Source organism: Labrys miyagiensis (assembly GCF_030160835.1).
In the GTDB taxonomy this organism is placed as follows: domain Bacteria; phylum Pseudomonadota; class Alphaproteobacteria; order Rhizobiales; family Labraceae; genus Labrys; species Labrys miyagiensis.
On record NZ_BSPC01000066.1, the window covers coordinates 115,344 to 230,686 of the forward strand.

The window sequence follows — 115,343 nt, forward strand, 5'->3', positions numbered from 1 at the left end:
GCCTCGATCCCGATCAGGTCGAGTTCCACTCAGGCATATCGAGCCTGCCCGACGGCGGCATCGCCGGTGGCTCCGGCCATACGGCCAGCGCGGGCCTCGCGCTCAACAACGCAGGCGAGGATGCCATTGCCAGGCTCGCCGAACTCGCGACTTCAGATCCCCGCTCACCGCTGTTCGGCGCCGGCAATATCGGCGTGGTCGCTCGCAATGGTCGACTGCATCGCCGCGACGACGACGGCCAGAGCGAAAGCTACGCCGAAATCCTCAGGCGCGCCGGCCAGGCCGCGGTGGTCGGCACTGCGAGGGCGATGCGCGATCCGGCGGCTGGCGCGGCGCATGCGCTCTTCTCTCACGGAGCCGTCTTCGCCGAGGTGAAGGTCGATCCCGATCTCGGCCAGGTTCGCGCCACCCGCCTGGTCGGCGCCTTCGCGGCCGGCCGCATCATCAATCCCCGCCTGGTGCGCAGCCAGTATTTCGGCGGCATGATCTGGGGCATCTCCTTTGCCCTGCATGAGCATGCGATCACCGATCCCAGGACCGGGCGGATCATGAATGCGGACCTCGCCGAGTACCACGTGCCCGTCAATGCCGACGTACCGTCGCTCGACGCGATCCTGATCCCGGAGGACGATCCCTACATCAATCCGCTGGGCGTGAAGGGCGTCGGCGAGATCGGCATTACGGGGACAGTGGGCGCCATCGCCAACGCGGTCTGGCACGCCACCGGCAAGCGCATCCGGCGGTTCCCGATCAGGATCGAGGATCTGGTCGGCTGATGGTTAGGCGAGAGCCGGCGGCGCCCTCCCGAGACCACAGGCGTCTCGCCCATAGGCGCTAACTTGAGCGCGATCCCTCCCCGGTTTCGGGGAGGGTGGACCGGCGAAGCCGGGACGGGTGGGGTAGGGTGGCGCGACATCTGCTTATTTCTGCTTTGTCGCGCCACTCTCCCCCTTCCGTCGTCACTGCGTGACGCCACCTTCCCCGCAGTCGGGGAAGGATTAGTAGCGCCGTTTCCGGCTAAAGTTGGCGCCTATGGGCGTCTCGCCTGCCTCGTCCTATTCTGCAAGCGTCTCGTTTCCAAGAGCAGGCGGGACGCCTGCGGTCCCAGGAACGTCCGGGCTGTGAACTCGGATTATCGATTTACTACGGCATTGCCGTTGGGGGCGTTTCCCGGGTGCGCGGACGTCTCGTCCGCTCTTGGAAACGTTGCGGCTGCTAGAAGGGGCGGACGAGACGTCTGCGCACCCGGCAAGAGCGCCCGACCGTTCGCGCTTTCCCATCCTCATGTTCATCGCCGCGATCACCGCGCTGCCCCTGAACATGGTCGTGCCCTCGCTTGCGAACATCGCCCGCGACCTCAGCGCGGATTTCGCGCTCGTCAACGTGGCGGTTGCCGGCTATGCGGCGGTCTCCGCTTTGACCTATCTTCTCGCGGGCGCCCTGTCGGACAGATTTGGGCGCAGGCCGGTGATCGTGACGGCGCTCGCCATCCTCACCCTGGCCTCGGCGGCCTGCAGTCTGGTGGACAGCATCGGCATGTTCCTCGCTTGTCCGTTTCGGATGAAGCTCACAACGCGCAGTGACCGCCCGGTTGCAATTACCGTGCATTCGTCGAGTATGACACCTTTGCGTCGTGGGAGCGGTCCATGAGCCTCTACGCCCTCAAGCCGAGATTCCAGGCCCTGCTGCGTCCGCGGGTGACGCGGATGGCGGAGGCCGGCTACACCGCCAACCAGGTCACGCTGGGGGCGGCGGCCGGATCGCTCGTCGTCGGGCTCGGTGTGGCGTTCTTGTCGGACCTGCGCATCCTCTTCCTGCTGCTGCCGGTCTGGCTGTTCATCCGCATGGCGCTCAACGCCATCGACGGCATGCTTGCCCGCGAGTTCGGCCAGAAGAGCCTGCTCGGCGCCTATCTCAACGAGATCGCCGATGTCGTCTCCGATGCAGCCTTGATCCTGCCCTTCGCCACCCTGCCTCTATTCGGTCCGTTCTGGACCGGCGCGGTGATCGTGCTCGCCGTGATCAGCGAGTTCGCCGGCGTGATGGGGCCGATGGTCGGCGCCTCCCGCCGCTATGACGGGCCGCTCGGCAAGAGCGACCGGGCCTTCCTGTTCGGGGCGCTCGGCCTGTGGATCGGCCTCGGCCTGCCGCAGCCGGACTGGCTGTTCTGGCTGATGCCCTTGGCCGTGCTTTTCCTCACACTGACCATCGTCAATCGCGTGCATAAGGGCCTGCGCGAAGCGCGGAGCCACCAAAGCGTTTTGCGATCTGACGGTATCGTCGAGAATCGCAAAGACGCGTCGTAACGCGCTTTGCTCAAGGAGAATTAATGCGTCCTGCTCAGTCAAGTCACTTCCCCACCCATGACGGCGCGTCCTTGTTCTACCGGCATTGGCCCGCAGTAAACGGTCCGGCCAAAGGCGCCATCGTGCTGTTCCATCGTGGCCACGAACATTCCGGGCGCATGGCGCATCTGCCGGACGAGTTCGGCATGCCCGATTACGATCTTTTCGCCTGGGATGCGCGCGGCCACGGCGAATCCCCCGGCGAGCGCGGCGATGCGCCGAGCTTTGCCGCTCTGGTGCGCGATGTGCAGAGCTTCATCGACCATATCGGCGATGCCCATGGCATCCAGCCTGCCGATATCGCCGTGGTGGCGCAGAGCGTCGGGGCGGTCGTCGCTGCCACCTGGGTGCATGACTATGCGCCGAAGATCCGGGCCCTGGTGCTGGCCTCGCCCGCCTTCAAGGTGAAGCTCTACGTGCCCTTCGCCCGGCCCGGCCTGAAGCTCATGCAGAGGGTGCAGGGCAATTTCTTCGTGCAGTCCTATGTCAAGTCGACCTTCCTCACACATGACCAGGCGCGCCAGCAATCCTTCGACGAGGACAGGCTGATCACCCGCGCCATTTCGGTGCGCGTCCTGCTCGGCCTGTATGAGGCGGCCAGGCGCGTGGTGGCGGATGCCCGCGCCATCGTGGTGCCGACCCAGCTCCTGGTCTCCGGCTCGGACTGGGTGGTGCATCACGGGCCGCAGCACCGCTTTTATGAAAATCTCGGCTCGGCCACCAAGGAGCGTCACATCCTGCCAGGCTTCTATCACGACACGCTGGGCGAGAAGGACCGGGCGCTGGCCATCGGCCATATCAGGCGCTTTCTCACCGAACGCTTCGCCGCACCGCTCGAACGCCCGCATCTCCTCGATGCCGACCGCCAGAGCGCCTCGCGCGACGAAGCGGACAGGCTGGCCTCGCCCCTGCCGCTGGCGTCGCCGAAGGGGCTGTACTGGGCCGGCACCAGGCTCGGCCTCAAGGCCACGGGTCTCGTCTCCGACGGCATCAGGCTCGGCCATCGGACGGGTTTCGATTCCGGCTCGACGCTCGATTATGTCTACCGCAACACGCCGTCGGGTCGCTCGGCGCTCGGGCGGATGGCCGATCGGAATTATCTCGACGCCATCGGCTGGCGTGGCATCCGCCAGCGCAAGCTTCACGTCGAGGAGTTGCTGCGCCTGGCCATCGCCCGGCTGAAGGACGAGGGCAAGCCCATCAACATCCTCGACATCGCCGCCGGCCATGGCCGCTATGTGCTGGAAGCGCTGGAAGCGCAGGGTGTGGCACGGCCGGATGCGATCCTCCTGCGCGACTACAGCGACATCAATGTCGAGGCCGGCGGCAGGCTGATCGCCGAGAAGGGGCTCGCCGACATCGCCCGTTTCGTGAAGGGCGATGCCTTCGATGCCGCCAGCCTCGCCGCCATCGAGCCGAAGCCGACCCTCGGCCTCATCTCCGGCCTCTACGAGCTCTTCGCCGACAACAATCTGGTGAAATGGTCGCTGGGCGGCTTGGCCGCGGCGATCCCGCCCGGCGGCTACCTGATCTATACCGGCCAGCCCTGGCATCCCCAGCTCGAATACATCGCCCGCGCCTTGACCAGCCATCGCGAGGGCCAGGCCTGGGTGATGCGCCGGCGGATCCAGGCCGAGATGGATCAACTGATCGAGAATGCCGGCTTCGAGAAGCTGGAGCAGCGCATCGACGAATGGGGCATCTTCACGGTGTCGCTGGCCCGCCGCAGGGCGGTGTCATGAGGATACTGGACCTCGAGTTCTGGGCAACAAAGGCGCAGGCGCCGTCATTCCGGGCGACTGAAAGGAGACCCGGAACCCATGAACACTGTCCTTCGAGGTCTGTGTTCATGGATTCCGGCTCTTCGCTGCGCTACGGCCGGAATGACGAACCGCTCTCGCCTCATCGCCAGCAAACCCCAATTCGGAGTTCGGCATGACCCTGGCCGTTCCGCAGGACCTGCCGTCCCGCCGGCCCTGGCTGCGCGCGTTCCTCTGGATCGCGGGGCTCGGCGTGCTGTTCTATACCAGCTATCCGCTCGCCAATTATCTTGCCGACCAGCGCGCCTTCGTGCCCTCGATCGTGTTCGGCTGGGAGAAGGGCATGCCCTTCCTGCCCTGGACGATCATTCCCTACTGGTCGATCAACCTCTTCTATGCTGCCTCGCTGTTCTTCTGCGCCACGAAGACGGAGGTCGATACGCTCGGCCGGCGCCTGCTGACGGCGCAGCTGATCGCCGTCACCTGTTTCATTCTCTTTCCGCTGCGCTTCAGCTTCGCCAAACCCGAGATCGGCGGCGGCCTGCCGGGCTTCCTGTTCCAGGCGCTGATGAGCTTCGACAAGCCCTACAACCAGGCGCCCTCGCTGCACATCGCCCTGCTGGTCATCCTCTGGGCCCATTATATCAGTTTCATCCCGGCCTGGGTGCGCTGGGCGTGGCATCTGTGGTGCGCGCTGATCGGCGTCTCCGTGCTCACCACCTACCAGCACCATTTCTTCGACATACCGACTGGCGCGCTGCTCGGCCTGTTCTGCCTCTGGCTCTGGCCGGATGCGCCGGACGGCGCCCGGGTGACACCGGTTCAGCGCGCGAAGCGCCTGAAGCTCGCCGGCTTCTACACGCTCGGGGCCGTCCTCCTCGCGATCCTCGGTATCGCCCTCGGCGGTTGGGGCCTGTGGCTGTGCTACCCCGCCGCGTCGCTGACGCTGGTTGCCGCCAACTATCTCTGGCGCGGCGCCGCCGGCTTCCAGAAGCGGCCCGACGGAAGCATGCCGCTCGCCGACCGACTGCTGTTCGCGCCCTATCAGCTCGGCGCCTTCCTCAATTCGCGCTGGTGGACGCGCACGGCGCCGGCGCCGGCCGAAATCCTGCCCGGCCTGTTCCTGGGGCGCATCCCTTCATGGTTCGACCGGCCAGCCGCCTCCTTCGGGACGATCGTCGATCTCTGCGCCGAATTGCCGGCCCGGCGGGGTAGGGGAACCGTTGAAGCCTTTCCGCTGCTCGATCTGGTGGCGCCTGCCCCCGCCATTCTCGCCGAGGCCGCTAAATCGATTGAAGCTGCGCGCGCGAGCGGTACAGTGCTGGCGTGCTGCGCGCTCGGCTATTCGCGCAGCGCGGCCGTCGTCGCAACCTGGCTGCTGCAAAGCGGGCGAGCAGGGACGGTGGAGGAAGCGATTGGAATCATACGCGCTGTCCGGCCCGCCATCGTTCTCGGGCCCGATGCGCGCGCCGCCATCGCGGCGGTAGGGAAGACAGGGAAGGCTGATGGCTGAGGCACAGGAAAATCCGGCAGTCATCGCCGCAATCGCCGCATCCTATCTCAGGCAGGGCCGGCTGCTCGACAAGATCTCGCGCGGGTTGACGCTGATGGGCTCCGCGGCGGTGATCGTGGGCACCTATGCCTCGGCGCCGCTCGCTGTCATTGGTCTTGCGGCGCTCTCGGTGCTGCTCGGCTTGGCCGAAACCTATTTCGCCTTGCGCGCCGGGTTCGATGCCGAGATCTTCAGCCATCTCGCCACCGGCTCTTTCAGCGCCACCACTTTTGACGGCTCGATGAAGCGGCTCAAGCTGATCCAGTCAGACCGCACGCCGCGGCCGATGTCGGACCGGGCCAGGGGCGCCATGGGTCTGGTGCGCTACCAGGCGGTGGCCATCGGCCTGCAGATCGTCAGCATCCTGACGCTGCCGCTGCTCGGCATCCTTCTGTGACCACACACCCGCCCGTCGATATCAGGTCGATTGCGGGGCGGCTCGCAGCTTCCGCCACCATCGGCCTTGCCCGCCTCGTCACGGGCGTGCGCGGCAACTGGCAGGGCTGCCTGCCGGCCAGGGAACCGCGCATCTATTTCGCCAACCACAACAGCCATGGCGACTTCATCCTGGTGTGGACGGTCTTCCCAGCCGTCTTGCGCGCCACGGCCCGCCCCGTCGCCGCGCGCGACTACTGGGAGGCCAGCGGCCCGCGCCGCTTCTTCGCCCGCAGCGTCTTCGACGCCGTGCTGATCGACCGCGAGGCCATCACCCGCAGCGTCGATCCGATCGGCCAGATGAGCGACGCCCTGGACTCGGGCTCCTCCCTCATTCTGTTCCCGGAGGGCACCCGCAACACCACCGACCAGCCGCTGCTGCCCTTCAAATCAGGCCTCTACTGGCTCGCCAGGCGCCAGCCCGGGATCGACCTCGTGCCGGTGTGGATCGAAAATCTCAACCGCGTCATGCCCAAGGGCGAATTCCTGCCGGTGCCCTTCCTGTGCACGGTAACCTTCGGCGCGCCCCTGCGCCTGGCGGCTGGTGAGGAGCGACAGGCCTTTCTCGACCGCAGCCGCGATGCACTGCTGGCGCTCAGGCCGAAGGAAGGCGACGAGGCATGACCGTCGACAGCCACGCCCTCGCGCTCTTCGCCGGCATCCTCGCCTTCCTCTGCATTGCCTCGGCCATCGGCTGGCTGCTCGACCGCCGCGCCGGGCCGCAGGGCAATCCCGGCATCGACAATCTCAACGCCCGCATCCGCGCCTGGTGGGTGATGGTGGCGCTGATGGGCGCGGCCTTCCTGCTCGGCAAGCCCGGCGTGATCCTGCTCTTCGCCTTCGCCTCCTTCGCGGCGCTACGCGAATTCCTGACGCTCACGCCGACGCGCCGGGCCGATCACCGCACCTTGTTCGCCATGTTCTTCGTGGTGCTGCCGATCCAGTATTATCTGATCTGGATCGAGTGGTACGGGCTCTATTCGATCTTCATCCCCGTCTATGTCTTCCTGCTCATGCCGATCCTGATCGCCCTGCGTGGCGACACGGCGAAATTCATGACGCGTGTGGCCGAGATGCAGTGGGGCGTGATGATCGCCATCTTCTGCATCTCCCATGTGCCGGCACTGCTGACGCTGAACATTCCGGGTTTCGAAACCCGCAAGCTGCTGCTGATCGCCTTCCTGGTTATCGTCGTGCAGATGAGCGATGTCCTGCAATATATCTGGGGCAAGCTGTTCGGCCGCCACAAGGTCGCGCCGAAGCTCTCGCCCTCCAAGACCTGGGAGGGGCTGGTCGGCGGCGTCGCCAGCGCCACGCTGCTGGGGGCGTGCCTGTGGTGGATCACGCCCTTCACCTTCCTTGAGGCCGGCCTGGTGGCGCTGGTCCTCACGCTGATGGGCTTCTTCGGCGGACTGGTGATGTCGGCCATCAAGCGCGACCGCGGCGTCAAGGATTGGGGGCGGCTGATCGAAGGGCATGGCGGCATGCTCGACCGGCTCGATTCGGTGGTCTTCGCCGCGCCGATCTTTTTCCATCTTGTCCGCTATTGGTGGACTGTCTAAGTCTACCATCACGCTTCCCACCGGACGTCTCACCCACCACAATCCGAGGAAATCCCATGTCCAATCCCGTTCTGTTCGGCACGTTCAACGGCGCCGATGTGCTCGAGGTAACCCTGCGCTCGGATGCGGGAGCGGAAGCCAGGATCATCTCCTATGGCGGGGTGGTGCGCGATCTCCATGTGCCCTCCAAGGCCGGCCCGCAGCGTGTGGTGCTCGGTTTTGAGAAATTCGAGGACTATCCGGAGCATTCGCCGCATTTCGGCGCCGTTCCCGGCCGTGTCGCCAATCGCATCGGCTTCGGCACGTTCGCGCTGGACGGGCAGACCTATGACCTCTCCAAGAGCCATGGCGGCCCGCACACCCTGCATGGTGGCGCCACCGGCTTCGGCAAGCGCGTCTGGTCGCTGGTGCAGTCGGACGAGCGCTCGGCCACTTTCGTGCTGGTCTCCGAGGACGGTGACATGGGTTTCCCGGGCCGCGTGGTGACCACCTGCACCTACCGCCTCCTGGAGCCGGCGACGCTGCAGGTGATCTTCAACGCCACCACCGACAAGGCGACGCCGGTGAACCTCGCCCAGCATTCCTATTTCAACCTCGACGGCTCGCCCGACGTGCTCGATCACCACATCGAGATCGACGCCGATTTCTATACGCCCACCGATGCTGATCTCATCCCCACCGGCGAGATCCTCTCGGTGACGGGTACGCCCTGGGATTTCCGCCAGGACCGTACCCTGCGCTTCGATACGCCCGACGGCTCCTTCAAATATGACGGCAATCTCGTGCTGCGCTCCTCCGGCGTGCTGGCGCGGGCGGCGCGCGCCTGGTCGCCCAAGAGCGGCGTGAGCCTGGAGACCTGGACGACGCAGCCCGGCGTGCAGCTTTACGATGCCGCCAAGCTGGACATCCCGGTGCCGGGCCTGGGCGGGGCGACATATGGTGCCTATGGCGCCTTCTGCCTGGAGACGCAGAACTTCCCGGATGCCGTCAACAAGGCGCATTTTCCTTCGTCGATCCTGCGGCCGGGGCAGGTGTACCACCACGAGACGCAGTATCGCTTCGGGCAGGTGTAGTTTCCCGGGTGCGCCAGCTTTTTCCCGAGTGCGCAACGCCAAGATGGGTGGATGTGGTGGCTTGGGGAAGGGAAGAGGCGGACGAGGACGTCCGCGGTCCCAGCCACGGCGCCTCCCAGACAAAGGTTGCGGTAAACAGCCACGACGCCCTTCACGGGAAGGGCGCCGTGGCTGGGACCGCGGACGTCCTCGTCCGCCTCTTGGAAACGACAGTGCTTCAAGAAAGACCGGGTGGAATGTCCACCCCGCTCACGCCCTACCCCAGCGGGAACTGATAGCCCGGCGTCGAGCGCGACAGTGCCGCTTCCTCCGCATCCATCTCCGCTTCGATGCCCTCGAACATCGGCGTCGTCATGTAGCGCTCGCCCGTGTCGGGCAGCATGCACAGGATGACCGACCCGGCGGGCGCTTTTTCGGCGATGTCGCGCGCCACGGCGAAGGTGGCGCCGGCGGAAATGCCGACGAAGATGCCTTCCTTCTGGGCGAGGGCCCGCGCCCATTTGACGCCTTCGCTGCCCGGGATGGACACGAGCTCGTCATAGAGCTTGTTGTCGATGGCTTCCTGCAGCACCTTCGGGATGAAATCCGGCGTCCAGCCCTGGATCGGATGGGGCTCGAAGGCGGGATGGCCGACGGCAGGCGAGCCATCCGCCTCGCGCTCCTGGGGCTTGCCGCTGCCGATCAACTGGGCGTTGGCCGGCTCGCACAGCACGATCCGGGTTTCCGGACGCTCGCGCCGGAGCACGCGGCCGACGCCGGTGGCGGTGCCGCCCGTGCCGTAGCCGGTGACGAACCAGTCGAGCCGCTTGCCGGCGAAATCATTGATGATCTCGCGCGCCGTCGTCGTCTCGTGGATGTCGGCATTGGCCTCGGTCTCGAACTGATGGGCCAGGAACCAGCCATTGGCCTCGGCGAGCTCGACGGCCTTGCGGTACATGCCGAAGCCCTTCTGCACGCGCGGCGTCAGCACCACCTTGGCGCCGAGCATGCGCATCAGCTTACGCCGTTCGATCGAGAAACTGTCCGCCATGGTCACGACCAGCGGATAGCCCTTCTGCGCACACACCATGGCAAGCCCGATGCCGGTATTGCCGCTGGTGGCCTCGACGACGGTCATGCCCGGTTTGAGGGCGCCGGTGCGCTCGCCACGCTCGATGATGGCAAGGGCGAGCCTGTCCTTCACCGAGGCGGCGGGATTGAAGAACTCGCCTTTCACATAAATCGTGGCATGGGCGGGTGCGAGATTGTTGACGCGGATAACGGGCGTATCACCCACCGTTTCCAGGATGCTGTCGAAAAGGCGGCCGCGGCCGGATGTCGTCCTGGGTCGGCTTTGCTCGGTCATTTCAACCTTTCCTTGTTCTTTGATTCATCGACACGGGGACGTGGTAACACCTGGCCGTGACTTGAACGTTTTACCAGCCGGTCCGACGAAGAGCAGGCTGACCTAAGCCAACCCTCCCGCCAGCCTCAACCGCCCCACCTCCATCCCGTTCCAATTCCTCTGGACCGGAGCGACGAAGGGCTTGAGCGCCTCAGCCTCATGCTCCGACAATGGCAGCAGTTTGGCGATCACGCCCGCCATCATGAGTTCGGAGGCGCGTGTGCCGCCATCGTCGCATTTGAGGGCGACGCCATAGCCCAGCTCGGGGAAGCTGGCGCAGAACACGCCCTCGGCGCCGGTCTTCACGAAGACGCGCTCGCCGAAGAGCGCCATGATGTCGGTGTCGAAGCGTTTGCTGCCTGCGACCAGGAAAGGATCGGCCGCGGCGGCCTTGCGGATGCGCGCCGCTGCCTTGGCGCGTTCGGGGCCGAGATGAGCGCCAGTGCCGAAACGGGCGAAGCCGCGCGCCACGCCCGCCAACGGCGCGGCCTGCGTCGGGATGGAGCAGCCGTCGATGCCGACGCCATCACCAGAGAGCGTCGCGCCGCTCATCTCGTTCACCGCGCCCATGATCTCGCGCATCACCGGGTGGCTGGCCTGGATGTAGCCCTGCGGGTCGCGCGCCTCCGCGCAGGCGAGGCAGATGAAGCCGGCATGCTTGCCGGAGCAGTTGTTGTGCAACGCCGAGGGCTTCTCACCGGCGCGGACGAGCGCTTCGGCGGCCTTGCGGTAGCTCGGCGGGTGGATGCCGCATTCGAGCGTGCCGACATCGCGCCCGGCCCGGGCGAGCATCGAGGCCGCCGTCTCGACATGCCGGGGCTCGCCGCCATGCGAGGAGACGGCGAGGGCGATCTCGGCATCGGTGAGGCCGAGCTTGTCGGCGGCCCCGGATTCCAGCAGTGGCAGGGCCTGGAAGGCCTTCACGGCCGAGCGCGGATAGACGGGCCGCTCCACATCGCCGAGCGCCAGCACCAGCCGGCCTTCCGGGTCCGACACGGCCACCGCCCCGCTATGCCGGCTTTCGACCAGACCGCCACGCAACAATTCGGCCACAACGGGGTTCGACATCAATACCTCAGTAATTCAACGACCGCGGAGACATTTCGGGGGGCGGATCTTCAGACCCGGCACCTTGATGCCCCACAAAGAAAAGAAAGAGGCCGGGTCTGAAGACCCGCCCCCCGACACGCATTGATCGGCGCCCTCGAAACGCCTATCTAAGCGCCATCACGCTTCGGAGGAAGGCTCATGTTGGACAAGACCGCTCAGAAACTCGAATTCAAACGTGAGGCCGCCTATGTCAACGGGCAATGGATCGCCGCCGACAGCGGCAAGACCCTGCCTGTCCACAATCCGGCCACGGGCGAGCTGATCGGCACGATGCCCGATTGCGGCAAGGCCGAAACCGCCCGCGCCATCGAGGCCGCCAACGCAGCCTTCCCCGCCTGGCGCGCCAAGACGGCCAAGGAGCGCGCCAAGATCCTGCACAAGCTCGCCGACATCGTCGAGGCCAATGCCGATGCGCTCGGCATGCTGCTCACGGTGGAGCAGGGCAAGTCGCTGGCCGAGGCCAAGGGCGAAGTGAACTTCTCGGCCGCCTATGTGCGCTGGTTCGCCGAAGAAGCGCAGCGCGTCTATGGCGATGTCATCCCTTCGCCCTGGCCGGGCCGCCGCATCCTGGTCACCAAGGAGCCGGTGGGCGTCGTCGGCGCCATCACGCCCTGGAATTTCCCGTCCTCGATGATCGCCCGCAAGCTCGGCCCGGCTCTGGCCGCCGGCTGCACCATCGTGATCAAGCCGGCCGCGCAGACGCCCTATTCGGGCCTGGCCTGGGGCGCGCTGGCCGAGATGGCTGGCATTCCCGCCGGTGTCGTCAACGTGCTGACCGGTTCGGCAAGCGCCATCGGCGGCGAGCTCACCTCCAACCCGCTGGTGCGCAAGATCACCTTCACCGGCTCGACGCCGATCGGCAAGCTGCTGGTCGAGCAGTCGGCCAAGACCCTGAAGAAGGTCTCGATGGAACTCGGCGGCAACGCGCCCTTCATCGTGTTCGACGATGCCGATGTCGACCGCGCGATCGAAGGCGCCATGATCGCCAAATACCGCAATTCCGGCCAGACCTGCGTGTGCACCAATCGCTTCCTGGTGCAATCGGGTATCCACGACAAGTTCGTCGAGAAGCTGATCGCGGCTTCCAACGCGCTCAAGGTCGGCAACGGCCTCGAGCCGGGCGTGCAGCAGGGCCCGTTGATCGACGAGAAGGCGGTAACCAAGGTCGAGGAGCACCTCACCGATGCCGTCTCCAAGGGCGCCAAGGTGGTGGCCGGCGGCAAGCGCCATGCGCTCGGCGGCACCTTCTTCGAGCCGACGGTGGTGACCGGCGTCACGCCGCAGATGCTGGTGGCGCGCGACGAGACCTTCGGCCCGCTCGCCCCGGTGTTCAAGTTCGAGACCGAGGAAGAGGCCATCCAGATGGCCAACGACACCGAATTCGGCCTCGCCTCCTATTTCTACACCAAGGACCTCGGCCGCGCCTTCCGCGTCTCCGAAGCGCTGAAATACGGCATGGTCGGCGTCAATGAAGGCCTGATCACCACCGAGGTCGCTCCCTTCGGCGGCGTCAAGGAATCGGGCATGGGCAAGGAAGGCTCGAAATACGGCATCGACGACTATGTCGACGCCAAATATATCTGCCTCGGCGGTCTGGGCTGAGAGGTAGGCGCAAGAATCCGCAGGATTTCAGAGAAAGACTCAGATTTTGTCGTGCCCGGGCCTGTCCCGGGCATGAGGTTGCGAAGCTACAATCAATGATTTGCCGCGATCCAGGCCTTCATAGCGAGGTCAGGCAGGCCTGGAGACGATGTGACAGCCACCCTTTAATCGAAGACGGTGGTCAATTGCGAAATGTCCACACCTTCCTTCGCTGTGCGCAGCAAGAAGTAAGAAGTGGCGACTACAACCGTGACAAAACTGCTGACGAGAATTTGCGCCAACGTAGTGGCCGTGATGAAGGCATAGGATGGAGCCGCATAGCTGGCGACTATCCGGCCGCCGAGAAATAAAAGTGAAATGAGGAATCCGATAAGAGCAGGTATGCCGTAAAGAAGCAACATGAGGGCTAAAATCTTCCAGCGATTGCCCTTAGTAAGTTCTTTACTTCTGCCAAGGCTATCGAATACGCCGCGTTGTTCGGTCACGCACACGGGTGTCGTAATGAATAACATGCAGGCGATGATGATACCGGGAACGAAGAACAGTATAATGCCGATTTCGATCAGCACGCCTGCAATCAGCCATGACCCTAACAAGGCGAGGAGATTGCCGCTGACCGCTCGGAAGGCTGCGCCGATTTCGAATGGCTTATGCACGAGATCTTCGTGCGCGCCATAGGAAACCATTCCTTGGTGAATGGCCGCGATCAGAAGGCCTAGAAGTAAAACCAACCAGCCCTGCGCGGTACGAAAGGTCATCTGCGGCGACAATGGAGACAATACACTGACCAAATAGATCGGAACTTGCGCCGCCACGGCGATGGCGACAAGCTTGAGAAAGTTCCTGGCGTAGACTTCCCAGGCTAAACTCAGGGCGGAGCCAATTCTGAATGAACTGGGGGCTCTGGTGGTAACACTCGCTTCTTGGCTCATTCTTTTCTCTTGTTGTGGGCATTTCGGTAGGCCGGCTGCATTAAGTTGCGGTAATACTCAAGGGCAATCAAGCTCCGAGATCGCCGAGACCAGATTCCTCGTGTGAGACACGCCGTGCGTGGCGATCATGCACCACAAAGAGCGGAAAAGACGGCCACACTACGATTCTTCCGCCATCGCCTCATTTTCGCCCCTTCACCGACTATTCACCGAATGGCTGCATTGAAGGCGGCACAGCACAAGGATTGGGTTCTATGCGGGCGGCCACGCTCTTCGCTTTGATGGTTTCGGCTTTGACCCTGGCGGGCTGCGTCGGGATCGATGACGATTCCGGCGATGCGACCGCCTCCCTCAAGCCGGTTCTCACCACCACCGCCAGCAACGACCAGTCCGCCAACAAGGCGCCGCTCGGCATCTGGCGCGGCGGCATGACCATGCTGGTGATGACCACGCGCAACCGCACCGGCAATGAGGATCCCTGGTTCGGCACCGGCCGCGCCTCCGATCCCACCGCGGCGCGCATGGTGATGTATCCCCCGTCCAAGAGCATGCTGGCCAGCGTCAACCCGATCTCCTCGCCCGGCTGGACCATTGCCGGCGTCAGCCCGCTCTCGGGCGACCAGCCCGCCACGGCGCTGGCCACCCAGGCCGAGGGACGCGACGTGCTGCTCTATGTCCATGGCTATAACGAAACCTTCGACAGCGCGGCGACGAGCTATGCCCAGTTGGTGGCCGGCATCAAGTTCCCCGGCGTGCCGGTGCTGTTCTCCTGGCCTTCCCGCGCCGCCCTGCTCGATTATGTTACCGACAAGGACAGCGCGATGTGGTCGCGCGATGCCCTGGAGGATACGCTCACCGCGCTCGTCAATGATCCGAAGGTCGGCCGCATCAACCTGATCGCCCACTCCATGGGCGGCATGGTGACCATGGAGGCGCTGCGCTCGATGTCCGACCGCATGGGCAACAATATCGGCGATCATTTCGGCGCGATCGTGCTCGCCAATCCCGACGTCGATACCGATCTCTTCAAGCGCCAGATGAAGCGCCTGTCGCCGCTCACCTCGAAGACGACGGTGATCGTCTCTTCCAACGACCGCGCGCTGGAAATCTCCACCAAGCTCGCCGGCGGCATACCCCGCGTCGGCTCGGGCGACAGCGATGCCCTGCGGCAGACCGGCGTGAAGGTGGTGGATGCGTCCGATTTCGGCTCGGGCATCATCAACCACGACATCTTCATGAGCCGCGAGGAAGTGCGCGCCGTGGTCGCCCGCGCGATTGAGAACGCGGACGACAATTGAGGCATTGCTTGGGAGCGCCGGCTTTCCAGCCTGCCCTTTGAAAGCAATGCCTTGATCCTCACCCCCGCTCAGCCTCGCGAAGCGCCTTTGCCATGCGGGTGGAGTCGCCCCAGGTCGAAAGCCAGATCATCAGATCCGTCAGCACGGTGATGATGCCATGAAGGAGCCTTTGAGCCGGGTTCGTGCCACGCAGATGCTGCTCCGCCGTGTACAGATGCGCGACTTCCTCCTCATTGATGTCGAGGATGATGACCTTCACGCCCTCATCTCGTCCGGCCAGGAAGTGCAGCTGATCGCCGAGATGGCGGTGGACTGCGGCTTCCACCGCGGCCGTGCACACCCAGATCGATTGGCGCCCAGCGAGGGCGGTGAGAAAGCCGAGCACGAAACCGCCGAGACTCCAGAACTGCATCACCCGGCAGGGCTGGGATTGGCGGCTCGGCATGGCAGTCCGGAACAGGCGGCAGTGGCGGATTTCATCGCCGAGCATCTCCGTCAGATGGGGTACGACATCCGGCCACAGGCGCTTCGCCACCGCGATCTGGGCGCCATAGATGCGGATGGCGCCATATTCGCCCGCATGATTGACACGCAGGATGCGAGCGATGGTCAGCCGGTCGCGGGCCTCGATATGGGCGGCGGAAGTCTGGATCAGCGCCGCATCGAGATGGGCTTGCGTCATTCCTCTATCTGCCGGTTGTGATGGCGGTGGATCGAATTAAGTGCCCTGTCACCTAAACTCCTTTGTCTCAGCGATGGGGTGCAGTCCAACAGGACAAGCTGGCGAATTGAAAGGCTCTGGCGCCTGCACGTTTGCTAAATCGGACGCAATGGGATCGTAGATGCGACAAGTCGAGGTATTAGCACCTGCTGGCCGATCGCGCGCAGCATCCTTTCGACAGATTTGCCAGCCAGCACAGAGGAAGTGCTGGGACCAAGAATAATATTCGATATGATGTCGTTGAGATTAAACGCAAGGGGAGAGCCCTCCGGTTGGCCAAATCGTAACTTTAGCTTGGGTTCAACACCACGGGGACCATTGAAATAGTGCAACATAGGGGTAAATTTTTTATCAGTATCTCTTTCTGGTACATATGCAACACGCCATTCATTTTCTTCCTTGAATCCATCATGCTTGGTAAAAAGAGCAAATAATTTAATTCTCTCGAAGATGGCATATGCGGCGAGATACAGCTGGTCGTCGGATACGGTTATAGATTTTAAATATGCCGCCGTGCGATTGCAGAGTTGATCAAGCCAATTGAGACGCTCCTGGCGCGAGGCATACTTCACCGGTGCAATAAGTATCGGACTACCATCATCTTTTTGAAGCTTAGAGGTATCAAAGACTATCGCCGCACCATTGCCGTTTGACGCATAAGCCCTCCACATTGACAGCACACCGTCATTATCCCCTTGTTTGTGAAGAGAAAGAGACAGAATATAGGTATCCATAACTCCGTCATCATCGAAAACTTTGTAGTAATGGCTGAAAGCGTGATTAAATATATTCTGTCTTTCTTCTGAAGATAAAGCGTCTTTTAGCGAACTACTTTCAAAAACTGCAGAGAGTCCGTTGTTGATGCCAAATCTTACTTCTTCCAAGTCATTCATAAAAAGAGGATTTGACAACCAAATCTCGTTATTTTTTAATATGTTCTCAAGCGTACTTAAACTTGTGTAGTGTGCCAAAAGAGGCTTCGCATTTGCAAACTCGTCTTCATCCGAAATGTCTGAAAAAAGTTCTTTATATATATTCTCGTAGAGCCCCGGCGTTTCCATAATGTCCTCTCAGCCAAACCTGTCGAAAAAAGAAATACTCTATCTTGCGATTGTATTCTGCGTCTTTTTTTGCTTTTAAACGGGCAGTGCGCGCTGGGCTCTATGACGCGAAGTGAACCGTGTGGGACATAAGTAGTATTGTCGAGCATTGCGGATTCGAGCCGAGCCCCTGGCATTACGGTGACAGTTTACTAAATTTGGAATCTTGCCTGCACGCCGTGATCGAGATGTCGACCTGTCGTGCTCTATCAGGGCTTGGTTCGAGTTAATATGACGGCGCCTTCGGCGAGGGGCGCCCGTTGCCGTCTCATCTTCCGCTATCCGGGAGGTCGTAAGCCGCCGCCCTCCCGAGTCGATCCGCATCCAGGCGTTGGCGCGCCGGACAGGGCGGATTGTCGGCTGTCCGGCTGTCCGCCCGATTTCGGCTTTGGCGCGGCCGCACCCGGCGTGACATTGGAGTGCGTTGGACAAAATGAAAACATGACTTGACACTCCGCTCGTGCTCTGCCCTACTGGTGCCTGGAGCGAAGAGCGGCGGGGCTCGTAAATCCGGATCATGACCGGTGGCCTCGCCCCTTCCACCCACCCCGATGTCATGCGGCCTTGCCAGCCGCTCTGCCTGTGGTCCGGACTGCCTGCGAGAATGGAGCCTCGCGGGATTGGATTGCCTGCGGCGGACATCGTCCGGTGGCTTCGGGCCGGCCTTCAGGCGAAAGCCTGTGGCCATCGCCGAGCCGGATGCGGGGCTTGATGAGAGGCGGATGGACCGCTCACGGCGCAATAGGACATGATCCTTGGGGACATGATCCTGGCGCCGCAGATGCGTCCCCGGGACCAGGAGAGAGGCCGGCCGCTCCGGGCCGGATCACTCGCATTGCCTGCGTCATCTGGCGCAGGTCACCGCGAGCCCTGGTCGCGACGCTTCGTGGGTGAGGCGCAGGATGATCCAGGCCGTTCCCGCGTGGCTGCGGAGGCGACTTGGACCCTGTGCCATCCAGCATGGCCCCGAATGCCAGGAGAGCAACGTGATCTCCAAGGGCGGCAGGGGCGATGCCTTCCCGTTCGGCAAGGGCCGGGCCGGCGAACCGGGGCGTAGGCCTCGGCGAGCCGCCAGCCCTCGCGGGAAGAGGCCGGTCCGGCAAGCGCATTGTTGGCATGCCGGGATCGGTGCGGGGCAACCCGCCGGACTAAGGTGACGGCGGCTTTCCCCAACAAGCCCGCCATGCACCCCATGACCACGACACGGCTTTCCTGCGGAAAGCCGCCGTCACCTTGACTGCGCCTGCTGTCATGACTCAGCCCGAGAGGGCGTGAGAACGCGGTCGCTCGGCTATCTGGCACCCCCTTGTGCCCCTTCGCCGTGATGACTGAGATCAACGGCCCTGACGTTGCGCCGTTGGCAGGTCCCGTCATTCCGGCCGGAGAGCCGGAATCCATGACCACGACGGATGAAGGACAAGCGGCTCGCACTTCGCTTTTATCGACAAGAGTAGCGTTCATGGATTCCGGCGCTGCGGCCGGATTGACGAAACCTCCAACCGTGGAACTTCAAGGCCGTTGGTATGGGTCTTCGTCGCGGAAAGGACCGTCATCCCCGCACCGGTCTGTTGTGGTGGCGGTGACGCAGTTGCTCCAGCAACTCCGCCAGCAGGTTTTCCGCCGCCTCGGCGATCACCGTGCCGGGCGGGAAGATCGCCTGCGCGCCGGCGGCGTAGAGCGCCTCGAAATCCTGCTCCGGCACCACGCCGCCCACCACGATCATGATGTCGGGTCGGCCCTCCGCCACCAGCGCCTGGCGCAGGGCCGGGACCAGCGTGAGATGGCCGGCGGTGAGGGAGGAGATGCCGACGATATGAACGTCGCTGTCGGCAGCCTGCTTCGCCACTTCCTCGGGCGTCGCGAAGAGGGGCCCGATCTCGACCTCGAAGCCGAGATCGCCGAAGGCCGAGGCGATCACCTTCTGGCCGCGGTCGTGCCCGTCCTGCCCCATCTTCGCGACCAGGATCCTGGGCGGGCGGCCTTCCTCCTCGCGAAAAGTCGCCGTCTGGCGCTGCACGCTGGCAAGACGCTCCTCGCCCATGCCGGCCCTGTAGACGCCGGCCATCGAGCGGATTTCGGCCCTGTGGCGGCTGAACACCTTCTCCAGCGCGGCGGAGATCTCCCCAACCGTCGCCTTGGTCCGGGCCGCGTCGACGGCAAGCGCGAGGAGGTTGCCATCAACGGCTGCGCCTTCGCTGAGCGCGTTCAGCGCCTGCGCGAGGGCTTGCGGATCGCGTTCCGCCCGGAGCCGTTCGAGCTTGGCGATCTGGGCTGCGCGCACGGCGGAATTGTCTACCTTGAGCAGCTCGAGCGGCGGCTCGGATCGCGGCTTGTAGAGGTTGACGCCGATCACCGATTGCTCCCCGGAATCGATGCGCGCCTGCGTCCGGCTGGCGGCTTCCTCGATGCGCAGCTTGGGCAGGCCGGCCTCGATGGCTTTCGCCATGCCGCCCATCACCTCGACTTCCTCGATGTGCTTCCAGGCTTTCGCCGCCAGATCTTCCGTCAGGCGCTCGATGGCATGGGAGCCACCCCAGGGATCGATCAGCCGGGTGGTGCCGCTCTCCTGCTGCAGCACGAGCTGGGTGTTGCGGGCGATGCGGGCGGAAAAGTCGGTCGGCAGCGCCAGCGCCTCGTCGAGCGCGTTGGTGTGGAGGGACTGGGTGCCGCCCTGCGTCGCGGCCATCGCCTCGATCATGGTGCGGGTCACGTTGTTGAAGACGTCCTGCGCCGTGAGCGACCAGCCCGAGGTCTGGCAATGCGTGCGCAGGGCCAGGGACTTGGCCGATTTGGGGTGGAACTGCTTGACGAGCCGGGTCCAGAGCAGCCGGGCGGCGCGGAGCTTGGCCACCTCCATGAAGAAGTTCATGCCGATGGCGAAGAAGAAGGAGAGGCGCGGCGCGAAATGGTCGATGTCGAGCCCCGCCTTGAGGCCGGCCCGGATATATTCGACACCATCAGCCAGCGTATAGGCGAGTTCCAGGTCCTGCGTCGCTCCGGCTTCCTGCATGTGATAGCCGGAGATCGAGACGGCGTTGAACTTCGGCATGTTTTTCGCCGTGTAGCTCAGGATGTCGCCGACGATGCGCATCGAGGGGCCGGGCGGGTAGATATAGGTGTTGCGGACCATGAACTCCTTCAGGATGTCGTTCTGAATGGTTCCGGCCAGCTTCTGCGGCGGCACGCCCTGTTCCTCGGCGGCGACGATGTAGAGCGCCAGGATCGGCAGCACGGCGCCGTTCATGGTCATCGAGACCGACATCTCCTCGAGCGGGATGCCCTCGAAGAGCGTGCGCATGTCGATGATGGAATCGATGGCGACACCGGCCATGCCGACATCGCCGGTCACGCGCGGGTGATCGGAGTCATAGCCGCGATGGGTGGCGAGATCGAAGGCGATGGAGAGGCCCTTCTGCCCGGCGGCGAGATTCCGCCGGTAGAAGGCGTTGGAATCCTCGGCCGTGGAGAAGCCGGCATATTGGCGGATGGTCCAGGGTTGCTGGACATACATGGTCGGGTAGGGGCCGCGCAGGAAAGGCGGCTGGCCCGGCCAGCCGTCGAGATCGGCGGAGCCGAGAATGTCGGTCTCGGTGTTGACAGCCTTGACCTCGATGTCCTCGGGCGTGAGCCAGGTCTCGTCCGAGAACAGCGATAGTGCCGCCGGGCGCTGGAAGCCGAGTCGGGAGAAATCAGGGATGCGGCTCATGGCGTGGCCTCGAAGTCGAGCGCATCGCGGCGGCGCGGAAGAGCCGGCGCGGGCAGCTGCGCGGTGCTTTCGACAAGAGGACGCAAGACGGAAACCGCAGGTTCCTCGGCGAGCACATATTTGCTGGCGCCGATGATGGGGTCCGGGGGCACGCGCAGGCGGTCGATCTGCGCCCGCACCCAGCCCGATTGCAGCGCCTTGACGATGCCATGCTCGCGCTCGATGCCCTGGAGAAGCATCCAGGCCGCCTCGCACAGGCTCTCCGTCATCGCCTCCAGCCCGCCAGAGCCGGCGGCGGGATCGGTGATGCGATGAAGATTGGCCTCGCTGAGCAGCACATGCTGGCAGTTGCGCGCGATGCGGCGGGCATGGCCGTCAGGCAGGCCATTGGCGCTGGTATAGGGCAGGGTGGTGATGCTGTCGGCACCGCCGAGGCCCGCCGCCGCGGTGGCGAGGCCACCGCGCAGGATATTGGTGGCGGGATCGCGACGGCTCAGCATGCGCCAGGCCGTCTCGGCATGCAGGTGGATCGGCGCCGGGGCGAGATCGCAGGCTTTTTCGATTTGCTGCCAGGCAAGGCGCAGCGCCCGGAACTTGGCGATGGTGGCGAAGACGTTCTGGTCGGCTGCGAGGGTGAAGCCGATGCAGTGGCGCGCTTCCTCCAGACGTATGCCGGTTGCCTCCAAGATGCGCAGATAGGCGAGGCCGGCCGAAAGCACGCAGGCGAGCTCCAGGCCCGATGTCGCGCCTGCCTCGTGGAAAACACGCCCATCGGCCGTCACCACCGTGCCGTTCTGCCGATGGCTCGCCAGCACCGAGACCGTCGAAGGCCAGGCCGGAGGCAAGGCGCCCGTGGCGGCAAGCAGGCCGACGGGATCATAGCCATAATGGACGGTGCCGCCCGGGATCTCGCCGAGCAGGCGGGCGACGTCCAGCGTATGCGCCCCGGCATCGAGGCGCAGCACGACAGCGTCCCGCTGCACCTTGTCCAGCAGCCGGTCGAGATCGCCGCCGAACGGGATGGCGACGCCGAAGCCGCGCGCGTAGGGGCTATGATTGGTGACCAGAGAGAGGCCACCGGCGCCGCCTTCGAGATCCTCCAGCGCCAGCGCATTGGCCTCGACCGCCTGCGGATGGTCGACGCGCTGGACGATGGTCCAGGGCGTGGCGGGGCGGCGGCCGGGAATCGGGGCGGTGCCGGAACGCCTGGGATAGACGGCTTCGAGGCGAACACCGTCGGGCGTGAGCGTGGTCAGCGTATCCTCGTAGGATGCCCCTTTCAGCACACCCGCGACAGCTTCGCGCCATCGCGCTTCATCCTCTCCCATCCCGCTCATGGCTCAGACGAATTGCCGCAGTTCGGGGATCTCGGCCACGATCTTGCCGACGACCTCCGGTCCTGCCTCCCTCTCGGCGAAAGCGAAGAGCTCCTTGCCGATGGCCTGGATCTGGCTGAGGTCGAGGCCGAGCGCCATCAACTGGCCACCGAGGCCGGCAATGCCGCCGCCGACATGGCCGACCATGCCGGCCAGCATCCCCATGAAGCCGCCGCTCTGGGCGTTCATCGCCTCGTTGGTGACTTCCCGTGCGCCCTTGATGGAGTCGACCAGCTTCGCCACCGCGTCGGCGGGGCCTTCACGTTCGAGGAAGGCGAGCACGGCGCCGATGGCCTGCGTTGCAACATCGGGGCTCACACCAATTTTCGCTGATAATTGGGCGACCAGCTCTTCCATATTCTTTTCTCCCTGACGTTACGCCGATGCTACCAGAGATTCATGGTGCGCATACCGCCTTTCTCTGTTTCGTATTTTAGCATGGAGATCAAGGCCGCGGGCGACCCTCTTGCGGCAGCCAGTTGGGCGTAACCCGGCGCGAGGACGAGGCGACCATGGCGAGAGGCTGCTCGTGCCTATATGGTGCGCCGCCAAACCGACTGGGCTGGGACATACAAGATGATCGATCAGAGCCGGATTTTCGTCGCCAAGGGCAGTGAGCCCGATTATCTCACCATGGCTTTCGGCAACCGCCATGGGCTGATCACCGGGGCGACCGGCACCGGCAAGACGGTGACGCTGCAGGTGCTCGCCGAGGGGTTTTCGGCCCGCGGCGTGCCGGTTTTCGCCGCCGACATCAAGGGCGATCTGTCCGGCGTGTCGCAGCGGGGCGAAGCCAAGGACTTCATCCTCAAGCGAGCTGCCGATGTGGGCATCACCTATGAGCCCGACCAGTTCCCGGTGCAGTTCTGGGACATCTTCGGCGAGCAGGGCATGCCGATCAGAGCCACCATCTCCGACATGGGGCCGTTGCTGCTCGCCCGCATGCTGCAGCTGAACGATGTCCAGGAGGGCGTCCTCAACGTCGCCTTCAAGCTTGCCGACGATCAGGGCCTGCTGCTGCTCGACCTCAAGGACCTGCGCGCTTTGCTCGCCGACATGGCAGAGAACGCGGCCGAGCTGATGAAGACCTACGGCAATGTCTCCAAGAGCAGCGTCGGCGCCATCCAGCGCCAGCTCCTGGTGCTGGAGCAGCAGGGCGGCGACAAGTTCTTCGGCGAGCCGGCCTTGTCGCTCGTCGATATCGGCCTCGTCGACGCAAGGGGGCGCGGCACCATCAATATCCTGGCCGCCGACAAGCTGATGGCGGCGCCGCAACTCTATGCCACCTTCCTGCTCTGGCTGATGTCCGAGCTGTTCGAGCAACTCCCCGAAGTAGGGGACCTCGACAAGCCCAAGCTCGTCTTCTTCTTCGACGAGGCTCATCTTCTCTTTACCGATGCGCCACCTGCTCTCCTCCGGAAGATCGAACAGGTCGTGCGCCTCATCCGCTCCAAGGGCATCGGCATCTATTTCATCACCCAGAATCCGCTCGACGTGCCCGACACGGTGCTTGGGCAGCTCGGCAATCGCGTCCAGCATGCCCTGCGCGCCTTCACCCCGCGCGACCAGAAGGCCGTGAAGGCAGCGGCCGAGACCTTCCGCCCCAATCCGGACATCGATACCGCACGGGTGATTTCGGAACTGGGCAAGGGCGAGGCCCTGGTGTCGTTCCTGGAGGGTAACGGCGTGCCGGCCATGGTGCAGCGCGCGCTCATCCTGCCGCCCGCTGCCCGAGTCGGTGCGATCACGCCGGCTGAACGTCAGACGATCCAGCAGTCCTCGCCCCTTCGCGGCAAGTATGAGACGCCCGTCGATCGCGATTCGGCCTTTGAAATGCTCCAGCGCCGAATTACGCAAGGGGAGGCGGATCCTGAAAACGGCCAGAATGGCGGCGGCTTCCTTGGTGGCGTGCTCGGCAGCGTATTCGCAGGCGCAGGTTCCGGGAAGAGCACATCGGGCCGGATGTCGACCTCGGAGGCCGTCATTCGCTCGGTCACACGTACGATTGCGACCACCGCCGGCCGCGAGATCACCCAGGCGATCCTGCGCGGGGTGCTCGGTGGGCGCTCCCGCAGATAGAGGCCCGAAAAATCGCAGTCACGCACTGATATATCAATATACTTCGGGGGTTGTTACGTAGATATAACGCAACGCAATGTCAAAATTAACGTATTGCATTTGCCCACAGACTGGGGAAGTATTGTTGGTGCATATACGTTTGGGTATCTAGGACGTATGAGCTTTTGCGGCGCGACAGCTAGGAGGCTCGAGGAAGATGGACGGTACGACTATACTGCACGAGCGCGCGAACCGGAAAATTATTCAGTTCGCCGACATATTGCTGGTCAACTCCGACAAGGACGCTGCTGAGTTTTGGCGCGAGAGTTTGCTCGATTTCGGCATGACAAAGGTGAGGATTGCCTCCGGTATTGTGGATGCCCTTGAGGTAGTACGTCAGTCTCCTCCATCGGGCATTGTCGTTGCCTTGCCAATCCTTGCCGACGCTTTCACACTCATGGGCGCCCTGAGCCAGGACGAAACCAGCGATCTGCGCGAAGTTCCGATTCTGCTCGTCGCCAACCAGCCGAGCCGCGCGGCTTTGCTGACGGCGACGCATGCCGGCTTTGATGCTGTGCTGACAGAACCGGTCTCGCCAAGGCAGATCTATCGCCGCGTGGGTTCGATGATTCAGCGGGCAAGGCTATCGGCGCGCATGCGCAGCATGGCGAGCTGAGCACTCCCCGACAAGGCGATACAGGACGCCGGAGATGTCCCGCCCAGATGACGCCGGAGCAAGGTTGGTCGGCGCCCATCTGTGTGGGGCTTCGGCTTTGTGAACAAATCGGCCCTACCAACAAGGACAAATGCGCGATAGCTTGCGCCTCCCTTTATCGCGCAGTTCAGATTCATGTCCCAGATCCTCAAAGCGCTCGATGCCGCCGACCAGGCGCTCGATGCGAGCCTCGACAGGCTGTACGAATTCCTTCGCATCCCCTCCATTTCCGCCGACAGCGCCTATGAAGGCGATTGCCGCAAGGCGGCGGAGTGGGCGGCAGCGACGCTACGCGACATCGGCTTCGATGCCTCTCCGCGCAAGACCATCGGCCATCCCATGGTGGTCGGCCACAAGCGCACCGGCCGTCCAGGCGTGCCGCATGTGTTGTTCTACGGTCATTATGACGTGCAGCCGCCGGATCCGCTGGAACTGTGGAACACCAAGCCCTTCGAGCCGGTGCGGGTGAAGGGCCCCCATGGCGACATGATCGTGGCGCGCGGCGCCTCCGACGACAAGGGCCAGGTGATGACCTTCATCGAGGCTTGCCGCGCCATCCTGAAGACGGAGGGCGAACTGCCCGTCGACGTCACCATCTTCCTCGAAGGCGAGGAGGAATCCTCTTCCCGCAGCCTGGTGCCCTTCCTCCGGGAGAACAAGGACGAGCTGACCGCCGATTTCTGCCTCGTCTGTGATACCGGTCTGTGGGATCGCGATACGCCGGCCATCACCACCATGCTGCGCGGCATTGTCTATGAAGAAGTGATCATCAAGGCCGCCAGCCGCGACCTGCATTCGGGCATGTATGGCGGGGCGGCGCAGAACCCGATTCGGGTGCTCTCCAAGATCCTCGCCGCCTTGCATGACGAGGATGGCCGCGTCACGCTGCCGGGCTTCTATGACGGCGTGAAGGACCTGCCGGCTCAGGTGAAGGCTGAGTGGGAGGCGCTCGGCTTCGATGGCGAGGCATTTCTCGGCGAAGTCGGCCTGAAAGTGCCCGCCGGCGAGACGGGGCGCACGGTGCTCGAACAGATCACGGTGCGGCCGACCTGCGATGTCAACGGCATCACCGGCGGCTACCAGGGCGAGGGCGCCAAGACGGTGATCGCGGCGCAGGCTTCCGCCAAGGTCTCCTTCCGCCTCGTGGCCGGCCAGGAGCCTGCCAAGGTGCAGGCCGCCTTCCGGGACTTCGTCACCAGGAGCCTGCCCGCAGACTGCAAGGCCGAGTTCCTCTCCCATGGCGCCAGCGCCGCCATCGCCGTGCCCACGGACAGCCCGCCGCTCGCCAAGGCCCGCGCAGCGCTGGCCGAGGAGTGGGGCCGCACGGCGCCGGTGATCGGTTCGGGAGGTTCCATCCCGGTGGTCGGCGACATGCAGCGCATCCTCGGCATCGATTCGCTGCTGATCGGCTTCGCGCTGGAGGACGACCAGATCCATTCGCCCAACGAGAAATATGAGCTGCGCAGCTTCCACAAGGGCATCCGCTCCTGGGTGCGCATCCTGCACGCGCTGGCGAAGTAGCACGGTCATCCCGTGCGCGGTGCGGCGCGAAGTGCCGCGCAGCAGACACGGGACCGCGACCCACGGATTCACCTCTTTCTACAAACGGTCCCGGATCTGCGGCGCATCACTTCGTGCTGCACCGCGTCCGGGATGACAGCCATCCGGAGCCGCCATGAAAGCCGTCGTCTTCGAGCAGTTCGGCCAGGCGCCGAAGATCCAGAGCGTGCCCGATCCCACGCCTTCGGAAGAGGGCGTGGTCGTCAAGGTGGAGGCGACCGGCGTCTGCCGCAGTGACTGGCATGGCTGGATGGGGCATGACCGCGACATCGTGCTGCCGCATGTGCCGGGTCACGAACTAGCCGGCACCATCGCCGCCGTCGGGCGGCAGGTAAAGCGCTGGCGCGTCGGCGATCGCGTCACCGTGCCTTTCGTCGCCGGCTGCGGGCATTGCCCGCAATGCAGCTCGGGCAATCACCAGGTCTGCGAGCATCAGTTCCAGCCGGGCTTCACGGCTTGGGGTTCCTTTGCCGAATATGTCGCCCTCGATTTCGCCGACACCAATCTGGTGGAAGTGCCGGAGAGCCTCGATTTCGCCACGGCGGCGAGCCTTGGCTGCCGCTTCGCCACCTCCTTCCGCGCCATCGTCGACCAGGGCCGGGTGCAGGCGGGCGATTGGGTGGCGGTGCATGGCTGCGGGGGCGTCGGCCTTTCGGCCATCATGATCGCCAATGCCATCGGCGCCAATGTGGTGGCCATCGACCTGACCGAGGAGAAGCTCGCCTTCGCCCGCGAATTGGGAGCGGTGGCGACTGTCAACGCCTCCGAGGCCAAGAGCGTGGTGGGCGCGGTGCGCGAGTTGACGGGAGAGGGCGTGCATGTCTCGATCGACGCCCTCGGCCACCCCACGACCAGCGTCAATTCGATCCGCAATCTGCGCCGGCGCGGGCGCCACGTGCAGGTGGGTCTGATGCTGGGCGATCATGCCCGGCCGCCCATTCCGATGGACCGCGTCATCGCCTACGAGCTCGAGATACTCGGCAGCCATGGCATGCAGGCCTATCGCTACAAGGCGATGCTCGACATGATCGAGACGGGCAAGCTCGCCCCCCAGAAGCTGATCGGCAAGCGCATTGGTCTCGATGAGGCGCCGGAGGCCCTGATGCAGATGGACCGCTTCGACGGGGTCGGCATCAGCGTCGTAACGCGCTTTTGAAATTGAGGCCGGCAAAGCGGAAGGCGAGCAGCACGACCACGCCATAGGCAAGAGCGCCGATGGTGCCGGTTACGGCGAGGCGCGCGATCTCCTGGAAGCGCGGCAGCATGGCCGTGTAGGGCTGCAGCTCCTCCGAAACCATGTACATGGCCTCGGCCATGACGATGGTGGCGGCGGCGATGCAGGCGAGCATGCGCCACAGCCGGCCGTCGAGAGCCATGTAGCCGCGCCGGCTGGCCAGCACGATGAGCAGAATCAGGTTGATCCAGGCGCCGATCGAAGTGGCGAGGGCGAGACCCGCCTGCTGCATCGAGCCGGTCAAGGCGATCTTGAGCAGCACATTGATGGTGAGCGCCGTGAGCGAAGCCCAGAGCGGCGTCGCCGTATTGCCGCGCGAATAGAAGCTTGCGGTGGCCGAACGGATCAGCACCACGGCGGGCAGGCCGACACCATAGGCGAGCAGGGCTGCGGCTGAGGCGTTGGCAGCCTCCGCGGTGAAGGCGCCACGCATGAAAAGCGCGCGCATGATGAGATCGGGCACGGCGGCAAAGCCGGCCAGGAAGGGCGCCGCCATCAGCCAGGTCAGGAAGATCGCGCGCCTTTGCGCCGCATGGGCGGCGTCGGGCTTGCCGGCAGCCAGCAGGCGGCTCATCTCCGGCAGGAGCACGGTGCCGGCGGCGATGCCGATGATGCCGAGCGGCAGCTGGTTGATGCGGTCGGCGTAATAGAGGGCGGCTACGGCGCCGGCGAGGAGCTGGGAAGCGATGATCGTGTCGGCGAAGACGGCGATCTGGGTACCCATGGAGCCGATGGTGGCCGGGCCGAGCGCGCGGAAGAAGGCCCTCACCGGCTTGTCGAGGCTGATGGCCTGTGGGCGCGCCAGCACATGGGCGCGCGAGGCCGCCCACAGGATAAACCCGAGCTGCAGGACGCCGGAGATCACGAAGCCCCAGGTCGCCGCATAGGCCGGCGTCGGGAACAGCCGGTAGCAGGCGAGCGCCAGGATCATCGGGATGTTGAGGAGGATTGGCGCTGCCGCTGCGGCGGTGAAGCGCCCGATCGAGTTGAGCACGCCGCTATAGAGCGCCGCGAGCGTGATCAACAGCAAATAGGGGAAGGTGATGCGGGTGAAGACGACAGCGAGATCATAGCGCTCGCCCTCGAAGCCGGGTGCCGTCAGGCCGATGAATTGCGGGGTGAAGAGCAGCACCAGGCCGAGCAGGATCACCTGCGAGATCAGCAACAGGGAAACGATCCGCCCCTGGAAGATCCTCGCCGCTTCGTTGCCTTCCTGCTGATGGACCCGGACATAGGCCGGCACGAAGGCGGTATTGAAGGCGCCCTCGCCGAAAATGGCGCGGAAACTGTTGGGCAGGCGCGAGGCAACGAAAAAGGCTTCGGCGGCCGGGCCGCTGCCCAGGAGGGCGGCCGTCATCGCGTCGCGGGCAAAGCCGGTGATACGCGAGAGAATCGTCCAGGCACCGATGTTCAGGATGTTTTTAAGCAAAGGCGGGCCTACAAGGAAAATGTGCGCCCTGATACGCGGCTTTCACGAGTCTGAACAGAGACAAGCGCGATTCTCGCTCCGGGCGATTGCCCCGTGGTGGAAGGATTGCGCTGGTTTGATGCAGGGCGCTGCCGACAAAAAGCGGGAGCCTTGTCGACTCGAGCGCGTGAAGCCCGGAGTGGCGGTCTCCGACCGCCATCGCCCTTGCCGGTATGCCAGGTGTTTCGAACAGATGGCGGTCGGAGACCGCCACTCCAAAAGAAAGAGGCCGCAGCTTGCGCTGCGGCCCAAGTCTAGGGAGGAAACGCCCAAGGAGGGCTGCCAGACGGGGAACAAATCCGCGCCATCTGACGAGAGTTAGTTTAGTGTGCGGCGCACAATAAACAAATGCTGGTTTTGCATGGCTGTCGAGCAAGCCATGCAAGTGTCGTGCGGGTAACGTGCTACCGGTGCTACGAAACTCAATAGATTTCAAGGGCTTAAAAGGGAAGGCGGAGCACGATGGCTCCGCCTTCCCTTGAACCTCAGACGAAACGAAAAATCCAAAGCGATTTGAACGCGGATTTTGCCAGCGAAATGGAGCTTACTTCACGGCCGCTTCATAGAGTTCGGCGACATAGTCCCAGTTTACCAGGTTGTCGACGAAGGCCTTGAGATAGTCGGGGCGGCGGTTGCGGTAGTCGATGTAATAGGAGTGCTCCCAGACATCGACGCCGAGAATCGGCGTGGCGCCATGCACCAGCGGGCTTTCGCCATTGGCGGTCTTGGCGACGATCACCTTGCCGTCCTTGACCACGAGCCAGGCCCAGCCCGAGCCGAACTGCGTCACGCCAGCCTGGATGAAGTCTTCCTTGGCCTTCTCGACCGAGCCGAGGCCGTCGACGATGGCCTTCTCGAGATTGCCGGGAATGGCGCCGCCGCCATTGGGCTTCAGCCACTTCCAGAAATGCAGATGGTTGTAATGCTGGCCGGCATTGTTGAACAGGCCGGCATTCTTGCCGAAAGAGCCCTTGACGATCTCCTCCAGGCTCTTGCCTTCCCACTCCGTGCCCTTGAGCAGGTTGTTGCCGTTGTTGACATAGGCAAGGTGGTGCTTGTCGTGATGAAACTCCAGCGTTTCACGCGACATATAGGGCGCGAGCGCATCGTAGGAATAGGTCAATTCGGGAAGCGTGAAGGACATGGCGTTCCTCTTCATGTGGCATGTGATCAACGGTGGTGACGGCAAAACGCCGCCTGCCGTTGTGGGTTCCTGGATTTCCGGGCCGAAACCATAGATCTCGCGGAAATCCGGGGCAGAACCGAGCGCCGATGGGGTCGGCAGGCGACCTTAAGCAGGATGGCGGAGGAAGGGAACTGATTTGGTAGAATGACTGGCATGAAATTATGCAGGCCGTGCCACTTTCCAAATCACCCAGCCTTCCGAATCAGGCTGCGTCCATGGCCTTCAGCGCGAAAGCCTGCACCAGCGCCACTTCCTTCAGCCGGTCGAACCGTCCCGAGGCGCCGCCATGGCCTGAATCCATATTGACCCTGAGGATCGCGGGTGTCTCGCCTGTGCTCTTTTCGCGCAGGCGCGCCACCCATTTCGCCGGCTCCCAATAGGTCACGCGCGGGTCCGTGAGACCGGCGAGCGCCAGGATCGGCGGATAGGCCTGGGCGCTGACATTATCGACCGGGCTGTAGGACAGGATCGTATGGAAGGCCTCCTCATCCACGATCGGATTGCCCCATTCGGGCCATTCCGGCGGGGTGAGAGGCAGGGTGTCGTCGAGCATCGTGGTGAGCACGTCCACAAAGGCGACCTCGGCCACGACGGCGCCGAAGAGATCCGGTGCCAGATTGGCGACTGCTCCCATCAGCATGCCGCCGGCTGAGCCGCCATGCGCCACGATCCGTCCCTTGGAGGTGAATTTGTGGCTGGCAAGATAGGCGCCCGCCGCAACGAAATCGTGGAAACTGTTGCTCTTGCGCGCCAGCTTGCCTTCCCGATACCAGCGCCAACCCTTCTCGGAGCCGCCGCGGATATGGGCGATGGCATAGACGAAGCCGCGATCGACCAAGGACAGGATGTTTGTCGAGAACTGCGCCGGCATGGAAATGCCGTACGCACCATAGCCATAGAGCAGGAGCGGGGCCGAGCCGTCGATCGGGGTCGCCTTGCGGTAGAGCAGGCTGACAGGCACGCTTTCGCCATCGGCCGTGGGAGCGAAGACGCGCCGCGTTACATAGAGCGACGGGTCGTGGCCGGAGGGCACCTCCTGGCGCTTGCGCAGTACGCGCTCGCGTGTGCGCATATTGTAGTCGAAGGTCTCGGCCGGCGTGGTCATCGAGGAATAGACGAAGCGAATCACGTCGGTTTCGAACTCTTCCCAGCCCCGCAGATCGAGCGCATAGGCCTCCTCCTCGAAGGCGATGCTGTGCTCTGTACCGCTGGCAAGCTCCCGCACCACGATTCGCGGCAGGCCGTCCTCGCGCTCCAGCCGTACCAGCCATCCCGCCAGCACCACCATGGCGAGGATGTAGCGGCCTGATTTGTGCGGGATGAGATCGCGCCAGGACCGGCGATCGGCCGTGGCGAGCGGCGCGCTCATGATGCGGAAATCCTCGGCGCCGTCGACATTGGTGAGGATCAGCAGCTGATCCCCGCCGTCGGCCATCGGCAGGTGCTCGATCTCGTACTGCATGCCCGCTTCGCGCCCCGCGATCAGATGGACCGTGCCGTCGGGATCGTCGAGATGGATCACCCGGGCTTCCGAGGTCTCGTGATCGTGGATCGAGATCACCGCCATGCGGCGCGACTGGGTCTGGCCGAGGCCGACGAACATGCCGCTGTCCGCTTCCTCATAGACCAGGCGGTCCTCGCCGGCGGGCGTGCCCAGGCGGTGTTCCCACACGCTAGAGGCGCGGTGGTTCTTGTCCACCTTCACATAATAGAAGGCCGAGCCGTCCTGGCGCCAGACCACGCCACCGGCGGTATCAGGTACTTCATCGCCAAGCATTACCCCTTTAGTGGTATCGAGGATATGCGCGACATAGAACTCAGAGCCATTCTCATCGCTGCTCCAGGCGACCAGCCGGTGGTCGGGCGAGGGATCGGAGCCGCCGAACGCGAAGAAGCCCTTGCCTTCGGCGAGGGCATCGCCGTCGAGCAGCACGCTCTCCTCGCCGCCGCCGCGGGGGCGGCGGCAGTAGAGACGGTGCTGCCCCCCTTCGCGGAAGCGGGAGTAATATTCGAAGGGGCCATCGGGCGCCGGCACGGACGAATCATCCGCCTTGATGCGCCCCTTGAGTTCCTCGAACAACGTGGCTCGCAGAGCCTCCCCTTCGGCCAGCCGGGCCTGTGCGTAGCTATTTTCCGCCTCGAGATGGGTCCGGATGTCGGCCGGCAGGGCCGATCCGTCGCGCAGGACCTCCTGCCAGTTGTCGGCGCGCAGCCAGGCATAGTCGTCATGCAAGGTAACGCCATGGACAATACGCTTGCTTGGCCGCTTTTCGGCGACCGGGGGAAGAATCGAGGCTGGCATCGGAGGTTTATTCTTTCGAATCAGGCGTGAAGTTCATCGAGTGACCGTTGATGCAATAACGCAAACCGGTCGGCTTGGGGCCGTCGGGGAAGACGTGTCCCAGATGCGCGTCGCAGGTGGCACAGCGGATTTCGATTCGGCGCATGCCGAAGGAGCGGTCCTCAATTTCGATGACGGCGTCAGGCCGCACGGGTTCGAAATAGCTGGGCCAGCCGCAGCCGGAATCAAACTTGGTGTCGGATCTGAAGAGTTTTTCCTCGCAGCAGACGCAGGAATAGATGCCCTTTGCTTTGGAATTCCAGAACGGCCCGGTAAAAGCACGTTCGGTGCCGTGCTCGCGGGTAATGCGGTACTGTTCTGGAGAGAGAAGCGCCCGCCATTCCGCATCGGTTTTGCTGACTTTCTTGTTTGGCACAATTGTCTCCCAATATTTTGCCGCAAATGGATGCTAAATACGCTGAAGACATACTTTGCGACTGATTCGACGAACTCACTCTTTGGTAGTCCGTCACTCGGCCATAGATAGGAAGGGGGCGGAGCGTTCGCAATTCTTGCGTCGATCACGATGGAGTTAGATTTTGCAATTTTGCAGGGAATGTTTGTGACCGGCGCAGACTGTCGCAGAGGAAATCGGTTCACGACTGGGCCTCTACCATGGATGGTAAGCGGGTACGCAGGGCCTTGAATTTGCATAATACGCTGATTATCCACGGCTTTTTTCAAGAGAGCTTTTCTCTCTGATGGGGGAGGTCGATTTTGTCCACAATGAAGCCCAGATAGTCCAATAGGGCGTTGCAGTAGCCAATTGTGGTAGGTTCCCGGCTTACGTAAGCGGTTGCATGTTTTGGCGGCAGTAAACCGGGCCGCCTCAATACAAATTTCATGCTTGTCTTGCAAAAGAACTTGATTGATAAGATTTGAGAGTTTAAATCAAATTCCAATTCGAAATTCGCGATTCCAATGTTGCGAAGCGAATGTATGGCTGGGTCTGCTGTAATTGAATGGCGCGGCAGCGTAGCCTGTGGTGAACATTTAGTTGAATCAGACCAAAAGAAGAAAGTCGATTTTCCATGAGCGACGGATCACACAACGCCAACTTCATCGAGCTCGCAGCTGACATCGTCTCTGCCTATGTAAGCAACAATTCGGTTGCTGCATCGGATCTGCCAGGCTTGATCAACGAGGTCCATGGTGCTCTTCAGCGTATCACCAGCGGCGTCCAGGAAGTGCCGGCTGAGGCTCCCAAGCCTGCCGTTCCTGTCAAGAAGTCGGTGACGGCTGACTACATCATCTGCCTCGAGGACGGTAAGAAGTTCAAGTCGTTGAAGCGTCACCTGCGCACCCAATACAATATCTCGCCGGAAGAATACCGCGAGAAGTGGGCTCTGCCGGCCGACTATCCGATGGTTGCCCCAAACTATGCGCAGGCTCGTTCCAACCTTGCCAAGCAGATGGGCCTCGGCCAGCAGCGTCGCCGTAAGGGCCGGTAAGCTCCCACCCCGAGACTGTCGGCGCATATCTCGGGAAAGCCGTCAGGCTTTCGGGACGGGCTAGTGTGCCGACCCGGAGTTGAAGCGCGCGTGCTTCAGAAGAAGCGCGACCTGTCGTGAACCTTTAAGCAGTGGGGAAGCCGGGTGCTCTGCGCCCGGCTTTTCTATTCTGCAAGGGGGTGCTGGAAGACCCGGCGATCAGGTGGCCGCGAGGACCTGCCGGGCGTCGTGGCGGATGCGCTCTACGAAGGATTTGAGCCCGTTGGAGCGCTGCGGCGTCAGATGTTCCTGCAACTGCAGGTCGCGGAAGATTTGCAAGGCATCGATCGCCAGGATCTCGGGTGCGGTGTGATTGCTATAGACCGACACCAGAATGGCAAGCAGCCCGCGCACGATGAAGGCGTCGCTATCGCACACGAAAGAGGCGCGCCCGTTCTGCCAATGGGTCACCAGCCAGACCTGGCTGACGCAGCCTTGCACCTTGTTGACCGGGGTGCGGGCTTCTTCAGGCAGCGGTTCGAGCGTCTTGCCCAGTTCGATCAGGTAGCGATAACGGTCTTCCCAATCGTCGAGGAGCTCGAAATTCTCGATGATCTCTGAAATCTGCAGCGTGCTCATATCCACCATATAGGTGAGATAGGGCCAAAGACAAAGCCTTCTCAGGGAATGGCGGGCCGCGGCGGCGGCAAGGCGACCAGATGCTGTGGCGCGGGGGCCTGGGTGGCGGCCGGTCCCGTCCTTCCGCTCAGGAGGTCGCCAAGCCTGCGGGCGCCTTCCAGTCCTGCCGCGCATTTTTCGGGGCTCGTCGCGCAATAGGATACCGCCGCCGACACCGCCTGTTCGGTCAGCGATGTCGTGCTCGTGGAGGCGCTTTGCTGATGCTGGCCGGGTGAGGCGGGCAGGAGCAGTGCGACAACAGCGATCCAGAACACCATGCGGAGAATGAAGAACATTCTCAGGAACTCCCGATGAGAGACCTCCACTTTATCATGAGGTTGCTGGACACTTGCGTGACGTCTCGCACCTGAGGCGCCAAAGTGAAGAAGTGGTTAACCTGTAGACGCCCTGTCTTGATGTCTTGTTCACCATATTTATCAGTTCGGCGCCCAGAAGGGCTTTCCAGACCCCCCGAAGCCCTCGCGGGGCCATTCTTTTAGGGTTCGCTTAAAGGACGCCCTGCCATGGTCTGATGGTCATGGTAGGGAGCGCGGCTGAAAGCCGTGCCTGGGCGTTGCGTCAATTTGATTGGTTCATATCGGCCAAAGCATCCGTGGACCGTCTGGTCCACGGATCGGCCCGTCACGACCCTTTGACATCAGCCCGACATGGCGCGTTCGTCGCCATGCTGCTCGGTACCGCCCTGTTCGGGATGACCCTGGTGCCGCCCATCCTGGCCTTCTCGGGAGGCCCGAGCCTGATCGTAGGCGGCGTCGTGCTGTTGGGCGCTGCCCTGCTTGGCATCGTCTGGCGCCTGTCGATCACCGGCCGGCTCGATATCGCCGCATTGATGACCGTGCTGGTGATCTGCGGCTTTTCCGGCCTGGCCTCCCATTTGAGCGCCGGCCACAGCGCGGCGACGTATGCGCTGCTTGCCATCGCGCCGGCGATCGCCATGCTCACCGGCGCCCGCAACATCGTCATCCGCGCCATGGTCCTGGCCGGCCTGACCGGCATGATCGTCGTCCTTGCCGGTTCCAGTGCTGCCGCGCCTTTGCCGCTCGGCGCCCGTTTTCTCGACGGCCTCGGCGTCGCCTTTGCCGTGGGCGCCGTCAGCGGCATCATGCTGGCGGAATTGCGCTTGCGCCGCTACGACCGCCAGCTCGTGAAATCCGGCGAGGCGCGCTACACGCTGCTGGCCGAGAACATCTCCGACCTCGTGACCCGCCATGGCAAGCGCGGGCAGGTGGTCTATGCCTCGCCCGCTTCGCAGGCCCTGTTCGGCGTCGAACCGTCGGACCTGCTCGGCCAGGGCCTGTTCGACTATGTCCATATCGCCGACCGCCCGGCCTATCTTTCCGCCCTGTCGTCCGCTGAGATGGACGGGCTTGCCTCCACCGTGGAATTCCGCCTGCGCCGCAAGGGCGAGGGCGTGCCGGTCTTCCTGTGGGTGGAGATGCGCTGCCGCCCGCTCGGCGAGGACGAGGATCGCCAGACCGTCGCGGTGATGCAGGACATCACCGATCGCAAGACCTATGAGCACCAGCTTATCGACGCCAAGATCGAGGCCGAGAAGGCCAATGCCGCCAAGAGCCGCTTCCTGGCCACCATGAGCCATGAGCTGCGCACGCCGCTCAACGCCATCATCGGCTTCTCCGAGCTGATGCTGAACGAGGAGATGATGAAGCTCTCGGCTGAGCGCCGCCACGAATATGCCGGGCTGATCCATGACAGCGGCCATCACCTCCTGTCCATGGTCAACGGCATCCTCGACATGTCGAAGATCGAGAGCGGCAGCTTCGAGCTGGTGCCCGAATCCTTCCAGGTGCGCGACCTTGCCGAGAATTGCCGCAACATCCTGCTCTTGAAGGCGCAGGAACTGGGTATCGCCCTGGAGACGGCGATCAGCCCCGACATGCCGCCCATCATCGCCGACAAGCGCGCCTGCCGGCAGATCTACCTGAACCTGATGTCGAATGCCCTGAAGTTCACCAAGCGCGGCGGCCATGTCACCATCGGCGCGCGCCAGGAGAAATATGGCGTTGCCCTGTTCGTGGCCGATGACGGCGTGGGCGTGGCGCGCGAAGACGTGCCGCGGCTGGGCGAGGCCTTCTTCCAGTCCACCGCCGGCAAGCCCTCGAAAGACTATGAGCGCACCTATGAGGGCACCGGTCTCGGCCTGTCCGTGGTGAAGGGCCTGGCCCAGCTCCATGGCGGGCGCATGGAGGTCGACAGCCTCGTTGGCCACGGCACCACCGTGACCGTGCTGCTTCCCAGCGATTGCGAGAACGAAGCCTCGCGCCGCGCCTTTGCGGGCAGCGCGGTGATCGAGACGCTGCCGGTCCGTCCGGCTCAGGCGGTGACAGAGCATTTTATCGACGAAGAATTGGGGAAGAAACGTGCGTGAAGCGTTAGCCCGCTCCGACGGCGATTTCACGCTGTCGGATAAGATGGAAGAGACGCCATCGCGCTATATCGGCGTGATGCGTGTGCTCTTGCAGCGTCCGATGGAGATTGCCGGCATTGCCGTTATGGCGGGACTTGGCATGGTCATTCTCGTCAATGCGCTGGCTCTGCAGACCGGCATGCGTGCCTCTCCCTATATTCGCGCGCAGGAACGGGCGGGCTCCGTCCCCGTGCCGCCGTCAGCTCCCAACGCTGCCGAGCGCGGCTCGGCCGACCAGGCCACGGAAGATGCCGTATCGGTGCTGCGCGACGTCCAGCTCGCTTTGGCCGAGCGCGGCCTCTATGACGGCCTCGCCGATGGCGTGAACGGCCCCAAGACCACTGCCGCGATCCGCTCCTTCCAGCAGCATAACGGCCTTGCGGTCGATGGGCTTTCGAGCTCGGCGCTGCTCGCCAAGATCACGGCGAGTTCCGGCCCGGTGCTGACGCCCGACACCACCGTAGCGGATACGCCGCCGCCCCAGCCCGTTGACCAGATTGCCGCCCTCATCAATGGCAACACGCCGGCGCCGGCTGCCGGCCCGCAGCCGGACAAGCGGCTGCTAAGTGTCGAGAAGGCGCTTGCCAACCAGGGCTACGGGCCCCTCAAGGTCGATGGCTTCATGTCCAAGGAAACGCGCAGCGCCATCGGCCGTTTCGAGAAGGATCACAGCCTGCCTGTCACCGGCCAGGTTTCCGAGCACCTGATCCAGGCTCTGACACGCTCGGGGGCCAAGATCGAGTGACCGGCATCACAGGGGTGGCAGCATGAGCTCGCGGCTCAAGTCCAGCATCTTCGTCGCGGCCTATATCCGCCGGGCCGAGATCGAAGGTGGTTTTGCCGTGCTCAGGCATCGCGGCGCCGAAGAGGCCGGCGCGATCTTCGTGAAGGTCGACAGGCTCGATGGCACCGCGGCGCTCTATGGCCCCGCGCCGCAGTCCCTGATCACCGCGGACGACGGTATCAGGCGCTTCATCCGCCTCACGCCCGAGGGCACCACGCCTCTCGATGCCGAAACCCGTCTGCAGCGCGAATTCCGTTTCGATCCGGACCTGTGGGTCATCGAAGCCGAAGACCGGCAGGGCCGTCATTTCCTGGATCTCGCGGTGGAATAGGGCGGGAGGCGCATCGGTCTGGTGTCAGGAGGCCGGCCGGAGCCCCGAGCGAATCGGTTGGGAGAGTCTCGGAACAAGCTTTGCTCCGTCCCGTTCAAGGCAGGCGACCCATTTCGGAACGTGATTACGTAACGGCATAGTTCGGCTGCATAATGCGGTTGGTGGACCTTGCGCCATCCAGAGCCGGGACATGTACGAAAGGTTTACTTCTTTTTTGTAGGGTCCATTTCGTGCCCAAAAGGGCGATTTGGTCTTGGAATTACGGGCCGATGTGCGAAAACGCACACACGAGTCACGCTCAGACTACGGGTAACGGCGTTAAGTGCGCTCGTACACAAACTGTTAACCTTCCTTACCTGTATATGACCGCAAATCGAAAGCATTCGGAGTTCGACTTTCTGGTGCAATCTGCTGATAGGTCCTGCCATGAGCATAGTGCTGCAATTTCCGAAACACCCCCAACCCCGATCCCCATCGGGTAGCGAAAACCGCGACCGTACCGCGGAGATCCTTTTCTTCACAGGCGTGCGCATCGAACGGCACACCGAGGATGACCACCAGGACAACCGGTCCGAGCGCCGCGGCTCCACTGGTGGCAAGCGCCATCGCAAAGCGTGACGTCTGCCTTCTTCCTGGACCGGGCGCAGGGTGCTCTCCTCGGTCTCGCCATTGGCGATGCACTCGGCACCACACTTGAATTCTCGGCGCGCGACAGCCACTCTCCTGTTACCGATCTCGTCGGTGGTGGCCCCTTCGCCCTGCCGGCCGGCGCCTGGACCGACGATACGTCCATGGCCCTTTGCCTCGCCGAGAGCCTCAATTACCGAAAGCGCTTCGACGCCGTCGACTGCATGAACCGTTTCGTCAATTGGTGGCGTCACGGTTATATGAGCGCGACCGGCGAATGTTTCGACATTGGCGTCACCACCGAAGAGGCGCTCGCCCGCTACGAGCGCAGCGGCGATCCCTATGCCGGCTCGACCGATCCGAAGAGCGCCGGCAATGGCTCGCTCATGCGCCTGGCGCCTGTGGTGATCGCGGCCCGGCAGGATCGGGAGCGAGCCATCCGCGACGCGGGCGAGCAATCCCGCCTGACCCACGGCGCCGTGGAGGCCGTCTCGGCCTGCCGCCATTTCGCTCTCCTGCTGCATGAGGCGATGACGGGTGCGTCGAAGGACGAGGTTCTGGCGCCTCGTACCCTGACCGAAGGGGTGCCGGCGAAGATCCGCCGCCTTGCCGCAACCGACTGGCGGCCGATCGAACGTGCCGCCATCTCCTCGAGCGGCTACGTCGTCGATACGCTCGAGGCGGCTCTGTGGGCCGTGAGCACCACGACGTCCTTTGAGGAGGCGGTTATTCTTGCCGTCAATCTCGGTGGTGATGCCGACACGGTCGGCGCCGTCACCGGCCAGCTTGCCGGCGCGATCCATGGCCGGAGCGCCATACCCCCGGCCTGGCAGGACAAGCTCGTCTGGGGCGACTGGATCGCGGAACTCGCCGGCGAGCTTTGCGCGTCTTGAAGCGATACCCGATCAGAATGGCGTGCATCGTCATTCCCACGACCAAACCAAAGGTTTGGTTGGATGACCGTATCCTCACAAGCAAAGCTTGTGAGGATACGCTACAGCCGGAATGACGTGGCGCCCTATTCTGATCGCATATTGCCTCATGGCTGAGCCGTCCCGCAGCGTGCCGCCGTCAGTGCGCGCTCGGTCTCTGCCTTCTCGCCGGGCTCCGCTATGAGCGCGCGTAGCACCACCAGCCCCCTGTCCTCCGGCGCCTGCAGGCGTGGCGCGCCTGGCTGGTCGGGGCCTTCATTGGCGCGTACCTGCGCGAGCTGTGCAGGCGTGTAGAGGGTGAGATCGATCGCGCCATTGGCGGCCGCCCGGTCGGTGAGGGCGTAAAAATTGAGGCCGGCGGCGGTGTAGAAGGAGATCGACAGGAAGCCTGATGAGACGGGCACATGCAGCCGAGCGGCGCCGCCTGCGAGGTCGTAGCGGCAGAAGGCGGTGATAATGGCCGGATCCGGCATCGGCAGAGGCGTCTTGTCCGCCGGCAGAATGGCAAATCCATCCGCCTTGGTCGTGAGGGCGATGCGCTGAAAGCCGGTCTGGGTGCTGAGGCGCGGCAGGGCGATCATGGAGACGAGATGCGCCAGGATGCCGATCAGCACGCCCACCAGGCTCCACAGGAACCAGCGCATCATGACTGCGATCCGTTCTGGCAGGTGCCGCGCTTGATATCGGGCATATCGATGGCCCGACGGGCGCCCAGCTCGGTCGCAAGGCCGGTGGAGACCGGGCTGTCATAGAGGCGCAGCACCAGCGAGATCGGACCCGCAGCGCTCGGAAGCCAGTTGCCGGGCTGCAGGCCTGGACCGGTCTCGATTGCCGCCGCACCGTTCTCGCCGCGCATCACGGCGGAACTGGCAAAACCGAAGCGCTCGCTTGGATTGACGAAGGGCTTGCCGGCCCTGTCGTAGAGGCTGAGCGTCCACCAGCGAGCAGGCGGCAGGATAGGGCCGATGGTGTAGTGGCAACCGCCGTCAAGGGCCCGGCCCTCGGAGTCCACCCTCGCGGTGAAGGCCAGGCCCTCGCCCGGGCCGAGCGGCAGGTCCCCCGAACGGGCGATACGGGCACGACTGTAGCGGTCGGCATTGAGCGGATCGGTGAGGGGCCAGGCTTGCCACGGACCGATACGCAGCGCCCCTAGCTGGAAGGCATCGCCCGTGGTCCACCAGGTCAGGCCGAGCGCCACCACGGCACCCAGGACCAGGGCATAGGCCAGTCCGATATTCGATGACGGACCCCTCATTCGATGGTCGACCGGCGCGGCAAGGCGGCTGATTTGGCGGGGGCCGGGGGAAGGGCGGCACTGGCGCTGTCGATCATCACGCCAATGTCGTGCAGCACCAGCGTGGCGTTGCGCGCGAGGGCCTGTGGCACCATCGGAGGTGGTGGCGGTGTCCCATCGACGGTCTGTGGCGGTGGCTCGCCCTTTTTCGGCTGTTGCTCGGGCGGGAAGGGGGCCACGCCCGGGATCGGCCGGAGGTCGGCGCCCTGATGCGCCACCGTCATCACCTGCTGCCAGGTCATGGCTGGCAGGGTGCCGCCGGTCATCTTGTTGCTGGGCTGGAAATTGTCGTTGCCGTACCAGACCCCGCCGACGAAATTGCCAGTGAAGCCCATGAACCAGGCGTCTCGATAGGAATTGGTGGTGCCCGTCTTGCCGGCGACCTTGATGCCGGGCAGTTGCGCCTTCTTGCCCGTGCCGTTCTCGACCACGCTGTTCAGCATGCCGTTCATGTCGCTGATGATCTTGGGATCGATGACGATGGGGGTCTCCGTCGTTGCATCGAACCGATAGAGCAGATCGCCCCTGGCGCTGCGGATCTCGGTCGCCGCGTGGGGCGGCGCCTTGTGTCCACCGGAGGCGAAGACGCCATAGGCGCCCGTCATCTCCAGGAGATCGACCGCCTCCACGCCGATCGGCAGGGCCCAGGATTCCTTGAGGTCCGTCTCGATACCCATCGTATGGGCGGTATCGATGATCATGCGCCGGCCATCGACGGCGTTCTTGCTCAGCGCCAGCGAGAGCTTGACCGGGATGACGTTGATCGAGCGGGTAATCGCCTGCAACAGCGTCACCGGCCCGGAGAAGCTGTGGCCGAAATTCTGCGGGCACCAATTCTTGATGCAGACGGGCGAGTCGACCACGATCGATTTCGGTGTGAAGCCGTTCATCAGGGCGGTGGTGTAGACGAAGGGCTTGAAGGAGGAGCCGGGCTGGCGCAGGGCGTCGGTGGCGCGATTGAACTGGCTCTGGCTGTAGTCACGCCCGCCCACCATGGCCCGCACCGCGCCGTCGGTGTCCATGATCACGATGGCGCCCTGATGGGCGTTGTAGTCGCTGCCATATTGGCGCAGCATCGATTCCAGCGCGTTCTCGGCGGCGGACTGGATGGCAGGGTCGAGCGCGGTGCGCACCACGAAGACGGACTCGTCCCCGAGCCCCCCATCATCGGCCATGTCGGCGATCTCGCCATAGGCCCAGTCGAGATAGTAGTCCGGCGCCTTCTCACGGGCCCGGTCGACGGGGGTCGCCGGATTGCGCCGGGCGCCCGAGACCTGGCCTTCCGTCATGAAGCCGGCATCGACGAGATTGCTCAGCACCTGGTTGGCGCGCCCGCGCGCGGCGGCGAGGTTGTTGGTGGGCGCATATTTGGTCGGCGCCTTGAACAGGCCCGCCAGCATGGCGGCCTCCGCCAGCGAGACGTCGCGCACCGACTTGCCGAAATAATATTGCGCCGCCGCTTCGATGCCGAAGGCGCCGCCGCCCATATAGGCGCGGTCGAGATAGAGCTTGAGGATCTCGTCCTTGCTCAGATGTCCTTCGAGCCAGAGCGCCAGATAGGCCTCGCGGATCTTGCGCTCCAGCGTGCGCTGGTTGGAGAGGAAGAGATTCTTGGCTAACTGCTGGGTGATCGAGGAGCCGCCCTGCACCACGCCGCTCGCCTGGCTGTTGACGGTGACGGCGCGGATCGTGCCGATGATATCGATGCCGAAATGATCGTAGAAGCGGCGGTCCTCGGTGGCGAGCACGGCCTTGATGACATAATCGGGCATGTCGGCGAGAGCCACGCTGTCATTGCTGCGGATGCCGCGCTGGCCGACGACATTGCCGTAGCGGTCCTCGAAGGTGACGGCGATATCGGCCCGATGCAGCCAATCGTCACCGATCTGCTTCATGATGGGCTGGGCCAGCATCAGGCCGACGATCAGGCCTGCGGTGCCGAGCGTCAGCGCTTCGCAGCCAATCTCGACCAGCAGGCGGCGCCAGCCCGCGACCTGGAAGCGATGCGAGAAGTCCGAGCCCCATTCGATCGCTGCGCGCAGCTTCTGTCCCGATACATAGACTGCATTGTCGAGCCACGAATCGAGCCGCAGGGCCCGGCGGCTGAAACGCTTGAAAAAGGACGGTTCTGGCTTGCGTTCAGGCACTGTGAGAACCAACCGATGCGCGGTGCGATGGTGCAAAGCGTCATCTTACCTGCGGCGAGAGGTTCCCGGAAGGGGGCGCGAACGTTCGTGGCACCGACGCTTTTAGGGGACACCCTCAACGGTCGGCCGCCTGAAACCCATAGCCATCCATGCGAACAGCAACTTCAGTATGAATTTGACGGAGTAGCCTGGGTAATTGGGAATATCATCCGGCAAAATCACGCCTTTGGGCCGTTTGGCCGTCATTATACGCATTGTCGCCGGCGGCATATCGCTGGGAAGGCGGTCGCGATAGATCGTGAGCCAATGCCCCTTCGTAAAGTCAAGGAACATGGCCGTCTCGCAACAATGAGCGTACATCCGCCTCGTTGGCGAACTTGGTTTCAGCCGTCGCTCCTCGAAAAGCTCATGGCCTTTGACGCAGCGCACGCGATCCTTGCGATATAATACGTAGTCCGTACCGCCGTCTTCGGCCAAGACACAGTCCACGCCATGCCTTGCCTGATCAAGGCGACCAGCCTCTTGGCAACTCGAGCAATAACAAATGCCCCGCAAGATTGGAGTACCGGCAATCTGAAGCTCTATTTCGCCGCAACGGCAGGATGCCAGGATGAGCTTATTCATCATTTTCAATCGTCCACAATCTGGTCTCGACCAGCAGCCCGGCGCGCTCCCGCACCGTCGCACAACTATCCTTTGATACCGATACTTTGCATAACGAATGTGGCTGCGGTGCCAAAAAATCACTCGTCGCTTTTCGACCTGAGCGAGCCCGATGGGCGAGATGTCGTTGTGCAGGTGCTTCTTCCAAATGTCCGCTTTCGGAAAGGCCTGTTGGCGGCTCCAATACCGGCTATGGGTTGAAAGCAATCCTTCACATCAGGCACATCGAGACTGGGCTATCCGAATTTTTCTTGCCTCGACTGTCGGGCGCCCCTCGCATAGATCGTCCTCGGAAAGCAGAGGCTGGCGGTCGCATGGACAAGCCGGTCCCAACAGGTATGAAAAGGGAGTTTCCAAATGCCTCAGCCCATCCCGAACGGCATGAGCACCATCTCGCCCCATTTGGTTTGCGCCGGCGCGGCCGACGCAATCGACTTCTACAAGAAGGCTTTCGGTGCCCAGGAAATGGCGCGCCTCGCCGGGCCGGATGGCAGGCTGATGCATGGCTGCATCAAGATCGAAGGCAGCACGGTCATGTTGGTGGACGAATATAAGGAATGGGGTATGCAATCGCCTCTGACGCTCGGCGGCACGCCGGTGACGGTGCATCTCTACGTACCCGATGTCGATGCCTTTGTCGCCCGCGCGGTCGAGGCCGGTGCCACGGTCACCATGCCGATCCAAGATATGTTCTGGGGTGATCGGTATGGCGTGATGAAGGATCCGTTCGGCCATAGCTGGTCTGCCGCCACCCATCTGCGCGATGTCTCGCCTGATGAAATTCGCGAAGCGATGAAGAAGCCCATGGGCGACAATTGCCAGACACCTTGACCGTCGCGCCGCAAAGGCGTGCTTGGCTCCTGCGGACAATTCCGCTATTCCAGCGGCCATGAGCCAGGCCGCCCAACCTTTCTGGAAGACCAAGACGCTGGAGGAACTCTCTCTCGAGGAGTGGGAGAGCCTGTGCGACGGCTGTGGGCGCTGCTGCCTGGTCAAGCTCGAGGAAGAGGAAACGGCCGATACCTATTTCACCGACGTCGCCTGCTTCATGCTCGAAAGCCATAGCTGCCAATGTTCGGACTATGAGCATCGCAAGAAGCACGTGCCCGATTGCGTGACGCTGACGCCGGAGCTGGTCCGCACCATCGACTGGTTGCCGCCGACCTGCGCCTATCGCCTCGTGGCTGAAGGCGAGGACCTCTATTGGTGGCACCCGCTGGTCTCAGGGGATCCCTCGACCGTGCACAGCGCTGAGGTTTCCGTGCGCGGCAAGGTCAAGGCCGATGACACCCAGATCGCCGATGGCGAGTGGGAAGATCACGTGGTGCGCTGGCCCATGCGCGTACCCAAAAAGGCGCGACGGAAGTAGGGTGCCGAAAGTGCGGCCTTACTGGAATTTCACCGGAGAGCCGGCCGCATCCGCCATGTTCTCGATGAACGTGCGGTAGTCCGAGACGGCCGTTACGGCGGTGATCGCGCCGCAATCCTTGCCCTTGCCGCCCATCACGGCCGAGATCACGCCCACCAGCACATAGCCGTTGGCGGTGCGCTGGAACACCGGCCCGCCGGAATCGCCGCGGCAGATGCCATTGTTGTTGATGGTCCTCCGCGTCGCCTTGTGGTCGATCAGGAAGAGCTGGTGGGACCTGGTATCGATCTGGTCGAGCATGTCGAAATGCCGCTCGCGCAGCTTGCCGGCGCTGCTCAGCACACGGTCGCGGCTCATGCCGAAGCCGGCGACCTGGACGTCGACGAAGCTGCCGTCATCCGCCACGCGGGAGGCGAGGGGCACGGGCACCAGCCAATCCGGAAAGGCTTGCTCGACTCGGATGAGGGCGATGTCGTTGATCGCCGCGGTCGTGCCGAGCGCCTGGACGTCAAACTGGGGATGGATCGCCACCTGGGTTGCCTCGGCAAAACGGAAGCGAAACTGGGCGTCGAGCGCGCGGATGCGGTATTCGCCATGGCCGGACAGGAAGCAATGGGCGGCGGTCAAGACGAGCTTCTTCGAGATCACGGTGCCGCTGCATTTGGTGCCGCCCGGACCAGTGATCTGGACGACATGGCTGCGCACGCCGCCGGGATCGGTTGCATCGCGTCCCCCCTTGATCGCCAAGGCGGGCGAAGACAGGGCAAGGACCAGCAAGACAGCTACGGCAAATCGGATTCTCATCATGGATTAGGTCTAGAGCATTTCCTTCCAAAGCCAAATGACTACGGCAGAGACACGCCCATTTTCGCGGCATTGGCGCGGATCCAGGGCAGGGCCGTGCCCAAAAGCGCCACGCCCGTCATGCCCCCGCATCCCTTGCGGCTGTTCTCGCCGACGGCCGAGGCGAGCACGCCGACCAGAAGACCGTCGCGCAGCACCGGACCGCCCGAATCACCCTGGCAGGCGCCCCCGACGCCGGTCTCTTCGCGCAGGCGCAACTGCACCTTCGAGATAGGCGGGGCGCCTTCGAGCCTCAGCTCTCGCAGGACACCCCCGCTTTTGCCGGCATTCTGCGCGGTGAGGCCGAAGCCGGCGATACGATAGCTTTGCCCGGCGACGCCGGCCTCGGCCGCCAGGGGCAGGGGAGCATAGCCGGAGAGCGGCGTATCGAGCTTCACCAGAGCAAGATCGATGGTGAAATGCCTGGTGTCATAGGCGCCCGCATCGAATTGGGGGTGGATGGCCACCTGGCCGAGCGGCGAGAGCACCGGCTTGCCGCCGGCATAGGTCAGCAGGCGGTAATTGGCGCCCTTGCGCACGCAATGGCCGGCCGTCAGCAGGAGGTCGGGCGCGATCACGCTGGCGGAACAGAAGCTGCCGCGGTCGCTCACGATCATCACCACATGGCTGATCATATCGGTGCCCGCCGGCGAGCCGCCGACGATGGCCTGAGCCGGCCCGGCAACTGGCAGGAGGGTGGCGAGGGCGAACAGGAGGGCGCGCAAACGGGTCATGCTTCGGCTTTGGCGGCTCGGAGCGGCCCTGTCAACCCAAGGGCATGATCCCTGGGAGCGCGGACGTCTCGTCCGCTCTTGAAACGATGCTGGCGCAAGAGAGGGTGGTGGTGGTTTTGGCCTACCTGAATGTCCTGCTTCTCCCACAATCGTATCGTTTCGAGAGCGGATCGTCCGACACTCACTTGAGTGTCGTAGGGACGTCCGCGCTCCCAGCGGTTTCCGGCACTCTTCTGGCGAAGGACGGCATTCCGCATTACGTTCATGCGATGTTCAGTGCTTTTACGGGATGATAGCGGTTCGAATCGGGGGATCGTCGCGAACCGCAGCGGAAGGGCGATGATGGGTTGGAGATCATCCATGGCCGCGGCGCTAATGCTGGGCTTGGCTTCAGGGGCGGCCGTGCGTCCGGCAAACGCGGCGTGCATCAGCCTGAGCGAGGCGCGGCCGCTGGTGCAGGCCGGAACCGTCGTGTCTCTGCTCTCCGTTCTCGGTCCCGTGCGCCGAGCCGTCAAGGGCGAGATGATCGATGGCGATTTGTGTGGAGGCCCGGACAATTACCGCTATGTCGTCACATTTCTGGGGCCGGATGGCAGAGTGATACGGGCGACGATCAACGCCAAGACCGGCGAAGTCGTGGGTGTGAAGTAGGGAACGATTATGCGGCTTCTCGTCGTGGAAGATGACCAGGATCTCAATCGCCAGCTGGTCAAGGCGCTCGAGGAGGCCGGCTATGCCGTCGACCGTGCCTTTGACGGCGAGGAAGGCCACTTTCTTGGCGATACGGAGCCCTATGACGCCGTGATCCTCGATGTCGGCCTGCCCAAGCTCGATGGCATTACCGTCCTCGACCGCTGGCGCCGCGACGGCAAGGTGATGCCGGTGCTCATCCTCACCGCTCGCGACCGCTGGTCCGACAAGGTGACGGGCTTCGATTCCGGGGCGGATGACTATGTCGCCAAGCCTTTCCATATGGAGGAGGTGCTGGCGCGGCTGCGCGCCCTCATCCGCCGGACCACCGGGCATGCCACCAACGAGCTCGTCTGCGGCCCGGTGCGGCTCGATGCCCGCGCCGGGCGCGTGGTGGTGGACGGCAATCCGGTCAAGCTTACCTCGCATGAATACCGGCTGCTCGCCTATCTCATGCATTACACCGGCCGCGTGGTTTCCCGCACCGAGCTGGTCGAGCATCTCTACGACCAGGATTTCGATCGCGATTCCAACACCATCGAGGTCTTTGTCGGGCGTCTGCGCAAGAAGCTCGGCGTTGACGTGATCCAGACGGTGCGCGGCATGGGCTACATCCTCACACCGCCGGACGCCATGCGCGTATGACCACACGGTCCCTGGCATTCCGCCTCTTCGTCTCGGCCGCTGCCTGGATCATGGTGATCTTGCTGATCACCGGCGTCGTGCTGGTCTCCATCTATCGGCAGGCCGCGGAAAAGTCGTTCGACGGCCAGCTGCAGTTCTATCTGCGCACGCTCGTCGCCGATATCGCCGATCTCGATGTCGGGGACCGCACCGCACCCAGCAATTTCAACGATCCACGCTTCGAGCAGCCCCTGTCGGGCTGGTACTGGCAGATCACGCGCACGGACAAGCCGGAATCGAACGGCTCGAAATCCCTGTTCGAAGCGGTGTTGCCCAGCCTGGAGGACCTCAAGGTCCCCGCCCATCCGGAGGGCTTCTACCAGGGATACATGAATGGTCCCGACGACAAGGGCACCGGCACGGGGCAACGCCTGCGCGCCCTGGAGCGCGTGATCTATCTGGGGGACGACGGCACCTACCGCGTGACCGTGGCGGGCCCGGCCGACGAGATCGACAACGATATTGCCTATTTCGAATATGCCCTCTTCCTCACCTTTGTCGCCCTGGCCGTAGGCCTTCTCGCCGCCACCTTCGTCCAGGTGCGCTTCGGCCTGCGGCCCCTCAACCGCATCAGCCGCGTGCTGGCGGAGATGCGCGCCGGCCGCGCCACGAAGCTTCCCCCGAACCTGCCGGACGAGATCGTGCCGCTGGCCCGCGAGATCGATGCGCTCGTCGATGCCAACCGCCAGGTGGTGGAGCGCGCGCGTACCCATGTGGGCAACCTCGCCCATGCCCTGAAGACGCCACTCTCCGTCATCGCCAACGAGGCGGATTCCTCGCCGGACAATCCGCTGGCCGAGCAGGTTGAACGCCAGGTGGTGGTGATGCGAATGCAGATCGACCATCACCTCAAGCGCGCCCGCATTGCCGCCGCGGTGAGCGTGGTGGGCACCGTCACCGAAATCGCACCGGTGGTCGATGGCCTGGTGCGGGCGATGGAGAAGATCTACGCCGTCAAGCGCCTGAAGATCACGACGCAGATCGATCCCTCGCTGCGTTTCCGCGGCGAGAAGCAGGACATCGAGGAAATGACCGGTAACCTCATCGACAATGCCTGCAAATGGGCGATCGCGGAGGTCGCCATCCGCGCCGAGCCGATCCAGATCGACGGCGCTGTGTTCGCCCGCATCACCATCGACGATGACGGCCCCGGCCTTTCGCCCGAAAAGCGCGCTGAGGCGGTCCAGCGCGGCAAGCGCCTCGACGAGACCAAGCCCGGCACCGGCCTCGGCCTTGCCATCGTGGAGGACCTCGTCTCGCTCTATGGCGGCCGGTTTGCGCTGGAGGAGGCCCCGATCGGCGGCCTCAGGGCGGTGCTCGACGTGCCCGCGTTGCAGGGCGTTGGGGCGGGGGTGTCGTAAAAAGCTGTTATGCCTCCCTTTTTATATCCGCGACCGAATGAAGTTAAGCACCTCTTCGAGCTTGGCGCCCTTGATGGATCCCTTAAACTCAGCGAAGCGAGTGTCCAAGGCTGCGAGCTTGGCGGGCCGAACGATCGTCGGGTTGTCGAGGCCAGCGGCTGTGTAAGCCGATAGCTTGACATCTCCCTCGAAGGCTAGCTTGCCGGGCGTGTCCGAGGTCAGCATCACGACCCAGAGGACATCGGCGATTTTATCTCCTGGTGCCGTGATATGGCCTTTGGAAATAACCAGGGCCGGCCGGCCTTTCGTGATGGTCGGATCGTCGGAAAAGGGGAAAGGGATCTTGACGATGTCCCCTTGCTTAAAAGTTCGCGAAAGCTTTTTCGTCGTCTTCTGATGCCCACTCGTGGAAGAAGGCGAAGGGATTTTCTGAGATGTCATGTGTACCCTGAACTTTTTCTAGGATTACGGACGTGTCCGTAATCACATATCGAAGCGTATCTCCCGGATCGAGGTGCAGAGCATTCCGCACGATCTGAGGAATAGTGGTTTGTGCCTTGGTAGTGAGACGCGAAGTCACACTCGCCTTGGTTGCGAGTTTAGCCATATCTATGAGTACCTTTTCGGGGGCTGTTTATTCAGTGCTTCATTCGGTAGCCAGCTGCGGACGTCGTTGGGTCATTAAAGTAAGGAAAAGTAATGCAATCGTCAAGTCGTGCGTCGGCTGGTCACTGCACATAGACGGGCACGACCGCCGAGGCCTCGTCGCGATAGGGCAGGCGGATCTGGAAACGGTGTTCGCCGGGCTCGATGGGCCAGAAGACCGGCTGGTCCGGCGCGGCGACAGCGAAGGGCTGGCCGTCGACATACCAGACGATCTGCGCCACTCGAGGCTCGACCACGGCCTTGAGCGCCAGGCGGTTGAAGGCCGCCGGCTGTTCGGGATTGCGCCAGATCTGGGTGTTGCGGGCCGGCGTCGAGATGCTGAGGCGGATCGGCTGGCCATCGCCGTCGACATCGGGGCGAGGGAGGCTGGCGCTGCCGGTGGCGATGGCCTTGATCGGCGCAGGCACTGCATCGGCGCCGGGACGCAGGCTGGCCGGGACGGCCTTCGGCATCTCGTCAGGCCTGACCCATTCGACCAGGGTCTGGCTGCAGGCTCCGGCGTCGACCTGGCCGCTCGTGAGGCACACCTCCACCGGCTTGCGGCCGGGCGGGGGCGGGAAACGCGCCTCGGCGATGTCCCCGGGCTTGATGCCATGGATTCTCACCAGGATGGCATGCACCAGCCGGGCCGCGCTGCTGGCTCCCGTGAGGCGATTCATGGTGCCGTCGTCGCCGCGACCGATCCAGACGCCGACGATCGCCTTGTCCGAATAGGCCACCGCCCAGGCATCGCGGTAGCCCTGCGAGGTGCCGGTCTTGATGGCGACGGGGAAGGGGTATTCCAGCGTGCCGTAGCGATGGAAGCTCGGCAGCCGCGCCTGGGCGTCGGAGAGGAAGGAAGTGACCAGGCGGGCGCTGTCGATGGAGAGGACGCGCACGGGCGGACGCCGCCTCTGCTCGCGCGCCCAGGCGAGATCCTGCAACTGGCCATCATTGGCGAGAGCGCCATAGGCCCTCACCAGCCAATCCAGACGCGTCGGCAGGGAGCCGATCGCCATCGACAGACCGAAACTGTCGGCGGGTGTCTCCAGGTCGTGCAGGCCGAGGTCGCGCAGGAAATGGAAGGTGGTTTCCAGGCCCACGCTGCGCAGCAGGTTGGTGGCCGGCACGTTGCGGGAATTGGCGAGGGCCTGGCGCGGCAGCATAGGGCCGAGGAATTCGCGGTCGGCATTGCCGATGCCGGAGGCGCCCTCCGGCAGGTCCAGCAGCATGTCGGTGGGTTTCAGGACGTCGCGATCCAGCGCCAGGGCATAGATGAAGGGCTTGAGGGTCGAACCGGGCGAGCGTTGCGTGCGGGTATAATCGAACGCACCGGCATGGCCAGCGTAATAACCGCCCGATCCGACCTGCGCCAGCACCTCGCCGGTCTGGCGGGAGACCACCATGACGGCCACCTGCTGCGCGCCGGCGCCCCGCCAGCCATCCAGATATTGCCGCGCGAGATTCGTGACGTCGGTCTGCAAGGAAAGGTCGATGGTGGTGTGGATCAGCGGTGCGGTCTCGGCTTCAGGCGCGATCGCACCGTCCCGCACGAGATCGCGATAGCGCAGCACCAGCTGCAGGGCATCCGGCCGGCGGGGCAGGCTCGGCATGCGCAGCGTCTTGAGCTGGTTGTGGGCGATTGCCGCCTCGTCGGCGCTGATCACCTTCTGCTCCCTGAGGATATCGAGCACGCGATGGCCGCGCTGGATCGCCCGGCGCAAGCCGTCGGGCCGCAGCGGATTCATGAGCGTCGGCGATTGCGGGATGGCCGACAGCAGGGCGATTTCAGCCCAGGAAAGATCGGCCACCGGCTTGTCGAAATAAAGCCGCGCCGCGTGGGCGATGCCGTGGCTGCCATTGCCATAGGGGGCAAGCCGCAGATATTGCGCGAGCACGGCCTCGTGGCCATAGCGCAGGGTCAGCACCACGCCGGTGCCTGCCTCCAGGAGCTTGTTCGGCCAGGTGCGGGGTTCCGGCCGCTGCATGCGCGCCACCTGCATGGCGATGGTCGAGGCGCCCGAGCGCCGGCGGGCGTTGCCGAAATTCTGCCAGACCGCGCGGGCGATGGCATAGGGATCAACACCAGCGTGATCAAAGAAGCGACGGTCTTCCAAAGCAAGGGTCGCCCTGACGACCCGGTCGGGCAGTTGCTCCAGTGGCCAGTAGCCGTAATCGACACGCCCTCTGCCATCATCGTCATGGCCGACCTGGGTGAGGAAGGCGCCTGAGCGGTCATAGAGGATCGGTGTAGGGGCGGGGGCGATGAGCTGGGCGCGCTGGTTGATGAGATGGGCGTAGAGGAGGACGCAGGCAGCGAAGAGGTGCCAGAAGGCGAGGGTCAGTGTCGCGCGACGGGTCCGGAGCAGGCTCATGGGCGTGCCGAGGCCGGGTACCGTTTGGGCGAGACGAGGCCTTTCCGGACGAAGCGAGCCGCCTGCGCCCCCTCGCCCCGCAAAGCGGGGAGAGGATAGAGGTGAGGGGCTGCGCAACATGAGCAGAATAGAATTTTACACGTGGAATCAACATGATAGCTATCGTGACATAGGGCGGCAACGAGCGTTCTCATATTTTTCAGACACCAATCCCACAGGTTCGCGCAGCCCCTCACCTCTATCCTCTCCCCGTAAGAACGGGGCGAGGGGGCGCAACCGGCTCGCTCCGTCCGGAAGCGCCCCATCTCGCCCAAGCGAACACCTGCCATCTGATATGGAGATCCAACATTCGGTGCCGGAAGGGAGTGGTCGCGCGCTGATTGCATCTGCATCACCCGACCACTCCTACTTCGACACCACGATCCGCGCGGCGGCGCTCGTGCCCCCGACGCCCTTCACATACATGGTCTCGGCCAGGGCCGAGGGCTCCGTATAGGTGCCCGGGATCAAGGCGCGCATGCGGTAGGCGACGGTGTAGTTGCCCTTCGGCAGGCTCTCATAGGCGTAGAACATCCTGTCGTCGCCATAGGAGACCCAGTCCGCCGGCAAGGTGGGCGCCATGGAGGGTGTTGCTTCCGCCGGAGCCGTGGCGATGTTGGGATTGAGCGGCTCCAGTCCCGCCGCGAGCGGCACCGTCATAGCCACATGGGTGCGGTCTTGCGAGACCACGAGCTCGACCCGCTCCTCCAGAACGTCTCCCACCTTGAGCTGGATGGCGCCGCTGCTATCGGGGACAAGCTTTTCCAGCGGGGCGTCGCCATTGGGAACCCGGTAGAGGGTACGGGTGAGGGCGAAGCCCTGGCTCTCGGCCTGCGCCTGATAGCCGGGCTCAGCGGAGACATAGCTCGTCTCCACCAGAGCCAGGGCGGGCGCGTTGCCGGTATTGCTGACGGTCGCGGCAGACGAATCGAGCGTGACCTCACGCAGCACCGGCGTATTGGCGTCCAGCGTCAGGTTCTGGACGTTGCTGCCCTGGGCGAGCTTGAGTGGCAGGGGCATTGTCGGCCTCTGCCACACGGAGGCGAGCGCGCGGATCGCCGCCGAGGTGGCATTGGTCGAGCCCCAGCCATCGCCCTGGCCGAGGTTCAGCAAGGCGGTCTTCAGGGCAGGAAAGCGCGGGTCGGTCTGCGAGGTCAGCGCCGCCGCGCGGACCATCTCGGCAAGGCTCCGGGTTTCCGAGGGCAGGATGACCGGATTGCCGTCGTCCTCCGTCTGGCCGTCATAGACGAGCTGGCCGTCGCGCGAGAGGACGCGTATGCGCGACCACATCGTGTCGGCGAGGCCGCCCACCAGGCGCTGGTCGGCATTGTCGGCGCCGGCCGCGGCCGAGGTCATGCGGGCGACGCTGACATTGGGCATCAGCGCGGCCGAGCGTGCGAGCTCCGCCAGATAGGCCGCATCGAGCTTGCCACCCTCGGCCAAGGCGGTGAGCGCCTCGGCGCGTTCGCGCAGCTCGCTGCCGGTGAGGAGGTGGGAATAATCCGAGCGCAGTGACAGTTTCAGCACGGTGGCGAGACGATCGCTCAACGCCTTGTCGACCGGCTCCCCTGCTTTCTCCGCAGCAACTAGGAAGGAATAGGCCCAGGCCGTCAGCGTGACATTGCCCTTGCTGTGCGGCCAGAAGCCGACAAGGCCGTCGGAGTCGACGGACTGGTCGATCGCCAGCACCGTGTTATGGACATCGCTGCCGATGCGGCTGTCGAGATTGGCCGCCGCCAGGATCGGCGAGAAGCTCTTGAAGGCAAGGCTGGAGGAAGCCAGCGATATACGCTGCTCGGTCGAACCATAGGGATATTCGACCAGGGTGTTGAGGCCGGCGACCAGCTTCACCAGGACCTGGTCGGACGTCAGGGTGATGGCGCGCTGGAAGGAACCCGGGCGCAAGGAATCCTGCGGCGCCGGCAGCGTCTTCGAGCCGCCCGGCGGGATCTCGACGATCTCGAAATGCTTCGTCGGGATGCGGTCGGGCATCACCGGCAGGGTGATCTCCACGGCATCGCGGGCATGGTCGGCCATGCGCTCCACGCCGAAGCGCAGGCGAACGTCCTGCTTGCCCGGCTTGGGTTCGGGCACCGAGGCGAGGACACCGATGCGCGCCGGCTTGTTATCCTCCCAAACGAAGGAGATGTCCTTGCCGCCCTGGAAGGTCAGCCCGTCCGAGGCGATGGTGCCATGGCCGTTACCGCTGGCTCCCTCGACGACGCGGGCGATGATTCCGGCCTCGAATTGGTCGCCCGAGCGCAGGAAGCGGGGCAAAGCGGGCTGCGCCACGATCTCCTGGCGGATCAGCATCTCGCCGGTGCCGTAGCCGAAGCGGTCGGGCCCGCTCACGGCCTTGGCGCGCAGCTTGAACACCGTGAGTGAATCAGGGAGCTTCACCTTGATCTTGGCGGTGCCGTCGGGCCCGACCTTCACGTCCGGCAGATAGATCGGCACGGGCGTGAAGTTCTTGCGCACCGAGATGTTGTTGTCGGTGCCCATTTCCTCGCGCTCGTCACCGCCGGGCACTTCCTCCAGGGGGATGATGCCGAAGGCCATGTTGCGCGTATCGCGCAGCGCCATGGTGGACTGGCGCTTGACGATGAAGTTCGGCAGGGGATCGAGTGGCTGTTCGGTGGCCAGCGACAGCACGGCCTGGTCGATCATCCAGAAGGTGGCGTCGCCCGCGATCGGCTTGCCGGTATCGTCGGCCAGATGCAGCGTGACCTCGACCTCGTCGCCGGGCCTGGCCTTCTTGGGATAATCCATGCTGACGGTGACGATGTTCTTCACCGGTGTCACCGTCACGTTCTTGGTGGCGGCGATCGTCACCGGCTTGCCCTGGTCGAAGGGAGCGCTGGGCGACGGCGTGCTGGCATCGAGCCGCCCACGCATGATGAGGAAATGCACCGGAATCTGAGGCATATATTCCTTGCGGACAGGCAGGGCGTAATGGCCATAGCCGTCGGCGATATCCACCCAGTCATAGCGGAACTTGCCTTCGGGCTCCTCGACGATGGCGAGGGCACGGGCGGTCTGGAAGGGCGACTGGATCAGCAGATTGGCGGTTTCGCCGGGATTGTAGCTGTCCTTGTCCGTGCTCACCGTCGCGGTGCGGGCCGGGGCCTGCGCCCAGGTGACGGGGGTGTTGCCACCGACGAAGAAGTCGACGCTCACCTGTTGACGCCGGCCGATACGGTCGGTGGCTTCAAGCTGGACGATATAGACGCCGGCTTCCTTGGCCTCCAGCGCCAGGGTCTGGATATCCTTGGTGCTGGTGATCTTGCGCTCCAGCACGACGTCGTCCATCACCTGCGTCACATATTTTGCCGAGCCCTGGCTGAAATCGCTGGCCTGCAGCGTCGAGGTCCAGTTGCGGTGGATGAGGCGCGCCGTCATCTCCAGCCCTTCGACCGGATCGCCCTTGCCGTCCACGGCCAGGATCTGCGGCTCGATGCTGCCGGGCTGCGGTACGTAGCGCGGCACTTTGAGGCCGAGCGCGAAGGGCGGGATGGCGTAGACATTGGTGATGCTGCGCACTTGCAGATCGTCGTCCCCCGTCACCGTCGCCTCGATCATGTAGCGCCGCGGCTGCGCCGTCGGCTCGATCGTGGTGTCGAAGCTGATCCGTGCAGCGCCGCCGGCATCGGTGCGGCCGTCACGCTCCAGTGTGGGCGAGGATTTGAACTCGTCGGCGCCCGAATAGCGCGCATCCGTGGAGAACAGGAAGCCCTCATGGCCCGGCGGCGCCCAGTTGTAGGGATACTGCATGGCGCGCCAGTGGATGGGACGATCGGCCAGCAGACCGCCCGCAAAGTAGCGTGCGATCAGGTCGACATTGAAGGAGGCATCGAGCGGCGCGGTTTGCGGATTGTTGAGCACGACCTCGAAGGTCGGGAGCCGATAGGCTTCCTTCTTGAAGGTGATGCTGCCGCACTGGGTGGTGTTGTCGGCCTGCTCGGTGTTCTGGTCGTCGCCGCTCTGGTCATCGGCGTTCTGGTTGTCGCCGGCCTGGCTGTCATCCGGCTGTGCTGCGCCGGCCTGGTTGTCGTCAGCCTGGTCATCGGACTGATCATCGCCGGGCTGGTCCGCCGAGCCGGACTTCTGCCCCTGCTGGTCGCCATCATCAGCGCCCTTCGGCTTGGGGCTGCCGAGCTCGAAATGCACTTCATAGTCACCGGTCGCCGGCGTGTTGGCGTCGAACTTGTCGTAGAAGCTGCCATACTCGTCGAGCTTCACCGGCACGCGCCATTCCTGCTTGTCGGGGCCGGTGATGACGAGCTGGCCGCTCTTCTTTGCGAGGGACAGGTGCCCGCCGAGATAGTTGCGGACATAGCCCTTGATATGCACGGGCTCCTCCGGCCGATAGATCGGCCGCTCGGTGAAGATATGGCAAAGCGTGCGGGTGTCCTCGGCGCGCTTTTCGTCCGGATTGGTGGTCCAATCCAGCCAGGCCTTGGAGGGCTTGGTCCAGTTGTCACGGGCGTATTGCGCCGGCGCGTGATCGGGATCGATAACCAGTGTGTCAAGACCTTTGGTCACGATGACACGGCGGATCGCCGCCTTGCTGCGCTGGCCGAGATCCCAGGTGAAGAAACCCTGCGCGTCGGTCATGCCGGTGGCGAGCGTCACGAACTTGTCGTCCTGCACGCCGTCGAGGCGGATCTGTGCCTGATCGATCGGCTTGCCGGTGGCGAGCGACGTTATGGCAAAGCGCACGCGGCTGGGTTCCTCCACCGCACTCAGGGTGAGATCGGTCACCTGCACGCGCAACCAGTGCCTGATATCGCCATCCACGGCGCGCAGGCCGACGAGATAGGTTCCGGGCTGGTCCGGCCCGAGGATGTTGGCGAAGAGCGGCTTCATATCCAAGCCGAACTTGGTGTCGACGCCGCCCTTGTGGATGGGCAGGTCCACCAGCTTCGAGACGGCGGGCGAGCCCAGTGCCTTGATGCGGGCTTCGATCGCGTCGGCCGAGGCGTCGCCGTCCTCAGCCCATTGCCGCGGCTCTTTGCCGGGCAAAGGCGGGGCATCGTCGTCCTTGGTGTCGAGACCGGCCTCCGGGAAAGGCCAGAAATCGCGCGACAGCGGATCGATTGCATGGATGCGGATATCGGCCCGGTCATAACCGCGTCCGCGCAGCGGCACCAGTTGGGGGCCGAAGCGCTCGACCACACCTTGGGAGGCATCCCAGACGATCGCCGCCTGCTCCGGGGCGAAGGCGAACTTCTGCTCGAAGCCAGCGGCCAGCGGGCGGCTGCGATCGTCCTTCAGGGTGCCGGTGGCCACGGTCAGCGTGTAGACCTGATCGGTCAGGAAGCGGCCCTTTACGACAAGGCGCGAGCCCTCGGCCGTCACCGCGAGATCGTCGACGGGCGGCGAGATGCGCAAGGCATCGCGCGCCGGGAACTGCTCGCCGGCAACCGGATTGCTCGAAAAGCGGAAGATCAGGCTGCGCCCGCGCGCGGAAGCATAGCTGGGCGCCCTGGCGTCGGCGCCATCGACGGCTTCGCCATTGTCGTCGACCGCGTCAGAACTGCTATCGGTGCCATAGGAGGTGCAGCGCAGCACGCCGTCGGTGGTGGTGGCGTCGAAGCCGTGGCCGCAATCCTTCGCGGTCATGGTGAAGGGCACGGCCGTGCGCACGCGCAGCTCGAAGGTCTGGTCGCCGAAATCGGGCGTGTCGGCGAGCTTCAGCTTGAGGATGGCCACACGGCCGTCGGGCACGCTTTGGTGAAACCGCACAACATAGGACTGCTGGTCGTCCCGGTTGTTGCGCTCGAGCGGCTGGACGTCGAAATCCTGCGCGCCCAGCATCAGGCCGCCCTCGGCGCCGATGCCGGGGGAGGGCCGGAGCTCGATCGACAGGAGACGCTTGAGAGCCGCGACGTCGACGGGTTCGGCGAAGGTCAGCGTGATCTGGTCGAGTTCGGTGACGGGCTCGTCACCGGCGGCCGGCAGCGTGGAAGCGGGCACCGGCAACAGCGGGACGAGCGAAGCCTCGCTGCCCTCAGTCTTCACCTTGATGCGGGCAAGCGGCTGCCATTTGCCGGCCGGCCGGAATTGCAGGGCACGCGGCCCGAGCCATTGCCAGGCGCCGGCAACCGCAGGCTCCATCGTCACGAAGCGCTGCGGCGCATCCTCCGGGCCGCCGGCAGCAGGGCCGGTATCGCTGGGGAAGAACACCGTTATGGGATCATAGGCGCGCAGGAATTTCTCCGGCACGATCCTGGTGCCGTCAGCCCGTTGCAGCACATCCTGGACGGGTGGAGCCTTGTCCTGCTGCGCGTGGGCGGCAGGCGCCAGGGCCGCGGAGGCCAGAAAAGCGGAAAGGAGAAGTGCGAATTTCGTCATGGCTTTCACTTCGATTCCGCGGGCTTGAGGCCGGCACGCTGCAGATAATCAGAGGCAATTTCGGGGGGCGGTCCGGCGGGCGGCGGCGACAGGCCGATCACGGCCGGCCGGACGATGAGCGTCGGTGCGTCCGCCGGCGCCCGTGCTTCGAGAAGGTAACGGCCGGGTTCGAGCTTGTTGAGCTGATTGAGCCCCTCGCCGAGGACCTTGCCCTGGGCATCGAGCAGGTGGGCCTTGGCAAGATCGGGATCGGAACGCAGGCCGACACCGATATTGCCTGACGTCTTGACCTCGAAGCCGAACAGGGCCGAGGTGCCCGGCGCCAGCACCACGGGTGCGCCGACCCCCTCGCCGACAGGAATGACGGGTGTCGATGTCACGTCCATTGAGCCCGACAACGGTCCCTCATGGGTGGAATAGACGGTCAGCACGGCGTCTGCGGCCCCGAGGTAGCGGTGCAGTTCGGCTCCCGTGGGGAAGAGCTGCAGGTCGCGGCGCCCGTTCTGCTCCAGCGCAATGATGACGGGTGCGTCGGTGCTGACATCGAGCACCGTCGGCTGGGCCGGGCTCAGCCGGAACGCCATGGCGGGACCCGCGAGCTCGACGCTTCGCGGCAGGGCCAGGGCCTGCGCCTCGGGCGTGGGCCAGGGCGATTTCCCCTCATGCTCGAGCCACAGCACCACCAGCCCGGCGCCATGATCGACGACGAGTTCGCCGGGGCCGGAAACCGGGATCGTATCGCCATGCCGGACCTTGCCGTCCAACCCGATTAAGGTTGCCTCACCGCCCGAGACCTTGAGCACATCCCCTCTCGCCGCCTCCACCGAGATCTGCTCCGATCCGGCCGTGCCGAAAAAGCGGCGCCGGATCTGGCCGGCCCCGAGGGGCTGGGCCTGGCCCAGGGAAAGGCCGACGCGGGCCGAAGCGGCGTGATCGCCGAGATTGACCAGCCAGATCTCGCCGGCGCTGGTGGCAAGGCTCCGCGACAGGGAGGCAGCGCCCGACCAAGTGTTCAGGGACTGGGCATCGCTCGGCACCGCAATGACGGCGATGCCGGGCGCCAGATCGAGCGTGAGCCGCTTGACGCCGGCGGGCAGCTTCACCGGCTGTGCGCTGAAGCCGGGAATGGCGGCGCTATAGCTGCCATCCGCCGTCACAGGGGCGAGCACGGTGACATCAACGGGCGTGAGGCGCATCTGCAGCGCCTCGTCGTCGCCGGCATTCCAGATGCGCAGCGCTTCACGGCCGGCCACGGCGACGGCGCTCTTGTCGACGACGCCCATGCCGCGTCCGGCATTGAGGCCCGGCTGGCCGAAGGCCGACTCGGCTCGCCAGAAGCGGGTCTTGCCGGGCGGCGAAGCCGTGACGGGCAGGATCGCCTGATCGCCCGCCGGCAGCGAAAGGGCGATTTCGCTGTTCGTCGCGGCCGGCGTCACGCGCACATCGCCGTCGTGGGTCGCCACCAGCCAGAGACGGTCCGACTGCGGTGCGAACAATCCGGATGACACGGCGGTGAGAGGACGGTCTGGACTTGCGCCCGCCAGGAAGTCCGAGGCGCCGTCCAGTTGCGTCAGCCCGGCTGCGGGCGCGTGCACGAGCGCCGCGTTCAGCGTAAGGCCAGGGATATCGAGGGACACGGGTTCCAGGGCGACATCGCCAGGCTCCCGCAGGTCACGGGCAACGCTCTGCGCACCTATCCGGATGGCAGCCGCGCCGCCATCCAGAGTCCACACCGAGGCGCGCCACTGACCGCTGTCCCCATCCGAAGCCGGCCAGGCCAGGATGGGAGCGTGGCCGCGAGCGAAGGCCTGCGGATGCCAGATGCCGTCAGCGCCATGCTTCTCGACCGAGAGAACAAGGTCGGCGGTCGATTTGGCCGCCACCATGGTGAGCTGGTCCTTGGCCCCGGGAGGCAGGGGGAAGGCAAAGACGGAGGCGCCGTCGGCAGTGGCCGATGTGCCGAAAGCGAGGGCAGGTTGCGCTGCCTCCTGCGGCAGAGCCAACTGCACCTCGATCTTCGATGAGTCGTCATTGCTCGAGGCCCCACCGCTGGAATCGGTGCTCTGGTCGTCGGAGGCATCGTCCGGCTGGCTCCCAGCCTTGCCCGCGGCGGCTGCATCGTCGAGCGACAGCGTGTAGGAGCCGGCGGCCAGGCGGCGGGACAAGGTGATGTTCCAGTCGTCGGTGCGGCCGGCCAGGCGTTCGATTACCGTGCCGCTTGCGTCCTTCAACTCGCCCTTGATCTCGATGCGGCCGAAACTGCTGAGACTCACGACGCGATCCTCGGCGATGGCGAAGGGGAGTTCCGCCGGCAGGTCGACGAAGCGCGCCTCGCCGGGCTGCAGGGCCGTGGTGTTCAGGGTGATGCCGTAGTCGAGCCGATCGTCATGGGCGAGGCTGGTGAGGTCGATGCGATAATGCCCCGCTTTCAGGTGGCCGCTGAACTGCGGATCGGCCACGAATTTCGCCACCTGCTGCTTGTCGTTGCGGGTGAGCGTGCCGACCATGCCTTCAGTGAGCCCGATGCTGACATCGGCTTCGCCGGCGAGGTCGAAGGTCCAGCTGTCGGGGACGCGCGGGGCATCCTTGGCCTCGGGTTCACGCCATTGGAAATTCTGCGTCTGGTTGAAGGCCAGCGGATGCGGGCCATGGCCCTGCAACTGGGGCGGATCCTCGACCGGGCGCAGCCGGGCGACGAAGCGCGTGTCGACCTCGCGGGGCAGGATCACCAGGCGATATTTGCCGGACTGCAGATCCTGGTCGAGGGAGGAGAGGGGACCCGGCACCGTGAGCGGCCAGCCATCGGCGTCTTCCAGCCTGGCGGTAAGGTCGTTGCCGAGCGCGTAGAGGTCGAGATGGTAGTGGCCCGCCTTGGCGATCTCGATCGGCACGATCGCGCCCTGTCCACCCGCGAGGGCGCCGCGGCTGCTGCCATCGGGCACGAGGGAGATGGCGGTGGCCAGAGGCGCCGGCGCGGCGCTGAGGCCGAGATGGCCGGAGGAATTCTGCGCGGAGACATCGATCTGGTAGGTCCCGGCGCGCAGATAGGTCTGCAGCAGCGCGTTGTGGCCATCGCCATTGTCGGAGGCCTGGCCCAGCTTGGGCAGGAAGGACGTGCTGATGCCGAGCGAGGTCTGCAAACGCCCTGATGTCTCGAGACGGTAGAGGCCTCCATCGGGTACGTCGAGCCGATAGAAGGCGTTCGCGCCCTCGTGCAGGTCGAAATAATGCGGCTGGCCGGCGGTCAAAGGCTCGCGGGCGGGGCGCTCCAGCGGCGCGGCGGCTGCCGGATCCTGCTGCCAGGATACGCCCAGCGCGCGGGGAGCCGGCGGAGCCTTGAAATGCAAAGTGAGGACGCGGCCCTTGCCATCAGCCTGCTCGTTGTCGGCGGTGAAGGGGACGGAATTGCCGACGATATCGACGGCGCTGATCGTGCCGCCTTGGGGCACATGCACGTCAATGTCCAACGGCTGAGCGCTATCGCCGGCCGATTGCCACAGCGTCAGCGGGCGGCTCTGCAGATCGGCGGGCAAGGACACAGCACGCGGTCCGGTCAGGAGGCCGGGGGCCACATTGGTGATGATATCGTAACTCGTCGCCTTGTCGGCTTGCTGGAGGCCGAATGAGATCGTGGTGCGCCTAGGGGAAGGCGGCTGAACGGGGATCGTCGTGCCCGGCGGCCCGAACATCAGGTCGAGGATGCCGCCGGCATTGTTGTCGGGTTCGACGGTCAGCAAATAGTAGCCGGCATCGAGATCGAAGACGGCGGGATTACGGCCATCGGCACGCGGCGCATTGCCGATAAGGACCGGGCTCATGCCCGCGCGTATGGCGGGTCCCGAAGAGCGTATGGCGATCGGCCCGGGCTGCGTCATCTCGAACAGCAGCGAGGTTTGCCCGCGCAGGTTGAACTTGTGCCGCCAGGCCTGGCCAGGCCCCAGCTGAGGCATGTCCTGGGCCACGACGCTCGATTTGCCCTGGGCGTCGTTGCGCTGGAGCACCGCGGTCGCCGGAATCTCGTCCCCACCCTCGCCTGCGACATCGACGCTGATGAGATTGGGTACGGAGCCATCGAAACGGGCGTGGTTGGAAAAATACAGGCCCCGCAGCTGGAAGGGCTGACCTTCGTAACCCGTCACCTCGACAACAGCGGGCTGGTCGCTCCTTGCCAGCGAAAGAGTGGTCACTGGCTCGCGACTGGTCTTGTCGATGGTAGCGCCCTGGAAAGCGGGCGAGGCCCCGGACAGGCGGGCAGCCCGCAGCCCGGTGGGCGCCGACTGCGGCAATTGCAGGCGGAAGGTATCGAAATCGGCGGGGGCCTCGAAGCGCTCCGAGCCAAAGGGTCCGATGACGCCCTCGGCAATGCCAGCGGCCAGCGACCGTTGCGTGCCGGTGCGGATATGGAAGGGTTCAGTCGTATCCGAATTGGTCCAGACCAGCTTCTCGCCACCATAGGCGGTGACGAGATAACGGCCTGGCTCGACCTTGCCGCTGAGCGCAGCCCGCGTCATCGGCAGGCCGGGCTTCGTTTCAAAGATCGACAGCGCCGGCGCGATGTCGACGAGATCGGTACCGTCCCGCCACAGCCGCAGGTCCTGGAGCGAACGGCCGACAGCCTCGACATAGACGACCCCGTCGCCGGGAACATCGATCCAATAGGAGCGCTGCTGGAGATCGCTGAGCTTGGCATCGATAGGCTTTTGAGCCGTCAAGGTGGTCGCCGGCTGTTCCAGCTCGAGATAGGCCTGCGCCGTGAGCTTGACGTCGCCGCTGGCGCCCTTGGCCCCGAAAGTCCGGATCTTGTAGGTGCCCTTGTCGAGCAGCGCATCCACGCGGCCGTCGCTCGCCCCGGGCGCGCCCATTTGGTTGCCCGGCCCGCTGATCATGTCGACGAGCTGGAGCGCCAAGCCGGTGCTGCTCTGGGTGCGGATGACGATGTGACCCGGTACATCGACGGTCATCAGCGTGCTGCTATCCTGCCCGGCTGGCAGATGATCCGCGGCCAGGCGCGGTTGGGGCCCGGCGAACGGCAAAGGCTTGGCTGATGTCGGGACGGCGGCGGGTGCGGCCTGCGGTACGGAGGCGGCGGGAGGTTGCGGCGCCTCCTGCGCCTGGGGAGCGGGCTCAGTGGCCGGAGCGGGAGAAGCGGGCGGCACGGCCTGATTCGCCGGCGCGGTGGCCGGCGCGGCTTCGGCAACCAGGGCCTGAAGGGCCGCGAGGCGCGCCTGATAGCTCGCAGCCAGGCATTTCGACAGGCGGGCCCGGTCCGAGGACACGCAGGATTTGTTGCGGTCCGCCAGCCAGCGGCGCTGCTTGAGGCGCAGATCGGCGAGCTTCGCGGGATCATTGCCGAGAGCGGCCAGCGCCTGCCGGTAGCTGTCCGCCAGGGCCGTATCCTGGGCAATCAGGGCGGGAGAGGCGCAGATCGCCTTTTCGATCGGGGTCTGGGCCTTGCCGCAATCGAAGGATTGCGCTTGGCAGACCAGCGGAAACAGGCTGAAACCGAGGACAAGGACCGTAGGCAAGCGAAGGGCAAAGGCCATGGATGACTCGTTTCTTATGTCGTCGGCAAGCTAGTCAGTACGGGTTACCAAAGGTCAAGACAAGGAGAGGAAACCATGGCCTGTTGACAGTCTTTAAACACAGGAAGGCATGGCCGGCAGTTCCTCCAGGGACACCCGTTCGGGAATTGGATTGAACGTCGTTGAAAAGCAGCCTCTCATGCCGAATGTCGGCATTCAACGGTGGGCTGTAGGAGAAGCGTGATGAAGGTCGATTTCTTCTTCGGCGTCGGCAGCCGCTATTCCTATCTGGCCGCTGCCAGCATCGATGAGATCGAAGCCCGGACGGGAGCCCTCGTTCGCTGGCGGGTGGTCTACAGTCCCGATCTCATCCGCCATGCGGGAAGTGATCCGTTCCAGCAGGACAGCCTGCGCGGCCAATACCGGCCTACCTATCGCAGCCTCGATGTTGAGCGCTGGGCGAATTTCCTCGACATCCCCTATCGCGAACCAGATTTCGCCGTGGCGGATTGGCGCCATATCGCGCTCTGGGCGGTTGCCGCCGAACGCCTCGGCATGGGCGTGGTGTTCGCGAGGGCCGCGTTCGAAGTTGCCTTCGCCGAGGGCCGGCCGCCGCGCTCGCAAGCGGAACTCGCCGGCCTTGCAGCGCAAGCGGGCCTCGACCCCGGCCCGCTGGCCGAGGTGATAGGTACCGGCGATGCCGAGCTGGCACTGGAGCACAACCTGTCGCAAGCCCTCGCGGCCGGCTGCTTCGGCGTGCCGTCCTTCGTGACCGACGACGGAAAAATTCGAAACAGCCAAAAATTACCCATGAGTCACAGGATTCTAGCCTATATCGGCCGAAAATTGACATTGAGGCCTGAATCGACTAGTTAAAAAACTAGTTGAAACTGGTTAAAAACCAATGGGCATAAAGCGCGACAATCCTCCATATTGTCAGATGATCGACGGATCGAACTACCGGTATTTTCGAGTGATCCCGGCTGACGTTCGCTACGGGTATCCGGCGGAATCCCTAACATTCGGAGTGCATTTAGATCCCAAAGAGGCAGAGCAATACCGTTCTCTCAGATCGGATCAACAACAGGGATTCATGGCCCGGAAGGTGATTGACCAGATTCGAAAGGCTTTCAACTCGACGGGCTCCTTTCTCGGCAATTCGAAAGGCAGCTACCCGACACGAAAGGTCATTGTTGAAAGTCTCGGCACCAAAGACCCCGCTGAGGCTGAACAAAAGGCATCGGTTCTTAAGAAAAGGGACGACAGGCTATTTCATGAACTCAGATTAATTAAAGCCAATGCATTAAATCTTTCCAATGAAGAAAGAATGGAGAAGGCTTTTCTTCTGGTTCAGAACGCTAAAAAGCTAGCAGACTTATTCGTGGATCAAAATTCAGTCTTGGATGAGTTGCGACAGGAACGACAGAGAAGCCGTATGATGGAACGGTACATCCTCAAAATGTCCGGTCACAACGATATAGATGCTTTTTTGGAATCACCGCAAGACGCGAATACCGAGGTGGCTACTCTGGCCTTGCAAACCATGAAAAGCGATGGGACGGGGGAACAACCTTCAGGATTGCGCCTAAAGAAATGTCTGGAACTCTATCTGGACGATCTGAAACGCAAGGGTGTCGGGGACAGCTCGGAACGGGCATGGAAGAAGATTAAGTCTGGAAAGACCACTGCTGTAGATGTTCTCATTAAAGTAGCCGGTGGCGACAAAGAAATTTCCTCGATTACCCGAGAACATGTACGGCTCGTTAAGAAGGAATTAGAGGAAAGAACCAAGCCACAGAAGCTCAAGGTCAGCGCAATTAATGTCTATATAGCAAATCTGAGAGCATTCTTTAATTTCGCACTGACTGAGATCGACTCCGATAAGCGTAATCCATTTGATAATATGAAGGATGAAGATCCGGAAGCACCAAACGAGAAACGGGATTCGTTCTCTTTTGATCAAGCCAAGCTGATATTGGCACGGCTTGATCAGGAAACAAATTGGGAAACCAAGGCTATCGGCTGGCTAACCGCGCTCACTGGAGCAAGATTGAAAGAAATTACGCTTTTGGATGCAGCAGATATCAAGATTCAGGATGACGTTCCTCATATCCTCATACAAGCGAATGCACATCGTAAAAGACTGAAGACCAAGGTTTCTAAGCGGTCAATTCCACTTGTGCCAAGGGCAATCGAGATTTTGCAGAAGTGTCCTACATCCGGAGCAATTTTCCCTGAATGTGTTAGGACGCCAGATCCGGCGGGCCTTCTCTCAGACCGGTTCTCCTACTTTCTGCGTGAAAAGATGGAAATCACCGATGAGAAGCTGGCATGGCATAGCTGGAGGCATTACGTGAAAAACTGTCTGATTAATACCGGCGCATCCGAGATGATGCAGAACGCAATTCTCGGACATTCGCAAAAGGGTATGTCCGGAACCTATGGCGAAGGATTCGACCTACCCAATAAGCAAAAGGCACTTGGAGAGGCACTAGCTCTTTTACTGAAGAAGATTGAGTGATGGGAAAGCTTCCCTATTAGGAAAAAAAAAAGATTCCTGAAAGGAATCGCAAAGAACCATCCGGGATTGTTGTTGTGTACTCGGATGACCTTTGTCCAAAATAGAATCTCTGATTCAAATGCAGAATCTTTGATTCAATTTCGGCCTTTTGTTTGAAGAATAAAGATAGTTGCCGCGAATACACTGTGTATTGTTGACGGCAGAATCGATTAGATTCATAGGACTCTTCTTCCTAGCAACATTCCGGAATAGGAGAGGAGTCACGAAACATGAATACGCCATTGATTCCAGATGGCATTGATATTTCCAAGCTGGTCGTCCCCGGCAAAGTGCCAGAAGATCCCATGGAAATTCCGTCATATGTACAACAACCGAGAGAGCCAGCCAGAGAAACTCCCCGCCTCTGGCTCACGATGCCCTTCGGCTTCTTCTGCCTCTTTGGATTACCGCTGATTGCGGTCTTCTATATCCTGCCTTTTGCCCTCTCCATTGGCATTCCGCCCATTACCGCCATATTCGTGTTAACAGCGCTATGGGCCAATTGTCTCAAGTGGATGAACCAAGGCAAGAGCGCCTCAAGGGAGGCTTCCGCTACATGCTGATGGCCGGCATCTTCGGTTTGGTTGTCGATGTGATCAATAACAATCTTCAGCACTAAGGGACATTCCAGAAAGCATGAAATATCTATCTTATTGAAAGGCCTGCTCAATGCAGGCCTTTATCACTTGTGCTATAATAAACGATTCAATTAATAGCGAGAATCGATATGAGAAAAAGCAGAACTGTGAGCTATCTTCTAAAAAGAGGTGATTCCGGGCACTTTCTAAAGTCCATTGACTTTGAGCGGCTATAGGCCCCGGTGAGATAACAGCTACCTTTACCGAGGTTGAGGCCGATAGGTTCCAGCTCGATTTAATCAATGCGAGGAAAGTCATTAAAATGATGGAAAGCCATCTAACGCTTTTGCCGCGCAAGCTGCTATTCATTGATGGCGTTCTAACTCCGATTAAACCATCTAGAAAAATTAATAGGATTGCAAAATAAATGCGGTTCTAACGGTTTTGGTACCTTACTAGCTTATTTAAAATAAAGGCCGTCTACGGCTTTCCTAGGCCGCTTAAAATTGATCTTAATAAAAGGTTTCCTACTAAGCCAATTGCAAAAGCAACATGCATCAAAATTATGGAGAAGATGATTGAGGCGGGGATCTCCTGCCTTTTGGCATTGGAAATCTCAAATGACTCATGTCGGGTAAACGTTGCAAAAGAGATATAGTTTGTGGTGAAAAAAATTGCGCGTGATCAAGGTTTGTAAGCCTATACAATCTTCCGGAAGCTTTTATTGCAGCGAGACACGCAACAGAGAGATCGGCTTCGTAAAACCGCTTTGTCCAAGGGAAGTTCTTGTTCTCGTTTTGGAAGCGCAGGAAGTTGCCTTTATCATCTATCCCCGGCGAAATTCGTTTGTGAGCGATGCAATCTCGCAGGAATTTAGCGGTCATAACGTCGGCTTTTATACCCGACATTTCGTCCATCAATGCCTTGTCGCTTGAAGCGAAACGTGCCCATTCTGATTGAAGGAACGGCCAACGCTGCGTGAATGAGAGCTTTATCCATCGTGGGTTTGATGTTCCGTTGGCGGCCATAAGGCTGGCTACAAGAACCTCCATCTCTTGTTCCATAATCGACCAATTGATGATGATGCGCCCTAGGATCGCGTAAAATTCGTCCGGTACCGTCATCAATTGAGGAGGCTGATTTGGATCGGTGCTATTATAGGCGACTAGCAATGCTAAATTCACCGGACCATTTTTGACGAAGGGAGGGAGCATGATCATTCCTAAGCCGGATGAAACCTACAGCGTCACATATCAGCCGATGGTTGTTGGATATTCAGAAGTCTGTTCAGAAGATATCATACCATTTGAAGTTAACGGCAGCATTGGCAAGTGATATGGCATACAATATTGCACAACCACTTAGAAGCAAGTTAAGTTGCGAGATGGAGTGAAACCACCACTACTGCTTATACTCGCTATGTAAAGCTTCATCGGAATTTGCAGGATGTGCAATCAACTCCCTATATGTGTCGCAAAATTGGCCGGCCAAAACGTAGAATGATACTGCTAAAAATAGACAGCTAAACCCTAATAGCAGCACCCCAAAAATGTTCTCTGCTGGTGCCAAGAACTCGGGGTGATCCTTAAAGCCACCGGCGATCAAACCAGCGCCAACAGCAAATACGCCGCTGCCAATGGAAGCCGCTGCGAACTTGATTATGTCTATCAGCCGACTTGTCTGGTTTACCATTCTAGCTAACGTGGCTTCATAGATGGCTTTGCGAGTCTCAGGGTTATCATATGTGTTGATCGGTTGAACCATCATCGCCCCCAAGGAATGCAACAGTCGATCATGCCCGTGATCCGCCAGTCATCGACGCGGCTTCTTTGGGTTTGGCGGCTTCTTTGCCTTTTTTGGTGGTTGGTTTGTGTTTAAAGGGTTGGTTCTCCTCATAGGAAGTAGATCCAAGAAACCTGCCATCCTTATCGGATATCAAACTGAGAAAGGTTCGATTAGGCAGCCCTAACTCATCTTGCGGCGCCTCAAAGGTACGAATGAGCTTATCGCCCAACACTTCCGCTGATACACGGGCATCCTGAATTTTATAATCCACTACGATACCAAACCAAAAGGATCGAACAGGAATAGTTTGCCCAGAGAAATCCAAATTTTCTATTCCACCGAATTCCACTTCAAAATAATTGCTAGTCGGATCATCAAACTTCTGCAACCATGCCTCACCGTAGAGTAATTTATCGAATTCCCGCGCGGTTCTTGCGGCGTAGTTCTTCATAAAGAATTCCTCCAAAAGCGGGTGGATCTCCCTAGAAAGTTCATTTTCGTATTTAACGTCTTGCCCCTTGTCGATTATGATACCAATTAGTGTTTCCCTCTTCTCATTAAAGGCCCCCAATCTACATAAACCGTATTTGTGAGTAAGCTGCTTCCATTCCTTCTGGGGATCATGGAATTTCAGCGCCCAATCAACACTTGCAGCCTCTTCCAAGGTGAGCAGGTCGATATTCTTCCTCTTGGCTTTCTTCACAGCTTTCTTGGTGAATCCGGAGCTTGATACCGCGATCACACGATTAAGTTTAAGATCAATGGTCTTTCCAATTAATGAGTCGATCCAATCTATATCTTGAGGTCGCGAATGATCTCGGCATTCAATACCAATCTTGAATACCCCGTTAAAGCTTGGCATCTCTACATAGATATCGATTTCCCGATCATCTCCATCATCTGAGAGGATTTCAGATTCTCTACGTGCAACCGCGAGAGGCTCAATTACGGAGTGAATGTACTTAATAAAACGCTGAAACGCGTTGGACCTTGCGGGCATAGCTTCCCTCGATTACGGCAGACTCACTGCCATGGTGAGAGCGAAAAAGGCGCTAAGCAATAGAGTGAATGAAGCAAACATTAAAAGGAATAGGGATGGGGGATTGGATGGTGAAGAAGTTCGACCATCGCTTTGCAGGGCAAAGCAAAAAATGCTAACGTTTCAGTGATGGCCAAGGACAAAGAGCAACCAACAGGTAGCAAGGCTCCCTCTATAGCGGGCATTATTCTTGGCTCGGGCTTTGTCAGTAATGTAGGCCGAGCGATGCTTGGCTTCTTGGTGGTTATGGCAGCTATAGCGTTTAGGGTGCCATCTGAATCTGAGATGTCGCTTGCCTATCTTGTTTCAGGCGTAGTGTGCTTTCTTGTTACGGTGTGTGGCCTTTATTCCCTCAAATTTCCAGATCATTCTCATCTAGATCCGAAAGGATTGGCAACGGTCCTAGCCAAGCAGCATGCACTCAAGGGAGGTAAGACCATTGAGGCGAAAGCGGAAAAAAACGTACCGCCGCCGAATGCGATAGAGGATAAAGAAGTCATTGTACCAAAGCCCGCAATCCTTCCGCCCAATGTGAGCCCAGATGCATAAACTGTACAACCTCTCCATCCGTTGGGTTACGAGTCAGATTAGTGAAGCTCTATTTCAGGGCGTAGATAGATCATTGGCGTTTCATGGAGATGTCATAAGGTTTAGTGGCAGCACGTGGCTTTTGTGGACCAACTCCTCTCCTCAATCAATTAGCCTTGGTATTCAACCCTTGCTAAAATCGGAAGATTCTTGGATTATTTTTAGTGTAAATCAACAAGACTATTATGGATTTGCGGCCCCGTGGATTTGGGATTGGATTAATTCACGAAAGCAACCAATCCAGACACTGCCAGTACCGGGACTCGCACCGACCTCAACAGGGCACGGCCTCTGGCCTCCCGGTTGGCCTAGGTGACGCGCAGCTCTATCCTGCCAAGTTTAGGTGCTAGAAAACACCGGGGGCATGGAATGCGTCGAACAATGCACGGAATCCTTCTTCTGACATCGATGATGGGCGGTGCAGCTCAGGCACAGAACTCAGCCAATCACTATTATGAGTTCTGTGTGGGCTTTATCAAAAGAGACGAACAGAATCTGCTTCCTGAGGAGTATTGTGGTGGCACAGTGAACGGCGTAGCAGGGATGTTTAAGACGGGGGATATAGGCCAAAGATTCAACGTCTGTATACCAGAGGAAGCTACGACCGGACAGGAGGTTAAAGTACTTGTTAAATATATGGATCAACATCCAGAAAAGCTTAACTGGGACCTTGCCAACGTCGTTTTCGAAGCATTTAGAGAAGCGTGGCCTTGTGGCAACTGACGGTATACTTTCGAAAAATTTAGAATAAATCTGAAACAGGATACGCCGAGGCTCAGACTCCAGAATTCCCCATAGGCCCTCCGTAGAATTCCAAAAAAAGGCCATGGTCACCGTGTTTCAGGGTTTTAGTCGCTATTGCTGCTGATCAGCATGAATAGGAATGGTCGCGGAAGCTCGATATCGGCCATAAGCAGCACCGTAGTCACATTTGACATTATGCCAAACGACCGTTAGGAATGTTGACACAACATGCATTCCGAGGGTTTTTGGCTATGTGCCAGACATATATTGGCTACTGCCGAGTCAGCACGGCAGAGCAGGGCAAGAGCGGCTTAGGCCTCGAAGCTCAGCAAATGGCCGTAGAATCGTTTGTGAAGGCCGCTGGTGCCGATGCAAGGCTTCTGGCCTCATATACCGAGGTTGAGTCCGGCAAGCGTGCAGATCGTCCTGAACTGGCTAAGGCCATGAGGCAGGCAAAGCTCACCAAGTCTCGGTTGCTGATTGCGAAGCTCGATAGGCTCACCAGAAATGTTCACTTCCTGACAGGATTGATGGAAGGTGGAGTCGAGTTCGTTGCATGCGATATGCCAAATGCCAATGAACTGACGATTCATATCATGGTGGCTGTAGCGCAGGCTGAGGCCAAAGCTATCTCAGCTAGGACCAAGGCAGCATTACAGGCTGCAAAAGCCCGTGGAACCAAGCTCGGCAATCCGAATGGTGCAAAGCATCTAGTGGGATATGATGTGAAGGTTGCTCATGCTGCTAACAAAAATAAGGCAGATGCCAGAGCCAGAGAGATGAAAGATACCATAGACGGCTATCGGGCTATGGGTATCGAGTCTGCCAATGCCATTGCTCAGAAACTAAACGATGATGGCATTAAGCCTAGCCGTGGTGAACGCTGGTATGCCAAAAGCGTAATCCGCCTCATGGACCGGCTGTAGTCCTGAGATTTTTAAATCATCGAAATTCGGAGTCTGGCTTTGGCTGGCCTTTGTCGTTTTCAGTCATCAGTTTTAGTTTACCTTTTCTTTCGCTGACCCTCATTGACCGACCATCGGCAGATCATAACCATTCGCTGACAAGCTATTAGCTCTGCAACCCGTTTCTGAAGCGAAAGCTTCGCTTGAATCATTGAAATTAATTTAAGGCCTATAGGGCTGAAGCAATTACCATCAGTAGCCATTTCTTCCTGATATATTCCTTCCTATTCATTTTCATGATCATCAATATTAATTGTTTCAAACATATTCCGTTATTTGTTTCATGCAAAATAATAAAGTTGATTCTGGCTACTACCGGCTATTGACGGCACTAATTACTATCCTGTAGTGGCGACATTACAGCGATGGTGCTGACAACTCAGGAAAGGGTATAATCATGACACGTATCATTGTCAGTGTTGACGAACTTCCGGCAGAACTGTTCGAACAAAAGAACCGCAGCAAATATCAGTTCGACGATATCGAGGAAGGGAAAGCTGAATTCATTCCGGGGAAAAGGCGTAATGTTTATCAGGGCCTCAACGCATGGCTGAAAAGCAATCCGGATGCGAAGCTTATGGTCACCAAGGAATGTGTTCGTGAGATTAATGGTGAACAGGTTCCGGGCGTCTACGTTTTCCATAAGGCCGCTTGAATTCTTACTCCTAGAAAAAAGCGTTGTCCGATTATCTCGGCAGCGCTTTTTGGTTTTGGAGAATTCCAAGGACTCATGTCAATTATCTCAACATGCCTGATTTAATATATCGGAAATGGGATGTGGAAATGAAGCCGGAACGGACGACAGCGGGTAATGGTCGAGAGATTTTCGCAAAGCCGGTGCTGCTTTCCCACAATCGGTACCTGGTGGATCTGATCCGCTGGTTTGCTATGCAAGTCGTTTGGGGACACAAAAAAAGCCAGTAGCTCATCAACCATGGCGGCGAAATCTAGTTGGAACAGGAAGGGGGGTCTAGCTGGCTTTCCGGAATGTCACATTTTCATATATCTTAATGGATTCGTGACATATAATCTTCCTCAACCTTCCTGTAACTAAATCTCGCCGGTTTCGGGCATATCTTAAAAAATACATGAGTCTGCTGTATATTGTAATTGCATTCCTCCGAAATTTCCTTTATTATATGCGGCATTCGATAAGATCAAGGAATCGATAAATAGTAATAGGATACTGTCTTGCCAATGGCCGTATCTCCATTCGCGCCATTTGCCGACAGTATCATGACTCCATAATGGGTTTCAGTGTTTGGCAAGACGCACTGAAGCCCATTTATTTTTTGGAGTAAAATATGAAGCCAATAATCAACCTCCTCGACGCTGGCATCCGGAACCGGAAAGACTCATGCCATCGTAACCCATCTTGCTACATCCCATCAACAAGCAATTATCGCTACCTCTGCAACCGACCTGTCAGTTGATATTCGTGACCGCCTGATCGCTGCCGGTATTCCTCATTCTGAAATTCTAGTTATCCAATCTGGTAGCACAGTTAGTTGCCGTGAGCGATTGCGCGATGCTATCAATAAAGACAATCATCGTGTCATTCTGATCAACCATGTTGTCGCTTTACACCATTTCACGTACGCAAACCGTTATCATCTTTTCTTTGACGAAATCCCGAAGATCAGTAATTCCTACAATTTAAATCCCATCCCGGATTTCATGGAAGAAATTACAAGGATTCTTTCTCCGACCGCAACGGAGAATAGCAAATATCTTACCATTGATTTGCCAGACGAATCCATTGTTCGAATTGGCGAGGGGATTAAGAAACATAAGATCATCGAAAATACCATCAATGTATTATCCGACGATTTTGTTGCATTGGTTCATGATATCCGCAATCGAGACCGCTTACTCGAATTTTCTGCAATGGAATATGAAGAGTGGAAGGTAGGAACACGCGATTCCCTTCATATCACCGTCAAATACAAGCCAGAAATTCTAGCTCGATATAAGAGCGTGACAATCTCCGCCGCAAACATCACCAAGTCGGAACTATATTCCTTCTGGAGCGAATTGGTGGATTTTCAGCCTCATGAACTGACAAAGAAATTGCGCCCGGAGCTTTATGAGACCAAAGGACATTTAGTCAGTATCCGTTACATTTCCAGTCGCCATGGAAGCAAACGTCAGCTTGAGACTATCGGTTACGAAAGGGTTTTAGCTGCAACAGCAAAAGCCTTCCGTGCTGAGTTTGGCAATTCACAACATATCGTTTGTGCTCGCAAAGGGTATACGTGGGAATTGGACACAGGGATTCAGCTTCCATCGAATATCAAGGGAGTGGACAATTACAAGGATGCTCATATGGCCTTGCATTTGTCTCCAGTAAATCCACATCCGGCATACAATAACTTTCTCAAGGACCGTCATGGCAAAACGAATGAGGAAGTCAAAGAAGCAATTCCATATGAGAGTAATTACCAGTTTCTGACTAGAACGTCTTACCGCGATCTAAATTCTTCCGATCCGGTGACATTCATTGTTCTGGATAGGAATATTGCTCTATATCTCCAGAAGATGTTTCAGTGCCCGGAACCACAGCCATTCAACATTGGCATCCCAGAATTATGGGAGGATAAAAAAGTTGCTAAAACGCCAACGGAAAGAAAGAGAATACAGCGTGAGAGGGATAAGGAAAAAGCTAAGAAATCTTTGGGATCTTATGATGGCTTAAAGATCAATTTCTGGCAATCGAAGGAATCACAAGAATTCTCACAAGTGACTCATGATTGGATTTCCCTTGGCGATTATATCGAAACTAATTCGGAATTAGACAATGGCGATAAGCTTAATCTTCCGATGTTCCGAGAAGGTGATATGCTTAATCTGAACAATCATAAAGTCTCAGACAACATTCTTTCCACAAAGATTCTGGTGCTGGACCTTGATAAGCCGGAGGGAACGCCAGAGGTTCTATCATCGTATCTGAAAACTATGAATTATTCTCATTATCTCAGCGCCTCCAGTTCCTATGATCCCGATAATAGAATTTTGAATCATCGTATTGTTGTCGGTCTCGATAGGGCAGTTGATGCCGGGGAATATCATAATATTATGAATGTTCTTCAGAATGATTTGAATCAACATTTTCGGAAAAGGGGCCTATCATCTGGATTGTAAGAAGATTAACCAGCGATTCTTCATACCTTCGATTCCGTCAAGCGGTAAAAGACTGTTCATTGATGGCACTACAAATTCCTTCATGAATGTTGAAGGGATGCTAAGCCGCATTCCGAAAAAGGAAGTTATGCCAGTATCTTCCCTGCATGTTTCCGGTCGAGTTGCTATCGAGGCTGTTATTTCAAGATACGAGTCATCACCGGGAAATGGGAAAGGTAACGATGGTCTACTGAACGCGGTAATTGATTTTAAAAAAATCGGGTATCAAAGTTCTGAGATAAGAACAGAATTGGAAATGGCAGTCAGACAAAATCGTTTTCGGTAAGGGGAGTGACCGTAATGTCGAAAAAGTAATTGAATTTGTGTGGAGATAATCAGGAAAAAAAGCTTTAGAAGATTCAGAAACTGCCAAAAAAGGAATGTTTAATGACTGACACAACAACAAGGAAGCTGAACTATGCAACTAAAATTACTTAAGGATGAAATGCGCTACTAGCCTGACTACCACGTAGCATCAATGACCTACCGCTTTTTGGACTTCGTAATGGTGGAATATCTGCATGATAGTTGGTACGACTTCAACAGGCTTGGTGACAGACCGGCTGTGGTTATGCTGAGAGAACGATTCGAAAAGAAAACCAATTAATTACAAAACAAAACAACAAGAAAATTGTTGAATGCAATTTTCAGAATATAAGCCGATTATCAAGCCATATGTCATCATTCGAGATGACCGGATCATTTCTATATCGCCTTGAACTCACGGATGATGGTGTCAAAGCTGGATTCCATGGAAGCGTGCATCAGGGATTGGTGTTTTCGAACAAGACTGCTGCCCAGCTTGTATGGGACTCCATTGAGAAATCCCTCGGAGTCCACACCTTCCCGACAGAGGCAGACGGCACAGGCAGCAGAGCCTCTTTTTGGCTCATCAGCATAGCGAAATAGCTCGCTATTGGCCTCTGAACGATTGATTACAGATGCCAAACGAGTTTTGGTCGATCTCAAAAGCAAGCTGGGCATTTGAGATGAAGGCTGAACCAAACCTTCAGCCTTGCCCATTCTGTAATAGCCAGCCGCATTTCACCGTGCCTGGTGGCAGCTACCGGCTACTATGAGGCCACGACTCGCATTGTCTGCCTCGGTGATGGGGTTAGCATGTCTCAATATCGGTGATGATATCGTGGACTCGAAACCGAAACTTGCCGATAGATGGAATCATCGCCATTCAATCGACAATTGGTTGACATAAGTTGGATTTCAATCAATATCTCTGATTCCTATCGAGGAGAAGAGAAATAATGATGGCAAAAGCCAGAACGGTATCCGACGATATCAGGGAAGCACAGCAGGCCGATAAGGTCTCATTACCGAGTCCGGATGCAACGATATTCGATGGCAAATCATATGACGAACTGGTGGCGTTAAGCGAAATCCTCAAGGCCAAGATTGAACAAATCAGGGGTTCGGAAATCGAAAAGTTCCGGACAGAGATGGCGGAACGGGCTAGAAAGCTTGGTCTGCCGGTGCCGGAATTTGGTACTTCCATCGCAAAGAAAAGCCAATCCAAATCCGGTGGTCAACCGCAAGTTCCGCCAGAAGGTGTAGAGCTTTTCACTAATCCGGCCAACCCTGATCAGAAATGGTGGCAGGGCAAAAAGGGTAAGAAGCCGGCATGGGCTGGCTAACGATTATGAGATAAGGCAGAAGGCCGGTAGAGATTTTGCCGGTCTTTTTATTTCGTTCATGCTGATCTATTTAGTTCGCCCAATACCGAGGCCAGATCGAAGCACTTCCAACACCTCAATCGCTTTGACTGTATGTTCGGAATGGGCGGCTGTACCAAGTCGGATGGCCAAGTCTTCGACCACGTTAGCCGTTTCATCGAAGGCGGCAACGATTGGCGGCTCAGCAGGTAGCAGTTGCGTCATTCATTGCAGGGTAGGGGCACAGAGGCGAGACTGTTGGGCAGCTATGTGGAGATTGAAAGCGGAAAGCGTTCTGACCGTCCACAGCTTCTACAGGCCATTAGAAAGGCCAAGTTGACCAAATCCAGATTGTTGATTGGCAAGATTGATAGGCTTTCGCGGAATGTTCATTTCCTGTCAGGTCTGATGGAATCTGGTGTTCATTTCACGGCTGTGGATATGCCCGATGCTATCGTATGTACTAATCCAGATCAGGAAAGCTGCAACATTCAAGCGCATATGTGCATGGAGGGCTGCAAGTGACAACGTGATGGCCGATTTCCCCTTTTCTGAAAGGCCCCTAAAGCATACCATCAAATGGCCGTAAAAGCTCTCGTTGCATGGAATCAGCGGCGTCTTACAGTTGAACTATCTACATTGGAGGGAGAATAACGTGTAATCCTCATCGGCTGACCGCACCGACGCTTCACACCTAAAACCCTTTCCGTGGTACTGCACGAAAAAGTCTGAGTTAGCAGTAGCAGCATGCTTCTCAATCACATCGCCAACCGTCTCGACCGATATATTGTTAAATCCGAAGGAGACTTCCTCAAGGTCGCATAAGGACGCGTTAGATACACACTGCTTAAGGCGGAAAATAAGATATGCGATGACACCGTGGCCAGCAAGCGACTCGTCTTGGCAGTAGAATCCGCCTCCATCGGAGTTTCTGCACGTTTGATCATCGTGCGCATATTCAGCGAACGGGCCTACTTCGGAGAGATTTGCCGTTTTTGGTCGCTGAGAGTTAGTAGGAGCCAAAACCTCTTCAATGCAGCAGTCGCCATGTGACACGTACGCATCCGACGGGATGACACCACTTTCCAACAAAGTTTTCCTCAGTGTCCGCATTGTCACGAGGCTTCCCGGACCGACCGATACGGCATATTGGCCATTTTTGGCGTGATAAACACGCACGTTGTTCAAACTGCCCCTAATTTCTTGTGCAAGACGATTGGCTTCATCTGAACTGTCCCTGCTGTACAACACCAGCCAAGCATCTGCGCTCGCGTGGACGGAATTAAAAGTCGAACAAAGGGTCAGGATTGCAAGCGTTAACAAGGCCGTAGCCAGAGTGGTCGAATGTTTACGAGCGCGGATTCGGTAGACAACCATTTCTATCGCCTTCGGTATTAATCTGGAGACTTTCGAATTCGCAGTCCACTTTACGCCGCGATGTACGTATGCGCTTGAGTGGCTTCTTTGATCTGCTCGCGAAGTTTGTCCCTCGGAAACTGTTTGCTTGAGCCAAGTGCAAAAGCTGGGAGAAATGAAAAAGCTCCCTATCACACTTTATCGTTACGCTCTTTGTTATAAAATGTCTATAAAATGTCTATGTGACATTTCCTCTGCGGAGATATATCAGTATCAGGCGCGGATTTGCGCTGGAGCGACGCGAAATGAGACTATGGCCGATCGAAGGAACTGAGGTTTGATATTGCTAACATTCGAAAAGCCCTGGTGCAGTCCACCTTGCTTCAGTGGGCACGTCCGAGACAAGCATGCGGTGTGTCATAAGGATGGGTTCCAGCGCCGACCAATAGCGCTACGCTAATGCATATTCCCGCTAAGCTCGCTTGAAATCATGCCTACATATCCAAACCACGCCTAGGTGCGCAGAACCAGTTTCGCGATATAGAGGATGAAATGAGATGCCTGACAGTGCACTTCCTAGCGCATCCTGTGAGGCATTCGAGAGGAATCGCGATGCGCCATCGTCGGCCTCATAGCCAATCCGAATAGGTTGTGTACATTTTGCTACCAGAAGCGTACCATCACTTGCTGATGGGAGCGTTTGATTTCTCTAACTCCTTTTACGCGACTCAAACAAATAGCTTTCGAAGGACAAACTTCGCGGGGAAACAAAGGAGAGACGCAATGAGGCGGCTTCTATCCATTATGGCGCTTAGTCTTGTTTTGTCTGGCACTGCGCTTAGTGCTTGCTATGCCTGCGAATGCGAAGGTAACAATAACTGCCAGAAGAACAGCAAGGTTGAAGCGTGTTCTACGAAATAAGCAACTATTAATTAGTTGTTTGTTTAGAAGGCCGTATTTGATAGCGCGGCGCGGCTCCAGACATTCTAAAACTTTCGCTCAGCCCGAACATTCGCTGGGTTGCATACGTCTTGAGCTAGACATGTTCATCCCTGATCTAACCGCACTACCATCAGCGCCTAGTCATACATTCGGTCATTCGGTGCCAGCCAGAGCAGGCCTTGCTCCTACTTGCCAATCACTCGATAGGACTGTGACGAGCTTTGACACCTTGCGTTTGGCGGTTTCCAACAATTACCAAATCTAGCGCCGTCGATTAATGGTTTGCCATCGCCCGTTGAACACGCTGAAGCATTTTGGCGCAGACCTTCCAATGAAATTGATGGATACCGTAGGCCAAGCTATGAAAACCGGGAGAGGCAATAATGAGTGGCCTGATCGCAATATTTGTGTTCTTGACCACAATATCTACAATCGCGTTAGAGACCCATTTTATCGATCAGGCGTTCCCGGGCGAAACAATAGAGAAATGTGCGCCGGTCGAATGCCAACCAGACGTACAGCATGAAACTCGCAACGTTCCGATATGTGGCTTCAATGATGCCGCCGCACCGAACGCGGCGACCTATAAGTGCTATAACTACTATAGTTATACAGACAAATAGTGTAAGAGAACATGCATATTTGTGCGCTGCGAGGACTAAGAACCAAAATGCTCCGCTCGTTGATTTACACCGCGTTGCTCTTGACGCTCGCCGCTACGGGACTCTCTGCCCAAGTGAGAGCTGTAGCGTCACAAGAGGGCACGCCGGCGATGCCAGAAAGAAAGTGCAATGGAACGGAGTGTAGGAGTGGAAGCTCCCAAGGAAGTAAAAGCTCGATCACGCGAGGTGCAAAGGAAGCATGTATTGCCGGATGTACGACACGATTTCTCGCGTGTACTAATCCAGATCAAGAAAAATGCAACATTCAAGCGCATATGTGCATGGAGGGCTGCAAATGACAGCGCGATCGGATGTCTATACGTTTAGCTGCGGTTGTGACGCATGCAATTCTTATTTGGTTGTTTCGAATTACTTTCAAAGAATTGGAAGGACGTCAACTTTCGCAGGTCGGGCCCTTGCATTACTGAGTTTAGCGTGTCTCCAACATTGGTTTGATACGATAATTGGAACCAGAAGTTTGGCATACGCACTGGCGTTTATTTTTTCGTGCGCTTTTTGTACAGTCGCATTTGCCGATACAGCATGGCTTGTCTTTTATAGCCGCGATACGGTTGAGGAAGCTCAAAGCCTCGCGTCACAGTTGAGGACCAGCGTTCAAGATGTGCGTGTTTACCGGGCCAAGAATGGAGCGTACGCAGTCGCCCATGGTCCCGGCGCACTGGAAAGTATGCGCGCCCTTCGCAGGAGTTATTTGGAACGCGGCACCATTCCGTCGGACACATATGTCTCTCATGGCGATTGCTGCGTCGAGCAGGCTGATGCCGACTCCGGAACGCAGCAATCCGGGAATGGCACGGATGATACACAATCCACCGTGGATGCGCCCGGTAGTGCATCCGACGGGTCGATGCCATCGAAAGTCGTTCTGTCATGCCGCGTAACGGAGGAGTATATCGGCACCTACGAAGGCAAACCGGTGCAAGAAACGAAGACGGAAATATATATATTTGCCTTGCGACCTGGGGCAGGTACCGCCGATTTGTCCAACGAAGACTACGATCTTTCTGTATCTGAAAGCACGTATACCCTGAAAAACAAAAGCAGTACTTCGTCGAAGGAACTTAATATCGATAGAACTACGGGTTCTATTTCAGGATTATTCGTTTTTAAAGATGAAAGTCGCCATATCGATTTTATGATGCAAATTGATGGGCGATGTTCTCGCACAGAAGATAGAGGGTTGTGAGGTAAACGGACTGGCATTGGCGACGTCGATTGGCTAGCTCTGCTAAGAGAAGCATTGAAGAGACTTTATAGAACGTAAGCGCTGTTGCGATCCCACCTTTCGGATTTGCGTGTGAAGCAGGATGTTTGAAGCCCTTGAGGGCTTAGACATATGACGACTTCAGAGATTACGCTTAAAACCAACGATGAAGAGCCGGTGCGGCGGTTCGAGGTTTTCACAGGCTCCGGGCGGCGGCGAACACTGGGCTGTCATTGCCTCCCTCATCGAGACCTGCAAGCTCAACAACGTGGATCCGCACGCCTATCTCAACGAGACGATCACCCTGATCGTCAACGGACACTTGAATAGCCGCCTCGACGAGCTCATGCCTGGGATCATCAACCTCTTGTCGCGAGCCACCCTGTGGCCTAACAACACCGCTTACTATAGAATTCACGAGAGTAAGACACGAAGGGTTGTAAGTGACAAGTCGATCACATGTGTATACATTTAGATATGGTTGTAATGCATGAATTTCTTACTCGAGTATTTCGAAATACCCTCAAAGAATTGGAACGACATTATCTCTCGTAGGTTGGGCCTTCGCCTTACTGAGTTTAGAAAACATTTGCAATTTCCAGAGGATACGATGGTGTTGCAAGAGAGGATTGAACTCGCTTTTCCTGCGCCTATATCATTGAAATTGCACGATAATTTTTGAAGTCCATTGAAAAATGTATAGCAGTTCAGTATCGCTTTGAGGACGTCTGTGTGTCAACCAAAGCGGAAATCAGATCGAGGACGAGCCAAACACAAATGGTCCTCATTTTACGGCGGCTCTTAAACAGAGGCCGCAAAAAAGCTAAAATTTCTTCTCGACCAAATATGGGTCACAATTTCCTGAGGCAGAATTCATCACAGACATATCACGGCTATCCGAATTAAGATGCACTACATCTAGATAAAAGAAGCCACCCGTCACTCTATTAACTTTAAAATGATAGGAAAACATTCGATTTTGCTTCAACTCCCCCTCGCATATTTCTTCACTGCATTTCAATGACAGCTTCTCAGAAGATGCGTTATACATAATCAACACATGGTCTTTACCAATTGGTTTGGCTAACAAACGATTAAATGCGCTTACCATACCGTCTGGACATGTTTGATCACTCGACCAATTTCTCGTGGCCCAGCACTTACGAGACGCAACTTCACATTTCAGCGGTCCGATGTCCGAAGAATATGCAACCGAACATACTCCAGTATGAAAAAGAAAACCGAACGCAAGTAGCGCTAGATATTGCTGACATTTCATCGCAGTACGACTCCTAAGTTCTAATTCTTGAAACCACTTAGAATTCAACGGACGCTAAGCAAGTATCTAGCAGTTTGATGGAGCTCGGCAAAAGCTTCGCCCTCCTAATATAAACGGGACTCCTGAAGGTAACTTAAACAAGATTGCGAAACTAAAAGTGTAATAAATATATCAAAAGCCAAACGGTATTCAGATCAGGGAAGTAATATGTCAAAAAGATCGAAATCCAAAGGAAACGTAAACGCTAAAACTTTTTTACTGCTGTATAAGGTAAGCACCGCCCCTCGTAAGTATTAATGATTGACATGCTACGACCTTCTCTATTAAGTTTAATTTCCTCCGAGTAATAAAAAGCGGCAGCTATTCTATTAACTTCAAAATTATGATCTATGTTACTGCTGTTAGACCCTCCTTGACACTTATCTTCGCCACAGGGAAACTTAATTTCCTTGGAAAAGGTCCCTTGCATAATCGCAATGCTCTCATTGCCGGTCGGTTTCGTTAAAAGGACCCTATAGTAAGGATCCCAGCCGCTTGGGCATGTCTGGTATTTGTCCAGCTTCTGAGAGCCGAGCAATAATGAGAAGCAACATCGCACTTCAATGGCCCAGGCTCAGTGGCGCAAGCAGAAGCATACGGAATTAACGCCACAAATACAATTGCCGTTAAATGCTTGATGACCCTAACGCTAATCAATGGCAACAAATCTCCACACGCTTAACTTCAAGGGCGAGCGATATCCTTGTCTACTGATCATCGCTGCTACTACCTCCCTGATCCGTACTGTTCTCCGTATTAGTATTGGAATAGCTACTGCTATCTTGGCTTGAATCGCTGCCAAACCGATGAAGACTATCTGTAAGAGATTCCTCTCCGCACTGAGCGCAGTTTCGAAGGGCCTCCCCGGCTGTTTGCGCACGATCTCCCTCATACTCTTGTCCAAACATCTTTCTGGCCGCGTTTGAAAACTCCTCGCGGCAGTTGGAGATGACGTTTGAATTTCTGTCGCAGGAAGCGAGCAATTTTGGTGACACTCCCGGGTGCAGAGCAAAAAAAGCCGAAACAAATAATGTGGCTATGGGCATTTGAGACATCTCCATGAGGCGGTTAAGGCTTCACCACGAGAACGAATTGCTATTACACGCTTGGTAATTGTTGCCTATCTTCCAAATTACATTTATTGGGTAGCATCTGCGCAAGTCCCATTTGGGCCGGGGTACACGCAGTGATGTGTTTCGGCACATTGGGCGGCATGCTGTCTACGACCATCCTCGTCGTTACAGAAACAACTGTAGGTGCTACCATCGTTCCGGCGACACTGAAGCGAATAGGCACTTAGGGAACATGTCAACGTAACTATCGCTACTGCTACAATAGCAATACATTTGATCGTACGGTTTGACATGGGCCCTCGCTGCTATTTAATTTTCAGGTCATGTGTCTGTGAGTGACACTTAAGACTGAGGACTCTGCACGCTCTAATAATCTCAACGCCTGCTGCCGATTGGCCTTTAATATTGCACAACTATCGATTGAACTCTATTGCAAAAATTTGTTCGCCTATACGCCTAGGCCGGTCGTCAAGTACCCCCCGTGCCGCCCTCCGGTGCGCCTACGTACAACGCGCCCCTACCTACCTGTGACAGGCGATACGCGCGGTTCTAAGGCCGGGGAAGCGAAAAGCCCAGGAAGCATAGGAAGGCTCTACTTTGTCAAACCCAGGCAACCTACCTCTTGCCCTCACTTGCGAGTCCTGCGTCATCCTAGGGGATTGCAGAGCCATTCTATGCAGCCTGTAAGGCGAGGCTGTAGTGTCGCTCCTATATGGCCCTTTGCTCATAGGAGTGGCGGGGCAATTTCCGGCAAGTCGGAGTGGGGAGTAGGTAGCCGAGAGCCCAGCGAAGCCATTCCTTACAGATACGTGTAGGTACCGAGCAGCTGTCCAGCCCAGGCGGAACAAGGCTCGGCCATGGTACGTATAGGGTATAGGCAAACAACTGCCCCGTCTTGGTCCGCCCGCGTCCCGGATCGAGCACTGGCGCCGTCGTCTCGTCGGCAAACAGCCTGGTCGAGCCCTTCAGGATCGCAAGCAGCCGCTCATGGACAGGGCGTAGCAGGAATGCGGCGCGTCCGACCCAATCGGCCAGCGTCGAGCGGTCGAGATTGACGCCCTGCCGGGCATAGATCTGCGCTTGGCGATAGAGTGGGAGATGATCGGCGTATTTGGAGACCAGGACCTGGGCGACGGTCGCTTCGGTTGGAATGCCACCTTCGATTAGACGAGCGGGCGCTGGCGCCTGCACCACCACGTCCTCGCAGGCCCGACAGGCATGTTTGGGCCGACGCACCACCAGGACCCGGAACTGGGCCGGGATGATGTCGAGCCGTTCGGCCCGATCCTCGCCAATCACATGCAGGGGATTGCTGCAGCAAGGACAGCTCTTGTCCTCGATATCGATCAGGGGCTCGATGCGCGGCAAATGGGCGGGCAGCGAGCCGCGGTTTGCCCTACGCTTGGAAGCCCGTTCTGCCTTGTGCGCCGGCGATATCGCCTCGCCCTCGGCCTCCTTGCTGGCGTCAGTCTGTTCGACCTCCTCCAGGCCAAGCATCAATTGATCTTCCGGAAGGGTCTCGGCGCGTTTGCCGAAGCGATGATGTTGCAACTCGTTGCAACTCCTTGATGATCTGCTCCAGACGTTCGGCCCGAGCACGCTCGGTAATCAGCATTGCCTTGAGAGTGACCGGGTCGTACCACTGTTCAAGTCGGGCTTGAAACCGACAAGCCGGCCCGCCCTTTAATCTTCAAAACGCCACCAAAACCATTAAATGAACGGTTTTGGCGCTAGGGAGGGTATGTCGCGAAAGATATTCGAAGATTGGCCGCCGTAGCCGCCAACGCGTGGCGATCGGTCGCGCGCTACTGAACCTCACGCCTGGACTTGGGAAATGCTTTGAGCGCAATCTACGCGGTAGATCACTCGCGACGATCAGAATGACAAGGCGCTGGATTCTAACTGCGGCTTCTCTCGCCGAAGCCTTGCGGTTGCTGCGGCCGTTTGGGCCGATCGCCGCGCTGGCGACGCTCGTCGGTGGCGCAAGCGGCATCGCAACGGCGTGGCTATTGGCCATCATAAACCGAAGCCTGCACGATCCTGTGGGCCTCAGCGAGGTGCTCGCAAGTTTCGTAGCGCTCTGTGCCCTGAGTGCCGCAGGAACCGCGCTCGCTGGCACGCTGAACAGCACGATGGGGCAACGTCTGGTGGCGGAACTGCGCAAGGAGATCGCGGCCCGCATCCTGCGCACTCCGCTTGCCGTGTTGGAGGCCCATCGTGCCCATCGGCTGATGTCTGTCCTTACGACCGATATCGACAATCTAAGCGTCTTCACCTTCAGTTTATCCGGCTACGCCGTCGCGGCCGCGACCACAATCGGAAGTTTTGCCTATCTTTGGATTCTATCGCGCTCGGCGTGCGGGGTAGCGGTCCTGGCACTCGGACTAGGAATAGTTATGAATAACATTGCCAGGACCACTTGGATTCGCGATTACGAGAGGGTGCGCACGGCCCAAGACGACCTGCACAGCCAATATCGGGCCATCACGGACGGCGCCAAGGAACTCAAGATGAGCCGAGCACGCCGCGGACGAGTTCATGGTGTCCTGCTCGCGGGTGCGGCCGATCGCATCGCCGCCCTGAAAAGCCACGCCATGCGGTTGTTCTGGGTCGCAGATGGCGCAGGTTCTGCGATTTTCTTCGCTGTCATCGGCCTGCTCGTAATCGCACGGCATCGTCTCGGTGTGACGGAAGATGCCCTCAGCGGCGTGGTAATCGTACTCCTATACGTCAAAGGACCGATCACACTCCTGGCGTCCGCAGTTCCGGAGTTCGACCAGGCCCGGATCGCGTTCCATCGAATCGCACAGCTATCCGCCGACATCGCCGACCATGAACCGAATGTGTCGCTTGAGGCAACCGACGGTGCAAAAGCCTATCGGATTGCGTTCAACGCAATTGAGTTACGTAAGGTCACCTATACCTTTCCGGCGTCTGGATCGACAACACCCTTCATGCTCGGGCCTATCGATCTGTCGATACGGCACGGGGAGCTTTTGTTCGTCATCGGAGACAACGGCTCGGGAAAGACGACGCTGATCAAACTCCTGCTCGGTCTCTACGCACCCCAGAGCGGTTTCATCCAGGTCGACGGACAAACCGTCACAGCCGAAACGCGCGATGATTATCGCCAGCTCTTCTCCACGGTGTTTTCCGATTACTACCTTTTTGGCGATCTTGCCTACGGCACCGTGCCGAGTGTAGCGAATGCAAACCTCGAACGCCTCGGCTTGGCGGGGAAGGTCCGTGTGGAGGACGAGCGCTTCTCGACGATTGATCTGTCGACTGGGCAACGCAAACGCCTGGCACTCGTCCATGCATTTCTAGAGAGTCGGCCGATCCTCGTCACGGACGAATGGGCGGCCGACCAGGATCCAGATTTCCGGCGCCTCTTCTACGAAGATCTGCTGCCCGCGCTGAAGGCGACCGGAACCACGCTCATCGTCGTCTCGCATGACGATCGCTACTTCCATGTTGCCGATCGCGTGCTACGCCTGAAGGAGGGCAGGTTAATCTAGGACCCAAAGCAAGCGTCTCATTGCCAATCTTGGCAGGCTGGAAAAGGTCATGCCCGGTGCCTTTGGAACCACCACCATCGGTTGCACTATTCCCCTTCATCGCCGGTTTTGCTGTTGACATGCTGTGGTATTATGGTAACTTTTACTTTAAACTCAAGTATCTTGGTAACTTGGAGTTGACCTGATAGGTGAGGGTTGTTTATGAGCGAGAACACAACAGATGATCTGCTGACATACGACGTCTCTGATGAAGCGCTGGAAGCAGCAGCGGGTGACGAGCCCCAGCTCGGACTGATGTGGGATGCAAGTTGCGCTTCTACGTGCGACAGCCAAAACACGTGTTGCTAACTTAAACTTTGGCGGAAGAGATGCGGGCCGAGGTTCGCTTGAGACCTTTAGCCGTTCAGTGGAAGGCTAGACACACTGTGGTAATACATGCACAAGGGTGGGTGGTGCCGGTAGAACCAGAGGCTTGAGAAAGCGAGCCGCGCAATGTAATGTGTTAGTGCGCGGAGCGAATTTACTAGACGCCCTAATGGTGGAAGGAGTGACTTCCCCTGTCCCTGGTAGCGGTTTGTCGGCAGTTCTTTGATGATCTCCGGGAAACGTCAAACCTAAACTGTCGCCCCCGGCAGCGCTGGGAAAGCGATTATTTGGCTTTAGCAGGCTGCTGAAAAAGTCCCGAAGATACCGGTTTTGAATCAGATTTGCGCTCGGTTCGATTCTGACACATTCCGTGAACAAAGCAGTTTTTAAGCAGCCTGTTAGGTCGCTACGCTACCACAACCTTCTTGCGGTCGCGGTCGGTATCGCTTGATACATCCACCAAAGAGCTGTCCGGCTTTCGAAACGAGCACATGGATCCCTTCTTTGAGCGCTTGATCATCCGCGCGGCAACCATTGACGAAATTCTCTCAAGTGATTTCGAGCCGCTAGCTGGCCAGAAGGACGCCGCCGAATTGGCCGGACGCCGGCTGGCCGCATGGTGCCGCTCCTGCGCAAACGGCGATTGGTCTCTTTTCTCCGCGCGGCTGAAGCGGGACGGTTACGCAATACCCGATGTTTTGGCAAGGTTCGCCACAGTGCGACGCAATCCTCTGGTAGCGCCGCCGCAATGGATCGAAGATGCCATCTGGATTGACGACGCCTTAAGCAAAGCTAAGCACGTCTCCCCCGGCCCTCAGATCCAGCCAGCCCCTTTCGAGCACCTCTTTCTAGGACTCGTGCAACAAGCGGAGGCTCGGCTTTGGCATGGCGTGGATACGGGGGCTTTGGAGAATCTGACTCCATCCGCTCACGCCTGCCTGCGGGAAGCCTTGCTGCATTCGATAAGTACCCTCGCCACCCCGCCAATCTTCGAGCGATTTGAAAGGATGCGCCAAAGCAGGCTCAGATGTTCTGCCAACGGAACCCGGTCCTCACTCTACGATGGCTTCATAACGGAGATGATCGGAGGTGGCCTGCGACAGCTATTTCAAGACAGGCCGGTTCTGTTGCGACTGATGGCCGTGATCACGCGGCAGTGGATTGATACCTGGCGAGAATTCGTCGTGCGTCTACACGCCGATATGGAAACAGTCCGCCGAAGCATTCTCCGTTTAGATACGCTCGATCGGGTTGAGCACGTTGCGGAAGGCCTGTCAGACCCGCACAATGGCGGCCATTCGGTCAAGGTCATCCGGTTCGAGGACGGATCGCGCATCGTCTACAAACCCAAAGACCTACGCCTTGACGTCACTTGGGATGACCTGATCTCAAAGTTGAACCAGGCCGGTCCGCCCCTGTTGCTGAAGACGGTCAAAGCCATCGTCCGGGACGGATATGGCTGGACCGAATTCCTTGAACACAAGGGCTGCGAGGAAGCGGACGACTTCGGGCGTTTTTTCGAACGCGCCGGCGCCTGGCTCGCATTGTTCCACTGCTTTGGGGGTACTGACTTCCATCAGGAGAACATGATTGCGTATGGCGAGCACCCGGTCCCCATCGACTTGGAAACCGTATTTCAACCCACCGCCCATTGGCAGAAATCGAACGATCCGGAGGCTCAAGCCTACGAAGCCGCGATCGAAATCATCTTAAATTCGGTTTGCACAGTTGGCCTGCTTCCGGGCTTCATTAGATTGACGAACGACGAAATGCTAGCGATCGGCGGGATGGTTCCATACCGGAATTTCATAAAGAGCATCACGTGGGACAACATAAACTCAGATGAGATGCGCCCGGCAAGGGAGATCAAGGACAGATCGGATTCCCCCAACCTGCCGCATATTGGAGGTCATTACGCCAAGTTGGATGACCATCGAGCCAAGTTTGCGAAAGGCTTTGGAGATTATGCTCGATACCTGATAGCAAAGAGGGTGGATGGTACCCTAAGTGACCCTTTTACGGCCTTTGCCGGCCTCCCCGTGCGTCGAGTTCTCCGCGCGACCAACTTTTATTACGGACTGATCCACCGCCTACAGAATTTTGGGCCGATGGACGACGGGATAATGTGGTCCGCACAGGCGGATTTCGTATCGAGGTTTACCAACTGGGATCATGCAACTGACCCCTTCTGGCGGCTGCACAGCGCCGAGCGTTCAGCTCTTCTCGACCTGAACGTGCCTTACTTTCTAACGACGAGCGATGGTAATCAGCTTAGCGACTGGACGGGTTGTTTAGTCAGTACCCAGGTGGTCTCCGGCATCGACCGCGCTCGGAGACGCCTTGAGGATCTCGACGAAAAAGAGATCGAATGGCAGCTCGCTGTCGTCGAAGAGAACGCCAATATGTTGTCGCGGTCGGCAGGCCCTCGAAAGGCACCCACCCCGTCGAATGAGCCAAGCATCAGACCGGATGCCGTGGAAAGTCGACAGATTTTTATCACAGAAGCGAACAAGGTAGCCGAAGACCTGGGCAGGTACGCTATCCGCCGTGGAACTGCTGCTGCTTGGCTGGGCCTCGATCAGCGTCACTCGGAGTTTGGCAGGTTCGTCGCCCTCGGCCCCGACGTGTACAACGGCAATTGCGGCATAGCACTTTTTCTTGCCGCCCACGCCGCTGTCACGGGAATGAGGTCTTCCAAAGAACTTGCGCTGGCAGCAATTGCACACCTTCGAAAGAACCTGCGTAGTCGGAATGCAGCCCGTATGGTTCGACTTCTCGGCATTGGCGGTACCGCTGGATTGGGTTCGATAATATATGCGTTCACGGTGATGGCCAGGTGCCTCGAAAGTGACAGTTTGCTCGAGGATGCTCACGCGGCAGCGGAGCTATTTACCGATGATCTCATTGCGGGCGACAGACGACTAGACGTCATGCACGGCAGCGCGGGGGCCATACTCGGACTGCTCAGTTTGCATCGCCAAAGCAGATCCCGCGAAATCCTCGAGCACGCGGTCAGGTGTGGCGAACACCTCCTTGCTCAGCCCCGGCGCGAAATGGGTGGCCGCCTCAGTTGGATCGGACAAGGTCTAGGCAGCGAGGGCCCGCTAAACGGTATGTCCCATGGTGCCGCAGGTTATGCCTATGCGCTTGCTTCCCTCGCTGCAGCAACCGGACGCGAGCAGTTCGCGGATGCGGCGTCGGAATGCGTTGCCTTCGAAAATTCCAGCTACGACGCCGAGCGGAGCAACTGGCCCGACTGGCGAAAAACTGTAAGTTATCCATGGCGCTCGCAGTGGTGTCACGGAGCCACCGGTATTGGTCTTGCGCGCTTAGCCACCATGAAACTGGGAGTTCTTGACCACGGCCTGCTGAGGCGGGACGTCGACAACGCTCTTGCTGGCGCCGAGCGAGAATGGCCCGGTCGCACCGATACAATGTGTTGCGGGACGCTTGGCAACATCGAATTCTTCCGAACCGCAGGTCAGGTAATGTCTCGGGACGATCTCTCGAAGATGGCGTCGAAACGGCTGCTGGACGTTCTAGGTGCCGCGTCATCGAACGGCGGTTACCGCTGGTACGGGACCCAAAGAGCGTTCAATCTCGGACTGTTTCTTGGCCTTGCCGGCGTAGGCTATACCTGCTTGCGACAGGTGGACTCGTCAGTACCTAATGTCCTAATCTGGGAATGATCGCGTTGGTTAGGTTGCTTCCATGCTAGCCTCCGCGCATAAGCCCCGGACCTTTTCCAGCCTCAGAAGGGATGGGTGCTTATGACTGGCCTAGGCCCTCGCACAGGTACTGCCCTGCGATGATTCCGCTTTCCGTGCTCGACCTTTCGCCGGTGACAACTGCCACTTCGGGGGCGGTGGCCCTACGCAATACGCTCGATCTCGCACAGCTGGCCGACCAACTCGGATTCACGCGCTATTGGCTCGCCGAGCATCACAACGCGCGGTCGATCGCGAGCTCAGCGCCCGACATCATGATCGGCCAGGTCGCTGCCGTCACGCAGCACGTCCGCGTGGGCTCAGGGGGGGTTATGTTGCCGAACCATGCACCTCTCATGGTGGCGGAACGCTTCAAGGTGCTCGAGGCTTTGTTCCCCGGTCGGGTCGACCTCGGGATAGGTCGAGCTGCGGGCACCGATCCGGTCACTTCCAATGCGCTACGGCGGCAGGATGTCACCGAGGACGATTTCCTGCAACGCTTCCAGGAACTCGTCATGTTTGAAACGCGCGAGTTTCCTGAAGCGCATCCGTTCCACGCCGTTCACGCGGTGCCGATTGGGGTGCCGTTGCCGCCGATCTGGCTGCTAGGCTCGAGCGGCTACAGCGCCGACCTCGCCGCGACGGCCGGCGCCGGATTCTCCTTCGCGCATCATTTTGCAAAATACGACGCCGCGACAGCGATGCACGCCTACCGCCGAAAGTTCTGCCCGTCTCAGTGGCGCGATCGGCCCTATGCGATACTCGCGGTGCACGTTGTGTGCGCCGAGACCGATGCGGAGGCCGAACGTCTCGCCGCAACCTACGACCTAACCTACGCTCGCAGTTCGCGAGGCGAATATTTGCCGCTCGCCAGCCCGGAGGAGGCGCTCGCCTATGCCTATGCACTCATCGATCGCGAACGGATCCAAACGAACCGCGCGCGCATGTTCGTCGGTAGCCCCGCGACGATTCACAGCCAACTTCTCCCGCTGGTCGAGGCGACCCAGGCTGACGAGCTGATGGTCAGCAGTATGATCTACGACCACGGCGCGCGCCGCCGCTCGTACGAGTTGATGGCCGAACGGTTTGGATTGACTGGAGCCGCACGCACCAACAGCAACCCGCCACTCTATCAAAGGCCGTACTTCGAGAATTAAAGATGTAGCGAGGTCGAAGGTTAGAGCATTCTGGCCACACGAAATCCGACGTCCTTGTCGCGGAAGATGGGAGGGTCCCCATCGCGGTAGGCCGAGCGGAGATACTGAGGATAGCCAATCCAGGAGCCGCCGCGCAGAACGCGCAATGCAGAATTGCCGCCAAACCAAACCGAGCCATCCGACGGCGGGTCACCAACATAATCCTCATGCCAGTTGTCTTCGCACCATTCCCAGACATTGCCGTGCATGCCCCAAAGCCCCAACTGATTGGGTGGGAACCTGAAGGCCGAAGCAGTGCCTGTTATATGTCGGGAAAAGTTCGCCTGCCCCAACGAGATATTATCACCCGTGCTGTAGGCCGTCGTTGTTCCAGCTCGACAGCAGTACTCCCACTCGGCCTCGGAAAGTAGCCGGTAGGCCTTGCCTCCGGATCGTTCCCCGAGCCACACTAGATAGGCCTGCGCGTCGTGCCAACTCACGCAGACCACGGGATGGTCATCCGCCTGAGTGAATCCCGGATCGCGCCAGGATTTAGTTGGATCAGGTTTCCAAGTCATGCCATCCAAAACTGTCGCGCCCAACTCAACGTGATGGTTCGTAGCTCGAATGAAGGCTGCAAACTCACCGCGCGTGACCGGCGCGATGCCAACCGCGAACGCGTGTGCGATCGTCACCTGGTGCTGGGGGTGCTCATTCGAATTACCCTGGCCGGCTGGCGACCCCATCAGAAAGGCTCCTGCAGGAACCACAATCATTTCTGGAGCCTCGGGAAAATCGCGGAAACGATCTCCGGGAATGGAACCGCCCGCGTCGTAGCTTAGATCAATTCGGCCAGCAGTCATTGTTGTGTCGTCCTTGCCGCATCGTCGCCCACAAACCTCTCAGATATACTGACTAAATGGCACATTCGCCAACTTAGCCTTGCGGAACTGGTTCGGCGAGCGCGGCACCAAGGCCGTGATCCCGCCGCGTCGGAACCGCAAGATCCAGCGCGACTATGGAGGTCAATTCGGCCAGGGCCGGGATGCGATTGCGATCGAGCGTGCGAGGGCTGGAAGGCAAAGTCGAATGGCCCAGCAGCACTTGGATGACGCGGTTATCGATCTTCCTCTGTCGTGTTGCCTCACCTAATTTTGTTACCGAATGCCTCACCAAGGATGTTAACCGCTCCCGCACGTGCGCGAGCGACGCAGGGCACTTGGATGCTGATTTCGCCGATGAGCCGCTGCACCGCTTGCTGACCATCCTCAATGCGGTCCTGCGCGACGGCGCCCCTGGAGCCTGGAGACCCGCCATGTCTGAGGTGAGATCCCGGCGTCGTTCGCTTGGTGGCCAAAGTTCCGCAGGCGGTGAGAGGGTCAAGGCCGCAAGCCGCGTAAGCGGTGGCGCGGATGCGCCAGCCTTGACGCTCTCGACGCCTGCCGAAACACTCAAATCAAGCAAATTGACCATTGACCTCCAAGACAATGGCTCACGACATCGGCGAGCTCCATTGCGCATGGCATGCGCCATCTTCGTCCTCACGATGCCTTCCTGGTGGTGAGGGCATCATGACGGCATGGGCGTTCGCCGGTAACATTTTAGGTGAGGCAACGACCCCCGCTCGGTAACATTTCCATTGAGGCAATGCGTCATTCCTCTCCAGAAGATGCGTAGCGAAGCTGTGCCGCACAACAAGGGGCCGCCAATGCGGCGGGTGGCGATGTGGCCAGCCTCCATGTCGCTGAGGATGAGGCCGCGTTCGCTGTGGCGGGCTATCGAAGCGGCAAGTCTGTCGAGTTCGCCGCTGGCGATCAGCGCATCCTTGCGCCCCAGTGCCTTGATCGTGCGCTGGCGGACGATTTTGCCCTCGCGCACGCTCTCTCTCGACCAGATAGAGATAGCGATGGCCCCGGGCCACTCTTTCGACGACGAACATGCCATCGTTGTTACTCAAATCACCGAAAACACAAGCATTCCATTGCGAAATACAAATAAATGTTGTTACATTAGCTCTTTCGTCGCCAAAATCCCAACTAGCAAAATCAATGACTTAGCAATAGTCGTTCGCACTCCGTTCCCACCCAACTGTTCAAGTCGGGTCATGCCATGACGGGGAACAGTTCAGCGTCGACAACCTGCCTAATCGATACCTTGCGCATTATCGATCGATCATTAACATTTCGTTGAATCGGTGGGGCGGAATTGGGAGACACTCCCGAATGAAGGCACACTCATTGGCACGGCCGTTCGGGCGAGACCGCGGGTAGATCGAACAGTTCGCACAGTTGCTTGAAACGGCTGATTGGTCTCGATTGGCCTGATGACGGGCACGTTTCAGTTCGTGCGTGCGGTCTTCGCCGCAGAAATGAGAGCATTACTGGCATCGAGCGCATCTTCGGCAGCAGACTTACTGCAAAAATCAACTTCTCGCGTCGCGAGAGTTTTGCTGCGATGCGTCCAATCGCAAAACAGTGTGAGGGAACAATCCGTATGGCCCGAAGCGCTTCCCCATTTTACCGAGAAGGTGTCATGGAAGCAGTTCCTCCCACCCGCACATTTGAACCTGATACCGTATATAACGTCCGGAACCTGAACGTTCGGACCTATCTTAGTGGGGTGTCGATCTGCGTAGATTGTTGCTGACACAATGCTCGCGAATTCAGCCGACGTTGTGACCGTTCCGATATTTGTGTAACCGTGGTATGATTGCCATTCTTTCTTAACTATTCGGATTCCCAGCTTCTTCTCGTCGCCGTCGTACACTGCCTTTCGCGTAAGCATATAGATCGCGTGGTCATCCTCGTTCTCAACCTGAGGCTTGAGGTTACACGCCAGGGCTGCCTTGAGAAGATCCAATGGTCCGGCCTGGGCAAGAGCTTGACCGCAGGCCATCAAAGAAAAGGAAAGAGTTAGTAGGCTCCTCGAGACAAAATTCCTCATAGGCCCCGCCCCCCGCTTAGTCGTTGCATGTGTTACTGCAGATTCCCCAGCAAGCCCTCCCGGTCAGACCGCAGGCGTTATGACCAACATCGGCGCATTGGGCATAAGCCGATTTATTTTGACAGTTGGGTGGATAGTCGATGCCGCCCCCACCACTGCCGGCGGCTCCTGCAGCACGGCCTACGATCGCCTGGGCGCGCGCTCGCGCCAAGGCAGCTGCTTCGGCTGCCGCGACTGCAGCTCTAGCTTGCGCTTCCGCTGCCGCTCTTTGCCGTGCCGCCTGATCAGCGATGCCACCCTGCCACTTGTTATAGTCGTTTGAAGTCTGTGACGCGCGTCGTAGGGCTTGGTCACTAGAAGGACTCGCGCTAGCGCGCTGCTGAGCTTTGTTTAGTCGCTGCGACCAATCTATCGCAGGCGCGGGTGCTATTTCCTTCTTACTTCTCTCCGCGTCTTTAGCCTCTTCGTTCTGCTTCCGCTTCTTTCTTTCTTCTTCCTCAGCCTTCTGTTGTCGCTTTCTTTTACATTGCGCAATAAAGTCATTATATTCGTTTATCTTCAATAAGTAGCCCGTGTATCTTGATTGGCAACTCGCTATTATTGCGCCGTCTTGGCTCTGCAAGGCGTTATGGCAGTAGTCCTCTATTTTCATGGGAGGCGACTCATCATAAAGATTTTGAGGGCAATCGGCTGCCAGGGTTGGAATAACCCAAAAGAGAAGCAAGAAGCTCCCGAGCGTAAATTTGTAAAGCATTGCACCCTCGCGCTTCTGGCGCGTATCCTCATTTAGCTTAGGCTTCGTAGTGGAACCGTCAACCTATTTATATTGCCGTCCCGCAATTACCCCACAAAACCTCAACCGAGCTCTGGGGGTAGATCAGTTGAGTTTTGCTGCCGCGGAGTAGGGTGCGAGAGGCCCTTCGAATAGCTTGAAAATTTTGGCGCCTTCCGTGGCCTGACCAGCCGGATTTGGGCCGGATCGATTGAAATTATCAACTTGAAACGGAGGGGCTGCACGTCGCCGTGGAGAGATTCATGCCCGAGCAGATCGTCGCGAATACCGAGGCCGATCTGAACTAGTTCCGGCGCTTCAGACTTTGCCATCAGGCTCAATGCTGTCCAATCTTCACCGGACTGGTGTCGCACATGGCTTTCACCTCACGAAAGATCGCAAAAAGTTCTGGAGCGACGTCCTTGACATGATCCTTGTTGATTTGATCAATCTTAGCTTCAAGTATTGATAGCTGACGATCAATTATATCGAGTTGATTCTTAACTTCGTTCTTCGCCTTTGCGATCTCTTCTGACGTCTTGGCGATATCCTGAACGTTTTCCGACAAATTCTTGATAGCGTTTACCGCCCTGACAGCCGGACTCAATTCCGCTCCCTGCTCGTAGAGGATATCGATGGCAAACTTGTCGGCTGCTTCGGTAACCGATTTGTAGGCCGTCTTGCCGTTTTTGATGCCCTCATAAATTCTCAGGGCGCGTCCAGCCACCAATTTCTCTCCCGAAAAGCCGACAGTGTCCGAAAAGAGGTCAGTACATGTCTTGGTGACCTTTGCTAAATAGGTAGCCATCTGCCGGGTGTCGCCGACCGTCCACTCAGCGTTGCTTTCCAAGTCTGTGCGCAGTGCTTTGAGGGTGGTCTGGCCATCCTCGAATGCTTGGCGCTTCTGAGTCCAAGCCTGTTTCGTCGCCGCTTCGTAGCCAGGCTCACTGGTAGGAAGGGCCTTACACGCATTGGCGGCATTTTGCCGGCGCAAGACCTCGGATCGTTGCTGAGACTCTTCTTTATCCTTCTGATCCTCCAACCTCATGCATTCGTTGAACGCGCGTTCGCAATTGATAGTACATCTCAAGGATAGGTCGTTGCTCGGGCAGTCGCAGGTAGGACATCCAGCGACGGCTGGAGTCGCGAGAGCGACACCAACGAGAATAGCGAGCGCAAATGTTTGCATGGACCACTCTCCCCGGGGCGAGACTCAATTACCACTCTCCACCGCATCTATACCATTCTTCTCGACGCGCTGAATATGCTCTCGATCCGAAGTGCTCATGTCGCGCTAACACCGGATGGCAGCAATGTGGTCACAATCGGCGATCAGCCCTGTCAGATCAATTGCGCCCTGTAAGGCCTCTGTCGCGCTGCACTTAATGATGAGACTCCTAGTTTAATGATATCAAGGCCTAAGGCTTGTACTTAATTTGAGAATTTGTATTTAATTTGGGGAGCGGGAAAAAGGTTGGGGTAAGAACTTTGGCGTAGCCGGAGCCTTTATCGGAAAGGATGTTCGGTGACGGCGCAGTTGAGGATGAATGTCTGGGTAGAATTGATCGGTGCTGATGGCGTGACAGAACGTCGGGAAGTCGCAAGTGTTATGCGCGACGTAGCCGGCGCGCGGTTCGAGGATTTTGGGCTCACAGAGCTGGCTCGGGAAATTCGGACAGTACCGCTATTCCCAATGCCCAATGACGCCAACCTTCCGGCAAACTATAGAGCCAATGAGCAGCAACAACGATGGATGCAAACGCCGCGAATGTTCGGTATAGAACTCCGTTCCCGAGATAATCTGCCAAGTCGACTTTGAGGCCGAACCAGGTCTCAGCAACGTGAATGGTTCCCTCAGCCACGACGTAGATCGCCAAAGCTACGCCCAGTACGTCTAAGACTGGGTGATCTCTCCCTCCGAGCATGTGAACCCCCGCTGCTCTTCGCTGAGAGATTGCTGAACGGCACAACAACCTCAATGCGCTAATCTGAAACGGAAATCCTATTGCGGGCCGCGAAAAGAACAAGGTTACGTCAAGCCCGTACCCCGCGGGTTACCGTGGGCGAAATGGGGCAGTTCCGGCCCTGTTTACTTTATGCGCCACACATGTTGGCATTGCTCCGCACCTGGGAAAAATTCTCGGGTTATCAAGACGGAAGGCAAGCATCGATGCCGAGAAGATCAAGGTAATGCATGCCCAAGGCATCGTCGTGTCCGCATTCCCGAAGAGGACGAGAATTGGTCGGGCCGCCATCTACAGGTTATTGCTGTCAAAGGAACAGCCACCGGCCTTAGGTAAGGGGGATTCAGCTGGAGAAAGAATTGAACGACAAAGGCAAAGCCGCTTGCAAGGGCAGGTAAGCTACAAGACAGAAGTTCAGTCGTTCCAGGCGATTGACTGATTGGGGGCGTCGGCTTAAGAGAGCTTTGTAAATCTCGACTTTTTCTGTATAATTCCACTTTACCCTTTTGATATCGAAGGTTATTTTCTTAAATTGGGACCCTCCCAACAATTGTTTATTATTCTATCAATATTGTATACTATTAGACTATTGTCTGATAAACGTCTGTCATGACGTTCGAACTCCTTTTGTGACTCTTGAGTAGACGCAGAGAGAGATACTAGAAGTTCGGTACCATCCCCATATTTCAGTTAAACTGACAGTATATCCGGCAAGAGTTCTTCACATCGAGGCTAACTTTGGTGATGGCATGTATGCACAGCTTTTAAGGCCTGTGTTTAACAACATCCATCCCTGCCTAATCGGGGAAGTGAAGCACTCTACACATAAGGAAATACGTATCATCGATACGATTGAACCTCTGATGGCTAGGCACAAGCTAATCATCGATTAGAACGTTATCTTGGATGATTATCAATCAGTGCAGAAATACGAGACTGCATCGAAGGTAGAAAAGAGTCTCATTTACCAGATGACGCATCTTACCGTGAACCGTGGGTCTCTGAGGCATGATGACCGTATCGATGCCTTGGCAATCGCGATTGCGTATTGGACAGAGAAAGTGGGCATGGATGCCGACAATGGGCTGGCGCGACATAAGAACGAAGTCTTTGAACGCGAGCTGTGTGATTTCATGCGTGCCAAAGACGCCTACAGAGCCAAGTTCGGTGGGCATCAGTCGCGATCAACCCGCAATGCCTTTTTCAAACAAGGCAGCAATGGCCGGTGGTGCTCGAACCTGACAAAAAATCGCGAGTTGTCATCATCTGTCGAAGGGAAGGTACTCATGTGTACAGGGTGCTCCACTGATTTCGTCCTCCCTTGTATATGGTTCTAGGTTCCAAGGGCCTGTACAATCCGAAGGTTTGAACGAAGGTAAATCAGGATCTCCACGGTCCAAAAGTTGGTTGTAAACTTTCCAGCCATGATCATCAGAAATACAAACAGCGCCTTTGTCAATTGCGGTTTGATAGAAATCAGGCGACCAGGAAGTAGAAGCGTCCGCCCCACCATAGACGTTTGTATCGCGTAAACTGACGACTCCCTGAAAAGTACCATTTGTCATAATTCCTCTTAAATCAGCTCTACGAAATATTGTGCCACGGAAAACGGTCCCTCTCATGTTCGCGCCTTTCAGTGATGCTTCGAAGATGTAGGTATTACTGAGATCGCTGTGCCTGAACGTAGCCTTATCTAGGTTAGTTTGGGAAATAAACGTACCGGCGAGGCAAGAGTCGTCCAACTTAACACCCGTTAGATTACCGCCTACAAAGCCCCCATTTGTTATCTTGAAGTGGCTAAGATCAACTCCAGATAAGTCGAGATTACCCAGCGGAATGCTGTCGCTAGCGAGATCTTCAAGGGCCTCAAGGCGGCCCCCCTCTCCAGAGGCTTTGTTGGCAGCATTGATAATTTGCCATGCCTGAAAATGCTTGGCTTTACGTTGGTCTGCGGCTGCTTGCGTTCGTTCGTTGGCTGACAGCATATAGTAAATGCCTGCCCAGATAATCGACAGGCCTCCGAGTAGTTGAATCAGCTCGATTAACGCCCATCTACTGAGCCAATAAACCACCCATTCGGTAAGCCACTCGATAGTAAGTGGCGCAACGAACCATTTGGAGCGTCCATTAATTCTGCTCGAAAAGGTACCCGGTGGTGGAGGCTTATCACCCATGGTAATTCCCCTAGCAGTGAAGCCATGTTAGCTCATTGTCGTGATTTTGCCATGATTTCGCCGACTGCAAATTGTGCTTTGGTTGGCAAACTATCGAAGGCCGGTTCGTAGCCCATTTGTTCGTATCGCTCGCAGGTGATTTCGAACTTGCCGGCGATGCCGTAGTCAACCAGAACCCATTCCATACCAGTCGCTGTTTTGAGGCGATAGAGTCCGCGTATTTTGGGAGGTCGTCGTTCCGTCATCCTGTCCCCGGCTGATGTACACTTGGGCAGCAAAGTCGGGAGGATACGCAATGGATATTGTCGAAAGGTTGCGCGTCTTGGCTGTGATGGTCGATGACAGGCCGGTCACAGAAATCGAAGACCTATTGAATGAAGCAGCCGACACCATCGAGACGTTGCGCTCGATGATCGATCAACGCCAATACGTGCCGCTTGAGAATGCCAAGCCGGAAGGCAGCGCGTAACTCGGCTCGGATGCCTTGTGAGACGCTCGATGCATTTGAGGGACAACCGACGCAATGAAGCTGTTTTTCGATCCTCCGGAATTGCAGCTGATGCACAAAATCAGCGTTGAGGGGGTGGCCGAAAGGACAATCGACTCATTTGGTGGAGCGGAGACTTTTCCGGATTTGGCAAGTCGTGTCCGGGACAGAATGCCCAATGAGCTTGCACCGATGCTCGATCAAATGACCGAGGGAGATAGCCTGTGGTGGTGCCGCAGGGCAAAGCGAGGCCCGCTTTACGGGCATGAAGGTGTCGCACTGGTGCGCCAAGGCCGGGCAATCATCTACCTGCTGATAATGAACTATTAGCGAAGCTTTACCAACGCGACGGCTGGTGAAAATCCCTCATCAGCCTCGATGTTCCATCCCATGCCCCTTCGGTTTCATTGGTTGTGACATAATCGGTGAGGAGGCCACCGATTTGCACGACAAATCATAGAAGGAATTGATATGAGACTAGAAATGCATCAGGTGCGAGGCAAGCAGGCGTATCGGCGCAGGGCGATGTTTCTGAAGCTAATGGGGCTGCTGCAGACGCCTTCCTATGCAAAACCTACGAGGGGTTTGAGCACCGTCAGGCAGGAGTTCCATCGCCAGACTGTATAGATGTCCCGCGTTTTACGAAGGTCGTCTTTCTCGGCTACACAGTCGGCCCAGACCGCCAAGCCTCCGGTCCGATACTTGTATCTTACAAGGGAAAGAACTGGCTATCCCAAGTTGGTTGCCTTCAACTCACCGGGGTTTCAGCGGATATAATCGCCTCGATACCAACACGTGGAAAGTGCAAGGAGTAGCGCCGGCTTGTTCTGCTAAGCGTTTCTGGAAGCGGCCGGAAGGCGGCGCTTAGATTTCCGGACCAACCTTTTGTTCGGCGGACTGGTTCTGACTTGCCTCGAACTCCGCAAGTGTCGGCAGAGTCTTGAAGGCCGGTTTGAATTCCGCAGCCTCATAATCCCGACGCGATACGGTGAACTTGTGTGAGCCAAGCCTCACGCCCGCTCGTTGAAGGACGTTCTCTTCGGTGCGATAAATCCCTCTTGGATAATGTCTGGTCATTGTCGTCAGCCCAATTTCATTTTACCGAAAATGGGAAGTGAATCATGTTTACGAAAGGGGTGGTCGGCACGATTCCGCTTTCGAGGATAGCTTGCGTTCCTTGTCTGTTCTAGTTGAAAAAAATAGTTGAGACTAGTTAAAAGGTGAAAAATAAATATCAATAATTACAACGTCTTAGAAAAAAGTCGTCCTTCGTGACCGAAGACAGGGAACTGTTCTGGGGACAGGACAGGATCGCGCTGCTGATGCATCACGTGGAGGGCAGGAAACGAGCGCGGTGAATGGAAGGCCGGATCGACCGCGTCAAAAGCCCGTCACCACGGGAACAGTTGCCTCTCACGGGGCCAGACAAGGTTGGCGCGGCGCGTATTTGCGTGTAAGGCTCGCCACAACGTCCGTATGCGGCAGGGGTCCCATGGCAAAATCAACCGTCACCTTGTTTGGTCTTGTTCTGCTGGCCGTGCCGCTGGCTGGCTGCGGCATGACGAGCGGTTCGGAACCTCAACCCCAGGTGGCCACCGTTGCGCCGCCGCCGACCAGCAACAGCCCTATTCTCGATGCACTCGATCCGGCCGATCGGGCCCAGGCCGAGCAGGCACGGGCCACCGCGCTCAACGGCAAGGCGAAGGTAAGCGTCGACTGGAGGAGCCCGAACAATCCGTTGACCCATGGTAACGTCGTGGCCGGCCCGTTGACCGACCAGAACGGCACGCAATGCCGCCAATATTCTCAGACTGTCTATCTCAATGGCGTGCCCAGCATCTCGCGCCTGACCGCCTGCCACCAGCCGGACGGCAGCTGGGCCAATGCCGCTGCCGCTCCGGCGGCCAACACCTGACGGGTGCGAATAAACACCACATCATCGGTGTTTACGCAGCATAAGTCGCCATAATCAGGCCGAAAGGCCGGCGCAAGAGACATTCTATGTTGCTTTGGATAGCCCTGGCCGCCATGACCGGCCTCGCAGCTCTGGTTCTGCTTTGGCCGCTTGCGCGGCGTGGCACCGGTTTGACGCCACAGGCTTCCGATATCGCCATCTGCAAGGACCAGCTCGCCGAGATCGACCGTGACCTCGAACGCGGCCTGATCGCCAAGGGCGAGGCCCAGGCCGCGCGCACCGAAGTGTCGCGGCGGCTGATCGAGGCGGATGCGGCGGCGCAGGCCGCAAGCCAGCAGACGACGGCTGAGACAGGCGCGGCAGGACGCCGGCGCTGGGCCTCGATCGTCATTCTCGTCGCGGTGCCGGTCATCAGCCTCGGCCTTTATGCGCAGCTCGGCTCGCCCGCCGATCCCGACCAGCCTTTGCTGGCGCGCCTCGATGGCCCCATGCAGAACGCTTCGACGGACGAACTGATTGCCCGCGCCGAAGCCAAGCTTGCGGCCAATCCCAATGACGGGGCGGGCTGGGAGCTGATGGCGCGCGTCTATGTCGGGCTACAGCGCTTCGACGATGCCAGGCAGGCCTATGCAAACGCCATCCGCCTGCTCGGCCCGACGCCCGAGCGCCTCGCCAATTACGGCGTCGCCATGGTGGCGGTGGCCAATGGCATGGTGACGGCGGATGCCAAGACGGCCTTCGAGAGCGCGTTGAAGCTCGATCCGAAGGAGTTCCGCGCCAATTACTTCCTCGGCCTTGCCAAGGTGCAGGATGGCGACAAGGACGGTGCCATCGCGATCTGGCGGGCACTGATACCGAACAATCCGGATGCGGCGGATTTCCTCAACCAGGAGATCGCCCGTGTGAGCGGGAAGCCCCCGGCCCCCGCTGTGCAGACGCCCGGCCCCTCTCCAGACGATGTCGCCAGCGCCCAGGCGCTGACGCCCGAGGAGCGCGGCAAAATGATCCAGGGCATGGTCTCGCGCTTGTCCGAGCGGCTAAGATCGCAGGGCGGCTCGGCGGAGGAATGGATGCAACTGGTGAAGGCCTATACGGTGCTCAAACAGGTGGATGAAGCGCGCCTGGCGCTCGCCGATGCCCGCAAGGCCATGGCCTCCTCGCCGGATGCCTTGAAACAGCTCGACGATCTCTCGAAGGCATTGGGACTATGACGCGCAAGGGCAGACGGCTGGCCATGATCGGAGCGGCGGGCGTGGTGCTGGCGAGCGCCGTCGGCCTGGTGCTCTACAGTCTCGGCGGCACCATGTCCTATTTCGCAGCACCCAGCGATATCGTCGGCAAGGCGTTCCAGCCCGGCCAGCGCTGGCGCCTGGGCGGCCTCGTCGAGCAGGGCTCGCTGACGCATGACGGCGCCTCCGAGATCGCCTTCAAGGTCACCGACACCAACAAGTCGATCAAGGTCATCTATTCGGGTATCGTGCCGGACCTGTTCCGCGAGGGGCAGGGCGTGGTGGCCGAGGGCGTGGTCGATGCGTCGGGCGTGTTCCAGGCCGATACGCTGCTCGCCAAGCATGACGAGAAATACATGCCCAAGGAAGTGGCCGATGCCTTGAAGGCACAAGGCCATTGGCAAGAGGGCAGCGACTACGGGAAGAAGCCATGATCGTCGAGGCCGGCCACTATGCCCTCATCCTGGCGCTGACTTTGGCGGCCATCCAGTCGGTGCTGCCGATCTGGGGCGCCCGCACCGGCGACCTCGGCCTGATGAAGACAGGCACCTCGGCCGCCCTGTTCCAGCTCTTCTTCATCACCGTCTCCTTTGTGGCGCTGGTGAATGCCCATGTCGCCTCGGACTTCTCGCTGCAGAACGTGTTCGAGAACTCCCATTCCGACAAGCCGATGCTCTACAAGGTCACCGGCGTATGGGGGAACCATGAGGGCTCGATGCTGCTCTGGGTCTTCATCCTCGCCTTTTTCGGGGCGCTGGTGGCGGCCTTCGGGCGGAACCTGCCGCCGAGCATGAAGGCGACCGTGCTCTCCGTGCAGGCCTGGATCAGCGTTGCGTTCCTCCTCTTCATCCTGTTCACCTCCAACCCCTTTTCCCGACTCGATCCGGCGCCGATGCAGGGGCAGGACCTCAATCCGGTGCTGCAGGATATCGGCCTCGCCATCCATCCGCCGCTCCTCTATCTCGGCTATGTCGGCTTTTCGATCGCCTTCGCCTTCGCCGCGGCGGCCCTGATCGAGGGCCGCATCGACGCGGCCTGGGCGCGCTGGGCCCGGCCGTGGATCTTGATCGCCTGGATCTTCCTGACGCTAGGCATCGCCATGGGCTCCTACTGGGCCTACTACGAGCTCGGCTGGGGCGGCTGGTGGTTCTGGGATCCGGTGGAGAACGCCTCGCTGATGCCCTGGCTCGCCGGCACCGCGCTGCTGCATTCGGCCCTGGTGATGGAAAAGCGCAATGCACTGAAGGTGTGGACGATCCTGCTCGCCATCCTCACCTTCTCGCTGTCGCTGCTCGGCACCTTCCTGGTGCGCTCGGGCGTGCTCACCTCCGTGCATGCTTTCGCCACCGATCCCAGGCGCGGCGTCTTCATCCTCGCCATTCTCGTGCTCTTCATCGGCGGCGGCCTCTCGCTGTTTGCCTGGCGCGCCTCGGCCTTGAAGCAGGGCGGCATCTTCGCGCCGATCTCGCGCGAAGGCGCCCTGATCCTCAACAATCTCCTGCTCACGGTGAGCTGCTCGGCCGTGTTCTTCGGCACGCTCTACCCACTGGCCTTGGAGGCTCTTACCGGCGGCAAGATTTCGGTCGGCCCGCCCTTCTTCGATCTCACCTTCGGCCCGCTGATGCTGGCCGTACTGGTGGTGATGCCGTTCGGCCCCTTCCTCGCCTGGAAGCGCGGCGATGTGCAGGGCGCGATGCAGCGCCTCGGCGTCGCCTTCGGCCTCGCCATCCTGGCGGCGCTGGTGACGCTGTGGGTCAAGCAGGGCGGCCCGGTGATGGCCCCCATCGGTGCCGGCCTTGCCGCCTTCATCATGATCGGTTCGCTGGTCGAGGTGGCCGAGCGCGTCAGGCTTTTCCGCGAGCCTGGGGCCTCGAGCTTGCGCCGTGCCATCGGCCTGCCGCGTTCGGCCTTCGGCACCGCATTTGCCCATTTCGGTGTCGGCGTCACCCTGCTCGGCGTCGTCGCCGCCTCGGCCTGGCAGTCCGAAAAGATCGTGGCGATGAAGCCCGGCGACACCACATCATTCGGCCGCTACGAGGCCAAATATGTCGGCTCGGTGCCGCGGCAGGGCTCCAACTTCACGGCGACGGTCTCGAAATTCGATATCTATCGCGGCGGGGTTGAGGTGGCCGAGATGGAAGCCTCCAAGCGCTTCTACCCGGCGCGCCAAACGCCTGCGACCGAGACCGGCATCAAGACCTTCCTGTTCGACCAAGTCTATATCGGCCTCGGCGACACCCAGCCCGACGGCACCATCGCCGCTCGCCTCTATGACAAGCCGCTGGTAACGCTGATCTGGCTCGGCTGCGTGGTCATGGCCTTCGGCGGCCTGCTCTCGCTCTCCGACCGGCGCCTGCGCGTCGGCGCCCCCAAGCCGGCACGGCGCGCGGCGGCCGGGCTGCAGCCGGCGGAATGACGATGCTGCGCCGCCTGCTCATCGCCTTCCTTTTCAGCCTTGCCATGCTGCCGGCCCTGGCCGTGCAGCCCGACGAAATGCTGCCGGATCCGGCGCTGGAGGCGCGGGCGCGGGCCTTGTCGGGGGAATTGCGCTGCATGGTCTGCCAGAACGAGTCGATCGATGATTCCGATGCGCCGCTCGCCAAGGACCTGCGCATCCTGGTGCGCGAGCGTCTCAAGGCTGGCGACAGCGACAAGGCGGTCAAGGACTTCCTGGTGGAGCGCTATGGCGACTTCATCCTGCTGAAGCCGCCGCTGGAATTGCGCACCATCGCCCTGTGGTCGGCGCCCTTCGTGCTGCTGGTGCTGGGCGCGGCGGGGATCTACGCCTTCTCCCGCCGGCAACGCCCGGCCGCGGCGGAGGCCCTCAGCTCCGCCGAACAGGCCAAGATCGACGAGATCCTGAAGCGGGAGGGATAGGGGCGCCGATCGTACCGGTACCTCCCTAAAAGTTCAGCCCCTCTTGCGGCCGGTTTCGAACAGGAACCAGCTGCGGCGTTCGGCCTCGTCGATCCAGTTCTCGATCAGGCTGGCGGTGGCCACGTCATGGTGTTCGTCGGCCAGCTCGTGCGTCTCGCGCAGGAAGCCGGTCAGGCGCTTGTTGTCGTCATGAAGCTCGGCCAGCATGTCGTCGGGCGTGACGAAATCGGCGTCGTTGTCCGAGAGCCGCTGCAGCCGCGCGATATGGCCGATAGAGCGCAGGGTGGTGCCGCCGATCTTGCGCACACGCTCGGCGATGTCATCCGTCATGGCGAAGATCTGTTCCGCCTGCTCGTCGAGCAGAAGGTGGTAATCGCGGAAATGCGGCCCGGACATATGCCAGTGGAAGTTTTTCGTCTTCAGATAGAGAGTGAAGACATCGGCCAGCAGCGTGGTCAGCGCTGGGGACAAATCCTTGGTGGCGTTCGAAGACAGATCGCTCGGAACGCGCAGATCCGACGTCTTCAACTCTTTCTTGTCTTTTGACATGGCATCACCCTTTTCATGCAGCCGCGGCGCAAGCCCCGCGAGGCGGCGGAGTTTCGGGTGGTTTTGCTACGCCTGTCAATCATGAAGCCAGGTTCTTTTGTGCAACTGTAGATTGTACTATAAGTATTATTCAATTATTCGAGATTGCTTAGGTTTCTTAGTTTTCATCAAATGAGGCGTCGTCTTACCAAAGAGTAATCTCATGGAAAAAACGCCGTAATGTTGGAGAAGGCATTGTCACCTCCAACAGCGCGGCCTCGTGCGCTGAGTCACAGTCCGACGGTCCTCGAAAGTGAGGCGCCGCGCTACTATGGAGCCCATCACCATGAATTTCCACGACAACGATACTGTGCAGAAGACTGGCATCCTCGCTCGCCGCCGCACGCGTCTTCTGGCCGCAGTCTTCGGCCTCGGCGTCGCCGGTGCGGTTGCCGGCAACTTCGTCCTCATTCCCTCCGTGACCCCTGCTTACGCCCAGTCACAGAGCCAGTCCGCTGTCCCGGCCCAGCCCTTCGGCTTCGCCGACGTCGTGCAGAAGGTGCGCCCGGCCGTGGTCTCGATCAAGGTCAAGACCGAGACGACCACCGACGCCTCCGATGATGGCGACGACAACAACAACGGCGCCCCCAGCAATCCGTTCGAGTTCTTCTTCAACGGTCCTGGTGGCGGCGGCATGCAGCACGGCCGGCCCCAGAAGCAGTTCGGCATGGCGCTCGGCTCAGGCTTCTTCATCTCCTATGACGGCTATGTCGTGACCAACAACCATGTCGTCGATCATGCCCAGGAAGTCGATGTCGTCACCGATGGCGGCAAGACCTATACGGCCAAGGTGATCGGCGTCGATCCCAAGACCGATCTTGCCTTGCTGAAGATCGCCGACAAGGACGCCAAGTTCCCCTTCGTCCAGCTCGAGCTGCAGAATGAGCCGCGCGTCGGCGATTGGGTGCTGGCCGTCGGCAACCCCTATGGCCTTGGCGGCACGGTGACGGCGGGTATCGTCTCGGCCCGCGGCCGCGACCTCAACAACTCGACCTATAACGACTTCCTGCAGATCGATGCGCCGGTGAACCGCGGTAATTCGGGCGGCCCGACCTTCGACCTCTCCGGCAAGGTGATCGGCGTGAACACCGCGATCTATTCGCCCTCGGGCGGCTCGATCGGCATCGGCTTCGCCATTCCCGCCGATACCGTGCAGCGTGTGGTGCAGCAGCTCAAGTCCGACGGGCAGGTGACGCGCGGCTATATCGGCGTGCAGATCCAGCCGGTGACGCAGGATATCGCCGACTCCATCGGCCTGAAGAAGGCTTCGGGCGCCCTGATCGCCGATGTCACCAAGAACAGCCCCGCCGCCAAGGCCGGTCTGCAGTCGGGTGACGCGGTCACTGCCGTCAACGGCAAGGACGTTGCCGACAGCCGCGAGCTCGCCCGCGCCATTGCCGACATCAAGCCGGGCGATACCGCCGACCTCACGGTCTGGCGCGATGGCAAGGAGCAGAACGTCAAGGTCGAGACCTCCAAGCTGCCGGGCGACAAGCAGCTCGCCGAAGCCAATTCGTCCCAGGACGATGACAGTGGCAAGAGTGCGCTCGCGGGTCTCGGCGTCGAGCTCGCCCCAGCCGCGAGTGTGGCTGGCGCCGGCAAGTCCGGCGTGGTGGTCACCGATGTCGATCCGAACAGCGCCGCTGCCGACGCCCTGCGTCCTGGTGATGTGATCCTCGACGTGGCCGGCAAGCCGGTAAGCAATGTGCGCGATGTGCGGGAGGCTCTCTCCAGCGCCCGTGCCGACTCCAAGCGTACCGTTCTGCTGCGGGTGAAGAATGGCGATGGCACGCACTTCGTTGCCATGCCAGTCGGCAAGGCCTGATCCAGGCTGAACGGTGGAGTCCCCTTTCCCGTAAGGGGAGGGGGACTCATTCCTGTTGGACGCCATTTGGCGGACCTACCCTTTGAGGTGACCTTGAAATGTGGCAAAGCTCGGTTGATACCTCTGCATCGCGAAACGTGACTGAGTCTGAATCCAAAATGCGCATTCTGATCGTCGAGGATGACCGCGACGCTGCTGCTTATCTCGTCAAGGCTTTTGCGGAAGCCGGGCATGTCGCCGATCACGCTGCCGACGGGTTGAGCGGGTATGCATTGGCCAAGGACGGTCCCTATGACGTCCTGATCGTTGATCGCATGCTGCCCAAGCTCGACGGCCTGTCGATGATCTCGCGCCTGCGCCTGGAAGGCACGCAGACACCCTCCCTTATCCTCTCGGCGCTCGGCGAAGTCGACGACAGGGTGAAAGGTCTTCGCGCGGGCGGCGACGACTATCTGCCCAAGCCCTATGCCTTTTCCGAGCTGCTCGCCCGGGTGGAAGTGCTCTCCCGCCGCCATCCCGGCAAAGGCGAGGAGACGGTCTACCGCGTCGGTGACCTCGAGCTCGACCGTCTCTCGCATGTCGTCAAGCGTGCCGGCGAGGAGATCGACCTGCAGCCGCGCGAGTTCCGCCTGCTCGAATATCTGATGAAGAATGCCGGCCAGGTCGTCACCCGCACCATGCTGCTCGAGCATGTCTGGGACTACCATTTCGACCCCGGCACCAATGTCATCGACGTGCATGTCTCGCGCCTGCGCTCCAAGCTCGACAAGGGTTTCGAGAAGCCGCTGCTGCACACCATTCGCGGCGCCGGCTACATGATCCGCGACAGCGCGAAATAAGCGTCAACGTCTGCGCGGGAGAGCGAACGGCGGGACAATCGCGCGGGCCACTCCGCCGATCGTAGCATCGAGAAGCACCAGAAGAGCGATCTTCACACGAATCATGCGTCGACATTCTCCTTGTCATGATTGAAGCAGGGTTTGGCGGGTGGCTGCCGGCGCGGTTCACGCTACACTATCCGGCTGAAGGGCTGGGACAGCTTTGGTTCGGGACGCGTAACAGGTGACAGGGCTCGGCAAACTCATCCGCACCACGGCCTTCAAGCTGATGGCCGCCTATCTGCTGGTGTTCACCCTGTTCGCCGCTTCGCTGCTCGGCTATTTCTTCTGGAACGCCCAACGCCTGCTCGGCTCGCAGATCAACACCTCGATCAACAGCGAGATCAACAGCCTGAGCGATGAGTATGAGCAGGGCGGCATCGTTCGCCTCGCCTCGACCATCGAGGCTCGTACCCGCCGACCCGGCTCGCTGCTCTATCTCGTCACCACGCCGGACAGCGAGGCGCTCGCCGGCAATGTCACCGAATTGCCGGATGGCGTGCTCGATAAGCCCGGCTGGAGCAACATTCCCTACACGCGCGATGACGGCAACGCCACCACCCGCCGCACGGCGCTGGTGCGCGTCTTCGACCTGCAGGGCGGCTACAAGCTGCTGGTGGGCATCGACCTCGAGGATCAGAGCCGCGTGCGCGCCATCATGTTCAACGCGGCCCTGTGGTCGGCCGGGCTGATCGTGCTGCTGGGCGTTGCCGGCGGCTGGTTCGTGGCGCGGCGCGTGCTGCACCGGCTTGACGACATCAACGCTACCAGCCGCTCGATCATGGCCGGCGATCTCACCCGCCGCCTGAAGGTGTCAGGCACGGATGACGAGATCGACCGTCTCGCCTCCACCACCAACACCATGCTCGACCGCATCCAGGAGCTGATGGTGGGGCTGAAGGAAGTGTCCGACAACATCGCCCATGATCTGAAGACACCGCTCACCCGCCTGCGCAACCACGCCGAGGAGGCCTTGCGCACCGCCGGCGACGAGGACGCCTATCGCGCCGCGCTCGATCGCACCATCGAGGAATCCGACAAGCTGATCGGCACCTTCAACGCCCTCCTGATGATCGCCCGGGCCGAGGGCGGCCGTATCGAAGGCACAATGAACGAATTCGATGTGGCGGAGGCGGCCTACGCGGTGGCCGAACTCTATGAGCCGTTGGCCGAAGAGCACGGGGCGAAGATCATCGTCGATGCCGCCCCGCCCTTGCCGCTGCGCGGCAATCGCGAACTGATCAGCCAGGCTCTCGCCAATCTGATCGACAATGCGCTCAAGCATGGCCCCAGGGAGGAGGGCGCTGCCGCGGGCGACGTCACCATCGTCGCCCGCAAAGGTGAGGGGCGGATGATCATCAGCGTAGCCGACCGTGGCGAGGGGATTGCCCCGACCGACCGGCAGCGCGTGCTGGAGCGCTTCGTACGCCTCGAATCGAGCCGGACCCGGCCGGGATCGGGCCTCGGCCTCGCGCTCGTCTCGGCCATGGTTAAGCTCCACGGCGGCACGATCCGCCTCGAAGACAATGAGCCGGGGCTGCGCGTCGTGCTCGACCTGCCCGATGGCCTGGAGAAAGTGGCGGAGGTGCAACCCAAGCTCGCCTTGCGGCGTCCAGCGCTGCGGCTGAACGGGTGATGCCGGTCAGCACCTCTTCGGACAGGGCTCCGAATTCGGGTTTACAGGGGTAGAGGAACCATCATTCCGGGCGACCAGAGGGAGACCCGGAATCCAAGAACATTGTCCTTTGAGGTTTGTGTTCATGGATTCCGGCGTTCCCACTCACAAGCAAAGCTTGTGAGGATAGCTACAGCCGGAATGACGAGCTGACCCGCCTCCGCCCCTGTTAACCTGAATTCGGGGTTCGCTCTTCGTGGACCCGCATTTGCACCGGCGCGATTCCTGCTCCAAAGCTATCGCCAACAAAAGACGCAACGGGAGGCGAGGCGACCCCATGATCCCCATCGAAGACGAGCGCCGCGCCAAATCCCGCCTTGCCGATCTCGCCGCCCGTCTCGATGCCGCCGCCCAGCCTGCCCTCGCCAAAGCGCTGGAAGGTGAGCCCGGGCATGACGTGCTGGCCGGCATCGCCACCGGCTCGCCCTTTCTGTGGGGCCTCGGCCTCGCCGATCCCCAGCGGCTGGAGCGCATTCTCGCCGGCAAGCCCGAAGCGGTGCTGGCAGAGGCGATGGCACGTGCCGAGGCCCGGTGCCGGGAGGCCGCCGACGCGGGCGAGGTGATGCGCGCCCTGCGTCTTCTGAAGCAGGAGGCAGCGCTGCTGATCGGCATCTCCGATCTCAACTGCACCTGGCGGCTGGCCGATGTCACCGGGGCGCTCACCCGGGTGGCCGACGAAAGCGTACGGCTTGCGCTCTGTTATCTCCTGCGCGAGGCGGCCAATACCGGCCGCTTTAATCCGCCCGTTTCAGCGCATCCGGATCGCGGCTGCGGCTTCGTGGCGCTCGCCATGGGCAAGCAGGGCGCCTTCGAGCTCAACTACTCCTCCGACATCGACCTCATCGTGCTCTACGATCCCGACGCGGCGCCTTTGCGCGAGGGGCTGGAGCCGGCACCCTTCTTCGTGCGCCTCACGCAGGGCCTGGTGAAGCTCCTGTCCGAGCGTACGGCGGATGGCTATGTCTTCCGGGTCGACCTGCGCCTGCGTCCCGATCCCGGCGCCACCGCCGTGGCGATCTCGCTGCCGGCCGCCTATTCCTATTATGAGAGCGTGGGCCAGAACTGGGAGCGCGCCGCGATGATCAAGGCGCGCGCCTGTGCCGGCGACATCGGGCTCGGCGAGCGCTTCCTGGCCGGCCTCACGCCCTTCATCTGGCGCCGGCATCTCGATTACGCCGCCATCGCCGATGTCCACGCCATGAAACGCCAGATCCATGCCCATAAGGGCCATGAGGTCATTGCCGTCGCCGGGCACAACCTCAAGCTCGGGCGTGGCGGCATCCGCGAGATCGAGTTCTTCGTGCAGACCCAGCAATTGATCGCCGGCGGCCGCAATGCCGATTTGCGGGGCCGCGGCACAGTGGAGATGCTGGCCGCCCTGCAGGGGGCGAACTGGATTACCGCGGAGGCGCGCGACGAACTGACCCAGGCCTATGACTTCCTGCGCGGCCTGGAACACCGCCTGCAGATGATGGCGGACGAGCAGACCCACAGCCTGCCCGAGAGCAAGACGGCGCTGAAGGAATTTGCCCGTTTCGCCGGCTATGTCGATGTCGCCGCCCTGTCGAAGGCCCTGATCGGGCAACTCGAAACCGTGCAGCGCCACTACGCCAGGCTCTTCGAGGCCTCGGCACCGCTGGCCAGCGACATCGGCAGCCTGGTCTTCACCGGCAAGCAGGACGATCCGGAGACCCTGAACACACTGGAGCGCCTCGGCTTTGCCTCGCCCGCGCAGGTGACCGAGATGATCCGCAGCTGGCATTTCGGCCGCTATCCGGCCATGCGCTCGGCCAAGGCGCGCGAGGATCTCACCGAACTCACGCCGGCCCTGCTGCAGGCCCTGGCGCGCGAGGGTCGGCCCGACAAGGCGCTGATCGTCTTCGACGGCCTGTTGTCGCGCATGCCGTCCGGCTACCAGCTCTTCTCGATCCTGCGCAACAATACCAGGCTCCTCGACGTGATTGCGCGCATCCTCGGCGTGGCGCCTCGCCTCGCGGAGGTGCTGGTGCGCCGCCCACACGCTCTCGACGGCCTGCTCGACCATGGGGCCGAGGCTGGCCATTCCAAGGACTGGCTGCGCAAGCGCCTGGCCTCGGCTCTCGCAACCGGCGAGAATTACGAGGACAAGCTGGATCTGGCCCGCATCTTCGCCCGCGAGCGCATCTTCGTGCTCGGCGCGCGGCTGCTGTCGGGAGAGCTCGATCCGCTCGCCGCCGGGGCGCAAATCTCCAGCCTCGCGGAGGCGATCGTGCAGGATTTGCTGGCGCTCGTCTGCGCCGAGCTGAAGCAGGCGCACGGCATGCCGCCGGGCGCCTGCATCGGCATTCTCGGCATGGGCAAGCTCGGCGGGCGAGAGATGACGGCTTCATCCGACCTCGACCTCATCGTGCTCTATGACCACGATCCCGACGCCTATGAGACGGATGGACCCCGCCCGATCGCGCCCTCCGTCTGGTTCGCGCGCCTGACGCAGCGCCTCATCGCCGCGCTCTCGGCGCCTACTGCGCAGGGCACGCTGTTCTCGGTCGACATGCGCCTGCGCCCCTCCGGACAGAAGGGCCCCGTTGCCATCCAGGTCGACGGCTTTCGCGACTACCAGCACAAGGAAGCCTGGACCTGGGAGCACATGGCGATGACGCGAGCTCGCCCGATCGCTGGCGACGCCGCGCTCGGCGAGGTAATCAGGGGAACCATCGCCGAGATCCTGACCATCCGGCGCGATCCCGCCAAGATCCGCAAGGACGTCATCGAGATGCGCACGCTCCTCGAAAAGGAGAAGGGCGGGCGCGGGACCTGGGATCTCAAGAATACGGCGGGTGGCCTTGTCGACATCGAGTTCATCGCCCAGACCCTGCAGTTGCTGCACGCCGCCGATCATCCCCAGATGCTGGACACCAACACCGGCCGGGCGCTCGACAAGGCCCTGGAGGCGGGGGTGCTGGCGAAGACCGCGCATGTGCGGCTGTCGGAGGCTTGGCGGCTCTATACCGCACTCTCCCAGGTCATCCGCTTCTGCGTCGGCGGCAATCTCGACCCGGAAAAGACTTCCGAGGCCGGCAAGGCACTGCTCTGCCGCGTGGCCGAATGCAGCGATTTCGACGAACTGAATTCGCTGGTCGCGATCACGCAGACAAAGATCCG

87 protein-coding genes and 3 pseudogenes (2 of these 90 cut by a window edge) are annotated in these 115,343 nt (G+C 59.9%); 54 read left to right on the forward strand and 36 right to left on the reverse strand.

The features are described 5' to 3' along the window. The 9 genes from QQL24_RS28745 to QQL24_RS28785 all read left to right on the forward strand — a co-directional run. Window positions 1-776, forward strand: partial view of a xanthine dehydrogenase family protein molybdopterin-binding subunit gene (locus QQL24_RS28745; RefSeq protein WP_284315739.1) — the final stretch only. Its footprint begins 1,480 nt before the window's first position; 776 of the gene's 2,256 nt are visible here — the last part of the coding sequence; its start codon lies off the left edge, out of view; it ends in the stop codon at window positions 774-776. A 508-nt stretch (window positions 777-1,284) separates the two neighbouring features. Then, entirely contained in the window at window positions 1,285-1,650 is a 366-nt protein-coding gene (locus QQL24_RS28750; RefSeq protein ID WP_284315740.1) for an MFS transporter, read from the forward strand. Next, window positions 1,647-2,306: a CDP-alcohol phosphatidyltransferase family protein gene (locus tag QQL24_RS28755; RefSeq protein ID WP_284315741.1), complete on the forward strand. Its 660-nt coding sequence runs from the start codon at window positions 1,647-1,649 to the stop codon at window positions 2,304-2,306. The genes QQL24_RS28750 and QQL24_RS28755 overlap by 4 nt, the downstream gene beginning before the upstream one ends. A gap of 23 nt (window positions 2,307-2,329) precedes the next feature. After that, entirely contained in the window at window positions 2,330-4,087 is a 1,758-nt protein-coding gene (locus tag QQL24_RS28760) for a bifunctional alpha/beta hydrolase/class I SAM-dependent methyltransferase (RefSeq protein WP_284315742.1), read from the forward strand. A 193-nt stretch (window positions 4,088-4,280) separates the two neighbouring features. Continuing rightward, on the forward strand, window positions 4,281-5,618 hold the full coding sequence (locus tag QQL24_RS28765) for a phosphatase PAP2/dual specificity phosphatase family protein (RefSeq protein ID WP_284315743.1): 1,338 nt from the start codon (window positions 4,281-4,283) through the stop codon (window positions 5,616-5,618). Next, the gene (locus QQL24_RS28770) at window positions 5,611-6,054 is read left to right on the forward strand and encodes a hypothetical protein (protein ID WP_284315744.1); all 444 of its coding nucleotides are present in this window, start codon (window positions 5,611-5,613) and stop codon (window positions 6,052-6,054) included. Before QQL24_RS28765 ends, QQL24_RS28770 begins: the two co-directional genes overlap by 8 nt. Beyond that, on the forward strand, window positions 6,051-6,716 hold the full coding sequence (locus QQL24_RS28775; RefSeq protein ID WP_284315745.1) for a lysophospholipid acyltransferase family protein: 666 nt from the start codon (window positions 6,051-6,053) through the stop codon (window positions 6,714-6,716). Before QQL24_RS28770 ends, QQL24_RS28775 begins: the two co-directional genes overlap by 4 nt. After that, window positions 6,713-7,654 (forward strand): phosphatidate cytidylyltransferase, encoded by a 942-nt coding sequence (locus tag QQL24_RS28780; RefSeq protein ID WP_284315746.1) that lies wholly within the window; start codon window positions 6,713-6,715, stop codon window positions 7,652-7,654. Before QQL24_RS28775 ends, QQL24_RS28780 begins: the two co-directional genes overlap by 4 nt. A 56-nt stretch (window positions 7,655-7,710) precedes the next feature. Beyond that, entirely contained in the window at window positions 7,711-8,727 is a 1,017-nt protein-coding gene (locus tag QQL24_RS28785) for an aldose epimerase family protein (RefSeq protein WP_284315747.1), read from the forward strand. Window positions 8,728-8,983: 256 nt separating this feature from the next. On the opposite strand, the gene QQL24_RS28790 is transcribed toward QQL24_RS28785, so the two are convergent. Both QQL24_RS28790 and QQL24_RS28795 read right to left on the reverse strand, forming a co-directional pair. Beyond that, window positions 8,984-10,072, reverse strand: coding sequence for a PLP-dependent cysteine synthase family protein (locus QQL24_RS28790; protein ID WP_284315748.1), 1,089 nt, complete (start codon window positions 10,070-10,072; stop codon window positions 8,984-8,986). Between the two features lie 102 nt (window positions 10,073-10,174). Next, window positions 10,175-11,179, reverse strand: coding sequence for an asparaginase (locus QQL24_RS28795; protein WP_284315749.1), 1,005 nt, complete (start codon window positions 11,177-11,179; stop codon window positions 10,175-10,177). A 180-nt stretch (window positions 11,180-11,359) separates the two neighbouring features. Here QQL24_RS28795 and QQL24_RS28800 point away from each other — a divergent pair, with 180 nt between their 5' ends. Continuing rightward, window positions 11,360-12,823 (forward strand): NAD-dependent succinate-semialdehyde dehydrogenase, encoded by a 1,464-nt coding sequence (locus QQL24_RS28800; RefSeq protein ID WP_284315750.1) that lies wholly within the window; start codon window positions 11,360-11,362, stop codon window positions 12,821-12,823. A gap of 164 nt (window positions 12,824-12,987) precedes the next feature. On the opposite strand, the gene QQL24_RS28805 is transcribed toward QQL24_RS28800, so the two are convergent. Then, on the reverse strand, window positions 12,988-13,755 hold the full coding sequence (locus QQL24_RS28805) for a glycerophosphoryl diester phosphodiesterase membrane domain-containing protein (protein WP_284315751.1): 768 nt from the start codon (window positions 13,753-13,755) through the stop codon (window positions 12,988-12,990). 254 nt (window positions 13,756-14,009) lie between these two features. Here QQL24_RS28805 and QQL24_RS28810 point away from each other — a divergent pair, with 254 nt between their 5' ends. Continuing rightward, window positions 14,010-15,053 carry an alpha/beta hydrolase gene (locus QQL24_RS28810; protein WP_284315752.1) on the forward strand — a complete coding sequence of 348 codons (1,044 nt, stop codon included), beginning with the start codon at window positions 14,010-14,012 and terminating at the stop codon, window positions 15,051-15,053. A gap of 58 nt (window positions 15,054-15,111) precedes the next feature. Here QQL24_RS28810 and QQL24_RS28815 read toward each other — a convergent pair whose 3' ends face one another. From QQL24_RS28815 to QQL24_RS28835, 5 genes are all read right to left on the reverse strand, one after another. Further along, on the reverse strand, window positions 15,112-15,735 hold the full coding sequence (locus QQL24_RS28815) for a demethoxyubiquinone hydroxylase family protein (protein WP_284315753.1): 624 nt from the start codon (window positions 15,733-15,735) through the stop codon (window positions 15,112-15,114). Between the two features lie 134 nt (window positions 15,736-15,869). Continuing rightward, window positions 15,870-16,835: a DUF2971 domain-containing protein gene (locus tag QQL24_RS28820; RefSeq protein WP_284315754.1), complete on the reverse strand. Its 966-nt coding sequence runs from the start codon at window positions 16,833-16,835 to the stop codon at window positions 15,870-15,872. A gap of 1,588 nt (window positions 16,836-18,423) precedes the next feature. Next, window positions 18,424-20,580, reverse strand: a complete 2,157-nt coding sequence (scpA, locus tag QQL24_RS28825; protein ID WP_284315755.1) for a methylmalonyl-CoA mutase — start codon at window positions 20,578-20,580, stop codon at window positions 18,424-18,426. After that, a complete protein-coding gene (locus tag QQL24_RS28830) occupies window positions 20,577-21,917 on the reverse strand; it encodes a methylmalonyl-CoA mutase family protein (protein ID WP_284315756.1) in 1,341 nt (446 codons plus the stop codon). Before QQL24_RS28830 ends, scpA begins: the two co-directional genes overlap by 4 nt. A gap of 3 nt (window positions 21,918-21,920) precedes the next feature. Next, complete coding sequence (locus QQL24_RS28835) at window positions 21,921-22,313, reverse strand: DUF2267 domain-containing protein (RefSeq protein WP_284315757.1); 393 nt, start codon at window positions 22,311-22,313, stop codon at window positions 21,921-21,923. A gap of 219 nt (window positions 22,314-22,532) precedes the next feature. Here QQL24_RS28835 and QQL24_RS28840 point away from each other — a divergent pair, with 219 nt between their 5' ends. From QQL24_RS28840 to QQL24_RS28855, 4 genes are all read left to right on the forward strand, one after another. After that, window positions 22,533-24,035 carry a helicase HerA-like domain-containing protein gene (locus QQL24_RS28840; RefSeq protein WP_284315758.1) on the forward strand — a complete coding sequence of 501 codons (1,503 nt, stop codon included), beginning with the start codon at window positions 22,533-22,535 and terminating at the stop codon, window positions 24,033-24,035. 196 nt (window positions 24,036-24,231) lie between these two features. Next, window positions 24,232-24,690, forward strand: coding sequence for a response regulator (locus tag QQL24_RS28845; protein WP_284315759.1), 459 nt, complete (start codon window positions 24,232-24,234; stop codon window positions 24,688-24,690). Window positions 24,691-24,864: 174 nt separating this feature from the next. After that, window positions 24,865-26,250 carry a dipeptidase gene (locus tag QQL24_RS28850; protein WP_284315760.1) on the forward strand — a complete coding sequence of 462 codons (1,386 nt, stop codon included), beginning with the start codon at window positions 24,865-24,867 and terminating at the stop codon, window positions 26,248-26,250. A 154-nt stretch (window positions 26,251-26,404) separates the two neighbouring features. Next, a complete protein-coding gene (locus QQL24_RS28855) occupies window positions 26,405-27,445 on the forward strand; it encodes a zinc-dependent alcohol dehydrogenase family protein (RefSeq protein WP_284315761.1) in 1,041 nt (346 codons plus the stop codon). Here the strand turns inward: QQL24_RS28855 and murJ are convergent. From murJ to msrB, 4 genes are all read right to left on the reverse strand, one after another. Then, on the reverse strand, window positions 27,423-28,952 hold the full coding sequence (murJ, locus tag QQL24_RS28860; protein WP_284315762.1) for a murein biosynthesis integral membrane protein MurJ: 1,530 nt from the start codon (window positions 28,950-28,952) through the stop codon (window positions 27,423-27,425). The genes QQL24_RS28855 and murJ overlap by 23 nt on opposite strands. Window positions 28,953-29,535: 583 nt before the next feature. After that, the gene (locus QQL24_RS28865) at window positions 29,536-30,135 is read right to left on the reverse strand and encodes a superoxide dismutase (protein ID WP_284315763.1); all 600 of its coding nucleotides are present in this window, start codon (window positions 30,133-30,135) and stop codon (window positions 29,536-29,538) included. Between the two features lie 244 nt (window positions 30,136-30,379). Next, a complete protein-coding gene (locus QQL24_RS28870; protein WP_284315764.1) occupies window positions 30,380-32,479 on the reverse strand; it encodes a S9 family peptidase in 2,100 nt (699 codons plus the stop codon). A 7-nt stretch (window positions 32,480-32,486) separates the two neighbouring features. Beyond that, a complete protein-coding gene (gene msrB / locus QQL24_RS28875) occupies window positions 32,487-32,894 on the reverse strand; it encodes a peptide-methionine (R)-S-oxide reductase MsrB (RefSeq protein ID WP_284315765.1) in 408 nt (135 codons plus the stop codon). A gap of 655 nt (window positions 32,895-33,549) precedes the next feature. Between msrB and QQL24_RS28880 the strand changes: the two genes are divergently transcribed. Continuing rightward, the gene (locus tag QQL24_RS28880) at window positions 33,550-33,969 is read left to right on the forward strand and encodes a Ros/MucR family transcriptional regulator (RefSeq protein ID WP_284315766.1); all 420 of its coding nucleotides are present in this window, start codon (window positions 33,550-33,552) and stop codon (window positions 33,967-33,969) included. Between the two features lie 198 nt (window positions 33,970-34,167). Here the strand turns inward: QQL24_RS28880 and QQL24_RS28885 are convergent, their stop codons facing one another. Together QQL24_RS28885 and QQL24_RS28890 are read right to left on the reverse strand one after the other, a co-directional pair. After that, complete coding sequence (locus QQL24_RS28885) at window positions 34,168-34,578, reverse strand: SufE family protein (protein WP_284315866.1); 411 nt, start codon at window positions 34,576-34,578, stop codon at window positions 34,168-34,170. Window positions 34,579-34,628: 50 nt separating this feature from the next. Continuing rightward, the gene (locus QQL24_RS28890; RefSeq protein WP_284315767.1) at window positions 34,629-34,922 is read right to left on the reverse strand and encodes a hypothetical protein; all 294 of its coding nucleotides are present in this window, start codon (window positions 34,920-34,922) and stop codon (window positions 34,629-34,631) included. A gap of 389 nt (window positions 34,923-35,311) precedes the next feature. On the opposite strand from QQL24_RS28890, the gene QQL24_RS28895 reads away from it, so the two are divergent. The 4 genes from QQL24_RS28895 (at window position 35,312) to QQL24_RS28910 (ending at window position 39,707) form a co-directional block, all read left to right on the forward strand. Beyond that, the gene (locus tag QQL24_RS28895) at window positions 35,312-37,033 is read left to right on the forward strand and encodes a sensor histidine kinase (protein ID WP_284315768.1); all 1,722 of its coding nucleotides are present in this window, start codon (window positions 35,312-35,314) and stop codon (window positions 37,031-37,033) included. After that, a complete protein-coding gene (locus QQL24_RS28900) occupies window positions 37,026-37,817 on the forward strand; it encodes a peptidoglycan-binding domain-containing protein (protein WP_284315769.1) in 792 nt (263 codons plus the stop codon). Before QQL24_RS28895 ends, QQL24_RS28900 begins: the two co-directional genes overlap by 8 nt. A 22-nt stretch (window positions 37,818-37,839) precedes the next feature. Next, entirely contained in the window at window positions 37,840-38,187 is a 348-nt protein-coding gene (locus QQL24_RS28905) for a DUF1491 family protein (protein WP_284315770.1), read from the forward strand. 614 nt (window positions 38,188-38,801) lie between these two features. Beyond that, window positions 38,802-39,707, forward strand: a complete 906-nt coding sequence (locus QQL24_RS28910; protein ID WP_284315771.1) for an ADP-ribosylglycohydrolase family protein — start codon at window positions 38,802-38,804, stop codon at window positions 39,705-39,707. 146 nt (window positions 39,708-39,853) lie between these two features. Here the strand turns inward: QQL24_RS28910 and QQL24_RS28915 are convergent, their stop codons facing one another. The 4 genes from QQL24_RS28915 to QQL24_RS28930 form a co-directional block, all read right to left on the reverse strand. Then, on the reverse strand, window positions 39,854-40,393 hold the full coding sequence (locus QQL24_RS28915) for a DUF1254 domain-containing protein (protein ID WP_284315772.1): 540 nt from the start codon (window positions 40,391-40,393) through the stop codon (window positions 39,854-39,856). Continuing rightward, window positions 40,390-41,001, reverse strand: a complete 612-nt coding sequence (locus tag QQL24_RS28920; protein WP_284315773.1) for a DUF1214 domain-containing protein — start codon at window positions 40,999-41,001, stop codon at window positions 40,390-40,392. The genes QQL24_RS28915 and QQL24_RS28920 overlap by 4 nt, the downstream gene beginning before the upstream one ends. Next, entirely contained in the window at window positions 40,998-43,187 is a 2,190-nt protein-coding gene (locus tag QQL24_RS28925; protein WP_284315774.1) for a transglycosylase domain-containing protein, read from the reverse strand. Before QQL24_RS28925 ends, QQL24_RS28920 begins: the two co-directional genes overlap by 4 nt. A 102-nt stretch (window positions 43,188-43,289) precedes the next feature. After that, on the reverse strand, window positions 43,290-43,814 hold the full coding sequence (locus QQL24_RS28930; RefSeq protein ID WP_284315775.1) for a GFA family protein: 525 nt from the start codon (window positions 43,812-43,814) through the stop codon (window positions 43,290-43,292). 393 nt (window positions 43,815-44,207) lie between these two features. On the opposite strand from QQL24_RS28930, the gene QQL24_RS28935 reads away from it, so the two are divergent. Both QQL24_RS28935 and QQL24_RS28940 read left to right on the forward strand, forming a co-directional pair. Next, entirely contained in the window at window positions 44,208-44,681 is a 474-nt protein-coding gene (locus tag QQL24_RS28935; RefSeq protein ID WP_284315776.1) for a VOC family protein, read from the forward strand. Window positions 44,682-44,739: 58 nt separating this feature from the next. Next, window positions 44,740-45,219 carry a YcgN family cysteine cluster protein gene (locus QQL24_RS28940; protein WP_284315777.1) on the forward strand — a complete coding sequence of 160 codons (480 nt, stop codon included), beginning with the start codon at window positions 44,740-44,742 and terminating at the stop codon, window positions 45,217-45,219. Between the two features lie 18 nt (window positions 45,220-45,237). On the opposite strand, the gene QQL24_RS28945 is transcribed toward QQL24_RS28940, so the two are convergent. Further along, window positions 45,238-46,026, reverse strand: coding sequence for a S1 family peptidase (locus QQL24_RS28945; protein WP_284315778.1), 789 nt, complete (start codon window positions 46,024-46,026; stop codon window positions 45,238-45,240). A gap of 38 nt (window positions 46,027-46,064) precedes the next feature. Further along, window positions 46,065-46,796 carry a S1 family peptidase gene (locus QQL24_RS28950; protein ID WP_284315779.1) on the reverse strand — a complete coding sequence of 244 codons (732 nt, stop codon included), beginning with the start codon at window positions 46,794-46,796 and terminating at the stop codon, window positions 46,065-46,067. Window positions 46,797-47,156: 360 nt separating this feature from the next. Here QQL24_RS28950 and QQL24_RS28955 point away from each other — a divergent pair, with 360 nt between their 5' ends. The 3 genes from QQL24_RS28955 to QQL24_RS28965 are packed head-to-tail and all read left to right on the forward strand — an operon-like array spanning window position 47,157 to window position 49,531. Further along, window positions 47,157-47,447: a PepSY domain-containing protein gene (locus tag QQL24_RS28955; RefSeq protein ID WP_284315780.1), complete on the forward strand. Its 291-nt coding sequence runs from the start codon at window positions 47,157-47,159 to the stop codon at window positions 47,445-47,447. A 9-nt stretch (window positions 47,448-47,456) separates the two neighbouring features. Then, window positions 47,457-48,131: a response regulator transcription factor gene (locus QQL24_RS28960; RefSeq protein ID WP_284315781.1), complete on the forward strand. Its 675-nt coding sequence runs from the start codon at window positions 47,457-47,459 to the stop codon at window positions 48,129-48,131. Then, the gene (locus QQL24_RS28965; protein ID WP_284315782.1) at window positions 48,128-49,531 is read left to right on the forward strand and encodes an ATP-binding protein; all 1,404 of its coding nucleotides are present in this window, start codon (window positions 48,128-48,130) and stop codon (window positions 49,529-49,531) included. The genes QQL24_RS28960 and QQL24_RS28965 overlap by 4 nt, the downstream gene beginning before the upstream one ends. Before the next feature lie 21 nt (window positions 49,532-49,552). On the opposite strand, the gene QQL24_RS28970 is transcribed toward QQL24_RS28965, so the two are convergent. The 4 genes from QQL24_RS28970 to QQL24_RS28985 form a co-directional block, all read right to left on the reverse strand. Beyond that, window positions 49,553-49,972 (reverse strand): type II toxin-antitoxin system PemK/MazF family toxin, encoded by a 420-nt coding sequence (locus QQL24_RS28970; RefSeq protein ID WP_284315783.1) that lies wholly within the window; start codon window positions 49,970-49,972, stop codon window positions 49,553-49,555. 287 nt (window positions 49,973-50,259) lie between these two features. Further along, window positions 50,260-52,551 carry a transglycosylase domain-containing protein gene (locus QQL24_RS28975; RefSeq protein WP_284315784.1) on the reverse strand — a complete coding sequence of 764 codons (2,292 nt, stop codon included), beginning with the start codon at window positions 52,549-52,551 and terminating at the stop codon, window positions 50,260-50,262. Window positions 52,552-52,956: 405 nt separating this feature from the next. Then, window positions 52,957-58,944, reverse strand: a complete 5,988-nt coding sequence (locus QQL24_RS28980) for an alpha-2-macroglobulin (RefSeq protein ID WP_284315785.1) — start codon at window positions 58,942-58,944, stop codon at window positions 52,957-52,959. A 5-nt stretch (window positions 58,945-58,949) separates the two neighbouring features. After that, window positions 58,950-64,487, reverse strand: a complete 5,538-nt coding sequence (locus QQL24_RS28985) for a lysozyme inhibitor LprI family protein (RefSeq protein ID WP_284315786.1) — start codon at window positions 64,485-64,487, stop codon at window positions 58,950-58,952. 222 nt (window positions 64,488-64,709) lie between these two features. Between QQL24_RS28985 and QQL24_RS28990 the strand changes: the two genes are divergently transcribed. From QQL24_RS28990 to QQL24_RS29000, 3 genes are all read left to right on the forward strand, one after another. Next, a complete protein-coding gene (locus QQL24_RS28990) occupies window positions 64,710-65,342 on the forward strand; it encodes a 2-hydroxychromene-2-carboxylate isomerase (RefSeq protein WP_284315787.1) in 633 nt (210 codons plus the stop codon). A gap of 64 nt (window positions 65,343-65,406) precedes the next feature. Continuing rightward, a complete protein-coding gene (locus tag QQL24_RS28995) occupies window positions 65,407-66,987 on the forward strand; it encodes a tyrosine-type recombinase/integrase (RefSeq protein WP_284315788.1) in 1,581 nt (526 codons plus the stop codon). Window positions 66,988-67,256: 269 nt separating this feature from the next. Continuing rightward, complete coding sequence (locus QQL24_RS29000) at window positions 67,257-67,589, forward strand: hypothetical protein (RefSeq protein WP_284315789.1); 333 nt, start codon at window positions 67,257-67,259, stop codon at window positions 67,587-67,589. Window positions 67,590-68,167: 578 nt separating this feature from the next. Here the strand turns inward: QQL24_RS29000 and QQL24_RS29005 are convergent. Beyond that, on the reverse strand, window positions 68,168-68,818 hold the full coding sequence (locus QQL24_RS29005; protein WP_284315790.1) for a hypothetical protein: 651 nt from the start codon (window positions 68,816-68,818) through the stop codon (window positions 68,168-68,170). On the opposite strand from QQL24_RS29005, the gene QQL24_RS29010 reads away from it, so the two are divergent. Then, window positions 68,817-68,939 carry a hypothetical protein gene (locus tag QQL24_RS29010; protein WP_284315791.1) on the forward strand — a complete coding sequence of 41 codons (123 nt, stop codon included), beginning with the start codon at window positions 68,817-68,819 and terminating at the stop codon, window positions 68,937-68,939. The genes QQL24_RS29005 and QQL24_RS29010 overlap by 2 nt on opposite strands. A 66-nt stretch (window positions 68,940-69,005) precedes the next feature. Here the strand turns inward: QQL24_RS29010 and QQL24_RS29015 are convergent, their stop codons facing one another. Both QQL24_RS29015 and QQL24_RS29020 read right to left on the reverse strand, forming a co-directional pair. After that, window positions 69,006-69,368: a hypothetical protein gene (locus QQL24_RS29015; protein ID WP_284315792.1), complete on the reverse strand. Its 363-nt coding sequence runs from the start codon at window positions 69,366-69,368 to the stop codon at window positions 69,006-69,008. A 28-nt stretch (window positions 69,369-69,396) separates the two neighbouring features. After that, window positions 69,397-70,389: a restriction endonuclease gene (locus QQL24_RS29020; protein ID WP_284315793.1), complete on the reverse strand. Its 993-nt coding sequence runs from the start codon at window positions 70,387-70,389 to the stop codon at window positions 69,397-69,399. A gap of 168 nt (window positions 70,390-70,557) precedes the next feature. Here QQL24_RS29020 and QQL24_RS29025 point away from each other — a divergent pair, with 168 nt between their 5' ends. The 6 genes from QQL24_RS29025 (at window position 70,558) to QQL24_RS29050 (ending at window position 75,866) form a co-directional block, all read left to right on the forward strand. After that, window positions 70,558-70,977 (forward strand): hypothetical protein, encoded by a 420-nt coding sequence (locus QQL24_RS29025; RefSeq protein WP_284315794.1) that lies wholly within the window; start codon window positions 70,558-70,560, stop codon window positions 70,975-70,977. 420 nt (window positions 70,978-71,397) lie between these two features. Beyond that, window positions 71,398-71,739: a Rap1a/Tai family immunity protein gene (locus QQL24_RS29030; protein ID WP_284315795.1), complete on the forward strand. Its 342-nt coding sequence runs from the start codon at window positions 71,398-71,400 to the stop codon at window positions 71,737-71,739. A gap of 236 nt (window positions 71,740-71,975) precedes the next feature. After that, entirely contained in the window at window positions 71,976-72,686 is a 711-nt protein-coding gene (locus QQL24_RS29035) for a recombinase family protein (protein ID WP_284315796.1), read from the forward strand. A 436-nt stretch (window positions 72,687-73,122) separates the two neighbouring features. After that, complete coding sequence (locus QQL24_RS29040; protein WP_284315797.1) at window positions 73,123-73,380, forward strand: hypothetical protein; 258 nt, start codon at window positions 73,123-73,125, stop codon at window positions 73,378-73,380. Between the two features lie 23 nt (window positions 73,381-73,403). Continuing rightward, window positions 73,404-73,649: a hypothetical protein gene (locus tag QQL24_RS29045; protein WP_284315798.1), complete on the forward strand. Its 246-nt coding sequence runs from the start codon at window positions 73,404-73,406 to the stop codon at window positions 73,647-73,649. Between the two features lie 597 nt (window positions 73,650-74,246). Further along, on the forward strand, window positions 74,247-75,866 hold the full coding sequence (locus QQL24_RS29050; protein WP_284315799.1) for a hypothetical protein: 1,620 nt from the start codon (window positions 74,247-74,249) through the stop codon (window positions 75,864-75,866). A gap of 744 nt (window positions 75,867-76,610) precedes the next feature. On the opposite strand, the gene QQL24_RS29055 is transcribed toward QQL24_RS29050, so the two are convergent. Further along, entirely contained in the window at window positions 76,611-76,928 is a 318-nt protein-coding gene (locus tag QQL24_RS29055; RefSeq protein WP_284315800.1) for a hypothetical protein, read from the reverse strand. 239 nt (window positions 76,929-77,167) lie between these two features. Here QQL24_RS29055 and QQL24_RS29060 point away from each other — a divergent pair, with 239 nt between their 5' ends. The 4 genes and pseudogenes from QQL24_RS29060 to QQL24_RS29075 form a co-directional block, all read left to right on the forward strand. After that, complete coding sequence (locus tag QQL24_RS29060; RefSeq protein WP_284315801.1) at window positions 77,168-77,554, forward strand: H-NS family nucleoid-associated regulatory protein; 387 nt, start codon at window positions 77,168-77,170, stop codon at window positions 77,552-77,554. A 246-nt stretch (window positions 77,555-77,800) separates the two neighbouring features. Beyond that, complete coding sequence (locus QQL24_RS29065) at window positions 77,801-78,097, forward strand: recombinase family protein (RefSeq protein ID WP_348536507.1); 297 nt, start codon at window positions 77,801-77,803, stop codon at window positions 78,095-78,097. A gap of 2,913 nt (window positions 78,098-81,010) precedes the next feature. Further along, window positions 81,011-81,739 carry a hypothetical protein gene (locus QQL24_RS29070; protein WP_284315803.1) on the forward strand — a complete coding sequence of 243 codons (729 nt, stop codon included), beginning with the start codon at window positions 81,011-81,013 and terminating at the stop codon, window positions 81,737-81,739. 226 nt (window positions 81,740-81,965) lie between these two features. After that, window positions 81,966-82,109: pseudogene (locus QQL24_RS29075) on the forward strand (transposase domain-containing protein); the annotation flags it as partial. A gap of 2,908 nt (window positions 82,110-85,017) precedes the next feature. On the opposite strand, the pseudogene tnpC reads toward QQL24_RS29075, so the two are convergent. Next, a pseudogene (tnpC, locus tag QQL24_RS29080) lies at window positions 85,018-85,763 on the reverse strand (IS66 family transposase); the annotation flags it as partial. 265 nt (window positions 85,764-86,028) lie between these two features. Here tnpC and QQL24_RS29085 point away from each other — a divergent pair. The 3 genes from QQL24_RS29085 to QQL24_RS29095 all read left to right on the forward strand — a co-directional run bounded on the left by QQL24_RS29085 (window position 86,029) and on the right by QQL24_RS29095 (window position 92,896). After that, complete coding sequence (locus QQL24_RS29085) at window positions 86,029-87,666, forward strand: cyclic peptide export ABC transporter (RefSeq protein WP_284315804.1); 1,638 nt, start codon at window positions 86,029-86,031, stop codon at window positions 87,664-87,666. 857 nt (window positions 87,667-88,523) lie between these two features. After that, window positions 88,524-91,721 carry a type 2 lanthipeptide synthetase LanM family protein gene (locus QQL24_RS29090; RefSeq protein WP_284315805.1) on the forward strand — a complete coding sequence of 1,066 codons (3,198 nt, stop codon included), beginning with the start codon at window positions 88,524-88,526 and terminating at the stop codon, window positions 91,719-91,721. 119 nt (window positions 91,722-91,840) lie between these two features. Then, window positions 91,841-92,896, forward strand: a complete 1,056-nt coding sequence (locus QQL24_RS29095; RefSeq protein ID WP_284315806.1) for an LLM class flavin-dependent oxidoreductase — start codon at window positions 91,841-91,843, stop codon at window positions 92,894-92,896. 20 nt (window positions 92,897-92,916) lie between these two features. On the opposite strand, the gene QQL24_RS29100 is transcribed toward QQL24_RS29095, so the two are convergent. The 4 genes and pseudogenes from QQL24_RS29100 to QQL24_RS29115 all read right to left on the reverse strand — a co-directional run bounded on the left by QQL24_RS29100 (window position 92,917) and on the right by QQL24_RS29115 (window position 97,632). After that, window positions 92,917-93,738: a formylglycine-generating enzyme family protein gene (locus QQL24_RS29100; protein ID WP_284315807.1), complete on the reverse strand. Its 822-nt coding sequence runs from the start codon at window positions 93,736-93,738 to the stop codon at window positions 92,917-92,919. 823 nt (window positions 93,739-94,561) lie between these two features. Continuing rightward, window positions 94,562-94,814 (reverse strand): annotated as a pseudogene (locus QQL24_RS36760) (IS1634 family transposase); the annotation flags it as partial. 1,020 nt (window positions 94,815-95,834) lie between these two features. Beyond that, window positions 95,835-96,572, reverse strand: coding sequence for a hypothetical protein (locus QQL24_RS29110; protein ID WP_284315809.1), 738 nt, complete (start codon window positions 96,570-96,572; stop codon window positions 95,835-95,837). A 355-nt stretch (window positions 96,573-96,927) separates the two neighbouring features. Next, entirely contained in the window at window positions 96,928-97,632 is a 705-nt protein-coding gene (locus QQL24_RS29115) for a hypothetical protein (protein WP_284315810.1), read from the reverse strand. A gap of 1,617 nt (window positions 97,633-99,249) precedes the next feature. Between QQL24_RS29115 and QQL24_RS36765 the strand changes: the two genes are divergently transcribed. Further along, a complete protein-coding gene (locus QQL24_RS36765) occupies window positions 99,250-99,447 on the forward strand; it encodes a hypothetical protein (RefSeq protein WP_431310771.1) in 198 nt (65 codons plus the stop codon). 369 nt (window positions 99,448-99,816) lie between these two features. On the opposite strand, the gene QQL24_RS29120 is transcribed toward QQL24_RS36765, so the two are convergent. Together QQL24_RS29120 and QQL24_RS29125 are read right to left on the reverse strand one after the other, a co-directional pair. Beyond that, window positions 99,817-100,728: a pentapeptide repeat-containing protein gene (locus tag QQL24_RS29120; RefSeq protein WP_284315811.1), complete on the reverse strand. Its 912-nt coding sequence runs from the start codon at window positions 100,726-100,728 to the stop codon at window positions 99,817-99,819. A 32-nt stretch (window positions 100,729-100,760) separates the two neighbouring features. Next, on the reverse strand, window positions 100,761-100,973 hold the full coding sequence (locus QQL24_RS29125) for a hypothetical protein (protein ID WP_284315812.1): 213 nt from the start codon (window positions 100,971-100,973) through the stop codon (window positions 100,761-100,763). A 50-nt stretch (window positions 100,974-101,023) separates the two neighbouring features. Here QQL24_RS29125 and QQL24_RS29130 point away from each other — a divergent pair, with 50 nt between their 5' ends. From QQL24_RS29130 to QQL24_RS29160, 7 genes are all read left to right on the forward strand, one after another. Further along, window positions 101,024-101,197, forward strand: a complete 174-nt coding sequence (locus tag QQL24_RS29130) for a hypothetical protein (protein ID WP_284315813.1) — start codon at window positions 101,024-101,026, stop codon at window positions 101,195-101,197. A gap of 54 nt (window positions 101,198-101,251) precedes the next feature. Beyond that, window positions 101,252-101,545 (forward strand): hypothetical protein, encoded by a 294-nt coding sequence (locus QQL24_RS29135; protein ID WP_284315814.1) that lies wholly within the window; start codon window positions 101,252-101,254, stop codon window positions 101,543-101,545. Window positions 101,546-102,707: 1,162 nt separating this feature from the next. Further along, window positions 102,708-103,130 carry a hypothetical protein gene (locus tag QQL24_RS29140; protein ID WP_284315815.1) on the forward strand — a complete coding sequence of 141 codons (423 nt, stop codon included), beginning with the start codon at window positions 102,708-102,710 and terminating at the stop codon, window positions 103,128-103,130. Window positions 103,131-103,216: 86 nt separating this feature from the next. Next, a complete protein-coding gene (ccmI, locus tag QQL24_RS29145) occupies window positions 103,217-104,341 on the forward strand; it encodes a c-type cytochrome biogenesis protein CcmI (RefSeq protein ID WP_284315816.1) in 1,125 nt (374 codons plus the stop codon). Further along, window positions 104,338-104,793 (forward strand): cytochrome c maturation protein CcmE, encoded by a 456-nt coding sequence (gene ccmE / locus QQL24_RS29150; protein ID WP_284315817.1) that lies wholly within the window; start codon window positions 104,338-104,340, stop codon window positions 104,791-104,793. Before ccmI ends, ccmE begins: the two co-directional genes overlap by 4 nt. Further along, window positions 104,790-106,775, forward strand: a complete 1,986-nt coding sequence (locus QQL24_RS29155; RefSeq protein ID WP_284315818.1) for a heme lyase CcmF/NrfE family subunit — start codon at window positions 104,790-104,792, stop codon at window positions 106,773-106,775. The genes ccmE and QQL24_RS29155 overlap by 4 nt, the downstream gene beginning before the upstream one ends. A gap of 2 nt (window positions 106,776-106,777) precedes the next feature. Then, window positions 106,778-107,236, forward strand: a complete 459-nt coding sequence (locus QQL24_RS29160) for a cytochrome c-type biogenesis protein (RefSeq protein ID WP_284315819.1) — start codon at window positions 106,778-106,780, stop codon at window positions 107,234-107,236. 33 nt (window positions 107,237-107,269) lie between these two features. Here QQL24_RS29160 and QQL24_RS29165 read toward each other — a convergent pair whose 3' ends face one another. Further along, complete coding sequence (locus QQL24_RS29165) at window positions 107,270-107,785, reverse strand: Dps family protein (RefSeq protein ID WP_284315820.1); 516 nt, start codon at window positions 107,783-107,785, stop codon at window positions 107,270-107,272. A 325-nt stretch (window positions 107,786-108,110) separates the two neighbouring features. On the opposite strand from QQL24_RS29165, the gene QQL24_RS29170 reads away from it, so the two are divergent. The 4 genes from QQL24_RS29170 to QQL24_RS29185 all read left to right on the forward strand — a co-directional run. After that, complete coding sequence (locus QQL24_RS29170) at window positions 108,111-109,649, forward strand: Do family serine endopeptidase (RefSeq protein WP_284315821.1); 1,539 nt, start codon at window positions 108,111-108,113, stop codon at window positions 109,647-109,649. 158 nt (window positions 109,650-109,807) lie between these two features. Further along, window positions 109,808-110,488, forward strand: coding sequence for a response regulator transcription factor (locus QQL24_RS29175; protein ID WP_284315822.1), 681 nt, complete (start codon window positions 109,808-109,810; stop codon window positions 110,486-110,488). Window positions 110,489-110,711: 223 nt separating this feature from the next. After that, window positions 110,712-112,163, forward strand: coding sequence for a sensor histidine kinase (locus tag QQL24_RS29180; protein WP_284315823.1), 1,452 nt, complete (start codon window positions 110,712-110,714; stop codon window positions 112,161-112,163). Between the two features lie 316 nt (window positions 112,164-112,479). Further along, window positions 112,480-115,343 carry the 5' portion of a bifunctional [glutamine synthetase] adenylyltransferase/[glutamine synthetase]-adenylyl-L-tyrosine phosphorylase gene (locus QQL24_RS29185; protein WP_284315824.1) on the forward strand. It continues 34 nt past the right edge of the window, so only the first 2,864 of its 2,898 coding nucleotides appear in the window; the start codon lies at window positions 112,480-112,482; its stop codon lies beyond the right edge, outside the window.

What these genes read in the sequence shown, in the direction of transcription:
- QQL24_RS28750 (WP_284315740.1), top strand. Translation starts at nt 1,285, where the DNA reads ATGTTCATCGCCGCGATCACCGCGCTGCCCCTGAACATGGTCGTGCCC.
- QQL24_RS28755 (WP_284315741.1), top strand. Translation starts at nt 1,647, where the DNA reads ATGAGCCTCTACGCCCTCAAGCCGAGATTCCAGGCCCTGCTGCGTCCG.
- QQL24_RS28760 (WP_284315742.1), top strand. Translation starts at nt 2,330, where the DNA reads ATGCGTCCTGCTCAGTCAAGTCACTTCCCCACCCATGACGGCGCGTCC.
- QQL24_RS28765 (WP_284315743.1), top strand. Translation starts at nt 4,281, where the DNA reads ATGACCCTGGCCGTTCCGCAGGACCTGCCGTCCCGCCGGCCCTGGCTG.
- QQL24_RS28770 (WP_284315744.1), top strand. Translation starts at nt 5,611, where the DNA reads ATGGCTGAGGCACAGGAAAATCCGGCAGTCATCGCCGCAATCGCCGCA.
- QQL24_RS28780 (WP_284315746.1), top strand. Translation starts at nt 6,713, where the DNA reads ATGACCGTCGACAGCCACGCCCTCGCGCTCTTCGCCGGCATCCTCGCC.
- QQL24_RS28785 (WP_284315747.1), top strand. Translation starts at nt 7,711, where the DNA reads ATGTCCAATCCCGTTCTGTTCGGCACGTTCAACGGCGCCGATGTGCTC.
- QQL24_RS28790 (WP_284315748.1), bottom strand. Translation starts at nt 10,072, where the DNA reads ATGACCGAGCAAAGCCGACCCAGGACGACATCCGGCCGCGGCCGCCTT.
- QQL24_RS28795 (WP_284315749.1), bottom strand. Translation starts at nt 11,179, where the DNA reads ATGTCGAACCCCGTTGTGGCCGAATTGTTGCGTGGCGGTCTGGTCGAA.
- QQL24_RS28800 (WP_284315750.1), top strand. Translation starts at nt 11,360, where the DNA reads ATGTTGGACAAGACCGCTCAGAAACTCGAATTCAAACGTGAGGCCGCC.
- QQL24_RS28805 (WP_284315751.1), bottom strand. Translation starts at nt 13,755, where the DNA reads ATGAGCCAAGAAGCGAGTGTTACCACCAGAGCCCCCAGTTCATTCAGA.
- QQL24_RS28810 (WP_284315752.1), top strand. Translation starts at nt 14,010, where the DNA reads ATGCGGGCGGCCACGCTCTTCGCTTTGATGGTTTCGGCTTTGACCCTG.
- QQL24_RS28815 (WP_284315753.1), bottom strand. Translation starts at nt 15,735, where the DNA reads ATGACGCAAGCCCATCTCGATGCGGCGCTGATCCAGACTTCCGCCGCC.
- QQL24_RS28820 (WP_284315754.1), bottom strand. Translation starts at nt 16,835, where the DNA reads ATGGAAACGCCGGGGCTCTACGAGAATATATATAAAGAACTTTTTTCA.
- scpA (WP_284315755.1), bottom strand. Translation starts at nt 20,580, where the DNA reads ATGAGCCGCATCCCTGATTTCTCCCGACTCGGCTTCCAGCGCCCGGCG.
- QQL24_RS28830 (WP_284315756.1), bottom strand. Translation starts at nt 21,917, where the DNA reads ATGAGCGGGATGGGAGAGGATGAAGCGCGATGGCGCGAAGCTGTCGCG.
- QQL24_RS28835 (WP_284315757.1), bottom strand. Translation starts at nt 22,313, where the DNA reads ATGGAAGAGCTGGTCGCCCAATTATCAGCGAAAATTGGTGTGAGCCCC.
- QQL24_RS28840 (WP_284315758.1), top strand. Translation starts at nt 22,533, where the DNA reads ATGATCGATCAGAGCCGGATTTTCGTCGCCAAGGGCAGTGAGCCCGAT.
- QQL24_RS28845 (WP_284315759.1), top strand. Translation starts at nt 24,232, where the DNA reads ATGGACGGTACGACTATACTGCACGAGCGCGCGAACCGGAAAATTATT.
- QQL24_RS28850 (WP_284315760.1), top strand. Translation starts at nt 24,865, where the DNA reads ATGTCCCAGATCCTCAAAGCGCTCGATGCCGCCGACCAGGCGCTCGAT.
- QQL24_RS28855 (WP_284315761.1), top strand. Translation starts at nt 26,405, where the DNA reads ATGAAAGCCGTCGTCTTCGAGCAGTTCGGCCAGGCGCCGAAGATCCAG.
- QQL24_RS28865 (WP_284315763.1), bottom strand. Translation starts at nt 30,135, where the DNA reads ATGTCCTTCACGCTTCCCGAATTGACCTATTCCTACGATGCGCTCGCG.
- QQL24_RS28870 (WP_284315764.1), bottom strand. Translation starts at nt 32,479, where the DNA reads ATGCCAGCCTCGATTCTTCCCCCGGTCGCCGAAAAGCGGCCAAGCAAG.
- QQL24_RS28880 (WP_284315766.1), top strand. Translation starts at nt 33,550, where the DNA reads ATGAGCGACGGATCACACAACGCCAACTTCATCGAGCTCGCAGCTGAC.
- QQL24_RS28890 (WP_284315767.1), bottom strand. Translation starts at nt 34,922, where the DNA reads ATGTTCTTCATTCTCCGCATGGTGTTCTGGATCGCTGTTGTCGCACTG.
- QQL24_RS28895 (WP_284315768.1), top strand. Translation starts at nt 35,312, where the DNA reads ATGCTGCTCGGTACCGCCCTGTTCGGGATGACCCTGGTGCCGCCCATC.
- QQL24_RS28905 (WP_284315770.1), top strand. Translation starts at nt 37,840, where the DNA reads ATGAGCTCGCGGCTCAAGTCCAGCATCTTCGTCGCGGCCTATATCCGC.
- QQL24_RS28915 (WP_284315772.1), bottom strand. Translation starts at nt 40,393, where the DNA reads ATGATGCGCTGGTTCCTGTGGAGCCTGGTGGGCGTGCTGATCGGCATC.
- QQL24_RS28920 (WP_284315773.1), bottom strand. Translation starts at nt 41,001, where the DNA reads ATGAGGGGTCCGTCATCGAATATCGGACTGGCCTATGCCCTGGTCCTG.
- QQL24_RS28930 (WP_284315775.1), bottom strand. Translation starts at nt 43,814, where the DNA reads ATGATGAATAAGCTCATCCTGGCATCCTGCCGTTGCGGCGAAATAGAG.
- QQL24_RS28935 (WP_284315776.1), top strand. Translation starts at nt 44,208, where the DNA reads ATGCCTCAGCCCATCCCGAACGGCATGAGCACCATCTCGCCCCATTTG.
- QQL24_RS28940 (WP_284315777.1), top strand. Translation starts at nt 44,740, where the DNA reads ATGAGCCAGGCCGCCCAACCTTTCTGGAAGACCAAGACGCTGGAGGAA.
- QQL24_RS28945 (WP_284315778.1), bottom strand. Translation starts at nt 46,026, where the DNA reads ATGATGAGAATCCGATTTGCCGTAGCTGTCTTGCTGGTCCTTGCCCTG.
- QQL24_RS28950 (WP_284315779.1), bottom strand. Translation starts at nt 46,796, where the DNA reads ATGACCCGTTTGCGCGCCCTCCTGTTCGCCCTCGCCACCCTCCTGCCA.
- QQL24_RS28955 (WP_284315780.1), top strand. Translation starts at nt 47,157, where the DNA reads ATGGCCGCGGCGCTAATGCTGGGCTTGGCTTCAGGGGCGGCCGTGCGT.
- QQL24_RS28960 (WP_284315781.1), top strand. Translation starts at nt 47,457, where the DNA reads ATGCGGCTTCTCGTCGTGGAAGATGACCAGGATCTCAATCGCCAGCTG.
- QQL24_RS28965 (WP_284315782.1), top strand. Translation starts at nt 48,128, where the DNA reads ATGACCACACGGTCCCTGGCATTCCGCCTCTTCGTCTCGGCCGCTGCC.
- QQL24_RS28970 (WP_284315783.1), bottom strand. Translation starts at nt 49,972, where the DNA reads ATGACATCTCAGAAAATCCCTTCGCCTTCTTCCACGAGTGGGCATCAG.
- QQL24_RS28975 (WP_284315784.1), bottom strand. Translation starts at nt 52,551, where the DNA reads ATGAGCCTGCTCCGGACCCGTCGCGCGACACTGACCCTCGCCTTCTGG.
- QQL24_RS28980 (WP_284315785.1), bottom strand. Translation starts at nt 58,944, where the DNA reads ATGACGAAATTCGCACTTCTCCTTTCCGCTTTTCTGGCCTCCGCGGCC.
- QQL24_RS28985 (WP_284315786.1), bottom strand. Translation starts at nt 64,487, where the DNA reads ATGGCCTTTGCCCTTCGCTTGCCTACGGTCCTTGTCCTCGGTTTCAGC.
- QQL24_RS28990 (WP_284315787.1), top strand. Translation starts at nt 64,710, where the DNA reads ATGAAGGTCGATTTCTTCTTCGGCGTCGGCAGCCGCTATTCCTATCTG.
- QQL24_RS28995 (WP_284315788.1), top strand. Translation starts at nt 65,407, where the DNA reads ATGATCGACGGATCGAACTACCGGTATTTTCGAGTGATCCCGGCTGAC.
- QQL24_RS29000 (WP_284315789.1), top strand. Translation starts at nt 67,257, where the DNA reads ATGAATACGCCATTGATTCCAGATGGCATTGATATTTCCAAGCTGGTC.
- QQL24_RS29010 (WP_284315791.1), top strand. Translation starts at nt 68,817, where the DNA reads ATGATCATTCCTAAGCCGGATGAAACCTACAGCGTCACATATCAGCCG.
- QQL24_RS29005 (WP_284315790.1), bottom strand. Translation starts at nt 68,818, where the DNA reads ATGCTCCCTCCCTTCGTCAAAAATGGTCCGGTGAATTTAGCATTGCTA.
- QQL24_RS29015 (WP_284315792.1), bottom strand. Translation starts at nt 69,368, where the DNA reads ATGGTTCAACCGATCAACACATATGATAACCCTGAGACTCGCAAAGCC.
- QQL24_RS29020 (WP_284315793.1), bottom strand. Translation starts at nt 70,389, where the DNA reads ATGCCCGCAAGGTCCAACGCGTTTCAGCGTTTTATTAAGTACATTCAC.
- QQL24_RS29025 (WP_284315794.1), top strand. Translation starts at nt 70,558, where the DNA reads ATGGCCAAGGACAAAGAGCAACCAACAGGTAGCAAGGCTCCCTCTATA.
- QQL24_RS29030 (WP_284315795.1), top strand. Translation starts at nt 71,398, where the DNA reads ATGCACGGAATCCTTCTTCTGACATCGATGATGGGCGGTGCAGCTCAG.
- QQL24_RS29035 (WP_284315796.1), top strand. Translation starts at nt 71,976, where the DNA reads ATGTTGACACAACATGCATTCCGAGGGTTTTTGGCTATGTGCCAGACA.
- QQL24_RS29040 (WP_284315797.1), top strand. Translation starts at nt 73,123, where the DNA reads ATGACACGTATCATTGTCAGTGTTGACGAACTTCCGGCAGAACTGTTC.
- QQL24_RS29055 (WP_284315800.1), bottom strand. Translation starts at nt 76,928, where the DNA reads ATGGGCAAGGCTGAAGGTTTGGTTCAGCCTTCATCTCAAATGCCCAGC.
- QQL24_RS29060 (WP_284315801.1), top strand. Translation starts at nt 77,168, where the DNA reads ATGATGGCAAAAGCCAGAACGGTATCCGACGATATCAGGGAAGCACAG.
- QQL24_RS29085 (WP_284315804.1), top strand. Translation starts at nt 86,029, where the DNA reads ATGACAAGGCGCTGGATTCTAACTGCGGCTTCTCTCGCCGAAGCCTTG.
- QQL24_RS29090 (WP_284315805.1), top strand. Translation starts at nt 88,524, where the DNA reads ATGGATCCCTTCTTTGAGCGCTTGATCATCCGCGCGGCAACCATTGAC.
- QQL24_RS29095 (WP_284315806.1), top strand. Translation starts at nt 91,841, where the DNA reads ATGATTCCGCTTTCCGTGCTCGACCTTTCGCCGGTGACAACTGCCACT.
- QQL24_RS29100 (WP_284315807.1), bottom strand. Translation starts at nt 93,738, where the DNA reads ATGACTGCTGGCCGAATTGATCTAAGCTACGACGCGGGCGGTTCCATT.
- QQL24_RS29110 (WP_284315809.1), bottom strand. Translation starts at nt 96,572, where the DNA reads ATGCTTTACAAATTTACGCTCGGGAGCTTCTTGCTTCTCTTTTGGGTT.
- QQL24_RS29120 (WP_284315811.1), bottom strand. Translation starts at nt 100,728, where the DNA reads ATGGGTGATAAGCCTCCACCACCGGGTACCTTTTCGAGCAGAATTAAT.
- QQL24_RS29125 (WP_284315812.1), bottom strand. Translation starts at nt 100,973, where the DNA reads ATGACGGAACGACGACCTCCCAAAATACGCGGACTCTATCGCCTCAAA.
- QQL24_RS29130 (WP_284315813.1), top strand. Translation starts at nt 101,024, where the DNA reads ATGGATATTGTCGAAAGGTTGCGCGTCTTGGCTGTGATGGTCGATGAC.
- QQL24_RS29135 (WP_284315814.1), top strand. Translation starts at nt 101,252, where the DNA reads ATGAAGCTGTTTTTCGATCCTCCGGAATTGCAGCTGATGCACAAAATC.
- QQL24_RS29140 (WP_284315815.1), top strand. Translation starts at nt 102,708, where the DNA reads ATGGCAAAATCAACCGTCACCTTGTTTGGTCTTGTTCTGCTGGCCGTG.
- ccmI (WP_284315816.1), top strand. Translation starts at nt 103,217, where the DNA reads ATGTTGCTTTGGATAGCCCTGGCCGCCATGACCGGCCTCGCAGCTCTG.
- ccmE (WP_284315817.1), top strand. Translation starts at nt 104,338, where the DNA reads ATGACGCGCAAGGGCAGACGGCTGGCCATGATCGGAGCGGCGGGCGTG.
- QQL24_RS29155 (WP_284315818.1), top strand. Translation starts at nt 104,790, where the DNA reads ATGATCGTCGAGGCCGGCCACTATGCCCTCATCCTGGCGCTGACTTTG.
- QQL24_RS29160 (WP_284315819.1), top strand. Translation starts at nt 106,778, where the DNA reads ATGCTGCGCCGCCTGCTCATCGCCTTCCTTTTCAGCCTTGCCATGCTG.
- QQL24_RS29165 (WP_284315820.1), bottom strand. Translation starts at nt 107,785, where the DNA reads ATGTCAAAAGACAAGAAAGAGTTGAAGACGTCGGATCTGCGCGTTCCG.
- QQL24_RS29170 (WP_284315821.1), top strand. Translation starts at nt 108,111, where the DNA reads ATGAATTTCCACGACAACGATACTGTGCAGAAGACTGGCATCCTCGCT.
- QQL24_RS29175 (WP_284315822.1), top strand. Translation starts at nt 109,808, where the DNA reads ATGCGCATTCTGATCGTCGAGGATGACCGCGACGCTGCTGCTTATCTC.